The organism is Martelella sp. FOR1707 (assembly GCF_053484265.1).
Genome location: NZ_JBAKFP010000002.1, coordinates 734622 through 848781 on the forward strand (window position 1 = coordinate 734622; position 114160 = coordinate 848781).

104 protein-coding genes, 3 tRNA genes and 1 riboswitch (2 of these 108 only partly in view) are annotated in these 114160 nt (G+C 62.2%); of the genes, 52 read left to right on the top strand and 55 right to left on the bottom strand.

What is annotated here, in order from left to right:
* A protein-coding gene (locus tag V6765_RS07445) for a YciE/YciF ferroxidase family protein (protein ID WP_018065509.1) crosses the window boundary here: on the top strand, positions 1 to 96 show its 3' end. 402 nt of this gene lie to the left of the window's left edge; the window shows 96 of its 498 coding nt (coding positions 403-498); its start codon lies off the left edge, out of view; it ends in the stop codon at positions 94 to 96.
* Between the two features lie 66 nt (positions 97 to 162).
* Here V6765_RS07445 and V6765_RS07450 read toward each other — a convergent pair whose 3' ends face one another.
* Complete coding sequence (locus V6765_RS07450) at positions 163 to 852, bottom strand: outer membrane protein (protein WP_448427479.1); 690 nt, start codon at positions 850 to 852, stop codon at positions 163 to 165.
* Positions 853 to 883: 31 nt separating this feature from the next.
* On the opposite strand from V6765_RS07450, the gene V6765_RS07455 reads away from it, so the two are divergent.
* A complete protein-coding gene (locus tag V6765_RS07455; protein WP_448427480.1) occupies positions 884 to 1105 on the top strand; it encodes a hypothetical protein in 222 nt (73 codons plus the stop codon).
* A gap of 36 nt (positions 1106 to 1141) precedes the next feature.
* Here V6765_RS07455 and groL read toward each other — a convergent pair whose 3' ends face one another.
* Together groL and groES are read right to left on the bottom strand one after the other, a co-directional pair.
* A complete protein-coding gene (groL, locus tag V6765_RS07460) occupies positions 1142 to 2794 on the bottom strand; it encodes a chaperonin GroEL (protein WP_448427481.1) in 1653 nt (550 codons plus the stop codon).
* 79 nt (positions 2795 to 2873) lie between these two features.
* The gene (gene groES, locus V6765_RS07465; RefSeq protein WP_018065505.1) at positions 2874 to 3170 is read right to left on the bottom strand and encodes a co-chaperone GroES; all 297 of its coding nucleotides are present in this window, start codon (positions 3168 to 3170) and stop codon (positions 2874 to 2876) included.
* Positions 3171 to 3436: 266 nt separating this feature from the next.
* Here groES and chrA point away from each other — a divergent pair, with 266 nt between their 5' ends.
* The 6 genes from chrA to V6765_RS07495 all read left to right on the top strand — a co-directional run bounded on the left by chrA (position 3437) and on the right by V6765_RS07495 (position 11291).
* A complete protein-coding gene (gene chrA / locus V6765_RS07470; protein WP_448427482.1) occupies positions 3437 to 4765 on the top strand; it encodes a chromate efflux transporter in 1329 nt (442 codons plus the stop codon).
* A gap of 37 nt (positions 4766 to 4802) precedes the next feature.
* Positions 4803 to 5651 (top strand): TIGR01459 family HAD-type hydrolase, encoded by an 849-nt coding sequence (locus V6765_RS07475; RefSeq protein WP_448427483.1) that lies wholly within the window; start codon positions 4803 to 4805, stop codon positions 5649 to 5651.
* A 20-nt stretch (positions 5652 to 5671) separates the two neighbouring features.
* Complete coding sequence (locus V6765_RS07480) at positions 5672 to 6652, top strand: bifunctional riboflavin kinase/FAD synthetase (protein ID WP_448427484.1); 981 nt, start codon at positions 5672 to 5674, stop codon at positions 6650 to 6652.
* 306 nt (positions 6653 to 6958) lie between these two features.
* Positions 6959 to 9949: an isoleucine--tRNA ligase gene (gene ileS, locus V6765_RS07485; protein ID WP_448427592.1), complete on the top strand. Its 2991-nt coding sequence runs from the start codon at positions 6959 to 6961 to the stop codon at positions 9947 to 9949.
* Between the two features lie 168 nt (positions 9950 to 10117).
* Positions 10118 to 10786: a hypothetical protein gene (locus V6765_RS07490; protein WP_448427485.1), complete on the top strand. Its 669-nt coding sequence runs from the start codon at positions 10118 to 10120 to the stop codon at positions 10784 to 10786.
* Positions 10787 to 10805: 19 nt separating this feature from the next.
* Positions 10806 to 11291: an N-acetyltransferase family protein gene (locus V6765_RS07495; RefSeq protein WP_448427486.1), complete on the top strand. Its 486-nt coding sequence runs from the start codon at positions 10806 to 10808 to the stop codon at positions 11289 to 11291.
* Here V6765_RS07495 and V6765_RS07500 read toward each other — a convergent pair.
* The gene (locus tag V6765_RS07500) at positions 11283 to 11738 is read right to left on the bottom strand and encodes a nucleoside deaminase (protein WP_448427487.1); all 456 of its coding nucleotides are present in this window, start codon (positions 11736 to 11738) and stop codon (positions 11283 to 11285) included. The two genes, V6765_RS07495 and V6765_RS07500, sit on opposite strands and share 9 nt — an antisense overlap.
* A 69-nt stretch (positions 11739 to 11807) precedes the next feature.
* On the opposite strand from V6765_RS07500, the gene V6765_RS07505 reads away from it, so the two are divergent.
* On the top strand, positions 11808 to 13376 hold the full coding sequence (locus tag V6765_RS07505; protein WP_448427488.1) for a pseudouridine synthase: 1569 nt from the start codon (positions 11808 to 11810) through the stop codon (positions 13374 to 13376).
* Positions 13357 to 13914, top strand: coding sequence for a 16S rRNA (guanine(966)-N(2))-methyltransferase RsmD (gene rsmD, locus V6765_RS07510; RefSeq protein ID WP_448427489.1), 558 nt, complete (start codon positions 13357 to 13359; stop codon positions 13912 to 13914). Before V6765_RS07505 ends, rsmD begins: the two co-directional genes overlap by 20 nt.
* 9 nt (positions 13915 to 13923) lie before the next feature.
* On the opposite strand, the gene V6765_RS07515 is transcribed toward rsmD, so the two are convergent.
* Genes V6765_RS07515 through hemP form a run of 5 tightly spaced genes read right to left on the bottom strand, consistent with a single transcriptional unit; the run spans position 13924 to position 17928 of the window.
* Positions 13924 to 14706, bottom strand: coding sequence for a heme ABC transporter ATP-binding protein (locus V6765_RS07515; RefSeq protein WP_448427490.1), 783 nt, complete (start codon positions 14704 to 14706; stop codon positions 13924 to 13926).
* Positions 14707 to 14708: 2 nt separating this feature from the next.
* Positions 14709 to 15794, bottom strand: coding sequence for a FecCD family ABC transporter permease (locus V6765_RS07520; RefSeq protein ID WP_448427491.1), 1086 nt, complete (start codon positions 15792 to 15794; stop codon positions 14709 to 14711).
* Between the two features lie 6 nt (positions 15795 to 15800).
* A complete protein-coding gene (locus V6765_RS07525) occupies positions 15801 to 16673 on the bottom strand; it encodes a heme/hemin ABC transporter substrate-binding protein (protein WP_448427492.1) in 873 nt (290 codons plus the stop codon).
* A gap of 8 nt (positions 16674 to 16681) precedes the next feature.
* A complete protein-coding gene (locus V6765_RS07530; RefSeq protein ID WP_448427493.1) occupies positions 16682 to 17752 on the bottom strand; it encodes a hemin-degrading factor in 1071 nt (356 codons plus the stop codon).
* A 2-nt stretch (positions 17753 to 17754) separates the two neighbouring features.
* Positions 17755 to 17928: a hemin uptake protein HemP gene (gene hemP / locus V6765_RS07535; protein WP_448427494.1), complete on the bottom strand. Its 174-nt coding sequence runs from the start codon at positions 17926 to 17928 to the stop codon at positions 17755 to 17757.
* Positions 17929 to 18103: 175 nt separating this feature from the next.
* On the opposite strand from hemP, the gene V6765_RS07540 reads away from it, so the two are divergent.
* Complete coding sequence (locus tag V6765_RS07540; RefSeq protein WP_448427495.1) at positions 18104 to 18538, top strand: hypothetical protein; 435 nt, start codon at positions 18104 to 18106, stop codon at positions 18536 to 18538.
* Positions 18539 to 18576: 38 nt separating this feature from the next.
* The gene (locus tag V6765_RS07545; protein ID WP_448427496.1) at positions 18577 to 20106 is read left to right on the top strand and encodes a TonB family protein; all 1530 of its coding nucleotides are present in this window, start codon (positions 18577 to 18579) and stop codon (positions 20104 to 20106) included.
* Positions 20107 to 20121: 15 nt separating this feature from the next.
* On the opposite strand, the gene V6765_RS07550 is transcribed toward V6765_RS07545, so the two are convergent.
* Both V6765_RS07550 and rpsU read right to left on the bottom strand, forming a co-directional pair.
* Positions 20122 to 20997, bottom strand: coding sequence for a tetratricopeptide repeat protein (locus V6765_RS07550; protein WP_448427497.1), 876 nt, complete (start codon positions 20995 to 20997; stop codon positions 20122 to 20124).
* Between the two features lie 177 nt (positions 20998 to 21174).
* Entirely contained in the window at positions 21175 to 21387 is a 213-nt protein-coding gene (gene rpsU, locus V6765_RS07555; RefSeq protein WP_026173590.1) for a 30S ribosomal protein S21, read from the bottom strand.
* A 348-nt stretch (positions 21388 to 21735) separates the two neighbouring features.
* Here rpsU and V6765_RS07560 point away from each other — a divergent pair, with 348 nt between their 5' ends.
* The 5 genes from V6765_RS07560 to V6765_RS07580 are packed head-to-tail and all read left to right on the top strand — an operon-like array spanning position 21736 to position 27635.
* Positions 21736 to 22989 carry a sarcosine oxidase subunit beta family protein gene (locus tag V6765_RS07560; protein ID WP_448427498.1) on the top strand — a complete coding sequence of 418 codons (1254 nt, stop codon included), beginning with the start codon at positions 21736 to 21738 and terminating at the stop codon, positions 22987 to 22989.
* An 8-nt stretch (positions 22990 to 22997) separates the two neighbouring features.
* Entirely contained in the window at positions 22998 to 23834 is an 837-nt protein-coding gene (locus V6765_RS07565) for an alpha/beta fold hydrolase (protein ID WP_448427499.1), read from the top strand.
* Positions 23835 to 24140 carry a sarcosine oxidase subunit delta gene (locus V6765_RS07570; protein ID WP_448427500.1) on the top strand — a complete coding sequence of 102 codons (306 nt, stop codon included), beginning with the start codon at positions 23835 to 23837 and terminating at the stop codon, positions 24138 to 24140. It abuts the gene before it with no gap.
* A complete protein-coding gene (locus tag V6765_RS07575) occupies positions 24137 to 27088 on the top strand; it encodes a sarcosine oxidase subunit alpha (RefSeq protein ID WP_448427501.1) in 2952 nt (983 codons plus the stop codon). Before V6765_RS07570 ends, V6765_RS07575 begins: the two co-directional genes overlap by 4 nt.
* On the top strand, positions 27081 to 27635 hold the full coding sequence (locus tag V6765_RS07580; RefSeq protein WP_448427502.1) for a sarcosine oxidase subunit gamma: 555 nt from the start codon (positions 27081 to 27083) through the stop codon (positions 27633 to 27635). The genes V6765_RS07575 and V6765_RS07580 overlap by 8 nt, the downstream gene beginning before the upstream one ends.
* 38 nt (positions 27636 to 27673) lie before the next feature.
* Here the strand turns inward: V6765_RS07580 and V6765_RS07585 are convergent, their stop codons facing one another.
* The 15 genes from V6765_RS07585 to V6765_RS07655 all read right to left on the bottom strand — a co-directional run bounded on the left by V6765_RS07585 (position 27674) and on the right by V6765_RS07655 (position 50897).
* Positions 27674 to 28162, bottom strand: a complete 489-nt coding sequence (locus V6765_RS07585) for a MaoC family dehydratase (RefSeq protein ID WP_448427503.1) — start codon at positions 28160 to 28162, stop codon at positions 27674 to 27676.
* Positions 28163 to 28191: 29 nt separating this feature from the next.
* Positions 28192 to 30174 carry a glycogen debranching protein GlgX gene (gene glgX, locus V6765_RS07590; RefSeq protein WP_448427504.1) on the bottom strand — a complete coding sequence of 661 codons (1983 nt, stop codon included), beginning with the start codon at positions 30172 to 30174 and terminating at the stop codon, positions 28192 to 28194.
* 5 nt (positions 30175 to 30179) lie between these two features.
* Positions 30180 to 31808: an alpha-D-glucose phosphate-specific phosphoglucomutase gene (locus V6765_RS07595; RefSeq protein WP_448427505.1), complete on the bottom strand. Its 1629-nt coding sequence runs from the start codon at positions 31806 to 31808 to the stop codon at positions 30180 to 30182.
* Positions 31805 to 33256, bottom strand: coding sequence for a glycogen synthase GlgA (gene glgA / locus V6765_RS07600; RefSeq protein ID WP_448427506.1), 1452 nt, complete (start codon positions 33254 to 33256; stop codon positions 31805 to 31807). Before glgA ends, V6765_RS07595 begins: the two co-directional genes overlap by 4 nt.
* A 3-nt stretch (positions 33257 to 33259) precedes the next feature.
* Positions 33260 to 34522 carry a glucose-1-phosphate adenylyltransferase gene (glgC, locus tag V6765_RS07605; RefSeq protein ID WP_448427507.1) on the bottom strand — a complete coding sequence of 421 codons (1263 nt, stop codon included), beginning with the start codon at positions 34520 to 34522 and terminating at the stop codon, positions 33260 to 33262.
* 19 nt (positions 34523 to 34541) lie between these two features.
* The gene (gene glgB / locus V6765_RS07610; RefSeq protein WP_448427508.1) at positions 34542 to 36755 is read right to left on the bottom strand and encodes a 1,4-alpha-glucan branching protein GlgB; all 2214 of its coding nucleotides are present in this window, start codon (positions 36753 to 36755) and stop codon (positions 34542 to 34544) included.
* The gene (locus tag V6765_RS07615; protein WP_448427509.1) at positions 36752 to 39214 is read right to left on the bottom strand and encodes a glycogen/starch/alpha-glucan phosphorylase; all 2463 of its coding nucleotides are present in this window, start codon (positions 39212 to 39214) and stop codon (positions 36752 to 36754) included. Before V6765_RS07615 ends, glgB begins: the two co-directional genes overlap by 4 nt.
* 283 nt (positions 39215 to 39497) lie before the next feature.
* Positions 39498 to 40388, bottom strand: coding sequence for a transglutaminase family protein (locus V6765_RS07620; RefSeq protein ID WP_448427510.1), 891 nt, complete (start codon positions 40386 to 40388; stop codon positions 39498 to 39500).
* A 6-nt stretch (positions 40389 to 40394) separates the two neighbouring features.
* Entirely contained in the window at positions 40395 to 42830 is a 2436-nt protein-coding gene (locus V6765_RS07625) for a circularly permuted type 2 ATP-grasp protein (protein WP_448427511.1), read from the bottom strand.
* Positions 42831 to 42990: 160 nt separating this feature from the next.
* A complete protein-coding gene (locus V6765_RS07630) occupies positions 42991 to 46320 on the bottom strand; it encodes a transglutaminase family protein (RefSeq protein WP_448427512.1) in 3330 nt (1109 codons plus the stop codon).
* A gap of 143 nt (positions 46321 to 46463) precedes the next feature.
* Positions 46464 to 47609 (bottom strand): ABC transporter permease, encoded by a 1146-nt coding sequence (locus V6765_RS07635; RefSeq protein WP_448427513.1) that lies wholly within the window; start codon positions 47607 to 47609, stop codon positions 46464 to 46466.
* The gene (locus V6765_RS07640) at positions 47599 to 48534 is read right to left on the bottom strand and encodes an ABC transporter ATP-binding protein (RefSeq protein ID WP_448427514.1); all 936 of its coding nucleotides are present in this window, start codon (positions 48532 to 48534) and stop codon (positions 47599 to 47601) included. The genes V6765_RS07635 and V6765_RS07640 overlap by 11 nt, the downstream gene beginning before the upstream one ends.
* A complete protein-coding gene (locus tag V6765_RS07645) occupies positions 48531 to 49496 on the bottom strand; it encodes an HlyD family secretion protein (protein WP_448427515.1) in 966 nt (321 codons plus the stop codon). Before V6765_RS07645 ends, V6765_RS07640 begins: the two co-directional genes overlap by 4 nt.
* Positions 49493 to 50122: a TetR/AcrR family transcriptional regulator gene (locus V6765_RS07650; protein WP_448427516.1), complete on the bottom strand. Its 630-nt coding sequence runs from the start codon at positions 50120 to 50122 to the stop codon at positions 49493 to 49495. Before V6765_RS07650 ends, V6765_RS07645 begins: the two co-directional genes overlap by 4 nt.
* 160 nt (positions 50123 to 50282) lie before the next feature.
* On the bottom strand, positions 50283 to 50897 hold the full coding sequence (locus tag V6765_RS07655) for an adenine deaminase C-terminal domain-containing protein (protein ID WP_448427517.1): 615 nt from the start codon (positions 50895 to 50897) through the stop codon (positions 50283 to 50285).
* A 264-nt stretch (positions 50898 to 51161) separates the two neighbouring features.
* Here V6765_RS07655 and V6765_RS07660 point away from each other — a divergent pair, with 264 nt between their 5' ends.
* The 3 genes from V6765_RS07660 (at position 51162) to V6765_RS07670 (ending at position 54798) form a co-directional block, all read left to right on the top strand.
* Positions 51162 to 52268, top strand: a complete 1107-nt coding sequence (locus V6765_RS07660; protein WP_448427518.1) for a TRAP transporter substrate-binding protein — start codon at positions 51162 to 51164, stop codon at positions 52266 to 52268.
* A 133-nt stretch (positions 52269 to 52401) separates the two neighbouring features.
* On the top strand, positions 52402 to 53622 hold the full coding sequence (locus V6765_RS07665) for an NAD(P)/FAD-dependent oxidoreductase (protein ID WP_448427593.1): 1221 nt from the start codon (positions 52402 to 52404) through the stop codon (positions 53620 to 53622).
* Positions 53623 to 53811: 189 nt separating this feature from the next.
* Positions 53812 to 54798: a LacI family DNA-binding transcriptional regulator gene (locus tag V6765_RS07670; RefSeq protein WP_448427519.1), complete on the top strand. Its 987-nt coding sequence runs from the start codon at positions 53812 to 53814 to the stop codon at positions 54796 to 54798.
* 21 nt (positions 54799 to 54819) lie between these two features.
* Here the strand turns inward: V6765_RS07670 and V6765_RS07675 are convergent, their stop codons facing one another.
* On the bottom strand, positions 54820 to 55581 hold the full coding sequence (locus V6765_RS07675; protein ID WP_448427520.1) for a phosphoadenylyl-sulfate reductase: 762 nt from the start codon (positions 55579 to 55581) through the stop codon (positions 54820 to 54822).
* Between the two features lie 99 nt (positions 55582 to 55680).
* On the bottom strand, positions 55681 to 57093 hold the full coding sequence (locus V6765_RS07680; RefSeq protein WP_448427521.1) for a chloride channel protein: 1413 nt from the start codon (positions 57091 to 57093) through the stop codon (positions 55681 to 55683).
* A 355-nt stretch (positions 57094 to 57448) separates the two neighbouring features.
* On the opposite strand from V6765_RS07680, the gene V6765_RS07685 reads away from it, so the two are divergent.
* From V6765_RS07685 to V6765_RS07695, 3 genes are read left to right on the top strand one after another with little or no spacing between them, the layout of a single operon-like run.
* A complete protein-coding gene (locus V6765_RS07685; RefSeq protein ID WP_448427522.1) occupies positions 57449 to 58012 on the top strand; it encodes an HdeD family acid-resistance protein in 564 nt (187 codons plus the stop codon).
* Entirely contained in the window at positions 58012 to 59010 is a 999-nt protein-coding gene (locus tag V6765_RS07690; RefSeq protein WP_448427523.1) for an NAD(P)H-quinone oxidoreductase, read from the top strand. Before V6765_RS07685 ends, V6765_RS07690 begins: the two co-directional genes overlap by 1 nt.
* Positions 59011 to 59022: 12 nt before the next feature.
* Positions 59023 to 60021 (top strand): asparaginase, encoded by a 999-nt coding sequence (locus V6765_RS07695; protein ID WP_448427524.1) that lies wholly within the window; start codon positions 59023 to 59025, stop codon positions 60019 to 60021.
* 2 nt (positions 60022 to 60023) lie between these two features.
* Here V6765_RS07695 and V6765_RS07700 read toward each other — a convergent pair whose 3' ends face one another.
* Positions 60024 to 60485 (bottom strand): MarR family winged helix-turn-helix transcriptional regulator, encoded by a 462-nt coding sequence (locus V6765_RS07700; protein ID WP_448427525.1) that lies wholly within the window; start codon positions 60483 to 60485, stop codon positions 60024 to 60026.
* A gap of 169 nt (positions 60486 to 60654) precedes the next feature.
* Here V6765_RS07700 and V6765_RS07705 point away from each other — a divergent pair, with 169 nt between their 5' ends.
* From V6765_RS07705 to V6765_RS07715, 3 genes are all read left to right on the top strand, one after another.
* Positions 60655 to 61080, top strand: a complete 426-nt coding sequence (locus V6765_RS07705) for an organic hydroperoxide resistance protein (RefSeq protein WP_448427594.1) — start codon at positions 60655 to 60657, stop codon at positions 61078 to 61080.
* A 176-nt stretch (positions 61081 to 61256) separates the two neighbouring features.
* Positions 61257 to 62135, top strand: a complete 879-nt coding sequence (locus V6765_RS07710; protein WP_448427526.1) for a branched-chain amino acid aminotransferase — start codon at positions 61257 to 61259, stop codon at positions 62133 to 62135.
* Between the two features lie 213 nt (positions 62136 to 62348).
* Entirely contained in the window at positions 62349 to 62843 is a 495-nt protein-coding gene (locus V6765_RS07715) for an N-acetyltransferase family protein (protein WP_448427527.1), read from the top strand.
* Between the two features lies 1 nt (position 62844).
* Here the strand turns inward: V6765_RS07715 and V6765_RS07720 are convergent, their stop codons facing one another.
* The 6 genes from V6765_RS07720 to V6765_RS07745 form a co-directional block, all read right to left on the bottom strand.
* Positions 62845 to 63705: a c-type cytochrome gene (locus tag V6765_RS07720; protein WP_448427595.1), complete on the bottom strand. Its 861-nt coding sequence runs from the start codon at positions 63703 to 63705 to the stop codon at positions 62845 to 62847.
* Between the two features lie 146 nt (positions 63706 to 63851).
* On the bottom strand, positions 63852 to 64295 hold the full coding sequence (locus V6765_RS07725) for a c-type cytochrome (protein ID WP_448427528.1): 444 nt from the start codon (positions 64293 to 64295) through the stop codon (positions 63852 to 63854).
* Between the two features lie 111 nt (positions 64296 to 64406).
* Positions 64407 to 65222 (bottom strand): bifunctional hydroxymethylpyrimidine kinase/phosphomethylpyrimidine kinase, encoded by an 816-nt coding sequence (thiD, locus tag V6765_RS07730; protein WP_448427529.1) that lies wholly within the window; start codon positions 65220 to 65222, stop codon positions 64407 to 64409.
* Complete coding sequence (gene thiE, locus V6765_RS07735) at positions 65219 to 65857, bottom strand: thiamine phosphate synthase (protein WP_448427530.1); 639 nt, start codon at positions 65855 to 65857, stop codon at positions 65219 to 65221. Before thiE ends, thiD begins: the two co-directional genes overlap by 4 nt.
* Positions 65848 to 66642: a hydroxyethylthiazole kinase gene (gene thiM, locus V6765_RS07740; RefSeq protein WP_448427531.1), complete on the bottom strand. Its 795-nt coding sequence runs from the start codon at positions 66640 to 66642 to the stop codon at positions 65848 to 65850. Before thiM ends, thiE begins: the two co-directional genes overlap by 10 nt.
* Positions 66643 to 66684: 42 nt before the next feature.
* A riboswitch (TPP riboswitch) is annotated at positions 66685 to 66779 on the bottom strand.
* 54 nt (positions 66780 to 66833) lie between these two features.
* On the bottom strand, positions 66834 to 68330 hold the full coding sequence (locus V6765_RS07745; RefSeq protein WP_448427532.1) for a CoA-acylating methylmalonate-semialdehyde dehydrogenase: 1497 nt from the start codon (positions 68328 to 68330) through the stop codon (positions 66834 to 66836).
* Positions 68331 to 68726: 396 nt separating this feature from the next.
* Here V6765_RS07745 and V6765_RS07750 point away from each other — a divergent pair, with 396 nt between their 5' ends.
* Positions 68727 to 69611, top strand: coding sequence for a LysR family transcriptional regulator (locus V6765_RS07750; RefSeq protein WP_448427533.1), 885 nt, complete (start codon positions 68727 to 68729; stop codon positions 69609 to 69611).
* A 9-nt stretch (positions 69612 to 69620) separates the two neighbouring features.
* Here V6765_RS07750 and V6765_RS07755 read toward each other — a convergent pair whose 3' ends face one another.
* Entirely contained in the window at positions 69621 to 70187 is a 567-nt protein-coding gene (locus tag V6765_RS07755; RefSeq protein WP_448427534.1) for a dual specificity protein phosphatase family protein, read from the bottom strand.
* Between the two features lie 247 nt (positions 70188 to 70434).
* Here V6765_RS07755 and V6765_RS07760 point away from each other — a divergent pair, with 247 nt between their 5' ends.
* Positions 70435 to 72642, top strand: coding sequence for a TonB-dependent hemoglobin/transferrin/lactoferrin family receptor (locus V6765_RS07760; RefSeq protein ID WP_448427535.1), 2208 nt, complete (start codon positions 70435 to 70437; stop codon positions 72640 to 72642).
* 96 nt (positions 72643 to 72738) lie between these two features.
* Here the strand turns inward: V6765_RS07760 and V6765_RS07765 are convergent, their stop codons facing one another.
* A complete protein-coding gene (locus V6765_RS07765; protein WP_448427536.1) occupies positions 72739 to 73935 on the bottom strand; it encodes a phosphoglycerate kinase in 1197 nt (398 codons plus the stop codon).
* A gap of 151 nt (positions 73936 to 74086) precedes the next feature.
* Positions 74087 to 75877, bottom strand: a complete 1791-nt coding sequence (locus tag V6765_RS07770) for a potassium/proton antiporter (protein ID WP_448427537.1) — start codon at positions 75875 to 75877, stop codon at positions 74087 to 74089.
* A 343-nt stretch (positions 75878 to 76220) separates the two neighbouring features.
* Between V6765_RS07770 and V6765_RS07775 the strand changes: the two genes are divergently transcribed.
* Entirely contained in the window at positions 76221 to 77699 is a 1479-nt protein-coding gene (locus tag V6765_RS07775) for an MFS transporter (RefSeq protein ID WP_448427538.1), read from the top strand.
* An 82-nt stretch (positions 77700 to 77781) separates the two neighbouring features.
* Here the strand turns inward: V6765_RS07775 and V6765_RS07780 are convergent, their stop codons facing one another.
* A complete protein-coding gene (locus V6765_RS07780) occupies positions 77782 to 78669 on the bottom strand; it encodes a LysR substrate-binding domain-containing protein (protein ID WP_448427539.1) in 888 nt (295 codons plus the stop codon).
* 73 nt (positions 78670 to 78742) lie between these two features.
* On the opposite strand from V6765_RS07780, the gene V6765_RS07785 reads away from it, so the two are divergent.
* A complete protein-coding gene (locus V6765_RS07785; protein WP_448427540.1) occupies positions 78743 to 79927 on the top strand; it encodes an MFS transporter in 1185 nt (394 codons plus the stop codon).
* A 169-nt stretch (positions 79928 to 80096) separates the two neighbouring features.
* On the opposite strand, the gene argB is transcribed toward V6765_RS07785, so the two are convergent.
* Positions 80097 to 80984, bottom strand: coding sequence for an acetylglutamate kinase (gene argB / locus V6765_RS07790; RefSeq protein ID WP_448427541.1), 888 nt, complete (start codon positions 80982 to 80984; stop codon positions 80097 to 80099).
* 169 nt (positions 80985 to 81153) lie between these two features.
* Between argB and V6765_RS07795 the strand changes: the two genes are divergently transcribed.
* From V6765_RS07795 to V6765_RS07805, 3 genes are all read left to right on the top strand, one after another.
* Complete coding sequence (locus V6765_RS07795) at positions 81154 to 81693, top strand: sigma-70 family RNA polymerase sigma factor (protein WP_448427542.1); 540 nt, start codon at positions 81154 to 81156, stop codon at positions 81691 to 81693.
* The gene (locus V6765_RS07800; RefSeq protein WP_448427543.1) at positions 81690 to 82400 is read left to right on the top strand and encodes an anti-sigma factor; all 711 of its coding nucleotides are present in this window, start codon (positions 81690 to 81692) and stop codon (positions 82398 to 82400) included. Before V6765_RS07795 ends, V6765_RS07800 begins: the two co-directional genes overlap by 4 nt.
* A gap of 139 nt (positions 82401 to 82539) precedes the next feature.
* Positions 82540 to 83097, top strand: a complete 558-nt coding sequence (locus V6765_RS07805; protein ID WP_448427544.1) for a fasciclin domain-containing protein — start codon at positions 82540 to 82542, stop codon at positions 83095 to 83097.
* A gap of 374 nt (positions 83098 to 83471) precedes the next feature.
* Here the strand turns inward: V6765_RS07805 and yihA are convergent, their stop codons facing one another.
* From yihA to rpmH, 4 genes are all read right to left on the bottom strand, one after another.
* A complete protein-coding gene (yihA, locus tag V6765_RS07810) occupies positions 83472 to 84122 on the bottom strand; it encodes a ribosome biogenesis GTP-binding protein YihA/YsxC (protein ID WP_448427545.1) in 651 nt (216 codons plus the stop codon).
* 109 nt (positions 84123 to 84231) lie between these two features.
* Entirely contained in the window at positions 84232 to 86031 is a 1800-nt protein-coding gene (yidC, locus tag V6765_RS07815; protein ID WP_448427546.1) for a membrane protein insertase YidC, read from the bottom strand.
* A complete protein-coding gene (gene rnpA, locus V6765_RS07820; protein WP_448427547.1) occupies positions 86021 to 86422 on the bottom strand; it encodes a ribonuclease P protein component in 402 nt (133 codons plus the stop codon). The genes yidC and rnpA overlap by 11 nt, the downstream gene beginning before the upstream one ends.
* A gap of 15 nt (positions 86423 to 86437) precedes the next feature.
* The gene (gene rpmH, locus V6765_RS07825) at positions 86438 to 86578 is read right to left on the bottom strand and encodes a 50S ribosomal protein L34 (protein WP_079920770.1); all 141 of its coding nucleotides are present in this window, start codon (positions 86576 to 86578) and stop codon (positions 86438 to 86440) included.
* A 239-nt stretch (positions 86579 to 86817) separates the two neighbouring features.
* Here rpmH and V6765_RS07830 point away from each other — a divergent pair, with 239 nt between their 5' ends.
* The 7 genes from V6765_RS07830 (at position 86818) to V6765_RS07860 (ending at position 90574) form a co-directional block, all read left to right on the top strand.
* A complete protein-coding gene (locus tag V6765_RS07830; RefSeq protein ID WP_448427548.1) occupies positions 86818 to 88323 on the top strand; it encodes an ATP-binding protein in 1506 nt (501 codons plus the stop codon).
* A gap of 135 nt (positions 88324 to 88458) precedes the next feature.
* Positions 88459 to 88535, top strand: a tRNA-Arg gene (locus tag V6765_RS07835).
* Between the two features lie 268 nt (positions 88536 to 88803).
* Positions 88804 to 89025 (top strand): helix-turn-helix transcriptional regulator, encoded by a 222-nt coding sequence (locus tag V6765_RS07840; protein WP_448427549.1) that lies wholly within the window; start codon positions 88804 to 88806, stop codon positions 89023 to 89025.
* A complete protein-coding gene (locus tag V6765_RS07845; protein ID WP_448427550.1) occupies positions 89022 to 89282 on the top strand; it encodes a hypothetical protein in 261 nt (86 codons plus the stop codon). Before V6765_RS07840 ends, V6765_RS07845 begins: the two co-directional genes overlap by 4 nt.
* The gene (locus tag V6765_RS07850) at positions 89279 to 90010 is read left to right on the top strand and encodes a hypothetical protein (RefSeq protein WP_448427551.1); all 732 of its coding nucleotides are present in this window, start codon (positions 89279 to 89281) and stop codon (positions 90008 to 90010) included. Before V6765_RS07845 ends, V6765_RS07850 begins: the two co-directional genes overlap by 4 nt.
* The gene (locus V6765_RS07855) at positions 90003 to 90290 is read left to right on the top strand and encodes a hypothetical protein (RefSeq protein ID WP_448427552.1); all 288 of its coding nucleotides are present in this window, start codon (positions 90003 to 90005) and stop codon (positions 90288 to 90290) included. The genes V6765_RS07850 and V6765_RS07855 overlap by 8 nt, the downstream gene beginning before the upstream one ends.
* A complete protein-coding gene (locus tag V6765_RS07860) occupies positions 90287 to 90574 on the top strand; it encodes a hypothetical protein (RefSeq protein ID WP_448427553.1) in 288 nt (95 codons plus the stop codon). Before V6765_RS07855 ends, V6765_RS07860 begins: the two co-directional genes overlap by 4 nt.
* 518 nt (positions 90575 to 91092) lie before the next feature.
* Here the strand turns inward: V6765_RS07860 and V6765_RS07865 are convergent.
* Positions 91093 to 95073, bottom strand: coding sequence for an NACHT domain-containing protein (locus tag V6765_RS07865; protein ID WP_448427554.1), 3981 nt, complete (start codon positions 95071 to 95073; stop codon positions 91093 to 91095).
* A 162-nt stretch (positions 95074 to 95235) separates the two neighbouring features.
* Here V6765_RS07865 and V6765_RS07870 point away from each other — a divergent pair, with 162 nt between their 5' ends.
* From V6765_RS07870 to V6765_RS07880, 3 genes are all read left to right on the top strand, one after another.
* Positions 95236 to 95676 (top strand): hypothetical protein, encoded by a 441-nt coding sequence (locus V6765_RS07870; RefSeq protein WP_448427555.1) that lies wholly within the window; start codon positions 95236 to 95238, stop codon positions 95674 to 95676.
* Positions 95669 to 97474, top strand: coding sequence for a prohead protease/major capsid protein fusion protein (locus tag V6765_RS07875; protein ID WP_448427556.1), 1806 nt, complete (start codon positions 95669 to 95671; stop codon positions 97472 to 97474). The genes V6765_RS07870 and V6765_RS07875 overlap by 8 nt, the downstream gene beginning before the upstream one ends.
* A gap of 229 nt (positions 97475 to 97703) precedes the next feature.
* Positions 97704 to 98096, top strand: coding sequence for a hypothetical protein (locus tag V6765_RS07880; protein ID WP_448427557.1), 393 nt, complete (start codon positions 97704 to 97706; stop codon positions 98094 to 98096).
* On the opposite strand, the gene V6765_RS07885 is transcribed toward V6765_RS07880, so the two are convergent.
* From V6765_RS07885 to V6765_RS07910, 6 genes are all read right to left on the bottom strand, one after another.
* A complete protein-coding gene (locus V6765_RS07885) occupies positions 98093 to 99394 on the bottom strand; it encodes a tyrosine-type recombinase/integrase (RefSeq protein WP_448427558.1) in 1302 nt (433 codons plus the stop codon). The genes V6765_RS07880 and V6765_RS07885 overlap by 4 nt on opposite strands.
* A 350-nt stretch (positions 99395 to 99744) precedes the next feature.
* Entirely contained in the window at positions 99745 to 100170 is a 426-nt protein-coding gene (locus V6765_RS07890; RefSeq protein ID WP_448427559.1) for a PACE efflux transporter, read from the bottom strand.
* A 174-nt stretch (positions 100171 to 100344) separates the two neighbouring features.
* Positions 100345 to 101505, bottom strand: coding sequence for a GGDEF domain-containing protein (locus V6765_RS07895; RefSeq protein WP_448427560.1), 1161 nt, complete (start codon positions 101503 to 101505; stop codon positions 100345 to 100347).
* A gap of 436 nt (positions 101506 to 101941) precedes the next feature.
* Positions 101942 to 103162, bottom strand: coding sequence for a glycosyl transferase (locus V6765_RS07900; protein WP_448427561.1), 1221 nt, complete (start codon positions 103160 to 103162; stop codon positions 101942 to 101944).
* Between the two features lie 182 nt (positions 103163 to 103344).
* Positions 103345 to 104112, bottom strand: coding sequence for an HAD-IIB family hydrolase (locus V6765_RS07905; protein WP_448427562.1), 768 nt, complete (start codon positions 104110 to 104112; stop codon positions 103345 to 103347).
* A 10-nt stretch (positions 104113 to 104122) separates the two neighbouring features.
* Positions 104123 to 105004, bottom strand: a complete 882-nt coding sequence (locus tag V6765_RS07910; RefSeq protein ID WP_448427563.1) for a TrmH family RNA methyltransferase — start codon at positions 105002 to 105004, stop codon at positions 104123 to 104125.
* A 223-nt stretch (positions 105005 to 105227) separates the two neighbouring features.
* Here V6765_RS07910 and V6765_RS07915 point away from each other — a divergent pair.
* From V6765_RS07915 to tuf, 4 genes are all read left to right on the top strand, one after another.
* A tRNA-Tyr gene (locus tag V6765_RS07915) sits at positions 105228 to 105312 on the top strand.
* A 112-nt stretch (positions 105313 to 105424) separates the two neighbouring features.
* Positions 105425 to 105498 (top strand) — tRNA-Gly (locus tag V6765_RS07920).
* 372 nt (positions 105499 to 105870) lie between these two features.
* Entirely contained in the window at positions 105871 to 107061 is a 1191-nt protein-coding gene (locus V6765_RS07925; RefSeq protein WP_448427564.1) for a GGDEF domain-containing protein, read from the top strand.
* A 116-nt stretch (positions 107062 to 107177) separates the two neighbouring features.
* On the top strand, positions 107178 to 108353 hold the full coding sequence (tuf, locus tag V6765_RS07930) for an elongation factor Tu (RefSeq protein WP_448427565.1): 1176 nt from the start codon (positions 107178 to 107180) through the stop codon (positions 108351 to 108353).
* A gap of 103 nt (positions 108354 to 108456) precedes the next feature.
* Here the strand turns inward: tuf and V6765_RS07935 are convergent, their stop codons facing one another.
* The 3 genes from V6765_RS07935 to V6765_RS07945 are packed head-to-tail and all read right to left on the bottom strand — an operon-like array spanning position 108457 to position 110342.
* Entirely contained in the window at positions 108457 to 108996 is a 540-nt protein-coding gene (locus tag V6765_RS07935) for a chloramphenicol phosphotransferase CPT family protein (protein WP_448427566.1), read from the bottom strand.
* A 13-nt stretch (positions 108997 to 109009) separates the two neighbouring features.
* Complete coding sequence (locus tag V6765_RS07940; RefSeq protein ID WP_448427567.1) at positions 109010 to 109414, bottom strand: VOC family protein; 405 nt, start codon at positions 109412 to 109414, stop codon at positions 109010 to 109012.
* Between the two features lie 4 nt (positions 109415 to 109418).
* The gene (locus V6765_RS07945) at positions 109419 to 110342 is read right to left on the bottom strand and encodes an AEC family transporter (RefSeq protein ID WP_448427568.1); all 924 of its coding nucleotides are present in this window, start codon (positions 110340 to 110342) and stop codon (positions 109419 to 109421) included.
* Between the two features lie 105 nt (positions 110343 to 110447).
* On the opposite strand from V6765_RS07945, the gene V6765_RS07950 reads away from it, so the two are divergent.
* Complete coding sequence (locus tag V6765_RS07950; protein WP_448427569.1) at positions 110448 to 110621, top strand: hypothetical protein; 174 nt, start codon at positions 110448 to 110450, stop codon at positions 110619 to 110621.
* A 4-nt stretch (positions 110622 to 110625) separates the two neighbouring features.
* Here the strand turns inward: V6765_RS07950 and ruvX are convergent, their stop codons facing one another.
* Positions 110626 to 111102 (bottom strand): Holliday junction resolvase RuvX, encoded by a 477-nt coding sequence (ruvX, locus tag V6765_RS07955; RefSeq protein WP_448427570.1) that lies wholly within the window; start codon positions 111100 to 111102, stop codon positions 110626 to 110628.
* Positions 111103 to 111214: 112 nt separating this feature from the next.
* Between ruvX and V6765_RS07960 the strand changes: the two genes are divergently transcribed.
* The 4 genes from V6765_RS07960 to V6765_RS07975 form a co-directional block, all read left to right on the top strand.
* Positions 111215 to 111919 (top strand): metal-dependent hydrolase, encoded by a 705-nt coding sequence (locus V6765_RS07960; RefSeq protein ID WP_448427571.1) that lies wholly within the window; start codon positions 111215 to 111217, stop codon positions 111917 to 111919.
* Positions 111920 to 111991: 72 nt separating this feature from the next.
* The gene (gene gatC / locus V6765_RS07965; protein WP_448427572.1) at positions 111992 to 112279 is read left to right on the top strand and encodes an Asp-tRNA(Asn)/Glu-tRNA(Gln) amidotransferase subunit GatC; all 288 of its coding nucleotides are present in this window, start codon (positions 111992 to 111994) and stop codon (positions 112277 to 112279) included.
* Positions 112280 to 112321: 42 nt separating this feature from the next.
* Entirely contained in the window at positions 112322 to 113803 is a 1482-nt protein-coding gene (gene gatA / locus V6765_RS07970; protein WP_448427573.1) for an Asp-tRNA(Asn)/Glu-tRNA(Gln) amidotransferase subunit GatA, read from the top strand.
* 192 nt (positions 113804 to 113995) lie between these two features.
* A protein-coding gene (locus tag V6765_RS07975) for a M23 family metallopeptidase (RefSeq protein WP_448427574.1) crosses the window boundary here: on the top strand, positions 113996 to 114160 show its 5' end (the start). The gene runs 630 nt beyond the window's last position; the window shows 165 of its 795 coding nt (coding positions 1-165); the start codon lies at positions 113996 to 113998; its stop codon lies beyond the right edge, outside the window.

A 114160-nucleotide genomic window follows, 5' to 3' on the forward strand; every position in this document is an offset into this window, starting at 1 on the left:
CTTCTCGAGGAGACTTTCGAGCAGGAATCCAAGGCCGACCTCGAACTCTCGAAGCTGGCCGAAAAATCCGTCAACGCCAGCGCCGAGGCCGCTTGAGGCGGCTCAGGACACTGAGACCTGGGAAAAAGGGCGGATCACCGCCCTTTTTTGCGTTTTACGCAATCAGAACTTGAAGCCGATGCCGGCGGTGATGCTGGCCTGAGACAGTTTCGTATCACCAAGACCCGGCAGGCCGGTTGCTTTGGTCACGAGATCGGTGTTGCCGTAATCGCTGTAGCGCACCTTCAGGCGGCCGAAGAGATTATCGGTGAAGGCGTAATCCATGCCGAGGCCGGCGGTCCAGCCGTTCAACACATCATCGTAGTCCTGACCGGTGAGCGAAAAGCTGCCTTCGAGCCGGGTCGCGGCGTAGCCGCCTGTGGCATAGACGAGCGCCTTGCCCCAGGCATAGCCGAGCCGGCCTTCGACGCTTGCGCGCCACTCGGTGCCGAAGGTCACGCTCTGGCCGTTCAGGATCGGGAGCGGGGAGGAGACGACATAGTCGTTGTCGTTCCAGTTATAGGCGTATGCGCCTTCGATGCCGATCACCATCCGATTGTCGAACTGGTGGTCGTAACCGACGAAAACGCCCGCCGTGCCGCCGGAGGCCGCCTCGGTCTTGCCGGCGGTAAAGACGGTTTCCGGTATTTCCCCGGCCAGCCAGCCATATCCGCCTTCCGCACCGAAATAGAAGCCCGTCCAGTCAACAACGGCCGGCGAAGGCGGTGCGGCGGCGGGCATGGAGATATCCGCGGCACCGGCAGCGGAAGCGGAAAGGAGGGCGGTAAGGGCTGTGCAGGGGAGGAGCTTCATCGGGGTCTTTTCATCTGTGCGAGCGGAGTTGATGAAAAGCAAATACCATCCTCCTCGCGCAGAAGAAGCCTTCGACCCGAAGGGAATCGAGAACCGACCGGGCCTGTTGCAGATAGAACACAAAAAGGCGACGCCGAAGCGCCGCCTTTCTGATTCCGGATGGGACCGGACGTCATTCCGTAATCAGGCTTATCGCCTTATTACATCATGCCGCCAGTTTGGCGCGCTTGCCGCGCCAAACCACTTTAGGTGATGGGCGTGCTATTCTGTAATCAGGCTTATCGCCTGATTACATCATGCCGCCCATGCCACCCATTCCGCCCATGCCGCCCATGTCGGGCATGCCGCCGCCGGCGCCTTCCTTCTTCGGAAGGTCGGCAACCATGGCTTCCGTGGTGATCAGAAGCGAGGCAACCGAAGCAGCGTTCTGCAGAGCGGTGCGGACGACCTTGACCGGGTCGACGATACCCATGGCGATCATGTCGCCATATTCGCCGGTCTGGGCGTTGTAGCCGAAGTTGTCGTCGTTCTTGTCGAGGATCTTGCCGACAACGATCGAGGCTTCGTCGCCTGCGTTGGTGGCGATCTGGCGAACCAGCGACTGGAGCGCACGGCGAACGATGTTGATGCCGGCTTCCTGGTCGTCGTTTTCACCCTTGGAGGCGATCTTGGTGGAGGAACGCAGCAGGGCTACGCCGCCACCGGGGACGATGCCTTCCTGAACAGCAGCGCGCGTCGCGTTCAGAGCGTCGTCGATGCGGTCCTTCTTTTCCTTCACTTCGACTTCCGTGGAGCCGCCAACGCGGATCACGGCAACGCCGCCAGCGAGCTTGGCAAGACGTTCCTGCAGCTTTTCGCGGTCGTAGTCGGAGGTGGTTTCCTCGATCTGGGCCTTGATCTGGGCAACGCGGGCTTCGATGTCGGCCTTCTGGCCGGCGCCGTCGACAACCGTGGTGTTTTCCTTGGTGATCGAGACCTTCTTGGCAGTGCCGAGCATGTCGAGGGTAACATTTTCGAGCTTGATGCCGAGATCTTCGGAGATGACCGTGCCGCCCGTCAGGATGGCGAGGTCTTCGAGCATTGCCTTGCGGCGATCGCCGAAGCCAGGCGCCTTGACGGCAGCAATCTTCAGGCCGCCGCGCAGCTTGTTGACGACGAGGGTCGCAAGCGCTTCGCCTTCAACGTCTTCAGCAATGATCAGGAGCGGCTTGTTGGACTGAACGACGGCTTCCAGAACCGGCAGGAGAGCCTGAAGGTTGGAGAGCTTCTTTTCGTGCAGCAGGATGTAGGCGTCTTCCAGTTCGGCGACCATCTTCTCGGAGTTGGTCACGAAGTAGGGCGACAGGTAGCCGCGGTCGAACTGCATGCCTTCAACGACTTCGAGTTCGGTTTCGGCGGTCTTGGCTTCTTCAACCGTGATCACGCCTTCATTGCCGACCTTCTGCATGGCGGCGGCAATGTCTTCGCCGATCTGCTTTTCGCCATTGGCGGAAATGGTGCCGACCTGGGCAACTTCTTCCGAGGTGTTGATCTTCTTGGCCTTGGCCTGGAGATCCTTCACGACTTCGTTGACGGCGAGGTCAATACCGCGCTTCAGGTCCATCGGGTTCATGCCGGCGGCAACGGCCTTGTTGCCTTCGCGGATGATCGAGGAAGCGAGAACGGTTGCCGTCGTGGTGCCGTCACCGGCGATGTCGTTGGTCTTCGAAGCGACTTCGCGGACCATCTGGGCGCCCATGTTCTCGAACTTGTCGTCCAGTTCGATTTCCTTGGCGACCGAAACGCCGTCCTTTGTGATGCGCGGCGCGCCGAAGGACTTTTCGATAACAACGTTGCGGCCCTTGGGGCCAAGCGTGACCTTCACGGCGTCAGCGAGCACGTCAACGCCGTGCATCATCTTTTCGCGCGCAGAGCGGCCGAATTTGATTTCTTTAGCAGCCATTTGAAAACTCCTGGTTTATCAAAACCTTATGGGCGTATGCCCGGCTGGTTGGAAAGGTGGATCGTGGGAAGGCGCTTGATTAAGCGACGATGCCCATGATGTCGGCTTCCTTCATGATCAGAAGGTCTTCGCCGTCGAGCTTGACTTCGGTGCCCGACCACTTGCCGAACAGAACGCGGTCGCCGACCTTGACGTCGAGCGCGACAACATTGCCGCTGTCGTCACGGGCGCCGTTGCCGACAGCGACGATTTCGCCTTCCTGCGGCTTTTCCTTGGCGGTATCGGGGATGATGATGCCACCCTTGGTCTTTTCTTCAGACTCCACGCGGCGTACAACGACGCGGTCGTGCAGGGGGCGGAAAGAAATGCTTGCCATTGTCTATACCCTCGATCGAATGACATTCGCGACCGTTTTCGCGGTCGCATGGATCAGTGTTAGCACTCTCATCTGGAGAGTGCTAATGGCGGTGATTTAAGGAGGGGGTGAAGCGGTGTCAAGAAACGGCTTCAAGTTTTTTTGAGCGCCGCCGGAACTTTTTTATGCCTCGTATTGCCGGGCTTCATACAGGTTTTATGCCGTGATCGTAACCCCGGCCCTTGATATCGACGCGGATTCATTTCTACCCGGATTGCGAGGACATTGTGACGGTTGCTGCGAGAGAGGATAAAAAGCTGGACTTCGGCGAGCTTGTCAGCGTGTTCGCCCGCATCGGCCTTCTGTCCTTCGGCGGGCCGGCCGGTCAGATCGCGCTGATGCACCGGATCATCGTCGACGAAAAGCGCTGGCTTCCGCCCGAGCGCTATCTTCACGCCCTCAATTACTGCATGCTCCTGCCCGGTCCCGAGGCCCAGCAACTGGCGACCTATGTCGGCTGGATGCTCCATGGGGTGCGCGGCGGCATTGCCGCCGGCCTGTTGTTCGTGCTGCCGGGCTTCCTCCTGATTGTCGCGCTCGCGGCGCTCTATGCGACGCTCGGCGACGCCGGATGGCTGGAAGCGATCTTCATGGGGCTGAAGGCGGCAGTGCTCGCCATCGTCGTGCAGGCGCTGTGGCGCATGGCGGGGCGTTCGCTGAAGGGGCCGGTCTCGGTGGGGCTCGCGATCGCGGCCTTCCTGGCGCTGTTTGTCTTCGGCGTGGCCTTCCCTGTCGTGGTGCTGGTCGCCGGGCTCGTCGGCTATGTGTTCATGCGGCGGCCGGTGGCGGCCGAGCCTGATATCCCGGTGAAGCGGGATTGGCGCCGGCGCGGCGTCTCCACCGTCGTGACGCTGCTCATCTGGACGGTCATCTGGCTGCTGCCGCTTTTCGTGCTGGCGCCGTTCGGCGGGTTTCAGACGCTGACCGACATTTTCGGCTTCTTCGTCAAGATCGCGCTGTTTTCCTTCGGCGGGGCCTATGCGGTGCTGACCTATGTGGCGCAGGAAGCGGTCGCCACCTACCACTGGCTGACGCCGGCGGAGATGATGGACGGGCTGGCGCTTGCCGAGACGACGCCGGGGCCGCTGGTGCTGGTGCTCTGCTTCGTCGGCTTTCTCGCCGCGCACGGCGCACCGACCTTTGCCGGGCCGCTCGTCTCCGGCATTCTTGGCGCGGCGCTGACCGCCTGGGCGATCTTCGTGCCGAGCTTCCTGTTCATCTTCGCCGGTGCGCCCTATGTCGAGGACCTGCGCCGCAACGCCGCGCTTTCCGGGGCGCTCGCCGGCATCGGCGCGGCGATCGTCGGGGTGATCGCCAATCTCTCGCTCTGGTTCGCGCTGAATGTCCTGTTCAGTTCGGTCGACCGGATCGCGCTGTTTTCGCTGCCGCCGTTCATGCGCGCGAGCCTGATATGGCCGGACGGGACAAGCCTCGATCCGGCCTCGCTCGCCATCGCCGTTACGGGGATTGTCGCGCTGCTCAAATTCAGGGTCGGCATTCTGCCGCTTCTTGCCGGCGCGGCGCTTGCGGGGCTTGCCATCGGCACGCTGTTGTGACCATTTGTCCGCGCCTCCCACGTAACAAGGAAAATCCATGCCGAAACCGATCGACGCTCTCCGTCAGCTTCATGCCGATTACGATGTCATGCTCTGCGATGTCTGGGGCGTTCTCCACAATGGCGTGGCCTCCTTCGATACGCCAAAGGCGGCGCTGGCCGAGGCGCGGCGTGCCGGCAAGACGGTGATCCTGCTGACCAATTCGCCCCGGCTTGGACCGTCGGTCAAGGATCAGCTTGCAGCGCTCGGCGTGACGGATGAAAGCTTCGACGCCATCGTGACCTCTGGCGACGTCACCCGGACGCTGGTCGCCGAAGGCCCGCGCAAGCTCTATTATCTGGGGCCGGAGCGCGACGCCGACCTTTACGGCGATACCGGGGTCGAGAACGTCAACGAGGCCGACGCCGAGGGCATTCTGTGCAGCGGCTTCAAGGACGACGAAACCGAAACGCCGGAAGACTATCGCGACCTGCTGACGCGTTTTGCGGCGCGCGACCTGCCGCTGATCTGCGCCAATCCCGATCTCGTGGTCTCGCGCGGCAACCGGCTCGTGCCCTGCGCCGGCGCGCTTGCCGCGCTTTACAGCGAACTCGGCGGCAAGACCCGCATCGCCGGCAAGCCGCACAAGCCGATCTATGACGCGGCGCTGGCCAAGGCCGCGGAACTGCGCGGTGATGTCGATCCCGCCCGCGTTCTCGCCATCGGCGACGGCATGCCGACGGATGTGCGCGGCGCGATCGATTACGGTCTCGACCTCTTGTTCGTCGCCGAGGGCATTCACGAGGCCGACTATGCCGAAAACGGGATCGTTGACGAAGCGTCGCTCGATCGGTTCTTGACGCAACACGGCGCGCATCCGAAATACTGGATGACGAAACTCGCCTGAGAAAGCGCCGGACGCACAGCATGACCGTATTCCATCGCAATGAATTTCGTGAGCCGCTGCCTGACGGGCTGAAGGGCGGGGTGGTCGCGATCGGCAATTTCGACGGCGTCCATCGCGGCCATCAAAGCGTGCTCAACCGCGCGCTCGCCATTGCCGAGGAGCGCGGCGTCCCGGCGCTGGTGCTGACCTTCGAGCCGCATCCGCGCTCGGTATTCAATCCGCAAAACCCGGTGTTCCGGCTGACGCCGGCGCCGATGAAGGCGCGGCTGCTGGAGGCGATGGGCTATCACGCCGTCATCGAATACCCCTTCGATCGCACCTTTTCCCAGCGCTCGCCGGAGGAATTCGTCACCACGGTGTTGATCGACTGGCTTGCGGCAAGCGAGGTGGTGACCGGCTTCGATTTCCATTTCGGCCGCAACCGCGAGGGCGGGCCTGCCTATCTGATGGCCGCCGGCAAGCGCCACGGCTTCGGCGTCACGCTGATGGATGCGTTTCGCGACGAGGGCGCCGATGTCGTCTCGTCAAGCCGAATCCGCGATCTCCTGACGCGCGGCGAGGTGGTTCAGGCGTCCGGTCTGCTCGGCTATCGCTATACGGTAACGGGCGAGGTGATCCACGGCGAGAAGCTCGGCCGCACGCTGGGCTTCCCGACCGCCAACATGGCGTTCGATCCAGACGCCAAGCTGCGCCCCGGCATCTATGCCGTGCGCTACCGCCGCCCCTGCGGCACGCTGCATGACGGCGTCGCAAGCTTCGGCCGCCGCCCGACCGTGGTGGAGGACGGCCGCCCTCTGCTGGAAACCTATATCTTCGACTTCAAGGGCGATCTCTATGGCGAGGAGGGCGCGGTCTCGCTGTTCGGCCGGTTGCGCGACGAACTGAAATTCGACGGCCTCGAAGCCCTCGTCGCCCAGATGCATCGCGATGCCGATCAGGCGCGGGCGCTGCTTTCCGGCGTGAAGCCGTTTTCGGAGCTCGACGCGAAGATCGCATTCTGATGATTGCGCCTCTGGCAGTTTCTCGCGCATGGCTCTTTTCATCCCCGCGAAAAATCAGTAAAGACGGCGCATGATGACTGGGTACCGGTTTCGCACCATACGAATTATTGGCCCGGCTTTCCGCGCGGCTTGAGATTTGAGCGCCGGAAGGTCCGGGATTTCGGCGCTTGACGCGCCCCGACCGTCTCAATTTTCTCCGATACATGCGCGCGATACGCGCCGCCAGAAGGCCGCGAACCCATGAGCGATACAAAAGACACCATCGATTATTCCAAGACCCTTTATCTGCCGCAGACCGATTTTCCGATGCGCGCGGGCCTGCCCGAGAAGGAGCCGGAAACGGTTGCCCGCTGGCAGGAGATCGGCCTCTACAAGAAGCTGCGCGAGGATGCCAAGGGCCGCGAGAAATTCGTGCTGCACGACGGCCCGCCCTATGCCAACGGCAACATCCATATCGGTCACGCGCTGAACAAGATCCTGAAGGACGTCATCACCCGCTCGTTCCAGATGCGCGGCTATGACAGCAACTATGTTCCGGGCTGGGACTGCCACGGCCTGCCGATCGAATGGAAGATCGAGGAAGCCTATCGCGCAAAGGGCCAGAACAAGGACGAGGTCGAGATCAACGAATTCCGCCGCCAGTGCCGCGAATTCGCGCAGCACTGGATCGATGTCCAGACCAAGGAGTTCCAGCGCCTCGGCATCGAGGGCGATTTCGAAAACCCCTACACCACGATGGCCTTCCACGCGGAGGCCCGGATCGCCGGCGAACTGCTGAAGATCGCCAAGACCGGCCAGCTTTACCGTGGCTCCAAGCCGGTGATGTGGTCGGTGGTCGAACGGACGGCGCTGGCCGAGGCGGAAGTGGAGTATCACGAGGTTCAGTCGGATACGGTTTGGGTGAAGTTTCCGGTGGTTGAAGGGCCCGCAGACCTTGGCGACGCCTTCATTGTTATCTGGACCACCACGCCGTGGACCATCCCCGGCAACCGTGGCATCTCGTTCTCGTCGCGTCTCGAATATGGTCTCTACGAAGTCACCGAGGCGTCCAACGATTTTGGGCCGCAGCCGGGCGAAAAGCTTCTGTTTGCGAAGAACCTCGCCGAGGAATGCGCTTCCAAGGCCAAGGTGACGCTGAAGCTGGTCCGCGATGTCGATGGCGACGAGCTTGCCGCCATCACCTGCGCCCACCCGCTCTTGGGTCTCGGCTACGACTTCAAGGTCCCGCTGCTCGATGGCGATCACGTCACCGATGATGCCGGTACCGGTTTCGTCCACACCGCGCCCGGCCACGGCCGCGAGGACTTCGACGCTTGGATGGAAAAGGCCCGCGAGCTTGAGGCGCGCGGAATCTCGGCGAAGATCCCGTTCACGGTCGGCGATGACGGCTATTACACCGATGAGGCCTATGGCTTCGGCCCATCCGCCGAAGGCGGTGCTGCCCGCGTCATGGATGACAACGGCAAGAAGGGTGATGCAAACGACCGCGTCATCAAGGCGCTGATCGATGCCGACATGCTGTTTGCCCGCGGCCGGATCAAGCACGACTATCCGCATTCCTGGCGCTCCAAGAAGCCGGTGATCTTCCGCAACACGCCGCAGTGGTTCGTCTATATGGACAAGGAGCTCGGCAACCCCTCATCCGGCCCTTCGGGCCACCTTCTCCCCTCAGGGGAGAAGGGCGAGGCTGCGGCAAGCGGAGACGCTTCGGCCCTCAGCGGCGACAAGGCGGCAAGCGGCGGCCTCTCAGTCCGCTCTCCCCAGGGGGGAGAGGGCCAGGGTGAGGGGGGCGACACGCTGCGCACCCGCGCTCTCAAGGCCATCGACAATACCCGCTTCGTACCCGCCGGCGGCAAGAACCGGCTGCGGGGCATGATCGAGAACCGTCCGGACTGGGTGCTTTCCCGTCAGCGCGCCTGGGGCGTGCCGATCTGCGTGTTCGCCGACAAGGCCGGCAATGTGCTGGTGGATGATGCCGTCAACGCCCGCATCCTCGAAGCCTTCGAGGCCGAAGGGGCGGATGCCTGGTTTGCCGAAGGCGCGCGCGAGCGCTTCCTTGGCGACAAGGCGAATGAAGAGTGGGACATGGTCACCGACATTCTCGATGTCTGGTTTGACAGTGGCTCGACCCACACCTTCACGCTGGAGGACCGCCCGGACCTGAAATGGCCGGCCGATGTCTATCTCGAAGGCTCCGACCAGCATCGCGGCTGGTTTCACTCCTCGCTGCTGGAAGGCTGCGCCACGCGCGGTCGCGCGCCATACAACACCGTCGTCACCCACGGGTTCACGATGGACGAGCAGGGACGCAAGCAGTCGAAGTCGCTCGGCAATCAGGTGTTCCCGCAGGATGTCATGAAGAAATCCGGCGCCGATATCCTGCGCCTTTGGGTGATGACCACGGACTACTGGGAAGACCAGCGGCTTGGCGCCAACGTTATCAAGACCAATATCGACAGCTACCGCAAGCTGCGCAACACGCTGCGCTGGATGCTCGGCACGCTCGCCCATGATGAGGGCGAGGAAATCGCGCTTGCCGACATGCCGGAACTGGAGCGGCTGATGCTGCACCGGCTGGCCGAGCTCGATGCGCTGGTGCGCAAGGGCTATGACGATTTCGACTTCAAGCGCATCGCCCGCGCGCTGAACGATTTCGCCAATATCGAGCTGTCGGCGTTCTATTTCGATGTCCGCAAGGATGCGCTTTACTGCGACGCGCCGTCGAGTCTGCGCCGCCGCGCGGCCCTGCATGTGATCCGCAAGCTGTTCGACTGCCTCGTCACCTGGCTTGCGCCGATGCTGCCTTTCACGATGGACGAGGCCTGGCTGTCGCGCAATCCGAACGCGGTTTCGGTGCATCTGGAGCAGTTCCCCGATGTGCCGGCGGCGTGGAAGGACGATGCGCTTGCGGCCAAGTGGGAGAAGATCCGCGCGGTGCGCACCGTGGTGACCGGCGCGCTGGAAATCGAGCGCCGTGAGAAGCGCATCGGCTCATCGCTCGAGGCAGCGCCCATCGTCTATGTCGATGACGAGACGCTGCGTGCAGCCCTTGATGGCCGTGATTTCGAGGAAATCTGCATCACCTCGGCGATCACCATCGAGGCTGGCAAGGGCCCCGAGGATGCCTTCCGCCTGCGCGAGGTGGCCGATGTGGCGGTGGTGCCCGCGCTTGCTACAGGCACCAAATGCGCGCGCTCCTGGCGGGTGACCGAGGATGTCGGCTCCGATCCGGACTATCCGGATGTTTCGGCGCGCGACGCGGCGGCGCTCAGGGAGCTCGCGGCACTGGCGGGCTGAGGCGAGAGCCGGGACTTTCCCGGCTTTTTCCCCCGGTTTAGAAGCCGAATTGCGAAAACGGCGGTTCTGCGTTAGGAATGTCGCGGTTTCGCCGGATTCATCGCCACAGTGTGGCTGATGACCTGAATAACAAGAAGCGCCCCGGCGCGGAGGTTTGGTAGACAGCGCATGACATTCGTTATCCGTTCGATGAAGATCGCAATTGCCCTTGCGGGCGTGGCATCGCTTTCCGCCTGCCTTGGCGCGCCGACCTATGGCACCGGCAAGACCGCGACGACCCAGCTTGTGGAAGACCTCGGCGAGGCCGTGCTGGTGATCAATCCGGATCAGCCCGACATCGACTACCAGCCGCGTCCCGATCTCGTGAAGCCGACCAAGGGCACGAACATGGCCGCGCTTGCGCCGCCGCAGAAGTCGCTGGCCTCTGCGGAGAACCCCAACTGGGTCGAATCTCCGGAAGAGCAGCGCGACCGCCTCTATGAGGAAGCGGAAGAAAACAAGGACAACCCGTTCTATCGCTCGCCGCTTCTGGCCTCGGACAATCCGAGCCAGATGAGCGAGAAGGAACAGCTCGAGGCGTTCCGGAAGGCGAAGAAGGAAGCGACTACGATCGACATCACCCAGCGTCGCTATCTCATCGATCCGCCGCAGGAATACCGCATGCCGAGCGATCCGGCAGCGATGAACGATCTTGGCGAATCGGAGCGCACCAAGGAGCGCCGCCGCAAGAAGCTTGCCGAAGGCAAGGACCCGGACAAGTGCTTCCTGTTCTTCAACTGCAATAGCGGCGCGACCGACGACTTCCTGGAATCGTCGAAGAACGCCGGTCAGCAATAGTCTATAATTCGAGGATAATATGGGCTACGCCATTCGGCCGGCGACGCGAATCGACGCCGGCGCCATCTACCGTTTTGTGTGCGAACTCGCCGAATTCGAGAAGGCGCTCGATCAGGTCGAGACCAGCGCGGATGGGCTTGCCGAGGCGATCTTCGGTCAAGGCTCGGTCACCGGCGCGCTGATTGCCGAGGCCGATGGCGAACCGGTGGGTTTCGCGGTCTATTATTTCAGCTTCTCCACCTGGCAGGGCCGCAACGGCATCTACCTGGAAGACCTCTATGTGACGCCCGAGCATCGCGGCGCGGGCCTCGGCCGGGCGCTGATGAAGACGGTCGCGGAAATCGGCGTTGCCAAGAACTGCGGCCGCATGGAATGGAGCGTGCTCGACTGGAACGAGGGCGCGATCCGCGTTTATGACGGCATTGGCGGCAAGCCGCAGGACGAATGGATTCGCTACCGGCTGGAAGGCGAGACCCTGCGCAAGGTTGCGGACGGTTCAGTCTGAGCGCTTTTCGCTGAAGAACGAGCGCAACAGTTCCGCCGAACGGCTCTCGGAGAAACCGGAATAGACATCCGGCCGGTGGTGGCAGGTCGGCTGGTCGTAGAACCGGCCGCCATGATCCACACCGCCGCCCTTGGGGTCGGCCGCGCCATAGTAAAGCCGCTCGATCCGGGCAAAGGAGATCGCCGCCGCGCACATGGCACAGGGTTCCAGCGTGACGTAGAGATGCGCGCCGGGCAGGCGTTCCGAGTCGCGCTTGCGGCAGGCTTCGCGCAGGGCAAGGATCTCGGCATGTGCGGTGGGGTCGGCCATCTCGCGGGTGCGGTTGCCGGCGCTGGCGACGACCTGGCCATCGATCACGACGACCGCGCCGATCGGCACCTCGCCGCGCGCCGCCGCCGCTTCGGCCTCGGCGAGCGCCAATGCCATGAAATCACTGCCGACAGGCATTATCGTAACTTTCCTCTTAACGGCCTTGACCCGACCTGATAGAGGATCGGGACAAACAGGCAAAGCACAATGACCGAAAAAGACAAGTTTCCCAAACGCGGCACCAAACCTGCCGGCGGCAAATCGCCGCGCAAGGCTGATGCGCCCGCCGCTACCGGCGAGGAAAAGCAGGGCGAGCGCATCTCGAAAACCCTCGCCCGCGCCGGCGTCGCCTCCAGGCGCGATGCCGAGCGGATGATCCTCGAGGGCCGGGTGAAGGTCAACGGCAAGCTGCTGGAAACGCCCGCGCATAACGTCACCCTTGATGACAAGATCGAGGTCGATGGCGAAGAAATCCGGGGCATCGAGCGCACAAGGCTGTGGATCTACCACAAGCCCTCCGGCCTGGTGACCACCAATTCCGATCCCGAGGGCCGCCCGACCGTATTCGACAACCTGCCGGCCGAACTGCCACGGGTGATCTCGATCGGCCGTCTGGACATCAATACCGAGGGCCTGCTGCTGCTGACCAATGACGGCGGGTTGGCGCGGGTGCTGGAGCTGCCGGCCACCGGCTGGCTGCGTCGCTACCGCGTGCGCGCACACGGCAAGATCGAACAGGCCGATCTCGACAAGTTGAAGGACGGCATCGCCGTCGACGGCGTGCTCTACGGCGCGATCGATGCCACGCTCGATCGGGTCCAGGGCTCTAACGTCTGGATCACCATGGGCCTTCGCGAGGGCAAGAACCGCGAGATCAAGAACGTGCTCGGCGCGCTCGGCCTCGAGGTCGGCCGTCTGATCCGCATTTCCTACGGCCCCTTCCAGCTCGGCGAGATCGCCGAGGGCAATGTGATGGAAGTGCGCGGTCGCACGCTGCGCGACCAGCTCGGCCCCCGGCTGATCGAGGAGGCCGGCGCCAATTTCGACGCGCCGATCTATCATGACAAGCAGGGTGAGGACGAAGCGCCGAAATCCCGCGACAACTGGAAGCCCGACGCCGGCAAGCGCGAAGGCCAGGGCAAGCGTCGCGGCGACAAGCTGGATCGCGGCGAGCGCGCCGAGCGTGGCCGCGACCGTCTCGACACCAAGCGCAAGGGTGATGGCGAGAAGGTCTACAAGGATATCGAAACCCGCAGCCGCGCCACCAATGTGTGGATGGCGCCCGGCGCCCGTCCGCTCGGCCCCAAGGCCAAGAAGAAGGCCGAGGACAGGGCCAGGGAAGACGCCCGTCGCGATGCGAAGCGGGATGCGCGCCGCTCTGGTTCCGCCGAGGGTGATGCGCCGCGTGCGCGGGGACCGGCCGGCGGCAGGGGCAAGCCCGCTGCAAAGCCTGCCTCCAAGGGACCGCGCAAACCGCGTGAGGCCAGTGCTGAGGGTGCCGGCGAAGCCCGCCGTTTCGAAGGCCCCAAGCGGCCGCGCGGCGAAGGTCGTCCCGCCGGTGGCGACCGTCCTGCTGGCGGCAAGCGCTTCGACGGTCCGAAGCGGGATGCCTCGGCGCCACGCGCTGATCGTCCGACTGGCGAGAAGCGCGGCGGCCGCCCTGAAGGCGGCAAGCGTCCGGGCGGCGACAGGCCGCGTTCCGGCGGTTCACGGGATGGCGGGCCGCGCGGCGGTCCGGGCAAGGGGCCAAGAGGCAATGCGGATCGTCGGCGGTGAGTTTCGCGGGCGCGCACTCGCCACGCCGAAGTCCTCCGACATCAGGCCGACGACCGACCGCACCCGCGAGAGCCTTTTCAACATTTTAAGCCATGCTTATGCGGAAGCGCTTGACGGCGCGCGGATGATCGATCTGTTCGCGGGCACCGGCGCGATGGGGCTTGAGGCGCTGTCGCGCGGGGTCAAGGCGGTTCTGTTCGTTGAAAACAGCGTCGAGGGCAGGGGGTTGCTATGGTCCAATATCGAGGCGCTCGGCCTCGCCGGCCGCACCCGGATCATGCGCCGCGACGCCACGCGGCTCGGTCCCGCCAACCGCATCGAGCCCTATGATTTCCTGTTCGCCGACCCGCCCTATGGCAAGGGGCTTGGCGAAAAGGCGATGGCCGCGGCCCATGACGGCGGCTGGCTGAAGCCCGGCGCGCTGGCGATCCTGGAGGAACGCGCGGATGTATCGCCAATGGTTTCGGAGGTTTACCAGCCGCTGGAGACGCGCGAATTTGGTGACACGCGCATGCATTTCTACCGGTATCGCGCCTGATCGGCGGCTTCAGACCGCGCTGTGCGGCAGCACAAACGGCGTATCGTCCTTTGGCTTCTGGCTGACGGAAAGCCTTGTCGCGAACACGGCGTGGAGGTTGTCGTCGGTGATGGTATCCTTCGGGCTGCCCGCCGCGATCACCTGTCCCTCGCGCATCAGCACCACATGATCGGCAAACAGCGCCGTCAGGTTGAGGTCGTGCATGATCGCGATCACGCCGCCGCCGGCGCGGCAGAAATCGCGCGCAAGCCGCATGATCGCGAGCTGGTGCAGGATGTCGAGGCTTGCCACCGGTTCGTCCAGAAGCAGCCAGCGCGGCTTGCCGTGGGCGACCGGGGCTTCGATCTGGCACAGTACACGGGCAAGCTGGACGCGCTGTTGCTCGCCGCCGGAGAGTTCCTGATAGAAGCGGCCCTCGAAGCCGTGAAGGTCGACGGCGCCGAGCGCCTTTGCCATGGTCGCGCGATCGTCGGCGTGGTGGGCGCGGCCCGAAAGCCCCATGCGCAGCACCTCGGCGACGGTGAAGGGAAAGGCGAGGGTGGAGGATTGCGGCAATACGCCGCGCATCTGCGCCAGCCGCCAGGGGGCAAGGTTTGCCACCGCCTCGCCATTGATTTCGACGACGCCCTCATCGGGCGCAAGGTCGCCGGCGATTGCCTTCAGCGTTGTCGTCTTGCCGCAGCCGTTCGGGCCGCAGATCGCGGTAAGCGCGCCGGGAACGGCCCGAAGCGTGATGTCTTTCAGAACATGCCGTCCTGAAAGCGTGACATCCATATTGCGAATTTCGATCATCGTTACAGATTGAGCCGCGAGCGGTTTTTGAGGAGGATCCACAGGAAGAACGGCCCGCCGGCGATCGCCGTAATGATGCCGATTGGCAGTTCCGCGGGTGCTACGACCGTGCGGGCGAAGAGATCGGCGAGCACCAGCAGCGCGCCGCCGAGCAGTGCGGAGGCCGGCAGCAGATAGCGGTGGTCGGGGCCGATGACGAGCCTGAGCAGATGCGGCACGACGATGCCGACGAAACCGATGCCGCCCGAGACGGCGACGCCTGCGCCAGTGGCGGCAGCAACGGCGATGATGGTGGTGTTCTTCAGCCGCTGCACAGGGATGCCGATGTGGTAGGCGGTCGCCTCGCCAAGCGTGATGGCGTTCAGCCCCTTGGCCATGAAGGGCAGCACGGCAAAGGCCGCCAGCATGATCGGGCTGATCGCCGCGAGCTTGGTCCATGTCGCGCCGGCGAGCGAACCCATCGACCAGAAGGTGAGGTCGCGCAATTGCTGGTCGTTTGCGAGATAGACGAGAAATCCGGTGGCAGCGCCCGCCAGCGCCGACAGCGCGATGCCGGCAAGCAGCATGGTCGCGACCGATGTCTGGCCGTGGCTGGTAGAAATCCGGTAGAGCAGAAGCGTGGTGACCAGCCCGCCGAGAAAGGCGGCGGCGGGCAGGGCGTAGAAGCCGAGCAGGCCGTAGACCGGAGCGGCGATGGTGCCTCCGAGCACGATCATGATCACCGCGCCAAGTCCCGCGCCCGCCGAAACCCCGACAAGGCCGGGGTCCGCCAGCGGATTGCGGAACAGACCCTGCATCGCCGCGCCGCAGACGGCAAGCGAGGCGCCCACCAGAAAGCCCATGATCGCACGCGGCAGCCGGATGTCGAAGATGATGATCCGGTCGCGCGCAGCAAGCGCCGCGCTGTCGCCTGTGACGATGGCGCTCGCGACGTCAAAGAGCGAGGCGTCCGATGCGCCGTTGGCGACCGAGATGAGGATGGCAAGGCCTGAGACAACCACGAGCGCCGCGATCATCACGACCGCCAGGTCCGAGCGGTCTCCGCTATCGCGCCAGCGCGCGCCCGACAAGGCTTCGATCACTGTCATCGCCGCCTAGTCTCCGTAGATTTCCGCAGTCAGCGCGGCGAGATTTTCGGCAAAGCGCGGGCCGAAATTCAGCATGCCGACCGGATCGATCCGGTAGATCGTCATGGCCTCGCCGGCCGGCGTCAGCGACAGCGCCGGGTTGGCGGCAATATCGTCATTGGTCGGCGCGCGGTTGCCGGCGCTCTCGTCCATCAGGATGATGACGTCCGGCGCGGCCTTGATGATCGCCTCGTCCGACAACGCCTTGTAGCCCGGAAAATCGCCGACGGCATTGTCCAGGCCGGCGGCCTCGATCATGCCGTTGGCGGCCGTGCCGGTGCCCGAAGCCATCACCTTGCCGCCATTAAGGCTAAGGATGAACAGCGCGCTCTTGCGCTCATCCGCCGGCCTGTTTTCGTTTGCGGCAAGAATCGGATCGAGCTTGGCTGCGATGTCGGTGGCCAGCGTCTCCGCCTCGGCTTCTTTTCCGATCAGCGCCCCTACCATCTCGACCTTTTCAAGGATGCCGTCGCGGCTGTAATCCTCCGGGACGACCGCCATTTCGACCTCGGCCTGTTTCAGCACATCCATCGTTTCCGGCGGACCGGCGCCCTCGATCGTGATGATGGCGCTCGGGTCGATCGACAACACGCCCTCGGGTGAAAGCTGGCGCATGTAGCCGATATCGGGCTTGGCTGCTGCTTCGGGCGGATAGGCGCTGGTGGTGTCGCGACCGACGATGTTGTCGCCGGCGCCCAGCGCATAGATGATCTCCGTCACCGAACCGCCGATGGTGACGAGACGCGAGGTATCGGCAAGCGGCTCGGTCGCGCCGACGGATGTTGCGCCGACGAGAACCAGGAGGGCGGCGAGGGGGCGGGTCAGAAAATGTCCTGTCATCGGTATCCTCACGCTGCTGCCGTTTGCGCGTGGCGCGGCAGGCCCTCGGCAAGCGCGCGCCAGGCCGGGCGTTCGGCATAGCCTTCCAGCCGCTTGCCGAAGAACTGGATGATCAGCTCGCCATCCGCATTGAAGGCTTCGACCGAGGTCACATGGCCATCACTGGTGGGCTTGCGCACCAGCCAGGTCTCGGCGATCTGGTCGCGGCGCAGATGCAGGTGGAAGGTCGGGTCCATCACGTTGATCCAGGGGCCCATCTCGACGATGTTGGAGACCGGGCCGGAATGGATCTGCACGATGCCGTTGTTTGCGACGAACACCATCAGCGGCAGGTCCGGCGTCTCGGCGGCTGCGTGGAACATGGTGGCGACGGCGTCATCGGCAAGGCGATAGGCATAGTCGTCGCCAACGGTCGCGATTGCCGTCTGGCGGTGGACCTTCAGATCGTTCAGCATGCCGAAGAACTGGTGGGTATCGGTCAGCGCGGTCCAGCGGTCGCGCAGAAGTTCGACATCGACGGCATTCGCATCGCGGGCGTGGTCGGCGTCATGGGGCGCGAAGGCCTCGGTCAGGACGGTCTGGCTCTGGTCTTCCAGCCGGTATTTCTCGACGAAATCGCGATAGGCCTCGACATTGGACGCGGGGCGCAGGTGCAGCTTGAACACCGCAGTACCGGTCATGTCGAAATATTGCAGGCTCAGCTTTTCCGCGCCGTTGTCATCCGTCTTGGTCACGGCGAAGGCGTGGACCCAGCGGCTGGGGAAAATCCTGAGGTCGATGTTTTCGCCAAGAACGATCGCGGCCTTCTTGCCGTTCTTGATATTCTCGAAGACGCCGATCTTCTCGTGGACGGCGCTTTCATTGCGCGACAGCGCCATGATTTCCCCAAAGCTTTCCGCATGGTCGAGCAGGTGCGACGGCTCCGGCGCGATCCGGGTCGCGGTCAGGCCGACTTCGGCCGCCACAAGCGCCGCTTCGCTGATACCAAGTCGGGTCGCGATATCGCGCTCGCGCATTTTCGGGTTCTGGCTGCGGAATTCACGAATCTGTTCTGGTGTCGTCTCAGTCATGTCTCTCATGCCTACTTGTTCAGAATGAGTTTGCCTTGGCGGGTGATCTTCATGCGGTACTCGGCGCCCTGATGGCGGATGACGATTTCGTTCCGCCCCTGAAAGAGCGACTCGCTTTCCAGAACCGGCAAGCCGCGCGTTCCGGCTTTCGTGCCGGTCTTTGCTGGTTCCTTGTCGTGATTCATTGGTAAGCTGCCTGCATCCGTCTATACTTGATTCTGAAAATCATGTTTTATAAGTTGACTCTATTAATCACCTTTGTCTATCCACGCAATAGACGTTTTGCCTGTTGAGGGATAGGATTGTGGCCGATCGCGATATGCCCCTGAGGGCCTTTTCAAATTCCGGAGATTCCTGACGATGAGATTATCGATTTGCGCAACCGCCCTCGTTTTCGCCCTGTCGCAGCCGGTTCTGGCGCAGGAAGCGGCCGGTGAAGCGCCGGCGGCCGATGCGAGCGGACTTTCGATTTCGCTGAACACGCTCGAGACCACCGACAATGGCTGCAAGCTGACATTCCTGGTGGAAAACGATCTGCCCGAGACGATCGAAAGCCTTCAGGCCGAAGTCGCGCTGTTCGACAGCGAAGGCGTCGTCGACCGGCTGACCATGCTCGATTTCCTGACCCTTCCGGCCGGAAAGAAGCGCGTGCGCCAGTTCGAACTGCCCGGCGAAAGCTGTGACGCGCTCGGCGGGCTGCTGTTGAACGACATCAAGGTCTGCGATGCCGAGGGCGTGGATTGCGTGAGCGCGCTCGAAACCGGTTCGAAGGCGGGTATTCCCTTCGACGGCTGAGGCCGGCCAGCGCATAATTGAGTGGACACTAGCTCCCGATGATGAATGACCAGGCCATGTTTGCGATGGGCTTGCCGGGCGGCACGCGCGAGCGTCTTGACGATGACGCGCTCGATGATGCTGTCGTGCGGGAGGACAGCCCGTTTGGCGCGGCGGCACCCGAGATCGCCCCCGAAATCGGCATTGCGCCTGCGTCGGACGTCGACCTTGATAAGGTGGTGTTCGAACTGAAGGCGGCGGCAAGCGCGGCCAGCTCCGCCCGGAAAGTGGAGTCCGCCGAAAGGGACGAAGAGGCCGCTGCCGAAGAACTGCCACTGGAGAATGCCGAGCTCGGCTTTGTTCCTCAGGCAGGGTTTCTCGACAGGGGCAGCGTGCGGGCGGGCAAACGCCTTTCCGCGGCGACGCTGGTGTCGCTGTTGATCCATTCCGCCGCTTTTGCCTTCGCGCTCCATGTTGCCCGCGTCCTGCCGGAAGCGCCCATGGAAGAAGGCAACACCGTCGTCAGCGTGATCATGGTCGGGAACGGCGATGTGGATGCCGCCGCAAGCGGCGCGGAGCCGACCATGGTTACGGCCGAGCCGGTACCGGTGGAAACCGCGACCGCTGTCGAGGCCGAGCCGCTGGAGGCCACCGCGGCCGAGCCGCTTCCGCCTCAGCCACCCGCCCCCGTTGAACAGGCCGCGCCGACGCCCGTCGAGACGCTTGCCGCACCGGAGGCCGAGACCGCAGCGCCGGTCACTGCCGAACCGGTTGTCGCCCCACCGAGTGTCCCGGCGGTTCTCGCCGCAGCGCCAACCACGGCGCTTGCGCCCTCGATGGTTCAGCCCGCGCCGCCGATTGTCGAACAGGCCCTCTCACCCGCAGAAACGCCCGCGGCCGCGCCCGTTGTCGCCGAAGCCCTGCCGCCGCAGGAGACGCCGGTCAATGCGCCGGCTGAAGCGGCTGAGCCGCTGGCGGCGCAGACCGCGCCGGCCGAAACCATCAAGGCGCAGGAGGATGATCCGGAGCTGGCCTATGACATCGATGCGCCCGTGCCCGCGCCATCGCCGTGGAAGACGGAGCCGTTGCCCGCAGATCAGGTGGCCACCCGCAAGGCTGCGGAGCGCGCCAAACCGAAACCGGTTGAACAGCGGCAGGTCGTCAAGCGGTCTTCGGCCGGTTCCTCCGGTCAATCGAATCGGGATGCGCGCAAGGGCGTCGCTTCGGGCACGGCCAACACCGGCGCGAGCCAGGCGGCCGAGGCGCGGGCCGGCAACAGCGGAAACGGCGAGGCGGAGATGGCCAATTATGCCGGCAGGCTCAGGGCCAAGCTGCGCCGCTCCGTGGCCTCGGAACGCTATTACCGCGGCGTGGGAAGGCTGCAGTCGACCGTTGTCGTCAATGTGAGGCTGAACCGCTCCGGCGCCATTGCCGGACTGTCGCTGGCAAGATCATCGGGCAACGGCCAGGTCGATGCGATCGTGTTGCAGCGCGCCCGCGCCGCCGGACCCTTCGGCGCGTTCCCGGCGAGCTATCGCGGCGCAAGCCACAATTTTTCCCTGCCGATCCAGCTTAACCTTGGCCGCTGAGGCAAGGATACCGTCTTACGAACCGATGGTGCGCTGAAGGCCCTGGATGGCCGGCAGATAATTGGGGTCGAGCTGCTTGGCCTTCTGATAATAGGAGGCCGCCTTGGTGAAATCGCCCTGGCGCTCAAGCACGAGTCCGATATTGGCCCAGCTTTCGGCGACCGATTGATCGAGCGCCAGCGCCTTGTCGAAATCGGCGCGGGCGTTCTGGTCGTCGTTCAGAGCGAGATAGGAAACGCCTCGGCCGTTATAGGGCTGCGGTGATTTCGGCGACAGCGAGATCGCCTTGGAAAAATCGGCGATCGCCAGTTCCTGCTGGCCGCGCTTCTGGTAGATCAGACCGCGACTATGATAGGCGCGCGGATCGGTCGTGTTGAGCTGGATGGCGCGGGTGTAGTCGTTGAACGCGTCGTCGAGCTGGCCCGATTCGCGGTAGAGATTGCCGCGGCCGATATAGGCGACATCGTAATTGCTGTTGATCTGTAGCGCGCGGTTATAGTCGTTGAGCGCGTCCATCTGCCGGCCGAGGCTGCGTTCGATCAGCGCGCGGTTGGCATAGGCCTGATAGTAATTCGGATTGAGCGCGATCGCCTGGTTGAAATCCTCGATCGCCTTGCGGTCTTCGCCGGCGCGGCCATAGGCGGCGCCGCGCACATTGTAGGCGCCGGGATCGTTGGGGTTGGATGCGATCACGTTCGAAAGGGAGGCGATGTTCTGCTCGGATCCCTGGGCGGCATCGATGGCGAGCACGTTCTGGTTCATGACCTGGCCGGTCTGGCAACCGGCTAGCAGGCCCACCGTGCCTGCCAACACGATATACCGGGCAAATCGCAGCTTGCCTGCCGTGAACGAGCCGCCCGAGAGCGCGCTGGTGATCTTCGTCATATCCATCCCCAATAATTGCATGCCTTTTGCGACAACAGCCGGCGGGAAGTTTTTGTTCCCCTTCCGGTTTTGAAAAGGGCGTCCCCACAATCTACATGATCGAGGTTAAAATTCTGCCAAATAAAAAGGCGGGAACATGTGCTCCCGCCCTAAGAACGCATCAATGTGCTGAAAAAGCGACAATCAGCGAGAAACCAGACCTTCGCGAACGGCGCGCTTGCGAGCCAGCTTGCGAACGCGGCGGATGGCTTCCGCCTTTTCGCGCGCACGCTTCTGCGAGGGCTTTTCGTAATGGTCGCGCATCTTCATTTCGCGGAAGATGCCTTCGCGCTGCATTTTCTTCTTCAGAGCGCGGAGGGCCTGGTCAACATTGTTGTCGCGGACAAGTACTTGCACGTGTATCCCGTTCCTTGGTCGTTGGTGTCTGAGCCTGGCAAATACTTGCACGTTCAGGCATTGATTGGTCTTAAGGCGGCACAATCCGCCCATATCTGGCGTCGCGATTAACAGATCGCGGCCGATAAGTCCAGCCCTTACGGTAAGACAAGGGCTGGCAGAGCGAAAAATCCGGGCTTCGATTGACAGGATTCGCCGCCAAAGGCAATCCTTTTCGCAAGATCACGCCACCGAAATTACAATGTCGAAGGCGGGTCGCAAAAGCGTCGCAAAAAGGACGTTGCCTCGTATTTCGATTTGCGATTGGTATAGTCGCAACGACGCCGCCGAACCCCGATGGAGCCAACAATGCGCAAATATTCCGTTTTCGCTCTCGCGCGCGAGGCCATGCGCCATCACAAGGGCTGGGAAAAGCACTGGACCTCGCCGGAGCCGAAAAGCGAGTATGACGTCATCATCATCGGCGGCGGCGGTCATGGCATGGGCGCGGCCTATTACCTCGCCAAGGAACACGGCATCACCAATATCGCGGTGATCGAAAAGGGCTGGGTCGGCGGCGGCAATACCGGCCGCAACACCACGATCGTGCGCTCCAACTATCTCTATGATGAGAGCATGGATATCTACGAGCATTCGCTCAAGATGTGGGAAGGCCTGTCGCTCGACCTGAACTACAACGTCATGTTCTCGCCGCGCGGCGTGATGATGCTGTCGCATAATGAACATGACCGCCAGTCGTTCAAGCGCCATGTCCACGCCAACCGGCTCTACGGCATCGACAATGAATGGCTGACGCCGGTGCAAGCAAAGGACTACTGCCCGCCGCTCGATATCTCGGCTTCCGCGCGCTACCCGGTCAATGGCGCGGCCTTGCAGCGCCGCGCCGGCACGGCCCGTCATGATGCCGTCGTATGGGGCTATGGCCGCGCGGCGTCGGATCGCGGCGTCCACATCATCCAGAACTGCGAGGTCAAGGCGATCCGCCGGGGCGCGGACGGCGCGGTGACGGGGGTCGAGACCAATCGCGGCTTCATCGGCGCGAAGAAGATCGGCGTCTCCGCCTCGGGCCACAATTCGGTGGTGATGGCGATGGCCGATGTCCGCCTGCCGCTCGAAAGCCAGCCGCTGCAGGCGCTGGTGTCGGAACCGCTGAAGCCGATCTTCCCCTGCGTGGTGATGTCGAATTCGGTCCACGCCTATATCTCCCAGTCCGACAAGGGCGAACTTGTGATTGGCGCCGGCACGGACCAGTATAATTCCTATTCCCAGACTGGCGGGCTGCAGATCATCACCCATACGCTGGACGCCATCTGCGAACTGTTTCCGATCTTCCGCCGGGTCAAGATGATGCGCCAGTGGGGCGGCATCACCGACAACACGCCGGACCGTTCGCCGATCCAGAGCGTCACACCGGTGCCGAACCTGTTCGTCAATTGCGGCTGGGGCACGGGCGGCTTCAAGGCGACGCCGGGTTCGGCGCATCTCTTCGCCCATCTCATCGCCAAGGGCGAGCCGCATAAGCTCGCCGCTGGCCTCACGCTCGAGCGCTACAATACCGGCCGGCTGATCGACGAAGCGGCCGCTGCCGCCGTCGCGCACTAGGAAAAGCCATGCTCTGGAACGTCAACAGGAAATGCGAGACCAGCGCCGGCATTGTGGCCTGGGGCAGCGCTGGCAAGGGGCCGCCGCTGGTGCTTGCCCATGGCTGGCCGTGGTCGTCGTTTTCCTGGCACCGCATCTTGCTGACGCTGTCGCATGCCTATACCGTCTACTGGTACGACATGCCGGGCTTCGGCCGCTCCGCCAAGGATGCCGGACAGGCTACCGGGCTTGATGTTCAGGGCCGGGTGTTCAAGGAGATGGTCGACTATTGGATGCTCGACGCGCCGCATGTGCTGGCCCATGATTTCGGCGGCGCGGTGACGCTGCGCGCCCATCTGCTTCATGATGTCGCCTATTCGAGCCTGACGCTGATGAATGTCGTCGCGCTGAGCCCATGGGGCTCCGAATTCTTCGACCATGTCGGCCGTCACGTCGATGCCTTCCAGCCGCTGCCGCCGCATATTCATGCGGCGATCGTGGAAGCCTATATCAAGGGTGCGCTGGTCAACGAGATCGATGCCACCGATCTGCGCGAACTGGTCAGCCCCTGGCTCACGCCGGAGGGTCACCAGAGCTTCTACCGCCAGTTCGCCCAAGCCGACGACGCCTTCACCGATGAATTCGCCGAGAAGCTGAAGGAGATCACCTGCCCGGTCACCATCCTCTGGGGCGAGCGCGATCCCTGGATCCCGATCGAGCGCGGCCATCTTCTGGCGGGCCGGATTGGCGTCCCGCTTCATCCGCTTGCGGGCGCGGGTCACTTGCCGCAGCTGGAAGCGCCGCGCGATCTCATCGACCTGATTATCTCTATTCCCGACGCCTTGCCCGAACTGGAGGGAAACTGAATGTTGCTGATTTACTGTCCCTATTGCGAGGAAGCGCGCAGCGAGCTGGAGTTTTCCGGCGCGGGCGAGGCGCATATCGCGCGGCCTGACAATATGGCCGACCTCTCCGATGCGGATTTCGCCAACTATTTCTTCATGCGCACCAATCCCAAGGGGCTGCATTTCGAGCGCTGGCGCCATTCCCATGGCTGCGGCCGGTTCTTCAACGCCGCCCGCGACACCGTTTCCGACCGGTTCCTGAAAACCTACAAGACCGGCGAGCCGAAGCCCGATCCGGCCGAACTCGGCATGGGAGAAGGCAAATGAGCGGCGCATTCCGGATTGCCGATAAGGGCCGGCTGACGCCCGCGAAAACCGTGCGCTTCACTTTCGACGGCAAGACCTACACGGCGCTGGAGGGCGATACGCTGGCCTCGGCGCTGCTGGCCCACGGCGTGCATCTCGTCGGCCGGTCGTACAAATATCACCGTCCGCGCGGCTTCCTGACGGCGGGTTCCGAGGAGCCGAACGCGCTGTTCGATATCGCCCGTGACAGCGCCCGCCGCCAGCCCAATGTGCGTGGGCCAGTGCAGGAAGTCTTCGACGGCATGAAAGCGGGCTCGCAGAACCGCTGGCCGTCGCTTTCCTTCGATGTCGGCGCGATCAACGATATCGTCTCGCCGATGCTGATCGCAGGTTTCTACTACAAGACCTTCATGTGGCCGTTCAGCGCCTGGCACAAGCTCTATGAGCCCGCGATCCGCAAGGCCGCCGGTCTCGGCGTCGCGCCGACGGAAGAGGACCCGGACAGCTATGCCAGCCGCTATGTCCATTGCGACATGCTGGTGGTCGGCGCGGGGCTTGCGGGTCTGACGGCGGCGCTTTCGGCCGCGCGGGCCGGCAAAGACGTCATCATCTGCGACGAGAAGCCGGAGCCGGGCGGCGCGCTGCAATATGAGAGCGGCACCACTGTCGACGGCAAGCCCGGCTATGACTGGGCGGTCGAGACGGCAGCCGAACTTTCGGCCATGGACAATGTCCGCTACCTGCCGCGCACCACGGCCTTCGGCTACTACAACCACAATTTCCTCGGCCTGTGCGAGCGGCTGACCGACCATCTGCCAAATGCGAAGGCGGATGGTCCGCGCGAGCGGCTGTGGCAGGTCAGGGCCGAACAGGTGGTGCTGGCCACCGGCGCGATTGAGCGCCCGATGGTGTTTCCCGACAATGACCGTCCGGGCATCATGCTGGCCTCGGCCGCGCGCAGCTATCTCAATCATTACGGCGTCACGGTCGGCTCCAAGGTCGGCGTCTATTGCGCCCATGATTCAGCCTATGAGGCGGCCTTTGATCTCGCCCGCGCGGGCGTAAAGGTGGTTGCCATCATCGATAGCCGGCCCGAGCCCGGACCGGGCCTCGCCGAAGAGGCGAAGGCGCTTGGGATCACGCTCCATACCGGCCACGGGGTCATCGGCACCAAGGGCAGGCTCCGGGTCAAGTCCATGCGGGTCAAGGGCGGCGGCAAGCCGCGCGATTACGATATCGACGCGCTGATCACCTCGGCCGGCTGGACTCCCTCGGTGCATCTGTTCTCCCAATCGCGCGGCAAGCTCGCCTTCGATGCGGAAAACGAACGCTTCCTGCCGAGCGTCTATGCCCAGAACGCGGTCTCGGTCGGCACCTGTAACGGAACCGATGCCGTGAACGATCTCGTTGCCGAGGCCGCAGCGGCGGGCGGCGGTTTCGCCGAGATCGCGGCCGCGACCGAACATGTCTGGACCGGCGGCATGCTGGGCGAAAGCGATGATGCCGAGCCCTACGCCAAGGCGTTCATCGATTATCAGCACGATGTCTGCGCCAAGGATATCCGTCAGGCCGTGCATGAGGGCATGGCCTCGATCGAGCATATCAAGCGCTTCACCACCAACGGCATGGCGTCGGACCAGGGCAAGCTTTCCAACATGCACGGTCTGGCGATCGCGGCTGAAATGCTGGACCGGCCGATCCCGCAGGTCGGCCTCACCACCTTCCGCCAGCCGTTCACGCCGGTCACCTTCGGCACGCTGATCAACCATTCGCGCAACGAGCTGTTCGATCCGGCGCGCAAGACACCGATCAATGCCTGGGCGGAAGCGCAGGGCGCTCCGTTCGAGGATGTCGGCAACTGGAAGCGCGCCTGGTATTTCCCACGCGCCGGCGAGACCAAGCATGACGCGGTCAACCGCGAATGCCGCACCGTGCGCGAATCCGCCGGCGTTTTCGACGCCTCCACGCTCGGCAAGATCGAGGTCGTGGGTCCGGATGCCGAGGCCTTCATGAACCTCATGTATTCCAACGCCTGGTCGACGCTGAAGCCCGGCAAATGCCGCTACGGGCTGATGCTGCGCGAGGACGGTTATATCTACGATGACGGCGTGGTCGGCAGGCTGGCGCAGGACCGCTTCCATGTGACCACCACGACCGGCGGCGCGCCGCGGGTGCTGAACCTGATGGAGGATTATCTCCAGACCGAGTTTCCGCATCTGAAGGTCTGGCTGACATCGACCACAGAACAATGGGCGGTGATCGCGGTGCAGGGGCCGAAGGCGCGCGAGATCATCGCGCCCTTTGTCGAGGGCGTGGATATTTCCAACGAAGCCTTTCCGCATATGAGCCTTGCCGAATGCACGGTCTGCGGGGTTCCATCGCGGCTGTTCCGGGTGTCGTTCACCGGCGAGCTCGGCTACGAGATCAACGTGCCCGCCGATTACGGGCTTGCGGTCTGGGAAGCGGTGTTTGAACGTGCTGAAACCTTCGGGGCCTGCGCTTATGGCACCGAGACCATGCATGTGCTGCGCGCCGAAAAGGGCTATATCGTCGTCGGTCAGGACACCGACGGCACGGTGACGCCCTATGATGTCGGCATGGGCTGGGCAGTCTCGAAGAAGAAGCCGGACTTCGTCGGCATGCGCGGCCTCAAACGGCCGGATCTCGTTGCCGAAGGACGCAAGCAGCTCGTCGGCCTGATGGTCAAGAACAATCCCCGGCTGGTGCTGGAGGAGGGTGCGCATGTGGTCGCCGATCCGAATGCGCCCAAGCCGGTGCCGATGCTCGGCCATGTCACCTCGGCCTACTGGTCGGAGGCGCTGCAGAATGGCATCGCCATGGCCTTGGTCAAAAACGGCCACGCGCTGAAGGGCCAGACGCTCTACGTGCCGATGCCGGAGCGCACCATCGCCGTCGAGGTGGTCGACACCGTTTTCTATGATCCTGAAGGAGCGCGCATCAATGGCTGAGCAATTCACAGCGGAACGCGACCTGCCGCTTGCCGGCGCCTATGGCGGCTCGGGCCTTGCCCGGCTGGTGGTGGCGCGCCCTGCCACCCGGCTTTCGCTCAGGGCCGGCGAGGACGCGATCCCCGGTCTCAACGGCATGCTGGAACTCGACCTGCCGGTGAAGCCGCTGACTTCGTCGGGCGGGGAGGGGCGCTACGCCTTCTGGCTCGGGCCCGACGAGTGGCTGGTGATCGACGAATACGAGGACGACCTCGCCGGCCGGCTCGGCCCGGCAGCGGGACCCTATTCGGCGGTCGATGTCTCCCACCGCAATATCGCGATCATGGTCGACGGGCCGGGCGCTGCCGCAACGCTGAACGCGGCCTGCCCGCTTGATCTGAGGCTCGAAAGCTTCCCGGTCGGAAAGGTCGCGCGCACGGTGCTCGGCAAGGCGGAGATCATCCTCTACCGCAAGGAAGAACAGACCTTCCGCGTCGAATGCTGGCGCTCGTTCGCGCCTTACGTCTTCGGTCTGCTCGATCAGGGGGCGAAGGACGCGGCCTATTGAGATCGCTTTTCAGCGATTAAAAGGCGCGCCGACATCGCTCACACAGTTTCCGGCCGATCTTCCGCGGCGAACTGGACCAGCGTGATCCATTCGGCCGACAGCGCCGGCTTGCGTTCGCCCTCGATCTCGACGGTGACGGCGTAGTTGATTGCGAGCAGTTCCGCGCCCCGGAAACGGGCATCCTTCAGCACGAAGCGGCCGCGAACCTTGGCGCCGCTTTTCACAGGCGCCATGAAGCGCACCTTGTCGAAGCCGAAATTGATGCCCATGGTCTGCTCGCGGATACGCGGCGCGCAATCGTAGTTCATCGCCGAAAGCAGGGAGAGCGTAAGAAACCCGTGCGCGATCGTACCGCCGAAAGGGGTTTCGTTGCGGGCTCGCTCCGGATCGGTGTGGATGAACTGGTGATCGAGCGTGGCATCGGCGAAGGTGTCGATCATCGATTGATCGACCGTGAACCAGCGCGACAGGCCGACTTCCTGTCCGATCAGTCCCTTGACGTCACCCAGAGAAATTTCGAGAACCATCGGGCCTTCTTTCGTCGCCTGAGGAGCGGTCAATGCGTCTCTCCTTCGTTAAGTCTCTCGGCATAGAGCGATACCGAGCGGGGTGCAAGCGCGATCTCGACGGCGCCTTCGCTTTGGCCGGCAAGGCTGTGCCAGCCGTCTTCGTGGGTCTCGGGCAGCAGGAACACGGCTTCCTCATGGCCACGATTGATGAGCACGGCAAGGCGCGTGGGGTGGCCGGTCGTGGTCTCTGTGGTCGAAAGCACCATGCTGAGGCACTGGCATTCCGGGCACTCCCAGTCGGCGACGTCCATGACCTTGCCATCGGGCCTGAGCCACAAAACGTCGTCGTCTGTGAAGAAATCCGTTTGCGAGAACACCGCGAAGCGCTTGCGCAGCGCTGAGAGCTCGGCGGTGTGGGCCACCAGTTTCTCGTCCATATGCGCCCAGTCCAGCCAGGTGATCTCGTTGTCCTGGCAATAGGCGTTGTTGTTGCCCTTCTGGCTGCAACCGCCCTCGTCGCCGGCCTTCAGCATGATCGCGCCTCGGCTGACGAACAGCGTGGCGAGAAGGGCGCGCAGATCCTGCCGGCGCCGGTTGTTGACCAGTTCGTTGTCGGTCTCGCCCTCGACGCCGTTGTTCCAGGAATAGTTCTCGTCGTGACCATCGCGGTTGTGCTCGCCGTTATCGGCATTGTGCTTGTGCACATAGGCCGTCAGGTCATAAAGCGAGAAGCCGTCATGGGCGGCGATGAAATTCACCGAGCGCGTGCTGTTCTGGCCGTTTGTCGAAAATATGTGCGAGGAGCCGGACAGCGCGTCGGCAAGCAGGCCGGTCATGGACGGATCGCCGCGCCAGAATTTGCGGATGTCGTCGCGGGTGTTGTCGTTCCATTCCAGAAAGGGCGGCGGGAAATTGCCGAGCTGGTAGCCGCCGGGGCCGATATCCCAAGGCTCCGCGATCATCGTCCGGTCTTTCAGAACGGGATCGTTGAGGATGGCGTGAAGCGTCTCGGAATCGGTAACGAAGCCCTCATACCGGCGGCCCAGCACCGGTGCCAGATCGAAGCGGAAGCCGTCGATCCCGGCCTGGGTCACGAAATGGCGCAGACTGTCGACGATATACTGGCGCACCATCGGATGGTCGCAGGCAATGGTATTGCCACAGCCGGTGTCGTTGATCAGCACGGAAGGGTCGTCATGGGCGAGCCGGTAATAGGTAGCGTTGTCGAGCCCGCGAAAGCTCACAATCCCGCCGAACGGGTCGCTCTCTCCGCTGTGGTTGAATACCAGATCGAGAATGACGCCGATGCCGGCCTGATGGAGGGCCTTCACCGCTTCCCGAAGCTCAACAATACCGCCCGGGCAGATGCGCGGCTCCAGCGCCATGAAGGTGACGGGATTGTAGCCCCAGGCATTGGTGAGGCCGAGCGGCTGCAGGTGGCGCTCGTCCATCCAGGCTGTCACCGGCAGAAGCTCGATGGCGTCGACGCCGAGTTTCTTCAGGTGATCGAGCACCGCCGGGTGGCCAAGGGCGGCCACCGTGCCCCGTATCGGCTTCGGCACGTCGGGATGGAGCATGGTGAGCGCGCGCACACCCGCCTCGTAGATCAGTCCGCCATCGGGAAAATCGACATGACCGATGTCCTCCGCGCTGTCGGCGACGACGATGCTCTTCGGCACCATGTCGGCGGTGTCGACGCCGAATTCGCTGAGATCGGGATCGAACCGGTAGGACCGGTCGATCTCGCGGGCATAGGGGTCGGTGAGCAATTTCGACGGGTCGGACCATAGCCCGTTCATCGGATCCCATTCGCCGAAAGCGCGGTAGCCGTAGCGCTGTCCGGGCTTGATCCCGTCCACCATCAGGCGGAACAGATTGCCGCCCGCATGCGCCATCGGCAGCTTCGCGGTCTGAGCGCCGGCCTTGTCGAACAGGCATAATTCCATGCCGGTGGCGGCTTCCGAGTAGACGGAAAATTCCACGCCCCGGTCCAGAATGCGGACGCCGGGCTTTTTCGAAGGCTCGGACATCGCGCTCAGGTAATCACGGTCGGGGCGGTGCGGCCCGTGCGCTTGGCGATCTCGGCGACATGCTCGGCATAGGCGATCAGATCGGCAAGCGTTTCCTGGGTGTCCTGTTCATGCCGGGCCGGGTCGGGCTCGTAATGTTCCAGATAGACCCTGAGCGTGGCGCCGGAAGTGCCGGTGCCGGAGAGGCGGAAGACCACGCGCGAGCCGTTTTCGAACAGGATGCGGACGCCCTGGTGCCGGCTGACGGAGCCATCAACCGGGTCGTGATAGGCAAAGTCGTCGGCCTCGGCCACGGTGAGGTCGCGGAATGTGGTGCCGGCAAGCGTATCGAGCCGGGCGCGAAGCGTATCCATCAGCCCGTTTGCGGCCTCGGTTTCGATGCCCTCGTAGTCGTGGCGGGAATAATAGTTGCGGCCATATTCGGCCCAGTGCTTCTTGACCACATCGAGCGCGGATTTGCCGCGCACGGCCAGAATGTTGAGCCAGAGCAGCACCGCCCAGAGCCCGTCCTTCTCGCGCACATGATTGGAGCCGGTGCCGAAGCTCTCCTCGCCGCACAGTGTCGCCTTGCCGGCGTCGAGCAGATTGCCGAAGAATTTCCAGCCGGTCGGCGTCTCGTAGCAGCCGATGCCGAGTTTCTCCGCCACGCGGTCGGCGGCCTGGCTGGTCGGCATCGAGCGGGCGATGCCGGCAAGGCCACCCTTGTAGGCAGGGGCCAGATGCGCGTTGGCAGCGAGAATGGCGAGACTGTCTGAGGGGGTGATGAACACGCCGTGGCCGACCACCATGTTGCGGTCGCCATCGCCATCCGATGCCGCGCCGAAATCCGGGCCGCCATCGCCCATCACGGCGTCGTAAAGCGCCTTGGCGTGGACGAGGTTGGGATCGGGATGGTGGCCGCCGAAATCTTCCTTCGGCTCGAAATTCATCACCGAGCCTTCCGGCGCGCCGAGGCGGTTTTCGAGGATTTCCTTGGCATAGGGGCCGGTCACGGCGCTCATTGCATCAAACGAAATCCGGAAGCCCGCGGCGATGTGGGAGCGGATCGCGTCGAAATCGAAGAGCTGCTCCATCAGTTCGGCATAGTCGGCGACGGGATCGAAAACCTCGACCTCCATGTCATCGACCTTGGAGGTGCCGATCGCGTCGAGCGAAACGTCGGGGGCCTCGGAAATCCGGTAGCGGTCGATCAGCTTGGTGCGTTCATAGATCGCATCGGTGATCTTTTCAGGCGCGGGGCCGCCATTGGCGGTGTTGTACTTGATGCCGAAATCCTCGTTCGGCCCGCCGGGATTATGGCTCGCCGAAAGAATGATACCGCCGAAGGCTTGGTATTTGCGGATCATGTTGGAAGCCGCCGGCGTCGACAGGATGCCGCCCTGGCCGACCATCACCTTGCCGAAGCCGTTGGCGGCGGCCATCTTGATCGCGGTCTGGATCACTTCGCGGTTGAGGTAGCGTCCGTCGCCGCCGATCACCAGGGTCTTGCCCTTGAAGTCGCCGATGGAATCGAAGATCGCCTGAATGAAGTTCTCGGCGTAATGCGGCTGGGCAAAGACCGGCACCTTTTTCCGAAGGCCGGATGTGCCCGGCTTCTGGTCGGTGAAGGGTGTAGTCGGAATTGTCACGCTCATGGTTTCGACACCATCAAATCGAGTTGCTTGTAAAGTTCGGCGTAGAGACCGGCGCTGGCCTTCCACGACACGTCGCTCTTCATGCCCTGCTTTTGCATGGTGAGCCAGGTTTTCTTGTCGTTATAGAGGCCGATCGTGCGGCGGATGGCATGCGACAGCGACCATGGCTCGACCGGCGAGAACTGGACGCCGGTGGCGGCGTTGACCGCAAGGGCAGCCGGATTTGCGTCGATCACGGTATCGGCAAGGCCACCGGTGCGCGCAACAACGGGAATGCAGCCATAGCGCAGCGCATAGAGCTGGGTCAGGCCGCAGGGCTCGAACCGCGAAGGAACCAGAATGGCGTCGGCGCCGGCCTGCACCATATGCGACAGCTTCTCGTCATAGCCGATAATGGTGCCGACCCGGCCGGGGTAATAACGCGCGGCATTGCGGAAGGCTTCCTCAAGCCCCGGTTCGCCGGAGCCGAGCACGACGATCTTGCCGCCCATGGCGACAAGATCGCCGACGACGGCGGCGAGGATATCCATGCCCTTTTGCCATGTCAGGCGCGATACGACGGAGAAGATCGGGGAATCGTCGTTGTCGAGGCCGAAGGTCTCGCTCACGGCCTGCCTGTTGGCAAGCCGACCCTTGGGCTTGTGCGCGGAATAGCGGCTGACGATGGTGTCGTCGGTTGCCGGATCCCAGACGTCTGTGTCGATGCCATTGACGATGCCGTGGACCGTGTGGGCGCGGGCCGAGATCAGGCCTTCCAGTCCCATGCCATATTGCGGGGTCTGAATTTCGCGGGCATAGGTCGGGCTGACCGTGGTGACCGCCCAGGCGGTCTGCAGACCGCCCTTCAGGAAACTCACCTTGCCGTAATATTCAATGCCGTCGACGGCCAACGCGTGGTCGGGAAGGCCGAGCCAGGGGAAGATGCCCGTATCGAAATTGCCCTGGAAGGCGATGTTGTGAATGGTGAGGATCGAGGGTTTTTCCGGCGTCGGCGCGAACCGCATGTAAACCGGCGTCATGGCCGCCTGCCAGTCATGGGCATGCACCAGATCGGGCTCCCAGCCGGGAATGGCGCCGGCGGCAATGTCGGCCGCGGCCTTGGAAAGCGCGCCGAAGCGCCGCCAGTTGTCGGAATAGCCCTCGCCATGGGGCGCGTTGTAGGGATTGCCGAAACGGCTGAACAGGGCAGGGGCATCGAGGATGAGAAGGTCCAGGCCGTCATGGCGGGCTTCAAGCACGTTCGCCTGCTCGCCGAAGAGATCATAAAGCGTGATCACCTTTTCGGCCTTGTCGCCGACCGCCTTCATCACCGCCGGATAGCCCGGGATCAGTGTGCGGGTATGGATCCCATAGGAGGCCAGCGCAAGCGGCAGGGCGCCCGCAACATCGGCAAGCCCTCCCGTCTTGATCAGCGGGTAGATTTCCGAGGCGACGGAAAGAACCTTCATGTTTTATGTGTCCAGTTTATCAATCATTGACTGCGTGATGAGGCAGATGCCGCTTTCGGTGCGGCGGAAACGGCGGGCGTCGAGCTCGGAATCCTCGCCGACAACCAGCCCTTCCGGAATATGGACGCCATGGTCGATGATCACATTCTTCAGCTGGGCATAGCGGCCGACATGAACCCGAGGCAGAACGACCGCGCCTTCGAGGCGGGAATAGGAATTGGCGCGCACGCCGGTGAAAAGCAGGCTCTTGTAGAGCTGCGAACCGGAAATGATGCAGTCGCCGGACACCACGGAGGAGATTGCCGACCCGCGCCGGTTCTCGTCGTCATGCACGAATTTCGCCGGCGGCGTGACTTCGGAATAGGACCAGATCGGCCAGGACTTGTCGTAGATATCGAGTTCGGGCACCACGCCGGTCAGGTCGATATTGGCCTGCCAGTAGGCGTCGAGCGTTCCGACATCGCGCCAATAGGCCTGCTCCTCGTAGCTGGAGCGGATGCAGCTCTTGGAGAAGCGGTGCGCCAGCGCCTTGCCGTTCTTGACGATGTAGGGGACGATATCCTTGCCGAAATCGCGGCTGGAGGTCGGGTCGGCGGCATCGCGGTAGAGGCAATCGAACAGGAACTTGGTCTTGAAGACGTAGATGCCCATCGAGGCCAGCGCCATCTTCTCGTTGCCGGGAATGCCGGGCGGGTTGGCGGGCTTTTCGACGAAATCGACGATCCTGTCGTTCTCGTCGACATGCATCACGCCGAAGCCCTTGGCCTCCTCCACCGGCACTTCCAGGCAGCCAATCGTGATGTCGGCGCCCTCGTTGACGTGCTGGCGCAGCATCATCTCGTAGTCCATTTTGTAAATATGGTCGCCGGCCAGAATGATCATGTATTCCGGACCGTAGGAGTCGATGATGTCGATGTTCTGGTAGACCGCGTCGGCGGTGCCCTCATACCACTGCGTCTCGGAAACGCGCTGGGAGGCGGGGAGCACGTCGAAACTTTCGTTTCGCTCCGGGCGGAAGAAGTTCCAGCCCTGATGCAGGTGGCGGATCAGCGAGTGCGCCTTGTACTGGGTCGCGACCCCGATGCGGCGGATGCCGGAATTCAGCGCATTTGACAGCGCGAAATCGATGATCCGGGTCTTGCCGCCGAAATAGACGGCGGGCTTGGCGCGGGTATCCGTCAGCTCTTTCAGCCGGCTCCCTCGACCGCCGGCCAGAACATAGGCCATGGCGTCACGCGCCAGCGGCTGTCCCATGCGATTGTTCATCCTTCCCTCCCCAATCCAATCATTCTTCCGGTTCGAGCATAATGGTCGCAAGCGGCGGCAGCATCAGGCCGGCGGAAATGCCGCCATTGGCGTGGCTTTCGGCGCGCACGCGCCCGCCATTGCCCAGCCCGCTGCCGCCGTAGATTTCGGCGTCTGTATTCAAAATTTCCCGCCAGATGCCGGCCTTGGGCAACGGCACGTGATAGCCGTCGCGCGGCACGGGCGTCAGGTTGCTGACGACCACGATCGGCTTTTCGCCCGGCGCTTTGCGCTGCCAGGCGAAGACGGAGTTGTCGTGATCGTCGACGATCGTCCACTCGAACCCTTCGGGCTCGCAGTCGCGCGCGTGAAGCGCCGGTTTGGCGCGGTAGGTGAAGTTCAGATCGCGCACCAGCCGGCGCACGCCCTCATGGGTGTTGTAGTCGAGCAGGTTCCAGTCAAGCGCGCGCGCCTCGCTCCACTCGCTCCACTGCGCGAATTCCTGGCCCATGAACAGCAGTTTCTTGCCGGGATAGGCCCACATGAAGGCGTAATAGGCGCGGAGATTGGCAAATTTCTGCCAGTCGTCGCCGGACATTTTGGCGATCAGCGATCCCTTGCCGTGCACCACCTCGTCATGGGAGAGCGGCAGCACGAAGTTTTCGGTAAACGCGTAGGTCAGGCCGAAGGTGATTTCCTGGTGGTGGTGCTTGCGGTGCACGGGCTCGCGGCCGAAATAGGTCAGCGTGTCGTGCATGAAGCCCATATTCCACTTGAAGCCGAAGCCAAGGCCGCCTTCATGCACTGGCTGCGATACTTTCGGCCAGGTGGTCGATTCCTCGGCGATCGTCATCATCTCGGGATGCTGGCCGTAGACCGCCTTGTTGGTCTCCTGGATGAACCGCACCGCGCCGAGATTGGCGTTCCCGCCATATTCGTTGGGGATCCATTCGCCGTAATTGCGGGAGTAGTCGAGATAGAGCATCGAGGCCACCGCATCGACGCGCAGACCGTCGACGTGGAATTTCTCGCCCCAGTAAAGCGCGTTGTTGAGCAGATAGGAAGCGACCTCGGTGCGATCGAAATTGTAGATCGCTGTGTTCCAGTCCGGATGAAATCCCTTGCGCGGGTCGGCATGTTCGTAAAGCGCGGTGCCGTCAAAATTGCGCAGACCGTGCTCATCGGTCGGAAAATGCGCCGGCACCCAGTCGAGCAGCACGCCGATGCCGACCTTGTGGCAGCCATTGACGAAGCGTGCGAAGCCCTCCGGTTCGCCGAAGCGGGCGGTCGGCGCGTAGAGACCTGTGGTTTGATAACCCCAGGAGGGATCAAAAGGATATTCGGAAACCGGCAGGAATTCGATATGGGTGAAGCCCATGTCGGCGCAATAGGGGATCAGCCGGTCGGCGAGTTCGTCCCACGACAGAAACGACCCGTCGTCGCGCCGCTGCCATGAACCCGGATGCACCTCGTAGATCGAGATCGGCTCGCGGCGCTTGTCGCTTGAGGTCCAGTGTTCGCGATGCTCCTCGTCGTCCCATTCCTGGTCGAGTTCGGCCGCTGTCAGCGATGCCGTCTGCGGGCGCAATTCGCTGCGGCGGGCAAACGGGTCGGCCTTCAGCGGCAGGAGAGTGCCGTTGGAGCCGATGATTTCGTATTTATACGGCGTTCCGGGTTCGACTTCGGGCGCGAAGATTTCCCACACGCCGGAATCGGAACGGAACCGCATCATATGCCGCCGGCCGTCCCAGTTGTTGAAGCTGCCGACCACGGAGACGCGGCGCGCATTCGGCGCCCACACGGCGAAATGAAAGCCCTTCACCCCCTGATGGGTCATGGGATGGGCGCCGAGCTTGTCGAACAGGCGGAGATGGGAGCCTTCGCGGACGAAATAATCATCCATCGGCCCCAGAACCGGCCAGAAACTGTAGGGATCGGTCACCGTCCACGTCACGTCGCCGCGCCTTGCGCGATAACGGATCGGGACGAAGCTTGTGAGCGCCAGTTTTCCCGAGAAGAAGCCGGACGGGTCGACCTGCGTCAACACACCGAGAGGCTCGCCCTCAAGGTCGAAGGCCTCGACGCTCTCCGCCCCCGGCAGGAAACACCGGGCGACGAGATGACCGTTGATTTTCTGAATGCCAAGCACGGAAAACGCGTTCCCATGCGTGGCGTTCAAAATGGCTTCGATATCTCCTCTTGGCGGGGCGAAATCCCCGCCTTTATCCGGATCGACTGACTCCGGTTGTCTCATAAGGCACCCCAAATGTCGCGAGCATACTCCCTGATGGTTCTGTCGGAGGAGAACCACCCCATTCGCGCAGTATTCCTTATTGCTTTAACGTTCCATGACGTCCGATCGTTCCATATCGCGTCGACTTCGCGCTGGGCGGCGGCGTAGGCGTCGAAATCGGCGGCGACCATGAACCAGTCATGATCGTAGATGCCGCCGATGAGTTCGGCATAGCGGCCGGGATCGTCGTGAGAGAACACGCCGGACGAGATCGCCGAGAGCGCCTGCGACAGCTCCTTGGAGCCTTCGATCAGCTCGCGCGGATTATAGCCGTCGGCGCGGGTCGCCTCGACCTCCTCGGCGGTCATGCCGAAGATCACCATGTTCTCCGCGCCGATCCAGTCGCGCATTTCGACGTTTGCGCCGTCCAGCGTCCCGATCGTCAGCGCGCCGTTGATCGCGAACTTCATGTTGCCGGTGCCCGACGCTTCCATGCCGGCCGTGGAGATCTGCTCGGAAAGGTCGGCGGCCGGGATCATCACCTCGGCGGTGGAGACGTTGTAGTTCGGGATGAACACGATCTTCAGCAGTCCGCGCACCGCTGGATCATTGTTGATCACGCGGGCGACGTCATTGGCGAGCTTGATGATCAGCTTGGCGTTGTGATAGCTCGGCGCCGCCTTGCCGGCGAACAACTTCACGCGCGGCACCCAGTCCATTTCCGGATGCGAGCGGATCTGGTCATAGAGCGCCACCGCCTCGATGATGTTGAGAAGCTGGCGCTTGTATTCATGGATGCGCTTGATCTGGATATCGAACATCGCCGACGGGTCTATGCGGGTGCCGAGCCGTTCGCCGATCAGGTTCGAAAGCCGAACCTTGTTCTCGCGCTTCACCGCGTCGAATTTCTCCTGAAAGGCGGCATCCTCGGCGAAGGCGTCGAGCGCCTTCAGCTTTTCGGCATCGTCGAGGAACTCGTCGCCGATGGAATCGCGGATCAGGCGGGTGAGCTTCGGGTTGCATTCCTTGAGCCAGCGCCGGGGCGTAATCCCGTTGGTCTTGTTGTTGATGCGGTCGGGATGGAGACGGTGCAAGTTGTAGAACACCGTCTCCTTCATCAGTTCGGTATGCAGCGCTGAAACGCCGTTGATCGAATGCGAGCCGAGAAAGGCTATGTTGCCCATGCGCACGCGGCGCTCGCCGCCTTCGTCGATCAGCGAAATCTGGCGGATCGCATCGTCGCTGGCGCCCTTCTGCTTGCGGGCGTCGATCAGAACCTTGGCATTGATCTGGTAGATCAGCTGCATATGGCGCGGGAACAGCCGCTCGAACAGCGGCACCGGCCAGCTTTCCAGCGCTTCGGGCAACAGCGTGTGGTTGGTGTAGGCAAAGGTCTTGACGGTGATGTCCCAGGCATCGTCGAACGCCATGCCGTGAATGTCGATCAGAAGCCGCATCATCTCGATCACGGCAATTGCTGGATGCGTGTCGTTGAGATGGATCGCGACCTTGTCGGGAAGGTTGGTGAACGCGCCGAACTGCTGCTTGTGTCGGCGCAGAATGTCCTGCAGCGATGCGGAGGAGAAGAAATACTCCTGCCGCAGCCTGAGCTCCTGTCCCGCCGGGTTGGCGTCGGCGGGGTAGAGAACGCGGGTGAGCGTCTCCGCCTTGGTGCTTTCCTGCAGCGCGCCGATATGGTCGCCGGCATTGAACTTGTCGAGCAGGATCGGGTCGATCGCATCCGCCGACCAGAGCCGGAGCGTGTTGACGCGCTTGGCGCGCCAGCCCACGACCGGTGTGTCGTAGGCCTCGGCCATCATCCGTTCGGCCGGCTTCCAGACATAGCGCGGCTCCTTGCCGCCTTCCTCGATGATATCGACCTTGCCGCCGAAATTGATCTCGTAGGTGCTTTCGCGGCGGTGGAATTCCCAGGGGTTGCCGTGGGCGAGCCAGGTTTCCGGCAGTTCCACCTGCCAGCCATCGGCGATTTCCTGGCGGAACAGGCCGTTGACGTAGCGGATGCCGTAGCCATAGGCCGGCACGTCGACGGTCGCCATGGATTCCATGAAACAGGCCGCAAGCCGCCCGAGGCCGCCATTGCCGAGTGCTGCGTCCGGCTCAAGCCCGGCGATCTCCACCAGATCGACGTCGAGCTTGGCAAGCGCCTGGTTGACAGCGTCGATCATCTCCAGATTGGATATTGCATCGCGCAAAAGCCGGCCGATCAGGAATTCCAGCGACAGGTAATAGACCCGCTTGGAGCCGGCGGCATAGGTCTGCCTTGTGGATTCCATCCATTCGTCGGTGATCCGGTCGCGGATCGCGAGGATGACGGCGCGCAGCCAGTCATGCGGCTTGGCGACGATCGTGTCCTTGCCGACCTGATAGATCAGCTTTTCCAGGATGCTGGCGGCCAGTTCGTCAGCATCGTGAGAGCGGGGCGTGGGCAGCGGGAGATCGGGGTTGGTCACTTTGTTCATCTTTTTTTCCGTCAATAAAAAGCTGGAAAATTGGGAGCTTCGACCGTTTTAAATTTGTTCCCGCCAGCTCGAAGGGAGCGGTTGGGTGTATTCTTTCGTGCAATTTATGCACTGATATGACGCACTTGCAACAAAGCGATAGCAGCGGACGGGTTTTTCTTTTCAGACCTGAAAGACGCCGCCCTTCAGCTTGTCCCGCAAAGCGGCAGGAAAATGGCTGGGGCGCATTTCGCCCTCAGGCGGATTGGCTCGATCTGCGTGTTCCGGGTGCGGCCTCAGCGGTTCAGCGCACCGTCTCGGGCACCGGCACGACGTCGACGGCCTGGGTGGCCTTGTGCTCGCCATAGGTCTTCATGACGCCGAGAACCGGCACGACGTCGGCATAATCGCGGCCATAGGCGACCACGATATGATCCGATCCCGCCTCGATATTGTTGGTCGGATCGAGCTCGATCCAGCCGAGCGCGCCGCCGCACCAGACCCGGACCCATGCATGCATCGCGTCCGCGCCTTCGAGCCGCGGCTTGCCGGGCGGGGGAATGGTGCGGAGATAGCCGCTGACATAGCCTGCGGGAATGCCGATCGCTCTCAGCGCCGAAATCATCACATGCGAGAAATCCTGGCAGACGCCGCGTCTGAGGCGGAAGGCTTCGGCCGGCGTGCTGTCGACGGTCGTCGCTTCGCCGTCATAGACAAAATCGTCATGTATGCGCGCGCAGATCGCCTTGGCGATCTGGTGAACGCTCATGCCCGCCGCAGCGCTCTCCCGGCCGTATGCGCCGATCGCGCGGTCGTGGGGAATGCGCGGGCTGGCGCTCAGGAAATGATGCGGCGAATCCCGGCCGAGATCGAGAATGCGGGCATATTCTTCCCGCAGACGCGGCAGTTCGGGCGAAAAGGCCAGCGTGGTGCGCGGCGCGTCGACATTGACGCGCGCCTTCATCGTCACCTCGAAGCTCTGATGCGGCGGGTCGATCAGCGTGGCAATCGCCGGATGGCCGAAGAAATCGGTGAAGCCGCGCTGTTCGCTCGGATGCGGATCGAACTTCACGTGACCGGCGATCAGGCGCTGGCGCTGGGTTGCCGCCAGCGGCAGCACGCGGGTGATATGGCGCGCCAGCGAGGCGGGCGTATCGTAGTGATATTCCATCTTCAGCGAGAGATCGTAGAGCATCATCCCTCACAGATAGCTTTGCGCGAGACAGTCGGACAACGCCTCGAAATCGCGCTCCAGCGTTGCGTAATAGTCGACAGAGATCGAGTTGGCGGTCATCACGGCGAGGCCGGACTGGACGCGCATGGTCTCGCGGTGGAGCGGAGACATCTGGGTCATGTGGTCCTGGCTCGGCAGCTTCTCCACTTCGGCCAGCATCTGGTTGAGCTGGAACAGCACGGAGCGCGGGTTCTGCGGGTCGAGCGCCAGGAGATCGGTGATCGTCAGTCGGTCGGTGTTGACGTTGTAGTGACGCCGGTGGGTCATGACGTTGTCGCCGATCTCCAGCAGGATATCGAAGGCGCCGTCGGGCGCGTCCTCGCCGGAAAGCTCGCCGAGCAGGCGCGTCATGTGCAGGCCGCGTTCGAGATAGCGGCCGATCGACAGGAACCGCCAGCCGGTGGAGCGGTACATGTTTTCGTGAACGAGACCGGCAAAGCCCGCAAGCTTGCGGAGCAGTATCGTGATCGCGTGGGCTGCGTCGTCGCCCGGCCCGACCCGGTCGACGAAGCGGCCGGCGGTCTTGGAAAGGTCGTTCAGCGCCAGCCAGCCATCCGGCGAAAACCGGTCGCGGATATTGCCGGCGGAATAGACCGCGCTGTCGATATCGCGCATCAGGCTCTTGGGGAGCGCGGCTTCTGTCAGATCGATGCCCGCATGGTCGAGATAGGCTTCCACACGCGTCAGCAGCGCCTGACCGCGGTCGTCGACCTCGGCGAACCGGCCATGCCAGGCCCTGAGAATGCGCAGATTGCCTTCGGCGCGCTCGATGTAGCGACCGAGCCAGAACAGATTGTCGGCGGCGCGGCTCGGCAGGTTCGCGGGATGGTTGCGCGGCACCCGGCTTTCGCGGGTCAGAAGCGTCGGGGTCGCGACCGGCGTCTTGCTCACCACCCACACGTCTGCGGCTCGCCCGCCGGCCTGCATGGCGATCGCGGCGACATCGTCGGAGGAGCCGATGCGGGCAAAGCCGCCCGGCATCAGCTTCCAGCCATCATTGGTGCGGGCGGCGAAGACGCGCAGCGAGAACGGGTGCGGTTCCAGCTTGCCGTTGATGAAGGCGGGCGCTGTCGAAAGCTTCACCGCTTCCTGGCCGACAAGCCATGGCCCGCGCTTTTCCAGCCAGCGCGGCACTGCGCCGGGCCGGCGCTCGCCTAGCCGCCTGCCGGAAAACGACAGGCCGGAATCGTCAAAGAAAGGCTGGCGGGAATAGGCGGGGCCGATCAGCATCTGGTCAAGATTGGCGGCGACATGGGCGCGCTCGTTTTCCTGACCGCACCACCATGTCGCGATTGACGGGATCTTCAGATCCTCGTTCAGAAGCCGCCGCGACAGGGCCGGCAGGAAGGCGAGTAGGGCGCGGGTTTCGACGATGCCAGAGCCCAGCGCATTGACCATTGTAAGGTTGCCGGCGCGGATAGCGCTGACCATGCCGGGTGTGCCGATGCGCGACTGCTGGTTCAGCTCCAGCGGATCGGTGAAATCGGCATCGAGACGCCGCCAGAGCACGCTGACGGGCATCGGCCCGGCGACGGTGCGCACCATCAGCCGGTCGTTGACGACGATCAGGTCCTCGCCCTCCAGCAGCGAGATGCCGAGATAGCGGGCGATATAGGCGTGTTCGTAATAGGTCTCGTTGGCGGGGCCGGGGGTGAGCACGCCGAAACGGCCTTCGCCGCCATAGCTTCCCGACTGCAGCGCATCGCGAAACGCGCCGAAGAACGAGGCGACGCGGCGCACATGCATGTCGCCGTAAATGCCGGAAAAGGCGCGCGATGCCGCGACCCGGTTTTCGAGCGCAAAGCCCGCGCCGGAGGGGGCTTGAGCCCGGTCGGACAGCACCCACCATTTGCCTTCGGGGCCGCGGCCGACCTCGAAGGAAATGAAATGCAGGAAGTGGCCGCCGGCGGGCGTGACGCCGACGAGCGGGCGTAGAAACTCGCTGTTGGAGGCAACGAGCGCCGGCGGGATGAAGCCTTCCGCCACCAGCCGATTGTCGCCGTAAAAATCGGCCATCATCGCTTCGAGAAGGTCGGCGCGCTGCTTCAGCCCCTCTGCGAGCTCCTGCCATTCATCGTCGTCGATGATGACCGGGATGTGGGAAAACGGCCATGCGCGGGCGTCATCCTGGCCGTCATAGGCGCGGTAGAACACGCCGGCATCGCGCAGATAGCGGTCGGCGCGCGAGAACCGCTCGGCAAGCTCGTCCGTGGTCATGCCGGACAGCGCGTTGACGAAGGGCTGCCAGACCGGGCGCACCTTTCCCTCGGCGTCGACCATCTCGTCGGGGATGCCGGGGAGGGGGGCATAATTGCCGGCGTTCCAGGCGATCGCGGGCTCCGCCTCGCTATCCTGTTCGACCCTGTGCCGTTCAGCGGAATTCTCCGCTTTCGCCTCTGCCATCTGGCGCGTCCCTGCCGCCCGCGATTAAAAAAGCCGCTTCCCGCTACCGGGAATATTCAGCCGCGTTGATACTATCGAAGCGGCGGGAGTGCTCAGACTTCCGCCGTTTTGCCGGACCGCCGCCCGGTCCAGTGGCGCATCGCAGGCGAGGCGCGGTCCGTCACAATCCGGCCGGCCGTCTGAGATCGAGCGTCAGCGGAAATTCCGGCGACGGCGCCTCGTTGAAAACGGCGTAGCCGCCAGCCGTGTGGCCCGAGGGTTCGAACCGGGCCAGACGCCGCGCTTCCGCCTCGTTTCCGTTGACCGGGAACGTCTCATAATTCCGCCCGCCGGGATGCGCAACATGATATATGCACCCGCCTACAGATCTTGCGGACCATGTGTCGTAAATGTCAAATGTCAGAGGCGTGTTGACCGGCAGTACTGGGTGCAGGCCGGAGGCCGGCTGCCACGCCTTGAACCGTACGCCGGCCACCGAAACGCCTGACTTTTCCGTGGGTTTCAGCGGCACCTTGCGACCGTTGCAGGTGACGATATAGCGCTCCGGCGCGTTGCTTTCGAGCAGAACCTGAAGCCGCTCGACCGATGAGTCGACATAGCGGACCGTGCCGCCGGCGGCACCCTGTTCGCCCATCACGTTCCACTGTTCCAGCGCCTGTCTCAGTTCCAGCCGGTTGCCCTCATATTCGACCTCGCCGAAGAAGGGGAAGCGGAACTGAAGCTGCGCCTCGAACCATTCCGGGCGCAGTTCCAGGCCGTTTTCCTTCAGGTCCTGCAGCACGTCCATGAAATCCTGCCAGATGTAATGCGGCAGCATGAAGCGGTCGGAAAGGGCGGTGCCCCAGCGGACGAACTTGCCCTCGACCGGGTTCTTCCAGAACCGCGCGAGCAAAGCGCGCACGAGCAATTGTTGCGCAAGGTTCATGCGCGCATTTGGCGGCATTTCGAAGCCGCGGAATTCGACAAGGCCAAGCCGCCCTGTCGGGCCGTCCGGCGAAAACAGCTTGTCGATGCATATCTCGGCGCGATGGGTATTGCCGGTAACGTCGATCAGCAGGTTGCGGAACAACCGGTCCACCAGCCATGGCAGGGGCGGCATGACGCCGGCCTGCGGATGGGGGATTTGCGCCAACGCGATTTCGAGTTCGTAGAGCGAGTCATGGCGGGCCTCGTCGATGCGCGGGGCCTGCGAGGTCGGGCCGATGAACAGGCTCGAGAACATGTACGAGAGCGAGGGATGTCGCTGCCACTGCAGCACCACGCTCTTCAGAAGGTCCGGGCGGCGCAGGAACGGGCTGTCGCCGGGATTGGCGCCGCCGACCACAACATGGTTGCCGCCGCCGGTGCCGGTGTGGCGACCATCGATCATGAACTTGTCGGCGCCAAGCCGCGTCATCCGCGCTTCCTCGTAGATCGCGGTCGTGGTCTCGACGCATTCCTTCCAGTTCGCGGCCGGATGGATGTTGACCTCGATGACGCCCGGATCGGGCGCGACGCGGATGACGTTGATGCGCTCGTCATGCGGTGGCGGATAGCCCTCGATATGGATCGGCAGGCCAAGCTTCTCTGCGGCGCGCTCGGCGGAGGCGATGAGATCGAGATATTCTTCGAGCGATGTGGTCGGCGGCATGAACACGCACAGCCGGCCATCGCGCGGCTCGACGGACAGCGCGGTGCGCACATAGCCGCCGATCGATGGGCCGGCTCCGGTGCGCGCCGGCTGCGGATTGTCCTCGAACGGCGTGAAGCTCGCCTGCGGCAGCGGCCGGCCCTCGTCGAGGCGGTAATCGGGCAGCGGCTCGCGCCGGACGGAGGGATCGAGCGGGTTGGTGAAGGGATATTGCGACTGCGGTATCCAGGCCAGCGCATCGAGCGGCAGCCGGAAGCCGACAGGGCTGTCGCCGGGGATCAGGAAGATGCGGCCGCGACGCGTGGTCCATTTTTCTGAAACCCAGCGCAACCCCGAAGCGCGGCCCTGCCAGGCCTGCACCGGCAGCACATAGCCGGTCGGGCGCGTCAGGCCGCGCTCGAACACCTTGGTGATGCGGGCGCGGTCTTCCGGGTTCTTGAGTTTGGAATTGGACGGATCGACATTTTCCGGCAGGTTGCCTTCCCGGATCAGCCATTCCGCCGGGTCCTCGAAGGCCGGTTCAACCGTCTCCGGATTAATGTCGAGTTCGCCGGCAATCGCCTGCAGCAGGCGTCCGGCGTCGTTCTCATCGACCTCGGTGTCGCGTTTTTCATCGGCGATAAGGCTCTGGTTGTTCCAGATCGGGATACCGTCCTTGCGCCAGTAGAGCGAGAAGGTCCAGCGCGGCAGGCTTTCGCCGGGATACCATTTGCCCTGGCCGTAATGCAGGAAACCGCCGGGGGCGAAGCGCTCGCGCAGGCGGCGGATCAGTTCGTCGGCGAGCCCGCGCTTGGTGGGGCCGACGGCGCCGGTGTTCCACTCGTCGGATTCGAAATCGTCGATCGACACGAAGGTCGGCTCGCCGCCCATGGTCAGCCGCATATCGGTCTCTTCGAGAAGCCTGTCGACCTTTTCGCCGAGCGCGTTCAGCGCCTCCCAGCTTTCATCCGAGAATGGCTTGGTGATGCGCGGATGCTCGGCTACCCGCGAGATCGTCATGTCAAAGTCGAACGAGGTTTCGGCCTCGCCGTAATAGCCGCCGGTGATCGGCGCGGCATTGCGGAAATGCGGCGTGGCGGCGAGCGGAATATGGCTTTCGCCGGTCAGAAGCCCCGAGGTCGCGTCAAGGCCGATCCAGCCGGCGCCCGGCAGGAATACCTCCGCCCAGGCATGGAGATCAGTGAAATCGTGATCCGTGCCCGACGGGCCGTCGATTGCCTTCAGGTCGGGCTCGAGCTGGATCAGGTAGCCGGAGACGAAACGGGCGGCGAGGCCCATATTGCGCAGGATCTGCACCAGCAGCCAGGCCGAGTCGCGGCACGAGCCGGATTTGCGCTCCAGCGTTTCCTCGGTCGTCTGCACGCCGGGCTCCATGCGGATGATGTAGTCGACATCGTGCTGGAGGTTGGCGTTGATGCCGACGATCATGTCGACCGTGCCCTGGCCGGGCGTCAGGTCGAGCTTTTCCATGTAAGCCTTCAGTCGCGGCCCCATCGGTTCCGGGGTGCGGTAGATCGACAGGTCCTCGCGGATCGCCTCGTCATAGGCGAACGGGTATTTGGTCGCCTGTTCCTCGACGAAGAAATCGAACGGATTGTAGACCGACATGTCGGCAACGAGATCGACCTCGATCTTGAATTCGGTCACCGGCTCCGGGAACACGAAACGCGCCTGATAATTGCCGTAGGGGTCCTGCTGCAGATTGACGAAGTGATTGTCCGGCGTGACCTTCAGCGAATGGCTGATCACCTTGGTCTTGGAATGCGAGGCAGGCTTCAGCCGGATGATCTGCGGGCCGAGATTGACCGGCTTGTCATATTTGTAATGGGTGAGATGGTAGATCGCTGCTTTGATTGACATCTGCGTCCTTGCCTGCCTCAGGGCGCGCGACTGCGTCCGCCCCTCAGTATTCCCCTGTTCTTGTCAGTGAGTGTGGGCAAAGCACAGCGATAAAGCAAGGCAGTTTACCAGGCGCGCCCGAAAATCGCGGCCGGCCGCCCGCCTCAGTCCAGCGTGGTGTTGAAGCGGGTGACCGCCACGGTGATGGCGACAAGGGCGATGGCGGCGAGCATGGCGCTGTCGAAGCCGAGTATGGTGATATCGGCGCCCTTCAGCATGATCGCGCGCACGATCCGCAGATAATGCGTCAAAGGCAGGCATTCGCCAAGATACTGCGCCCATTTCGGCATGCCGTCGAAGGGGAACATGAAGCCCGACAGAAGAATGCTCGGCAGGAAGAACATCATCGACATCTGCACCGCCTGCAACTGGTTCTTCGCGATCGTCGAGAAGGTGTAGCCGATCGAAAGGTTGGTGACGACGAAGAGCAGGGTCAAGAGCGCCAGCGACCACGGATCGCCGAGGATCGGCACGTCGAAGATGAACAGACCCGAGATGATGATCAGCGCCGCCTGGAACGCGCCAACCACGACATAGGGCATGATTTTGCCCATCATGATCTCGATCGGTCGGATCGGCATGGCGAGCAGGTTCTCCATCGTGCCGCGCTCGATCTCGCGGGTGACGGCGAGCGCGGTGAAGATCAGCAGCGTCATCGTCAGGATGGTGCCGAGCAGGCCGGGCACGATGTTGAGCGTCGATTTGCCGGCGGGATTGTAGCGGCGGTGCTGGACGATGGTGTAGGGCGGGTCCTGCGGCGCGTCGATGCGGATATGCCTGAGGCCCGCAAGCGAAGTGTTGATGACGCCCGAGAGCGCGCCGAGCGCGGATGACGCGGCGACCGGGTCGGTGGCATCGGCTGCGACCAGCAGCGATGGCGACAGGCCGCGGCGCAGATCGCGCTCGAAATTCGGCGGGATTTCCACCACGAACAGCACCTCGCCGGATTCCAGCATCCGGTCCATCGCATCGGGCGTTGTCGCCACGCCGGTAATGTCGAAGAAGTCGGTGTTCTGAAGCGAGGCCAGGATGGCGCGCGAGGCGTCGGTGCTCTCGCCCATCATCACCGCGGTCGGCAGATGGTGCGGCGTCGTGTTGATGGCGAAGCCGAACAGCAGAAGCTGCATGATCGGCAGCGTGACCATCATGCCCATGGTCAGCCGATCACGGGCCATCTGGATGAATTCCTTGATCGTCATCGCCCAGAAACGCCTGAGCGGCGCGAAGCCTTGTCTGCGCTCAGCCGTCATCGAAATTGTCCTTCGATGAACCCATGAGATAGATGAAGGCATCCTCCAGCGTCGTCTCGCCCGGCTTGCAATGCGTATCCGGCCGGTCGCGATAGGGCTGCAAGGCCCGCTCCAGCGCATCGCGGTCGCGGCCGCAGACGTGGAGGGAGGCGCCGAAGGGGGCGACGAGATCGACGCCGTCGGCCTTTTCCAGCTCCGCCTGCAGTTCATGCACGTCGGCGCCGGTGATCAGATAACTCTTGAGGTTCGCCGAGGCGACCACCTCGTCCACCGTGCCCGTCACCATCAGCTTGCCATAGGCCATATAGGCGATCTCGTGGCAGCGCTCGGCCTCGTCCATGTAGTGGGTGGAGACCAGCACCGACAGGCCATCGGCGGCCAGCGCGTGGATTTCGGTCCAGAATTCGCGCCGCGCTTTGGGGTCGACGCCGGCGGTCGGCTCGTCGAGGAGCAGCAGGTCCGGATCGGGCAGGGTGCATGCGCCGAGCGCAAGACGCTGCTTCCAGCCGCCGGAAAGATTGCCGGCAAGCTGCTTCTCGCGCCCGCCGAGCCCTAGCCGCTCTATCGCCTCGGAAACCCGCTTCCTCGGTTTGTCGAGCCCGTGGATGCGGGCGACGAAATCGAGGTTCTCGCGGATGGTGAGGTCCTGGTAGAGCGAAAACCGCTGGGTCATGTAGCCGACGCGGCGGCGCAGCTTCTCGCCGTCGCGGGTGATGTCGAAGCCAAGGCAGGTGCCGGAGCCGCTATCGGGCGTCAGCAGCCCGCAGAGCATGCGGATGGTCGTGGTCTTGCCGGAGCCGTTCGGGCCGAGGAAGCCGTGGATCGCGCCCTTCTTCACGCTCATGGTCAGGTGGTCGACCACCGTGCGGCCGCTGAAGCTCTTCGTCAGTCCCTCGACCGAGATGACGTTTTCGGCGGCATTCATGGCCGGCTCCCGAGCGTGACTTCCACGGGCAGGCCGACGGGAAGGGTCGCGGGGTCGGAAGGGCGCGCCCTGACCCGGTAGACCATCTTCGCGCGCTCCTCCCGTGAGAAGATTTCCGGCGGCGTGTATTCGGCGTCCTCGGCGATGAAGCTGACGGTCGCTTCCCCGGTCTTGCAGCCGTCGCAGGTGAAGCTGATCCGGTCGCCGGTCGCGATCGCCGCGCGGCTCTGCTCCGGCACGAAGAATTCGATGTTGACGTTTTCCGGCGGCAGCAGCGAGATCACCGGCCGTCCGGCGGGCGCCACCTCGCCGACGCGGTAATAGACCTGCTGAACCTTGCCGCTGGCCGGCGCGGCCACGGTCTTCAGCGCAAGCGTGGCCCTGGCATTGGCGAGATCGCCTTCAGCCGCCGCGACCTGTTGCTCGGCCTGCGCGATCTGCTGGTCGCGTTGCGGCAATTTGCCGAGCGCGATCTGGGCGTTGATCTTGTCGAGCGCCGCCTTGGCCTTTGCGTAATTGCTGACCGCGTCATCAAGATTGGCTTCGGTGCCGCTTTGCTGCTTGACGAGGGCCCGGGCGCGGGTGAGGGCCTTCTGGGCGTAGTCGAAGGTAGCTTCCGCTTCGGCGCGCGAGGCTTCGAGCGCTTCAAGCTCCTGCTCTCGGTCCATCGGCGCCCTTGCCAGAGACAGCGCCGCCCTGGCCTTTTCCAGATTGGCGCTTGCGGTTTCCACGGCGGCCCTCTCGCTGTCGGCCTGCAGCGTGAACAGGGTCTGGCCCGCCTCCGCCTGATCGCCTTCGGAGACGGTGAGTTCGGTCAGGCGCGCGGTGGATGTCGCGCCGACATAGACCATGTCCGCCTCCACCCAGCCGAGCCAGCCCTGATGGGCGTCCGGGCGGAAAAACACAAAGCCGGCGGTTGTCGCAAGCGCGAGAGCGGCAAGAATGATGACGATTTTTTTCATGACGTTGCCCCTTCCGGTGACGTGAACAGGCTGTCGAGGCTCAGTTCGAAGGCGGCGCGCCGGTCGAATGCGCCGAAGGGGGAAAACAGCATCCCCCAGATCGCCGATATCAGGATGGGCGCGACCACCATCTGCGGAACCTGAAGCACTTTGGCGGAGCGCAACTCACCGCGATCATGCGCGATTGTCAGCAGTTTTTGAACCAGTTGCATGCCGGGGCGGATCAGGTTGGCGTGGTAATAGGCTGCGACGTCGGGGAAGTTCGGCATTTCGGTGATCATCAGCCGCAGGAGGGCGGCGCGGTTCGTTTCCAGCACCTCGGTTTCGATGAGCGCATAGAAGGTTGATAGGGCCTTGCGCGGCGACTGCGGCGAAGCTTCCAGGATTCCGGCGCCGTGCGCGATCAGCGGCTCGAGATTGTCGCCGATCAGCGATTTGAACAGGCTCTCCTTGTCGGGAAAGTAGAGATAGACCGTGCCCTTGCCGACGCCCGCGGCCTTGGCGATGTCTTCGATCCGGGCGCTGGCGAAACCCTTCGCGGCGAAGGTCGCAAGCGCGGCGTCGAGAATAATCCGCCGCCGTTCCTCCTGGCTTGTGCGCCGCGCAGCGCCCTGATGATCGACCATTTTTTGCCCTCTAAATGTGACTGACCAGTCAGTCATAACAACGATACGATGATTTTGCAATCAGGGAAATTGTGCCGGGGAGGGGCCTTGAGGCGATCCCGGAATTGCGCATCTTTGCCGGTGCGCGTTCCACTTTTCGTCGGATGAGGCGGCCGGAAGACTATTCCGCGGCCGCCAGCGGATCTTCACCGTCGGCGTCGAAACCGGCGGCAGGACCGCCTTTGACTGGCGGCGCGAGGGTGCAGTCCAGCAGTTTCTTCAATAGAAAGGGCGGTTTTCGGTCGACGAGCACAGCGAGCGCATTGCCGACGCTTGCGATCTCACGTTCGGTTTCGACGGGATCGGCTTTCTGGTTGCGGGCGGGCAGGCGGATCAGGGCATTGATCCAGTCTCCTTCCGCGACCGCAAGGCCGCCGCCGGCCTTGATGACGGCATTGGCGGCCACCGCCATATCCTGCCCGCTTCTGCCGAACACCGTCATTCCGCCGTTTTCGTGGGCAATGGCGAGCGCGCCGCGCCAGCGACCGAGGCCGGAAGCGCCGCAAAGTTCAACAAGCGTGCGGTCATCAGCGATCCTTGCCATCAGCGTCAGGCCCTCCGGCAGCGCTGCCGGCGCGCCGGAAAGGGCAAGGGCATCGCGGCGTATGGCGCGCGGACCGCTGAAATCGATCACAGAGAGCAGCCGGCCGGACGGAAGCGCAAACAGGCTCTCATCGATGAAACGCAGGGCCGCCGGCGTTTTGATGCTCTGGCTTCGAAAGCGATAGACGTGCATTGGGATCTGTCCCGGTGAGATCGAAGGTCCGCACAGAACTTTTCGAAGGCCGAAAGGTTCCGCGACTCATCTTCTGTTTCGTCAGCGCTATAGCGCGGCCCAATGTCAAACGCACGACGGGAAACCGCGAAGCCCGCTGCCGGCCTCTCCAGGCTTGCAAGCCGGTGCAAAAGGGTCTAGGCCCCATCCGTATTGATCGAGGCCCTGCGGGTGCGCTTTGCAGGAGCGTCGACAAGCAAGAAAATTCTAGCAGGAAATACCCCCATGGATCGCCGTACATTCTTCAAGAAGGCGGGTGTCGCTTCGGCCGGCGCCCTTGCCCCGGCAGCGCTCGCCGCTCCCGCAATCGCCCAGGAAAACCCGAAGCTGAGCTGGCGCCTGTCGTCGGCCTTCCCGAAGTCGCTCGACATTCTCTATTCCGGCGCGACCGGCATTGCCGAGCGCGTCAGCGCGGCGACCGACGGCAATTTCGAGATCCAGGTCTATGCCGGCGGCGAGATCGTTCCCCCGCTGCAGGTGCTGGACGCCGTGCGCGACGGCACCATCGAAATGTGCCACACGCCGTCCTATTACTATATCGGCCAGGACATGACCTATGGTCTCGGCACGGCCGTGCCCTTCGGCATGAACGCGCGCCTGAAGAATGCCTGGCTCTATCAGGGCGGCGGCAACGAACTGTTCAACGACTTCTTCGCCGAAAAGGGCGTCTGGGGCCATCCTGCCGGCAATACCGGCGCGCAGATGGGCGGCTGGTTCTCCAAGGAGATCAACTCGGTCGAGGACCTCAAGGGCCTCAAGATGCGCATTGCCGGCCTCGCGGGCCAGGTCATGGCCAAGCTCGGCGTGACCCCGCAGCAGATCGCCGCCGGCGATGTCTATTCGGCGCTGGAGCGCGGCACCATCGATGCCAGCGAATTCGTCGGCCCCTATGACGATCTGGCGCTCGGCCTCGTCAAGGTCGCGAAATACTACTACTACCCCGCATGGTGGGAAGGCGGCCCGGTCATCCACGCCTTCTCCAATCTCGACAAGTTCAACGAACTGCCTGCAAACTATCAGCAGATCCTGACGGATGCGTGCGACGCGGTGAACCTCGATATGCTCGCCCGCTATGACGCCGGCAACCCGAAGGCGCTGCGCCAGCTCGTCGCCGATGGCGCCGTGCTGAAGCCGTTCAGCGAAGAGATTCTCGACGCCTGCTACACGGCCTCGCAGGAAACCTTCGCGGAGATTTCCGCCGAGAATGAATGGTTCAAGACCATTTACGACAGCCAGCAGGAGTTCAAGAAGGACGCCTATCTCTGGATGCAGCTCGCCGAATTCTCGTTCGACAAGTACATGATGGTCCAGCAGCGCAAGGGCAATCTCTGAAGATTGCCGGATCTGGAGACTCGATTCCGAATGGCCCGGGAGCAATCCCGGGCCTTTTTGCATGCGATTGACGATGCATGGCTGAGGTCGTAAGTCCTTTGTCGCAGTGCGAAAAGGAAAGGTCTTGGGAACAGTGACGGATCGGATTGTAATTGTCGGCGGCGGCCAGGGCGGGTTCGCGGTGGCCGCCAGATTGCGGGCGCTGAAGGATGAACGGGACATCACGATCATCGGCGCGGAGCAGGTTCCGCCCTATCAGCGGCCGCCGCTGTCCAAGAAATACCTTCTCGGCGAGATGGCCTTCGACCGTCTGCTGTTTCGTCCCGAAAGCTGGTACGGCGAAAATACGATCGAGCTGCGGCTCGCAAGCTTCGTGGAGCGTATCGACCGCGACGCCAGGCAGGTGGTGCTGCAGGATGGCTCGACCATCGAATACGGCACGCTGGTGCTCGCAACCGGAGCGACGCCGCGCACGCTGCCGAAGGCGATCGGCGGCGATCTCGACGGCGTCTATGTGATGCGCGACAAGCGCGATGCCGACCGGCTTGCCGAGGCGATGCGGCCGGGGGCGAGGCTTCTGGTGGTCGGCGGCGGCTATGTCGGGCTCGAGGCCGCAGCCGTCGCCCGCAAGTTCGATGTCGATGTCACCGTGATCGAGATGGCGGACCGGATATTGAAGCGGGTGGCAGCGCCCGAAACCGCCGATATCATGCGCGCCGTCCATCAGGCGCACGGCGTTCATATCCGTGAAAACTGCGGCCTTACCCGCCTCGAGGGCGAAAGCGGCCGCGTAGTCCGCGCGGCGCTTGGGGACGGTACCACGCTGGATGTCGATATGGTCGTCGTCGGCATCGGCGTTACGCCGAACGATCAACTGGCCAAGGATGCCGGGCTTGCGGTTGGAAACGGGATTACGGTGGACGAATTCGGACGGACCTCGGATCCGTCGATCTTCGCCGTCGGCGACTGCACCGAACTGCCGTTCGACGGCGAGCGCATCCGGCTCGAATCCGTTCCCAACGCCGTCGATCAGGGCGAGGCGGTGGCCGCCGTGATCGCGGGCTCGGACCAGCCCTACACGCCGGAACCCTGGTTCTGGTCCGATCAATATGATGTCAAGCTGCAGATTGCAGGCTATAATGGCGGCTATGACCATATTGTGGTGCGCACGGGCGCGCGGGAGGGCGCGGCGTCGGTCTGGTATTTTCGGGGGGACACGCTTCTGGCGGTGGATGCCATCAATGATGCACGGGCGTATGTCTGCGCCAAGAAGCTTCTGGCGGCCGGCAGCAACCCGTCGCCAGACGTTATTGCCGATGCCGCAACCGATCTGAAGGCGCTTGCCGCGCAGTGACGGTTTCAGGACGAACGGCGAAACCTCGTCATATTACGTATTTGTATTTGCTGAAATCATGTGCAAAGTAAAATTAGTGGTTCGTGAAATGCAACCTGACAACAATAACAATGGGATGCGTTCGCGATAGAGCAGGGGAACGGGGAATTGTCTTTACGGGTAAGAGGCGGACCGAGAGCGCGCACCACCTTGAGTGACGTAGCGCGGATAGCTGGCGTAAGTCCGATCACGGTGTCGCGTGCGCTGAGAGAGCCGCACAAGGTCAGCGACAAGCTGCGCGAGCAGATTCTCGAAGTCATTGAGGATATCGGCTATGTGCCTAATTTTGCGGCGCGCGCGCTGGCGAGCCGCCACAGCGGAACTGTCGCCGTTCTGGCGCCGATCCTGGAAATGAGCGGATTTTTCCATGCCGCCCACGGGATCGAGGACAGGTTCCATTCAAGCGACGTCACCACGCAGTTTGCCAATATCGGCCTTGATGCCGCCGAGGAAGCGAAGCTGATCAACCTCTTCGTCGCGCAGAATCCGGCGGGCATTATCCTCGAAAGCGTTGCCGAATTTCCGGTCAACAAGCCGCTGATTACCGAGCTCGGCTGCCCGGTCGTGCAGATGATGGATACCAGCATCACGCCGCTGGACATGGGTGTGGGGATTCGCAATCGCGCGGCCGCGAAGGCGGCGGTCGAGCATCTTCTTTCCAAGGGCTATCGCCGGATCGCCCTTCTGGGCGGCGGCAAGGATATCCGCTCGCGCCGGCGGTTCGAGGGCTATCAGGATGCGCTGGCCGAGGCCGGGCTCTACGATCCGGACTATGTTTTCGAGGCGAGCGGCAGCAGCCCGCTGGAGCAGGGCATGAAGCTCGTTTTCGATCTCGGCAAGCGCCTGCCGCAGATCGACGCGGTGTTCTGCCACAATGACCGGCTGGCGCTCGGGGTCTATTTCGGCGCGCAGCAGGTCGGTCTCAAGGTGCCGGAGGATCTCGGCATTTGCGGCTATAACGGCGTCGACTTCGCCGATGTGGAGGAATCCCCGCTGACCTCGGTCTACGTGCCCCTCTACGACATGGGCTACAAGGCCGCCGAGATGATCATGCGCTACCTGAGCGAGGGCGAGCGTCCCAAGAAGGCAGTGGAACTGCCGTTCGAGATCATCGAGGGCGCTTCGACGCGGCGTTAGAGCGCCAGCATTTCTCGGGAGCTAGCTCGCCGCCTTGGCGACATGCAGGCCGCATTCGCGCTTGGCGTCGTTTTCCCACCACCACCGTCCGGCGCGCTCCGGTTCGCCCGGCTTGATCGCGCGGGTGCAGGGTTCGCACCCGATCGAAGGATAGCCGCGGGCGTGAAGCGGATTGATCGGGATGGCGTGCCGCTCGACATGGGCGCGGATATCGGCAAGGCTCCAGTCGGCGAGCGGATTGATCTTGATGAGGCCGCGGGCGGCATCCGCCTCGGCATAGGGCGTGGTCGCGCGGTTGCCGGACTGGCCGCGCCGCAGGCCGGTGATCCAGTAGGCCGCGCCATCCAGCGCCCGGGCCAGCGGCTCGAGCTTTCGCACCTGACAGCAGGCGTGGCGGGCCTCGACGCTTTCGTAAAACCCGTTGCGGCCATAATTCTTGACATAGTCATCGACCGCGGCGGTCTCGGGCCGGAAACGCTCGATGCGAATGTTATAGCGCGTTTCCGTCTCGGTGATCAGCGCCTCGGTTTCGGGAAAAAGCCGGCCGGTATCAAGCGTGACGATCCGGATATCGAGGTCGCCGGCGGCAATCGCAGCGGTGATCACCTGGTCCTCAATGCCGAGGCTGGTGGTGAACACCGCCGGTCTGCCGCTATCGGCGATCAGCCGTAACCGCCCGGTCAGGTCGACCGTCCCGAGTGTCTTGTCCAATTCCGCGACTGTTTCGCTGTTCGTCATAACGCTCGCCTCTTCGTATTTCCGGCGTAGTGTGACGGTTATCATTGCGTGGGACGAGGAACCCGGTTTCCGAAAAACGGGCAGCGCAGGCAAAAGCTTCGCGTCTCGGCCCCGCTTGGTAGAACGCCGACGCTTTCGCCCTAGTCAGACGCCGCCTTTTTCGTCGTAGCGGCGGGTTTCCTCTCGCATTTCGCCGATCGAGGCGCGGTCATACTCGTCAACCTCGCGGTTGCGGGCGCGCTGGAACTTGATGGCGTCGGCGAGATAGGCGCGTGACAGTCCGTGATACAGCGGCTCGCGCGAGATCAGCCGCGAGGCGATATAGCCCAGCATCGAGGTCGCCATCAACGTGATGATGCCGTCGTGATTGTCGGTCATTTCCAGAATGATGACGAAGGCCGTCATCGGCGACTGCACCACGCCCGCGAAATAGCCCGCCATGCCGAGGATCGCGCCAAGCCCGATGCTGACGCCGAGCACATCGGCAATGGTGGAGCCGAATGCCGCGCCCACCGACAGCGACGGCGCAAACAGGCCGCCCGGAATGCCGGAGGCCATCGAAAGGAAGGTGGCGGCCAGCTTGCCGATAAAGAAGACAGGGCTGATCGAGCCGCCCTCGATCACGGTCCGCGCCTGTTCGTAGCCCGTGCCGAAGGTCGCGCCGCCAAAGACGATGCCGATGAGGGCCACGGCGAGGCCGCAGGCGCCGGCGAACAGCGCCATGCGCTTGATTGGCGCCGCCTGTGCCCAGCGCTTGATCCGCCGTGCCGCCTTCAGCGAGTAAAGCGAGAACAGCGCGCCCAGAAGGCCGCCGCCAATGCCGCAGACGAACACGGCCACCCATTCCTCCGGCTTGACGGCGATGGCGGAGGCGTGGCCGAAATACGTATAGTTGCCGGCAAGCCCGATCGCGGCGAGGCCGGACAGGATGATGGCGGAGACCACCAGCCCGTTGGCGCGCGATTCATAGGCGCGGCTCATCTCCTCGATGGCGAAGACGATGCCGGCGAGCGGCGTGTTGAACGCCGCCGAAATGCCGGCCGCCGAGCCCGCGACAATCAGGCCCCGGGTCTGGATCATCTTTCCCCAGCGCGCCGTCTGGATCATGATCGAGGCGCCGACCTGCGCGGTCGGTCCCTCGCGTCCGATCGAGGCGCCGCAGAACAGGCCGATGATCGTGATCAGCACCTTGCCGGTGGCGACCCTGAGATTGAGCAGCCTGTGCTGGCTTTCGACGTCATGCAGATGGCGCGCGGCGATCGCCTGCGGAATGCCGGAGCCCTGCGTGTTCGGGAACCAGCGCGTTGAAAGATAGGAGCACAGCATGAAGCCGAGCGGGGTTAGCACCAGCGGCAGAAACGGCGACCATGCACTCGACTGCCGCATCGTCTCGAACAAGTGATAGGCATGGTCGGAAGCGCGCGCGAACCCGACGCTCACCACCCCGATCATCACCGCGCCGATCCAGAACACCAGCCGCGGCTGCCAGATCCGCCATGATCCCCACATTACCCGTGTGCGGCGGACCATTTTGACGTTCTTGTAATAGGGGCGCATGGCTCGGCTTTCGCGGCAATGTCAGTGTTTCGGCAGTCCGCGGCCCGGCGGCATAAGGCATCTGGGTACGGGGTGAAGTTGCCCCGTTATCCTCTTGAGCTTGAAGGATTTCAAGGCTCTTTCCGGCAAAAAGAATTGATCATTCGCACTTTATGTTACGGCGCGTCCGAAGCGTGATCGGGCTTCGCCCGGCCCGGCGGATTGCGGGCAAACATAGCGCGTCGCCGCGCCGCCTTGATTGCGCGACCGGCAGGGGTCCGGCGTGCGGCGCTCTGCTGAGCGAAGAACAGTTGCTTATCATATCCTTCCTCACTATCGTCTCGACAATATTTGTAATTTTGGAAGGGGATGTCCAATGACGATTCTTGAGCAGCAGGAGCAGAACGCCGACAAGGTGCGGGGACGCTGGGGATGGGTGCTGGCCTTCGGCGTGCTGCTGATCGTGCTGAGCCTCATCCTGCTTGGCAATCTGGTGGTCGCCACCGTGGCGTCGGTGGTGTTTTTTGGCGCGATGCTGATCGTTGCCGGCGTTATCCACCTGTCGCAGCTTTTCTACAATCGGCGGACAGGGCATGTTGCCTTCTGGCTGATCTCCGGCCTGCTTTACGTGCTGGCCGGCATCTTCGTGATGCGTAACCCGATGCTGGCCTCCGGCGTATTCACCATCATGGTCGGCATCTCGCTGGCGATCGCCGGCGGCTTCCGCATCTATCTCGGCATGACGATGCGCCCGGTCAAAGGCTGGGGCTGGATGATTTTCTCGGGTCTGGTGCTGATTCTCGCTGCGGTGCTGATCGCCTCCAACTTCCCCCAGAACAGCCTGTGGCTGCTCGGCCTGTTCGTGGCCGCCGACTTCCTGGTCTACGGCTTTTCCCTGGTGGTGTTCGCGCTGGCGCTGAAGCCGCGCAAGGAAGCGTGATGGCTTCTGACGGCAGCATGCGCCACGTCGCGCTCGGCGGTTTCGGCGCGCCCGATGTGATGTCGATCGCATCCGGTCCGCGCCCGACGCCCGGTCCCGGCGAGGTGCTGGTCAAGGTCGCGGCTGCGGGCGTCAACCGCCCGGATGTGGCCCAGCGGCAGGGCAATTATCCCCCGCCGCCGGGCGCAAGCCCCATTCTGGGCCTTGAGGTCGCGGGAACGGTGGCGGCGCTTGGCGAAGGGGTGGCAGGCTTTGTACTAGGTGACCGGGTCTGCGGACTTGCCAATGGCGGCGGTTACGCCGAATTCTGCATTCTGCCGGAAGGCCAGGTTCTACCCGTGCCTGACGGCATGGACGATGTCAGCGCCGCCGCGCTTCCCGAGACCTTCTTCACCGTCTGGGCGAACCTGTTCATGATGGCAGGGCTCGAGAAGGGCAAGAGCGTTCTGATCCATGGCGGCACAAGCGGGATCGGCACGACGGCGATTCAGCTTGCGAAGGCCTTCGGGGCGTCGACGATCTTCACCACCGCCGGCTCTGCCGAAAAATGCGCCGCGGCGGAGCGGCTGGGCGCCGATGTCGCGATCAACTACCGCGAACAGGACTTCGCCGAGGTGATCAAGGAGAAGGCCGGCGGTGTCGATATCATCCTCGACATGATCGGCGGCGGCTATTTCCAGCGTAATCTTTCGGCGCTCGCCAAGGACGGCTGCCTTTCGATCATCGCCTTTCTCGGCGGCCCCAAGGTGGAAAACGCCAACCTCATGCCGATCATGCTCAAGCGCCTCAGGGTGACGGGGTCGACCATGCGGCCGCGCACGGATGCAGAGAAGCGGGAGATCCGCGATGAATTGCAGGAAAAGGTCTGGCCGCTGATTGCCGCGGGCAAGATCGCGCCGGTCATCGATCGGGTGTTTGCCTTCGAGGATGTGGTGGAAGCCCATCGCCGTATGGAGGGTGGCGATCACATCGGCAAGATCATTCTTACCTTCGATTGAGGGGATACAGGCATGACCAACCCGGTTCTGGTGGAAGTGACCCGCGGCGATGTCGTTGAAAGCCGCCATCGCGGCATGATTGCCGTGGTCGAGGGCGCGGGCGCGGTTGCCTATGCGGCGGGCGATATCGAGGCGGCGGTGTTTCCACGCTCGGCCTGCAAGGCGATCCAGGCGCTGCCTTTCATTGAAAGCGGGGCGGCGGATGCCTTTGGCTTCGGCGATCGGGAAATCGCGTTTTCTGCCTCGTCGCACTCGGGCGAGGATGGCCATGTCAAGCTCGCCGGGCAGATGCTCGCAAGGGCGGGGCGCGGCGTTGACGATCTCGAATGCGGGGCGCACTGGTCGTCCCAGCAAAAGGTGCTGATCCATCAGGCCCGCACTCGGGAAAAGCCGGACGCGCTCTGCAACAATTGCTCGGGCAAGCATTCCGGCTTCATCTGCGCCTGCGTGCATCAGGGCATCGACCCCAGGGGCTATTCCGGTTACGATCATCCGCTGCAGGCCGAAATCCGCGCGGCGATGGAAGATGTCACCGGCGCGCCGGTGGGCCGCGATCTCTGCGGCATCGACGGCTGCAATATCCCGACCTATGCAGTTCCGCTGAAGGCGCTGGCGCAAGGCTTTGCGAAGCTTGCGACCGGGGAGGGGCTATCGCCCGCGCGCGCCAGGGCGGGAAACCGCATTCTGTCCGCCTGCATGGCCGAACCCTGGTATGTGGCCGGCACCAAACGCGCCTGTACCGAACTGATGTCGCTCGCGCCCGGGAAAATCTTCGCCAAGACCGGCGCGGAGGGCGTGTTCTGCGCGGCGCTGCCGGAGAAGGGCCTCGGCATCGCGCTCAAATGCGAGGACGGAACGACGCGCGCGGCCGAAGCGATGGTGGCCGCCGTGCTAGCGCGTTTCATCGATGACGCGGCGATTGCGGCGAAGCTGTCGGACATGGCCACGACGACGCTGAGGAACTGGAACGGAGCCGAAGTCGGCGCGGTTCGCGCGGTTCTACCGGCTTAGCCTCAGTCTGCTGGCGCAAGCAGCCGCTTGCGCAAAGCGTTCAACTCGGAAAGCAGCGACTGCGCCTGATCGAGGCTGCATCCGGTCTTCAGCGCGATCGCCGCGGCGACGTTGCGGGCCTTTCCACGCGCGGTGCGACCTTTCTCCGTCAGCGCCACCTCGACGCGCCGTTCATCCTCGCGTCCGCGTTTGCGCATGATGTAGCCGGCGGCCTCGAGCCTTTTCAGGAGCGGCGACAATGTCCCGGAATCGAGCCCCAGCCGTTTTCCCAGCTCGTTGACGGTGACCGGCCTGCCCTCCCACAGCACCATCATCGCCAGATATTGCGGATAGGTCAGGCCGAGCTCGGCAAGCAGCGGCTTATAGGCGCGCTGGAAGGCGTGCTCGGTCGCATAGACGGCAAAACACAGCTGGTTGTCGAGATTGAGCAGCGGCTCGCGGGCGTCGTTTTCAAGGTGTTCCATGTTGGGAATATAGCGGGTAAGCACCGCCTTTGTAAATATATATTGCGCACAATAGAATTGTGCACTATGTATATATTCATGCGATGAATGCGGAACAGAAACCCGCGCTCGCGCGTCGTTTCGACAGGTTCCACTGAATGCGCCATCGGCGCGAAGGAGAACGAAGATGATCAAGACACTCTACACCACGAAGGCCACCTCCACCGGCGGCCGCGAAGGCACCGCCCGCACCGATGATGGCTCGTTCGAGGTCAAGCTCACGCCGCCGAAGGAAATGGGCGGCCCGGGCGGCGAGGGGACCAATCCCGAGCAGCTTTTCGCCGCCGGCTATTCGGCCTGCTTCACCTCCGCGCTGTTCAACGTTGCCGGCAAGAAAAAGGTGAAGCTCCCATCCGAAACGCGGGTGACGGCAACCGTCGGCGTTGGCCCGCGCGATGATGGCGAAGGCTTCGGCATCGAGGTTTCGCTTTCGGTCGCAATCCCCGGCATGGATCGCGCCGAGGCCGAAGAGCTGGTTCACGCCGCCCACATCGTCTGCCCCTACAGCCATGCGCTGCGGGTGAATTACGAGGTGCCGGTTTCGGTTACGGAATAAGGCGGCTAGACGGCAAACAGGGGCGGTGGGCGACAGCACGTCCGCCGCCTTTTTGTTTGTTTGTACAACGGGCCCGCGGGGAAATTCCGCTTGACCTTGACCTTCCGTCCGTCTTGATTGTCGCCACATGATCCGCCGCCCGAAAGGCGTGATGCGGATGGCCGAAGGAGAATGACATGGCAGCCGTCGACACCACCCCCGCTTTTGAAACCTGGACCTATGTCGATGGTGAATGGCTTCCCGGTAATCCGCCGCTGATCGGGCCGACCTCGCATGCGATGTGGCTCGGCTCCACCGTCTTCGACGGCGCGCGATATTTCGAGGGCATGGCCCCGGACCTGGACGAACACTGCAAGCGCATAAACCGCTCCGCCCGCGCGCTCGGCCTGCAGCCGACCAAGACGTCGGAGGAGATCGAGGCGCTGGTCTGGGAAGGGCTGAAGAACTTCAAGGGCGCGGAAGCTGTCTATATCAAGCCGATGTACTGGGCCGAGCACGGTCTCGACGGCCTCGTGCCTGCCGACCCGGCCTCCACCCGTTTCGCGCTCTGCCTGTTCGAAACGCCGATGCGCTCCACCGTGCCGGTACGGCTGACCGTTTCGCCCTACCGCCGCCCGTCGCCGGAGGTAGCGATGACCCATGCCAAGACCGGCAGCCTTTACCCCAATTCCGGCCGGATGATGCTGGAGGCGCGCGCCCGCGGTTTCGACAATGCGCTGGCGCTCGACATGCTCGGGAATGTCGCCGAAACGGCGTCCGCCAATATCTTCCTTGTTAAGGACGGCATTCCGATGACGCCGGCGGAGAATGGCTGCTTCCTCGCAGGCATCACCCGAAAGCGCATCCTAAAGCTTTTCCGCGACAACGGCATTGCCGCGAAGGAGAAGACGCTGACGGTGAAGAATTTCCTTGAGGCCGACGAGTTGTTCCTTACCGGCAACTACAACAAGGTCGTGCCGGTGATCAAACTTGATGACCGCGAGTTCGAACCCGGCCCGATGGCGAAGCAGGCAATGTCGCTCTACATGGACTGGGCGCGGTCGACGTGCAAATAGCCGCGCGGCAGCGTTTTTGAATTGACAAGACCCGCGTTTGAGCGCATTGGATTTTCCATGATCAAGACCGTGACCCACAATCATATGTATTTTTGGCTGTTCCAATAGGAGCGGCCGATTGATCATGTTCATCACCGGCCGCCTGGGGGCGGCAAGGTGTTGATGCAAAACGTCCCCCACGGCGGCAGAATTCGAAGGCCAAGGGACGATAAAATGACTGACGATCAAGACAAAATCGCACTGGAACGACCAGCCCTGATGACCATCAGGAAGGCGGTCGAGCCCGATATTCCGCAACTGCTCGAGATGATCGGGCTGCTTGCCGCCTTTCACGACGATCCTTCGGAAATGACGGCGGAGAGCCTCAAGCGCGACCTGTTCGGCGCGACGCCGTGGGTGACCGCGCTGGTCGCCGATGCCGGCGCGCAGCTTCTCGGCTACGCGCTGCTGACGCCGCTCTACCGCGCCCAGCAGGGCCGGCGCGGCATGGATCTGCATCATCTCTTCGTGCGCGACGGCCACCGCAACCACGGCGTCGGCCAGCATCTGATCGCCCGCGCGCGCGATTTCGCCAGGGCCGCCGGCTGCTCCTACATGTCGGTCAGCGCCGCCACCGGCAATTTCGGCGCCCACCGGTTCTACCAGCAGATGGATTTCGTCGCGCGCCCGGTGACCGGCATGCGCTATATGCAGACGCTCGCCGATTGAGCTACTGCGCGGGCACGGCCTTCAGATAGGCGGCGATGGCTTCGAGGTCGGAGCGCGGCAGATGCGAGAGGTTCTGCTGCACATCGACCATCGAACCGCCGACCGTGTCGAAATCCGGCGTAAAGCCGGTTTCGAGATAGTCCGCGATTTCCGCCGCCGTCCAGTTGCCGATGCTTTTTGAGCCCGGGGTGATGTCCGGGATCGTCCCTTCGCCGTCGGGGTTCGGCCCGCCGGCGAGCCATTTGTCATATTCGAGCCCGCCCAACGCGTTGCGCGGCGTGTGGCATTCGCCGCAATGGCCCGGCCCCTCAACAAGATACTGCCCGCGCATGATCTCGGGCGAGGCGTTGGCGAGCTGCACCCGCGCTTCGTTCCTGAAGAACAGTTGCTTCCAGAATGAAAGCCCCAGCCGGACATTGAACGGGAAATCAACATCATGCGGCTTGCTGGGCGTGTCGCTCGGCGGCAGCGTCATGATGTAGCCGTGAAGGTCCTTCACGTCCTGATCCTTCATCCGCACATAGGAGGTGTAGGGCAGGGAGGGGTAGAGGTTGCCCCCATGCGGGCCGACGCCTTTCTTCACCGCGTTGGCGAAGTCCATGAGCGACCAGTCGCCGATGCCCTCTTGCTTGTCGGGCGAGATGTTGGGGGCATAGAAGGTTCCGAAATCGCTTTCGATCGGGTGTCCGCCGGAAAGGACCAGCTTCTCATCGCCGGTCGCGCCCGGGGCGGCGTGGCAGCCGGCGCACTGGCCGGCCCAGAACATTTTCGCGCCATTATGGGGATCTGCGGCCTGTAGATCCTGATATTCCGCCGGATCGAGTTTCGGCGGGGTGAAGGCAACCACAAAAGCCGCCCCCATGAACAGAGCGGCGATAGCCAGTACGATGATCGTCAGCTTTTTCACGCCGGGTCTCCCTGTTCCCGAATTTCAAAGGAAAACAGCAGTTCCGGGCGGGCGGAGAACCGCTCAATCGCCCGGAACCGCGCCAAGACAATGAGAAGGCCTTACTTGTCGACCCGATAGAGCTTGTGGCAGGCCGCGCAGCTGGCGCCCAGCGTCTTCATGGCAGCTCCCACGGCGGCCTGATCGGCCGGCAGGTCGGCTAGCAAAGCGTCGGCGTCATCGGCGAGTTTTTGCGCATGGGCCTCGAAGTCGTCCATGTTTTCCCAGATCGCCGGGCTCGCCTCGGTGCCGTTTCCGGTTTTCGAATCAGGCGGGAAATGGGTCGTGAAATCGGTGATGTTGGTGGAAATATCGGAGAGCGCGCCCTCGACCACGACCGGGTCATAGGCGTTCTGGCCCTTGGCGATCGCGCCGAGCTGGCCCATGGCCTTGCCTATCGCCTTCATGTCGTCCTGGCGCAGCATTTGCGGTCCATCCTCTGCAACCGCAAAACCTGCGCTGAGACAGAGCGCGACAGCGCCGGCGATCATAAATCCGTTTTTCATCCAAAGCCTCCTTCGTTGCTCAGGCAGCAGTATACGCAGCCTCTGTTTGGAAGCTAGGGGCAGGATTAGCGTAGAAAAGATGAACGGCGGCTGACTGCGGGGTGGACGGCATCACGTTTTGGTGACTTCGCCCCAAAGCGCATGGAAATGATGGGTCGGCCCGTGGCCGGAGCCGACATGCAGGCTGTCGGCCGCCGCAATCGCGCCGGAGACATAACGCTTGGCGTTTGCGACCGCCTCCGAAAGAGGCGCGCCCTTGCCGATCTCGGCCGCGATCGCGCTTGAAAGCGTGCAGCCCGTGCCGTGGGTGCTCGCGGTATCGATGCGCGCGCCCTCCAGCCATTCATGGCCATTGGCGGTGACCAGCAGATCCGGGCTTTCCGCGCCCTCCAGATGGCCGCCCTTCAGAAGCACTGCCTGCGCGCCGAGACCTCTCAGCGCGGTTGCCTGCTCGATCATCTGATCGCGGGTGGTGGCCGTATCGGCGTCGAGCAGGGCGGCGGCCTCGGGCAGGTTTGGCGTCAGCACGGCGGCAAGCGGTATAAGGTGCTCCTTCAGCGCCTCGATTGCATCTTCCGGCAGCAACCGGTGGCCGCCCTTGGCGACCATGACGGGATCGAGCACGACCGGCACCTCCACATGGTGGCGCAGGCTGTCAGCGATGGTGACGGCGATATTGGCATTGACCACCATGCCGATCTTGATCGCGTCGACCTTCACGTCATCGAAGATCGCGGCGATCTGCTCGGCGACGAAGGCCGAGGGAACCTCGTGCACGCCGGTGACGCCGCGCGTGTTCTGCGCCGTCAGGCCCGTCATCGCCGCCATGCCATAGGTGCCAAGCGCGGAAAAGGTCTTGAGGTCGGCCTGAATGCCGGCGCCGCCCGAGGGGTCGGACCCGGCGATCGAGAGGATGTTTGCGATCATTGCTTCGCCTTCCGGATGGCTTCGGCAAGATCCGCCGTCGCCTGATATGGGTCGGGCTGGCCGCAAATGGCCGAAACGACGGCGATCCCGTCGGCCCCGCTTTTGAATGTGGCCGCCACATGCTCCCCTTTCAACCCGCCGATGGCAACTGCGGGCAATCCGCAAAGGTCGATCATCGCGGAAAGGCCGGCAAAGCCTACGGGCAGCGCGTGGTCTGACTTGGTGCTGGTGGCAAACACCGGCCCGGCGCCGATATAGTCTATGCCGGCGGGATCAAAGGCGCGCGCCACGTCGAGGCCATTGACGGAAACGCCGAGAATCTTGTCGTCGCCGATCATTTCCCGCACCTCACGCGGATGCGCATCCTCCTGGCCGACATGAACGCCATCGGCATCGATCGCGATGGCGGCCTCGACGTCGTCATTGACGATCAGGCGGAACGGCGTTCCGGCCGTGACCTGTTTCAGCGCGAGGCCCATATCGATGCGTTCGCGGGTCGAGGCGTGCTTCATGCGGAGCTGAACCATGGTCGCGCCGCCGGCAATGGCATCCCTGGTGGTGGCGACCATGCCATAGTCGCCGCAAAGGTCCGGGTCGAGAACGAGATAGAGGGAAAGGTCGAATTTCATGGCCATTCAATCTCCGCTTCAAGGTCAAGCGCTTCGGGTGTCACGGCGGCAAGCGCATCGAGGAAATGGACCTGGAACGAGCCGGGGCCTTCCGCCTTTCGATGCGCGCGGCTGCCGGCCACCGCGTAATGGGCAAGCGCCGCGACCGTCGCCTCGAAGGCGTCGTCACGCCGTGCTCCGGCATAGCCGCCGACAAGCGCCGTCAGCGCGCAGCCGAGCGCCGTCACCCGCGGCATCAGCGCCGAGCCGCCGCCGATACGGGCGACGCGGCTTCCATCGGTCACGAAATCGCGTTCGCCGGTGACCGCCACCACCATGTTGCGCTCTCGGGCAAGCGCCTTCGCTGTCTCTTCAGCGGCGGCAACGCTGTCGCCGGCATCGACGCCCTTGCCGGCGCTGGTGGCGCCGGAGAAGGCGAGGATTTCGGAGGCATTGCCGCGCAGGATGGTGGGGCCGAGGTCGAGGATTTCGCGCGCGGCCCTGGCGCGGAAGCCGGTGGCGAAATGGGCGACGGGATCAAATACCCACGGCGTTTGCTTGCCGTTGGCCGTCTCGATCGCGGCCTTCATGCCAGCAAGCCAGTCGGGGGATAGCGTGCCGATATTGATGGTGACGGCGGAGGCGATGCCGGCGAATTCACCGGCCTCTTCCTTGGCGTGGACCATTGCCGGGGAAGCGCCGGCGGCGAGCAGCACATTGGCCGCGATATTCATCGCCACGTAATTGGTGATGCATTGGGTAAGCGGCGCGTCCGCGCGCATTTTCTCAAGTATGGGGGCGATATCGGCCATCGGCGTCCTCCTTGTTTGTCGCGGAGGAACTCGGGCGCCGAAGCGAAAACCCGAGTGACTCCCTCCGCCGGCATGATCCGGATCAGGTTCCAAGGGTTCATCTCAGCCCGCTCTCACGGGCGCCCCTGTCGCTCTTAGTGGCCGCTATATAGCAGAAAAACGCCGCCCGGTAAGGGGCGGCGCTACGGTATTTACTTCATCGTCGGCATCGAGAATTCGGCGCCGGCGCGGATGCCCTTGGGCCAGCGCTGGGTGATGGTCTTGAGGCGCGTGTAGAAGCGCACACCTTCCGGGCCATGCATGTGGTGGTCGCCGAAGAGCGAGGCCTTCCAGCCGCCGAAGGAGTGGAACGCCATCGGAACCGGGATCGGCACGTTGACGCCGACCATGCCGACCTTGATCTTGTGGGCGAATTCGCGGGCGGCATCGCCATCGCGGGTGAAGATCGCCGTGCCGTTGCCGAATTCATGGTCGTTGATCCACTCTGCGGCCTCATCATAGCTCTTGGCGCGGGCGACGGAGAGAACCGGGCCGAAAATCTCTTCCTTGTAGATCTTCATGTCGGTGGTAACCTTGTCGAACAGGGTCGCGCCGACGAAATAGCCGTTCTCATAGCCCTGCAGCTTGAGATCGCGACCGTCGACCACCAGTTCGGCGCCTTCTTCCACGCCCGAGTTGATGTAGCCGGTCACGCGCTCGAGTGCGGCCGCCGTCACCAGCGGGCCCATATCGGCTTCCGGATCTGTGCCGGGGCCGACCTTCAGCGCGGCGATGCGGGGCTTCAGCTTGTCGATAAGCTTGTCCGCCGTCTCGTCGCCGACGGGAACGGCGACCGAAATCGCCATGCAGCGCTCGCCGGCGGAGCCGAAGGCGGCGCCCATCAGGGCGTCGGCGGCCTGGTCCATGTCGGCATCGGGCATCACGATCATGTGGTTCTTGGCGCCGCCCAGCGCCTGGCAGCGTTTGCCGTTGGCTGTCGCGGTGGTGTAGATGTAGCGCGCGATCGGGGTCGAGCCGACGAAGGAGACGGCCTCGATATCCGGGTCGTTCAACAGCGCGTCCACGGCTTCCTTGTCGCCCTGGACGACGTTGAAGACGCCATCGGGCAGGCCCGCTTCCTTCAGCCATGCGGCAATCAGCAGCGAGGCGGACGGGTCGCGCTCGGACGGCTTCAGCACGAAGCAGTTGCCGGCGGCCAGCGCGATCGGGAACATCCACATCGGCACCATGGCCGGGAAGTTGAACGGCGTGATGCCGGCGACGACGCCGAGCGGCTGGCGGATCGCATAGCTGTCGACGCCGGTGCCGACATTTTCGGTGTATTCGCTCTTGAGAAGCTGCGGGGCGCCGGTCGCGAACTCGACCACTTCCATGCCGCGCTGGATTTCGCCGAGCGCATCGGAATGGACCTTGCCGTGCTCGGCGGTGATGACTTTCGCCATCTCGTCGATCCGGTCTTCCAGGATCGACAGGAACTTGTTCAGGATGCGGGCGCGGCGCAGCGGCGTGGTCGCCGCCCAGTCCGGAAAAGCTGCCTTGGCGGCCTCGACGGCGGCGCGCACATCGGCGTTGCTGGCCAGCGAAAGCTCGCCGCTTTGCTCGCCGGTGGCGGGGTTATAGGTCGGCACGGTACGGGTGCTGGTTCCCGCAAACGGCTTGCCGCCGACAAAATGCTGAATGGATTTCATGGGTTATTCCTCCGGTGTTGCTGCCAATGAGGCTTTTTGAATTTTGGAGCCATCGATCCCCCGCTTGAGGGCAGGGCTGTTGTCCATGGCCTTTCCGCATGGCCCCCCAATCTTCTCACCCCGGAGGGGAGAGATGTCGCGAAAGGGGCAGTGAGGGGGGAGGTTTTCACCGCGAACGCCTCACAATTGGATACGCTGCGCCACCCTCACTGCCCCTTTCGGGGCATCTCTCCCGCCAGCGGGAGAGAGTATTGGGAGCAAGCCGCAAGGCCATATTCAATTCCCTTGCCTTCCAGGGAAAGATCGATGCTGTATGCCGGCACTATCGCCTATTCATTTCTGCAAAGAAACAGGATAAATCTAAAATCCATTGTGCAAAAATTGTAGGGCAGGCGAATGGATTGGGATCATCTGCGGGTCTTTCTGGCGGTGGCGCGGCGCGGGCAGATACTGGCGGCGGCGCAGGCGCTCGGGCTCAATCACGCCACCGTCGCCCGACGGCTGAATGCGCTGGAAGAGTCCCTTGGCGAACCGCTGTTCGAACGCCGCCCCTCCGGCTCGACGCTGACGGAGGCCGGCGAGCGGCTTCTGGCGGTGGCCGAGCGGGTGGAAACCGAAATTCTGGGCATTGCGGAGGATACCAGGGCGCGCGGCGCCAGCCTTTCCGGCACGGTGCGGGTCGGCGCGCCGGACGGGCTCGGCACCTATTTTCTGGCCGCCGAACTCGGACGCCTGCAGGAGGAGCATCCGGGCCTGATCGTGGAGCTTGTGCCGCTGCCGCGCACATTCTCGCTGTCGAAGCGCGAGGCGGATCTGGCAATCACGCTCGATCCGCCGGCGGAAGGCCGGCTTGTGGTGTCCAGGCTCACCGACTACACGCTCGGCGTCTATGCCGCTTCGTCCTATCTGCGCCGGCACGGCACGCCCGAAAGCGAGGAGGCGCTTGCCGACCATGTGGTCGTCACAGGCGTGGAAGACTATGCCTATGCCTCGTCGCTGAATTATGCGGGGCATCTTGCGCGCTTTGCCGGCCGTCAATTCCGCTGCGCTGGCGTTGCCGGGCAAATGGAGGCGGTGAGGGCGGGAATTGGCATCGGCATCCTGCATGATTTCGTGGCCCGCGACTGCGAGGGTCTGGAGCGCATCCTGCCGTCCGTCGGCTTTCGCAGGGCCTATCATCTTCTCTCGCACCCCGATACAGGCAGCCTTGCGAGAATCGCGCTCATCCGCGCGTTTCTGGCGCGTCGGTTCAAAGAGGAGCGGTCGCGTTTCGCGCCGTAGGGAACGCCCTCAGCTATCGAGGCCGAGAACTTTCTCGAAGTCCTCCCAACTCGTGTCCATGGCGTAAGGGCCGATGCCGGGCAGGGCGACGTGGCCGTAAAGCGGGGAAAGCTGCCACTCGGCGGTTTCCTCGTCGATGCCGCCCAATTGCTGGAGATACATCACGGAGGCAAGCCCGGTGCGGTCTGCGCCGGCCTTGCAGTGGATCAGGATCGGTTTGGGCGCATCGCGCATCAGCGCCAGCAATTCCATGCTGCGCTCCGGCGACAATATGGTGCGATCGGACATCGGAAAGTCGATATGTTCGACGCCCTTCTCAGCGCTCACCCTGATCTCGTCGTCATACCACGCCCGGCCGGGGCTCGCGCCGCGCAGGTTGATAACGGTCCTGATGCCGTGCCGGTCGATATAACGCGAAAGCGCGTCCGCGCTGGGCTGCCCCGAGCGATAGAACTCGCCCGCCTTGACCTCGTGAAAATTGCCGCTCAACTGAAGGCCGCCAAGATAGACGCCGCTGGTCAGGACCAGCATGCCGACAGCGGCCGCAACCCGGCGCGCGAGACGCTTCTTGTTCATCCGGTAGTCCTCTTTACCCGTGGCTCATTATAGCCGGGTTTTCGCCCGCGCGACAGCTGTGATGACGCATATCCGGCACAGGCGGTGCAAATGTGTCAAAACCCGGGCAATTTATCTTGACACTTATACTCATGTTTTATAGCGGATAGTCCAACACCGGCTGACCGCCGGAAAATGCCCAGCCAGCCAGTACGCCATGCCGTTCGCAAGCCAGCCAGGTTCTTCAGTGAAAAAGAAGGATTCGGTGATGCGTATTTCGCGGATTTTGGCATCGTGCACGGCTCTGGCCACCCTTATCAGCGCCACGGCCTCTTTGGCTCAGGACAGCACCCAGACGACCGTGCTTTCCCCCGTCAGCGTGACGACAACGGGCGGCAAGGAGGGGATCGCCGACACCCCGCTTGCCACAGAGACAACGCGCGAGGATCTCGACCAGAACATCGTCACCGATTTTGACGATTACACCCGCATTCTGGAACCGGGCGTGACCTTCGTGGGCGATGATGCCGGCTCGGTCAACATTCGCGGCATGCAGGGCCCGCGCGTTTCCACGGTCATCGACGGCATCCAGATTCCCTATCTCGATGACACTGCGCGTTCGGACGCCAGCGGCGGCGGGGATGCCTTCTCGTTCGATTCGATCGCGACGATCGACATCGTGCGCGGCGCCGACAGCTCGCGCTCTGGCAGCGGCTCGCTCGGCGGCACGGTGGTGCTCAGAACGCTTGAGCCCGAAGACCTGATCGATCCCGACAAGGGTTATGGCGGCCGCATCGGCTTTACCTATGACAGCGCCGATAACAGCATGGACGGCGAGGGCGCGTTCGCGATCCAGTCGGGCGGTACCGCGCTTCTGTTCCAGGGCGATATCGCCACGGGTGATGAAATGAAGAACCAGGGCGATGTCGGCGGCTATGGCGCGACCCGCAGCGAGCCGAACCCGGCGACCTTCGACGAGAACAACCTGCTGTTCAAGATCCGCCAGAACATCATGGAAGCGCACACCATCGGCCTGACTGTGGAACGGTATGACCGCAACAAGGATATCGAGCTGCTGACCGATCAGGGGGCGACCTATGCGCTGGACAACTGGAACGGCACCGAAGACAAGCATCGCGACCGCGTCTCGATCGACTACAATTACAACGCCATCGCCGATGACGGCCTGATCGACCAGGCCTTCAGCACGTTCTACTGGCTGAAGAGCGAGCGCGAAAGCGGCACCTCCGGCATCCGCCTGCCCTCGCGCGGCGCACCGCCCTTTGGCGAATATTCGCGCACATCCAAGACCGACGAGGAACGCTACGGCTGGTCGGGCTGGGCCGAGAAGAGCGTGGAGACCGGCTCGCTGTTTCATACCTTCACGCTCGGCGGCGATTTCTACTATTCGCAGACCAGCCAGTATTCGAGCGGCGTCGACAATTGCGGTCCCGGGCCGTTCCGCCCGTTCAGCACCTGCAGCTTCCTGCATACCAACCAAGCCGACACGCCCGATGTGAACGGCTATGTTCTCGGCCTATACGCCCATGACGAGATCGTCTTCGGCGACAGCGGCTTCGCGCTGACACCCGGCGTGCGTTTCGACTGGTATCAGTACGACCCGCAGGAAACCGCCGCCTACCGCAACAACCCGAACTATAACGGCCTGCCGGAAGGCCAGAGCGACTGGCACATTTCGCCGAAGCTGCTCGCCACCTACGAGCTCAACGACTTCACCCAGCTCTACGGCCAGATCTCGACTGCCTTCCGCGCGCCGACGCCTGGCGAGCTTTACGTCGACTACGGCGCGCCGGGCAGCTATCTCAGAATCGGCAATCCCGATCTCGAGCCGGAAACAAGCTGGGGCGTCGAGCTCGGCGCGAACTTCGGCGATGATGACGATGGCGGCCGGGTCTCGGCCTTCTACAGCCGCTACAAGGACTTCATCGACACGCAGTCCGTCGAACCGGCCGATCTCGGCTTTGCCGCCGGCCTCTACCCGCTCGGCATCACCCAGACCGTCAATATCGACAATGTCGAGATTGCCGGTATCGAGGCGAGCTACCAGAAGACCTTCCTCAATGACTGGGACATGCACGCCTCGCTCGCCTTTGCGCGCGGCTGGAACATGGATACCAATGAGATTCTCGGTTCGGTCGCGCCGCTGAAGGCGGTGATCGGCGGCGGCTACAATGTCGAGACCTGGGGCGCGAACGCCAACTGGATCCTTTCGGCCAAGGTGCCGGATGGTTCCACCGCCGAGTTCAAGGCGCCGGGCTACGGCATCGTCGACGTCACCGCCTGGTGGTCGCCGGAGCAGTTCGAGGGCCTGCTGGTCCAGGCCGGGGTCTACAACCTGTTCGACCAGACCTACTACAACGCGCTGGACCTGCAGGACACCGACATGACCCAGCCGGAGCGCTTCTATTCCGAGCCCGGCCGGACATTCAAGGTATCGGTGACGCAGACGTTCTAACGGACGTCAGACGCGTATGAAGAAGCCGGCCTCCGAGGGGGCCGGCTTCCTGCTTTCTGGAATTCTTCCCGCCTCGAAAAGACGAGGCGGCAGAGACTACTTCTTCAATATCTCAACGCCCGGCAGAACCTTGCCTTCCATCCATTCCAGGAATGCGCCGCCGGCGGTGGAGACATAGCTGAAATCATCCTTCACGCCGGCGTGGTTGAGAGCGGAGACGGTGTCGCCGCCACCGGCGACCGAGGTCAGCTTGCCCGCCTTCGTGCGTTCCGCAGCGAACTTAGCAGCCGAGACGGTGGCCGCGTCGAAGGGCTCGATCTCGAAAGCGCCGAGCGGTCCGTTCCAGACCAGCGTTTCGGCCTTCTCGATCCACTCGTTGATCGCCTTGACGGATTGCGGGCCGACATCGAGCATCATCTTGTCGGCCGGGATCGCGTCGATCGCGACGGTCTCGTTTTCCGCATTGGCCTTGAACTCGCCGGCGACAACGCCATCGACGGGCAGCACAATCGCGCAGCCTGTCTTCTCCGCTTTCGCCATGATGGTGCGGGCGGTGTCGGCCAGGTCGTGCTCGCATAGCGACTTGCCGACATCGATGCCCTTGGCGGCAATGAAGGTATTGGCCATGCCGCCGCCGATCACCAAAGCGTCGACCTTGTCGATAAGGTTTTCCAGAAGATCGATCTTGGTGGACACCTTGGCGCCGCCGACGATCGCCACGACCGGGCGCTTCGGATTGCCGAGGCCGCTTTCCAGCGCTTCGAGCTCGGCCTGCATGGTGCGGCCGGCATAGGCCGGCATGTGGTGGCCGAGGCCTTCGGTCGAGGCATGGGCGCGGTGGGCGGCGGAAAAGGCGTCGTTGATATAGACATCGCCGTTCGCGGCAAGGGCCGCGACGAAATCGGGATCGTTCTTTTCCTCGCCCTTGTGGAAGCGGGTGTTTTCCAGAAGCAGGATATCGCCGGCGCGCATCGCCGCGATCGCCTTGTCGGCGGGCTCGCCGACGCAGTCATCGGCGAAGGCAACGGCGTGATCGAGCACTTCCTCGACGGCGTGGACGATCGGCTTCAGCGACATGTCGGGCACGACCACACCCTTGGGGCGGCCGAAATGGGCCATCAGGATAACCTTGGCGCCCTTGCCGGAAAGCTCGGTGATCGTCGGCGCGACGCGCTCGATCCGGGTCGTGTCGGTCACCCGGCCGTCGCTGAAGGGCACGTTCAGATCGACGCGCACAAGAACGCGCTTGCCGTTGATGTCGGGCAGATCGTCGAGGGTCTTGAAGGCGGGCATGGGTCGTCCTCTTGCGTGTTGCGGCACCCCGGGGAAGGGCGCGGGTTTGGCTGTGGCGCGTCTCGATATCTGCTGAAGGCGGCCACTGAAATCAACGAATGGAGTCCTATTCAAAAACCGCCCGCTCGGCAATGTCGCGACGATGAAAAGCCTAGCGCCGCACCCTTCGGCGCAGACGGGCGAAGAAGCGGCTCAGGGAGCGGAGAGGGCTTGTAGGGCGTTCGATTGCGCCATCGCGCCAGACCCCGACCGACGTAATATTGTGGTCTTCATCGGCATCGCGCACGATCAGCGCCAGCGGACCGAGATGCAGGCGGTCGGCGATGATCGGCTTGCCGCCGAGTTCCTGTTTCATGTAGTCGGCAAGCCGCATATCCTCGATCCCCGGCGGTATCGTGACCGTCGGGTCGATCGCGCGCAGCTCCTTTACGGGGCGGTCGGGCAACAGGACCTGTGTGCCCAGCAGCGGTTCCTCTCCGGCCTTCGCCGCAAGTTTCGGATCGGCGAAAAGCTGGTCCAGCAGGTAGGACATGCCGGGGATCACGAACAGATACAGATAATCGCCGGCCTTGAGGTTGCCGGCGTAGAAATAGCGCATGGAAAGCCCGTCGCGCACCACCAGCGATGGGATCGCCCAGCGCGGTATCGACGCGCCGTCGAGCACCGGCGCGCCTTCGGCAAGGCGATAGACCAGCAATTCGTGATTGGCCTTTTCGTGAAGGTCGATGTCGACGATCTCCAGCGCCCCGGTTGCCCTCGGCTGAACCAGCTTCAGGAACCGTGCAAGCGGCGCCAGCGTCCAGCCCTGCAGGATCAGCGAAACCAGCACCATGACGAAGACAATGTTGAAGATGCGCCCGGCATTCTCCAGCCCGTAAAGGCTCGGCAGGATCGCAAGCAGAATGGAGGCCGCGCCGCGCAGGCCGATCCAGGCGATGAAATTGGTCTCGCGCGGGCGGTAATCGAACTTCCACAGGCAGAGCCAGACGGCGGCGGGGCGGGCGACGAAAACCAGAAACAGCGCCAGCGCAAAGGCCGGGAGGAAAATCTCGGGAAAGTTCCGCGGCGTTGCCAGCAGGCCGAGGAGCAGAAACATGATGATCTGCGCGAGCCAGGTCATGCCCTCCTGAAACCGCCTGATCGAGCCGACATAGCGCACATGGCGGTTACCCGCGATCAGGCCCGCGACATAGACCGCCATGAAGCCGCTGCCGCCGGCCGCACCGGTGGCCGAGAAGATCAGCAGCGCCGCCGTCAGCACCAGGATCGGCGCCAGACCGCGATTGAGGCTGAACCTGTTGGCGATCAGCACCGTCAGACCGCCGCCGATCACCCCGAACAACAGGCCGAAGCCGATCTCCTGCACGAAATGAAGTAGCATCGGCAGGACTTCCTGAACGCCGGTTTCCTGCATGGAGAGAATGGAAACCAGCGTCATGGTCAGGAAGATCGCCATCGGGTCATTGATGCCGGATTCGACTTCCAGCGTGGCGCTCACCCGGTCCATCACCCTGATGCCGCCGATGCGCATCAGGAAGAACACGGCGGCCGCATCCGTCGAGGCGACGATCGCGCCCAGCAGAAAGCCCTCGAGCAGGGAGAAACCGAGGATCACGGCGGCCGCCAGCGCCACCAGTCCGGCCGTCGTCACCACGCCCGCCGTTGCAAGCAATAGCGCGGGCGCTGCGCTCGTCTTGAAGGTCTTGAACGATGTGCCGAAGCCGGAATCGAACAGGATCACGGCGAGCGCCAGCGAGCCGACATAGAAGGTCAGCGCGTCATTGTCGAACTCGATCCCGAAGCCGTCGGTCCCCGCCAGCAGTCCCACGCCCAGGAACAAGAGCAGCAGGGGCGCGCCGAAACGGAAGGCGAGCGCGCTGGAAAGCGCGGCAAGAAGAACGAGGCCGGAAAACACCAGCACCGCTAGATAAAACGTCGTCAAATTGTGTCCTTCCGGCAGAGCGGCGCGAGGGCGTGGAAACGAGGTTTGGCAAAACCTGCTTTTTTCAACAAAATAGGCTATTTGCGGCATTTTTTAAAGCGTTGCGGCTATTGTCGTCGTTTGATGCCCGCGCGCGGCGGAAACAACCATCCGCAGCTTGTCGGGGCAAGCGGAGGGCGCTTCTTTCAGGCGGAACGGGCTGAGACTCTGAAACTTTTGCCGGCATCATTATTGCCACGCCCGGTGCGTGTGGTAACCAAGAGGCCAAGATGATATCCGGCGCAATGGCGGCTTCCTCAAACCCGTCCAATCCGTGCTCGCTTCGCCCTGAAGGAGGATTTTCGTGAATTCCAGTCTGACTGAAGCCCAGGCCGAGCCGCATCCGGGCCGGTGGGTGGCGCTGGCCGTGCTGCTTTGCGCCGTGTTCATGAACATGCTCGACGTCACGATCGTCAATGTCGCGCTGCCCTCGATCCAGAAGGGGCTCAAGGCCTCCAATTCCGACATCGAATGGGTGGTCGCGGGTTATGTGCTTGTGTTCGCGCTTGCGCTGCTGCCGTTCGGCAGGCTTGGCGATATCGTCGGCAAGAAGCGGATGTTCATGATCGGCGTTCTCAGCTTCACCGTCGGTTCGGCGCTTTGCGGGTTGTCGCACGAAATCGGCATGCTGGTTGCGGCGCGTCTGTTCCAGGGCTTTTCGGCCGCGATGATGACGCCGCAGGTGCTGGCGCTGGCGCAGGTGATGTTTCCGCCCCACGAACGCGCGCGCGCCTTTTCCTTTTTCGGCATGATGGCGGGAATCGCGACCGTCAGCGGCCCGATCATCGGCGGTCTGCTGATCGATCACGACCTGTTCGGCCTCGGCTGGCGCGCAATTTTCCTGATCAACCTGCCGATCGGCGTGTTCGCCGTTCTGGCTGGATGGAAGCTCGTCCCCCATACGGAGAGCCATCCCGGCGGGCGCAACGACTATGCGGGCATCGCGCTGATTGCGGCGGCGATGTTCATGCTGATCTTTCCTCTGGTCGAGGGCCGCAATTTCGGCTGGCCGATCTGGTGTTACGCGATGATGGCGTCCGCCGTTCCGGTTCTGGCGGCGTTCGTGTTCTGGGAGCGTCGTCAAAACCGCCGCAACCGGCCGCAGCTTCTGGCCTTCGCGCTGATCGCGAACCGCAATTTCATGGTCGGCAGCGTGATGGCGCTGGTGTTCTTCTCCACCATGCCGGGCTTCTTCCTCTGCCTTGCGATTTTCCTGCAGGTCGGGTTCGAGTTCGACCCGCTGAAATCGGGGCTCACCACAGTGCCGTTCTCGGTCGGCGTCTTCCTGGCATCCGTTGCCAATGGCCGCTTTGGCAGCGTGGCGCTGAAATTCAGGATGATCTGCGGGCTGGCGCTGCTGTTCGTCGGCATTTTCTGGCTGCGCTCCTATGTGCTGACCATCACCGATACGATTTCGCACTGGGACGTGCTCGGTCCGTTGCTGACGGCGGGGCTGGGGCTCGGTATGTCGATCGCCTCAATCTTCCAGCTCGTGCTGGCTGGCGTGCCGGCGCGCGAGGCAGGGTCGGCCTCCGGCGCGCTGCAGGCCGTTCAGCAGCTCGGCGGCGCGTTCGGCATCGCGATCATCAGCGGGATTTTCTTTTCCAGACTGGCGAGCCTGCTTCCGGCCGGCGGCGACCAGCACCCGGCCTATGTTCAGGCCTTCGCCGGTGCGGTGGTCTTCAATCTGGTTGCCTATGTGATTGTGGCGGTGCTTGCGACGATGCTGCCGGCCCACAAGAGCGCAAGCGGGCCCGGCAAGGCCGAGCCGCATATCGCCTGATGTCGCTATGGCAAAGGGCGAAGCCGACCGGTTCGTCCGGTTAGATGTATTGATGGTTCAGAATTTCCGCTTTAAGCGGAATTTATGCGACGCCAGCCTCGCACATGATCCATCGGCGGAACGCTGCGATCTTCGGCACAGTCATTCTGTCCGGCTGCACAAGTATAAAGTACCCGACCGGGGTCTCAACGGGCGCGTCGATCGCTAGAATGACGCTACCGGCGTCCAGAGCGCGGGCCGCGTAAATATCGCGCACGATGGCGAGGCCCTGGCCGGCAATGGCGCCTTGGATCAGCAATGCGTCATCGGCGTAACTCGGCCCTTTTGTCGCGTTCCGGGCAGGATTGACGCCATGCGATTCGAGCCATGTCGGCCAGTCGGCCCGGTCGCGGTCCTGTAGAAGTGGATAGCGCAGACAATCGGCTGGATTTCTCAAGGGACCGTCGATTAGAAGCGACGGGCTTGCGACCGCCAAAAGCCGCGGCTTGAAGAGCAAAGTGGTGTCGAGGCCGGGGTAGTCGCCGGAGCCGTGCCGGATCGCCACATCCACCATGCCGCCTGTCATGTTCGCGAGTTGCACCGACGTTTCAATATGAATCTCGATCTCGGGATGCTGTGCAACGAAGCGACCGAGGCGCGGCGTCAGCCAGCACGCGGCAAAGGAAGGCGTCGTGCTGACGACCAGCGAACGCGGTCCCGGTCGGCGATCCTCGAACAATTGCACGGCAGCGTCGATCTGCTCGAAGCTCGGCGCGACCTTGCCAAACAGGCGCAGACCGTGCGCCGAAAGCTTCACCTCTCGGTTTCCGCGCTCAAGGAGCAGGATGCCGAATCGCGCTTCCAGTGCCTTGACCTGCTGGCTGACGGCTCCCGGCGTCACGTTCAGTTCCTGCGCGGCGCGTTTGATGCTGCCCTGCCGGCCAACTTCAACGAAGGTACGCAGCGCGCCGAAGGAAACGGGTGATGTCATAGCTTTCAGTTTAGCTGAACTTAATCATTCGGCAACAGATATGATTTGTATCCGCGGGATCGGACTGTATCTCATGCACCGTATGAGAACAGACCGCACCCGATCCGACCACCTGTCACCCGCGCTCGTCCGCCTTCTCGCGATTGGCGCTGGCGCGGCCGTCGCCAGCAGCTATTACAATCAGGCCTTCCTCGGCCACCTGACGGCGGAATTCGGGTTGGCGGCCGGTGTCGCCGCCATCGTGCCGGTACTGACGCAGGCCGGCAATGCCCTCGGCGTACTGTTCCTGGCCCCACTTGGCGACCGGTTGGAACGCAAGTCCCTCATCCTCGTGACCATTAGCGCTCTGGTGGCGGCTTTGATCGGCGCGGCCGTTTCGCCCGGCTTCCTATGGCTGGCGGTCGCCGGCCTCGCGGTTGGCCTGTTCGCCACGGTGGCGCAACAGATCGTTCCACTCGCGGTGCATCTGGCAGCACCTGCCGAGCGTGGTCGCGTTCTCGGCAAGGTGACAGGCGGCATTCTCATCGGCATTTTGCTTGCCCGCACCGTCAGCGGCACGATCTCGGACCTCTGGGGCTGGCCTTTCGTGTTCTGGTGCGCTGCCGTCATGATGACCGTGATCGGCGCAGCGCTGGCGCTCTGGCTACCCCGCGTGCCGCCTACAACTGATCTGAGCTATCCGCGCCTGCTTCGCTCCTTGTGGACACTGGTGCGGACGCATGGCGTTCTCCGGCGGGCGGTTATGGTGCAGTTCCTGATTTTCGCCGCCTTCATCGGCTTCTGGTCGAATCTCGCCTTGCTGCTAGCTGAACCGCCCTTTGAACTCGGTGGTACGGCTGTTGGACTTATGGCGCTTGTCGGGATGGCGGGCGCGCTCGCCGCGCCAGTCGCCGGCGGTTTTGCCGACAGGCGCGGCCCCGCCGTCGTCGTGTCGATTGGCGCGGCCTTCGTGGTGCTCGCCTTCGTGATCTTTGGCCTTTGGCAAGGTTCACTTATCGGTCTGATCCTCGGCATTCTAGCGATGGACCTAGCGGTGCAGTCCTCACAGGTCGCCAATCAGGCGCGTGTCTATGCGCTCGATCCGACCGCCCGCAGCCGGCTCAACACCGTGTTTATGGCGACCATGCTCGCCGGGGGTGCGGTTGGTGCCGGCATCGGTGGCGCTGCCTATGCCGCCTGTGGCTGGACCGGCACGTGCGCTTTCGGCGCGAGTTCGGCCGCGTTGGCGCTGCTCTTGTCGCGGAAATCCCAAGAGTAGCGACTACGACGGCCGCGCAGATGCCGGATACGTTTTCGTTAGAAACTGAAACGCTTGTCTTATGATTTCCGTGCTTCTTCGTGAGATAAAGAAGCGCCGGAAAGGATGGCCATCCTTTCCGGCGATGAGGATTAGTCGGTAAAGGCAGACTTATGGGGCGAGCTCTAGCTCAGGGCACGATCAGCGTGCCCGCGCCGCCCTTGGTAAGAATTTCGAGCAGGACCGAGTGCTTGACCTTGCCGTTGAGGATGACGACGCCCTCGACGCCGGCCTCGATCGCCTCGATACAGGTCTCGACCTTGGGGATCATGCCGCCCGAAACCGTGCCGTCGAGGATCAGGTTGCGGGCCTCGGCAACCGAGAGCTCCTTGATCAGCTCGCCATTTTTGTCGAGCACACCTGGGACGTCTGTGAGGAACAGCAGGCGCGTGGCGCGCAGCGCGCCGGCAATCGCGCCGGCGAAGGTATCCGCATTGATATTGTAGGTCTCGCCGGCGCGGCCCGGGGCCACCGGCGCGATCACCGGGATCATTTCGGATTTCGCCAGCAGATCGAGCAGGGTGGTATCCACGGTCACGACCTCGCCGACAAAGCCGAGATCGAGCACGCGTTCGATGTTGGAGTCGGGATCGACCACGGTCTTCTTGGCCTTTTCGGCAAACACCATGTTGCCGTCCTTGCCGCAGAGCCCGATCGCCCATTCGCCGGTCTGGTTGATCAGCGCGACGATCTCCTTGTTGATCGAGCCCGCAAGCACCATCTCGACGATTTCGACGGTGGCCTGATCGGTGACCCGCAGCCCGCCTTCGAACTTCGATTCAATTCCCATGCGCTTCAGCATGCTGCCGATCTGCGGTCCGCCGCCGTGAACAACGATCGGGTTCACGCCCGACTGTTTCAGCAGCGCGATATCGCTGGCAAAGGCCTGGCCAAGCTCGCTGTCGCCCATGGCGTGACCGCCATATTTCACGACGATCGTCTTGTTCTCGTATTTCTGCATATAGGGCAGGGCCTGGACCAGGAGCCGCGCCTGCTGTTCGCTTTCCGACAGTGACATGAAGTTTCCCGCTGCAATTTGCTCAGCGGCCTTTTAGCGCAAACTCGCGGTCTGGGAAACTCCTGTCCGGCGTTAACCGAAAGATGAGCTTGCGCCGGCAAACTTGATGTTTATCATCTGGGAGCGCGCATGAGGGAGGAATGGAACGCAATGGTAGGGCAGGGCTTTCATGGCGGGTGAAGACCTCGGCGTTCTGATCTCCCGGATTTCGATGCGCGATCGAAGCGCGTTCGAACTGCTTTATGAGCAGGCGAGCCCGAAACTTTTTGCGATCTGTCTTCGTATACTGGGCGAACGCGGCGAGGCGGAGGACGCCTTGCAGGATATCTTCGTGCGGATATGGCAGCGCGCCGGCACGTTCTCGACCGATGGACGCTCGCCGATGGGGTGGCTTGCCACCATCGCCCGAAACCACGCAATCGACCGGCTCCGGCAGAAAAAGCCCGCGACGCGCGATATCGATGATGTCTACGATCTCGCCGATGGCGCCAGAACGCCGGAAGAAGACGCCCACCTGAAAAGCGAGGGTCGTAGAATTGACCACTGCATGCAGCGTCTTGAGCCCGATTGGGCCTCGGCCGTGAAGGATGCCTATGTGCAGGGGCTGAGCTACAATGAACTGGCGGAGCAGTACAAGGTTCCGCTCAACACCATGCGAACCCGGCTGCGCCGCAGCCTGATCAAACTGAAAGAGTGCCTGGAAGCATGACGACGCCGGAAGACACATCAGGCGACAAGCCCTACGACAGCGTCGTTGCCGGCGAATATGTGCTGGGCACCCTGTCGCGGGACGCGCGGCAGACGGCCGAGGCGCGCATGCGTTCCGATCCGGCCTTCGCCGCGTTGGTGCATGCCTGGCAGTCAAGGCTCGAGCCGCTCGACGAGGAATATGGCGAGGTGGCCCCGCCGGCCTATATGCGCGGCGCCATCGAAACCCGGCTGTTCGGCACGGGCAAGGAGAAGCAGGGCTTTATCGGCCGGGCCTGGGATTCGGTCGCGCTGTGGCGCGGCGTCGCGGCGGTCGCGATCATCTTCGCCGTCGCCTTTCTTGCAAGCGAGCGCTTCCTGTCCGAGGCCCAGCCGACCCTGCTGGCCGAACTCAGCGGGCCGGACAATGCCGTCAATCTCGTGGCGCGCTACAATGCGCGCAACGGCATCGTGACGTTCACGCCGGTTGCCGCCGGCGCGGCGGATGAACGTTCGCTGGAGCTCTGGCTGATCGCGGGCGACGACGCGCCGCTGTCGCTCGGCGTATTGCCGCAGACCGGCGAGGGCGAAATCGCGGTGCCGCGCACTGTCGCCGGCCGCATCGATGCCGGCGCTTCCTTCGCGGTCACGATCGAGCCGTTCGGCGGCTCGCCCTCGGGTGCGCCGACCGGGCCGGTGATTGCCGCCGGGGAGCTGAGATCGCTCTGAGTTTCAAGAAAATATCTTTGTAAAACAGGTACCTAAAAGAAAATCGAAGAAATCTGAAACTTCTCTGTCCAGGCTTTCGTCCTTTGTTTCATAGCCAGCCATGAGGACTGGCGGAACACGAAAGTTTGAGGAGAAATTCATGTTTGCACTTCTGAAGAAAACCGCCGTCGCCGCCGCGCTTGTTTCGGGCACCGCGATTGCGGCCTTCGCCGCCAATCCGATGGTCGGCGGCGCCGAGATGTATCCGGACAAGAATATCGTCGAAAACGCCATGAATTCCGCCGACCACACCACGCTGGTCGCCGCCGTGAAGGCCGCCGGTCTTGTCGAAACGCTTCAGGGCGATGGACCCTTCACCGTCTTCGCGCCGACCAATGAAGCCTTCGCCGCGCTGCCGGACGGCACGGTCGACACGCTTCTGATGCCGGAAAACAAGGACGCGCTGGCCAAGATTCTGACCTGCCACGTCGTCGCCGCGGATGCGATGTCGTCCGCGATCGAGAAGATGATCGCCGATGATGGCGGCGAGCATGACGTGCCGACCGTGGGCGGTTGCGTGCTGAAGGCGAAGGAAATGAACGGCACCATCACGCTGACCGATGAAAACGGCGGCGTGGCCGAGGTGACGATCGCCGATGTCGAGCAGTCGAATGGCGTCATCCATGTCATCGACAAGGTTCTGCTGCCGGCCAGCTGAGGCTTCGCGGCCGGAAGCCAGCTCCAGCTTCCGGCCGGTCAACGAACCTCAATGATTGGCTGAACAGGGGCGGCAGCCCCCGGGGAGGGATGGCTCGCGCTGTCCCTCTTCCTCCCCCGGGCGGTTTCATCATCCTGGTCTCGGGCGATGCAGTTTCCTTCGGAATACCTGTTTTTCGCCGCGAATACGACACGCAAAAGGGGAATAGTCCGACGAGGCAACTCAGAGATGAGAAGGTTCGAGCTGACAGCGTCAGGAGCGGGCTTCGCTCTGAACTGCTCGATACCGACCGGATACATGATGAGAAGACCCGGCGGGAAACACCCACCCCGGTGTAATCTTGGCCGCCCTTCGGGGCGGCCTTTTTCGCGCAATCACATATTGATCGTGTCGATGATCGCCTGACGCAGATCATCGAGACCGTCATGTTTTTCCGACGAGGTGGCGAGAATCGCGGGGAAGGCGGCCGGACGCTTGCGGATTTTTTCCGCGGTGGCGGCCAGGAGTTTGGCCACCGCCGGCGGCTTGATCTTGTCGCTCTTGGTTAGCACGATCTGATAGGAGACGGCGGCCTTGTCGAGCAGGTCGAGCACGTCCTCGTCATTCTTCTTGATGCCGTGGCGGGCATCGATCAGCACATAGACGCGCTTCAGCGTGGCGCGGCCGCGCAGATAATCGAACACCAGCTTGGTCCACTGCTCCACTTGCGCCTTTGGCGCCTGGGCATAGCCGTAGCCGGGCATATCCACCAGCGCCATCGGCGGCAGGTCCTCGCCCTCGCCGGAATAGCCGTCGGGAACGAAATAGTTGAGTTCCTGGGTGCGGCCCGGCGTGTTGGAAGTGCGCGCCAGCCCCTTCTGGGTGAGCAGTGCATTGATCAGCGAGGACTTGCCGACATTGGACCGGCCCGCAAACGCCACTTCGGCCGGACCTTCCGGCGGCAGGAACTTCATCGACGGCACGCCGCGGATGAAAATCCACGGGCGGGCGAAAAGCGCTGCATCCTGGGCGATCTGCTGGGTCATATCCCGATCCTTACCATGAAGAAAACGCCCGGCAAGGGTGCCGGGCGTGTTTTCCTTGAGGCGTTTGCCGCCATTTAAGTCCTCTCCGGGAGGGGCGAGCTCGCCAGATCTATTCCGAAGCCGGCTTCTTCTTGCGGAACATGCCCTTCAGATTGTCGAACAGCTCGATCTTGACGCCGTGGCGCTTCATGATGATCGACTGCTGCAGGATCGAGAGCGTGTTGTTCCAGGCATAGTAGATCACCAGACCGGCCGGGAATTTCGCCAGCATGAAGGTGAACACGACCGGCATCCAGTTGAAGATCATCGCCTGGGTCTTGTCGGGCGGCGTCGGGTTCATGCGCATCTGCATCCACATGGTGATGCCCATGATGATCGGCCATGCGCCAATCATCAGAACGGCGGGGACCGCGAAGGGCAGGAGGCCGAACAGGTTGAAGATGCTGGTCGGATCAGGCGCGGAAAGGTCCTGAATCCAGCCGAAGAACGGCGCGTGACGCATTTCGATGGTGACGTAGAGCACCTTGTAGAGCGCGAAGAAGATCGGGATCTGGATCAGCATCGGCCAGCAGCCGGCGACCGGATTGATCTTCTCCTTCTTGTAGAGCTCCATCATCGCCTTCTGCAGGCCCATGCGGTCGTCGCCGTACTGCTCCTTCAGCTCGGTCATCTTCGGCTGCACGCGCTTCATGTTGGCCATGGAGGCGTACTGCTTGGAGGCGAGCGGGAAGAAGATCAGCTTGATGATGACGGTCGTGATCAGGATCGCGACGCCGAAATTGCCGACCTGATGATAGATGAAGTCCATCAGCTGGAACAGCGGCTTGGTGATGAACCACAGCCAGCCCCAGTCGATCATGCGGTCGAAGAGGCGGATGTTGAACCGGTCTTCATAGGCCGTCAGCGTGTTGGTTTCCTTGGCGCCGGCAAACACCATGGTTTTCAGGTCGGCCGACTGGCCGGGCGCAATCGTCAGCGCGGCGTTGTCGGAATAATCCGCCTGATAGCGCGCGCGGCCATCGGTGAAATGCGAGAAGCGCGCGTCGTAATTGACGTTGGCCTGCGGAATGACGGCGGTGCCCCAGTATTTGTCGGTCACGCCGAACCAGCCGCCGGTCGCGCCGTCGAAGCTCTGGTTTTCCTTGTCGACCGATTTGTAGGTTTCCAACGTCACGCCGGCATCATCGCCGAACACGCCGAGGAAGCCTTCGTGCAGAACCCATGCGGACGGCTCGTCCGGCAGGCTGAAGCGGGTGATGCGGCCATAGGGCGTCACCGAGGCCTGCTTTTCGGAATTGTTGGTGACCTTGTCGTCGACGGTGATCATGTATTTGTCGTCGATCGAGAAGGTCCGGGTGAACTTGATGCCGGCATCATTGGTGTAGGAAATCACCACCGGGGTCGACGGCGTCAGTTCGGTGCCCTTTTCGAGCGTCCAGACCGTCTGCGGGCCCGGAACCGTGCCGGAATTGTCGCCCTGCACGAAGCCGAGTTCGGCGAAATAGCCGTTCTGGGTGTCGGCCGGCGAGAACAGCGTCACGATCGGGCTCGTGGGGTCAACCGTGACGTGGTAATCCTTGAGCTTGATATCGTCGATCCTGGCGCCGGCCAGATTGATCGAGCCCTCGAGCGAAGGCGTTTCGATCTTGACGCGCGGCGCGGTGGCCTGCTGCGCGCCGGACTGGGAAAATACCGCATCGCCGTTTGCCCCGGCCTGGCCGGAGACGGCGGGCGTCGTGGTCGCGCCGTCCGGCGAGACGGTCTGTTCCTGCGTCTGCTGCTGCAGGGCGGCCTGTTCCTGGGCCTGACGCTGCGCCTCCATGCGCGGACCCATGAAAAAGAACTGCCAGGCGAGGACGATCAGGACCGTCAGGCCGATCGCGATCATAGAATTGCGGTTATTTTCCATCTTTAGTTCCTGGTGCGGAAGCCTTTCGGCTCCGTCGGATTTGAGGCGGGTTCGAGATCCGCGATTCCAGCGTATCGACAAGCCGCGCAAATGGCGCATCAAGCACCTCGCTGCGGCCCACGATGACATAATCGCAACCGGGCTGCATTGCAAACGCTGCCTTGAGGCGAACCGCCTCTTTCAGGCGGCGGCGAATGCGGTTGCGCGCGACGGCATTGCCCTGCCGTTTTGTAACAGTAAAACCGACGCGAGGCCCCGTTTGGGGTTCGCGTCGGTCGAGAACTTCAAGTAGAAAAAGGGGCCCCTTGCGCCGCTCGCCCTTTTGTACGGCGACAAACTGTGGACGGGTCTTCAGCCGTCCGACTTCGGCCTTTTTATCGGGCCCGGACATAAGGGCGAAACGCCCTTACGCCGAAAGACGCTTGCGACCGCGGGCGCGGCGTGCATTGAGGACCTTGCGGCCACCCTTTGTTGCCATGCGCGAGCGGAAGCCGTGGCGGCGCTTGCGAACGAGTTTGGAAGGCTGATAGGTACGCTTGGTAGACATTTGTTTTAATACCGCGGTGTGCGGCCCTTCTTGAAAACCGGCCGAAACCGGTTAAGCGTGTGGTTGATGTTCGTTCGCTCCGCAAAAAATCCGGGTGCAGAGCCGAAACTGCGCGGCTTATAAGGGAAAGCGCCGCGAATTGTCAATCGCGCGGCTGAGAAGTCGCAGCTAGCGCGGCCCGGTTTTGCATTTGCGGCGTTCGGGCATAGTATGGCTCCAGGTTGAATCGGAGAAAGCGGATGCGGTCTGAAAACCGCCCTCGGGGCACGGAAAGTGCATCTCCACGCGTCAGCGCCGACGGCGTCGCGATGCCGCGTTTTCTCTCCGGCCTCTCCGGGCGCATCCTGCTGCTGACGGTCGCCATCATCATGTTTGCCGAGATCGTGTTCTTCGTGCCGGCGGTCGCCACCATGCGCCTGCGCTGGCTTGACGACCGGCTGAACACCGCCGCCGCCGCGGTCACCGTCATCGACGGGCTGCAGCCGCTGTCGCTGCCGCGCGCGCTTCAGGACGAGACGCTGATGGCGACGGGCACCAAGGCGATCGTGCTGAGGAAGGACGGCATGTCGCAACTGCTGGCGGTGACCGACATGCCGCCCGAAATCAGCCGCAGCTACGATCTGACCGATGTCGGCCCGGTGGAGGCGGTGGTCGATGCCTTTGACGAGCTTCTGTTCGGCGGTGACCGGGCGATCCGCATCCTTGGCAATATCGGCGACAGCGACGCGATCATCGAACTGGTGATCTCCGACGATGAATTGCGCCATGCGCTGCTGATCTATGCGCGCAATATCTTCGCGCTCAGCATTCTGCTGTCCTCCGTCACCGCGATGCTGATCTTCTTCCGGCTGAATTCGATGCTGGTGCGCCCGCTCAGGCGCCAGATCGCCAATATGCAGGCGTTTTCCGAACATCCCGAACTGCCGGAGAGCGTATTCCGCCCGAGCGCGGAACCCGATGAGCTTGGCATTGCCGGCCGTCATCTGGCCACCATGCAGAGCGAATTGCAGAAGACCCTGCGCCAGCAGAAGCGGCTTGCCGAACTCGGTCTGGCCGTGTCGAAGATCAACCACGACATGCGCAATATCCTGTCCGCCGCGCAACTGATGTCGGACCGCATTGCTGGGATCGATGATCCGGTCGTCAAACGGGTCGCGCCGAAACTCTTGCGCGCGATCGACCGGGCCGCCCTCTATTCGCGATCGGTGCTGAGCTATGGCCAGGTCTCCGAGGCCGAGCCGAACCGCCGGATGATAGATGTGCATTCGCTGGTCAACGACGTCCACGACTATCTCGAACTCTCAGCCGATCCGTCGATCGAATGGATCAACCGGGTGCCGGAAGGGCTGAAGATCGACGCCGACCCTGAGCAGCTGTTCCGGGTTATCTTCAATCTCTGCCGAAACAGCGTCGAGGCGCTCGGTCAGCAGGCCAAGGCCGAATCGGTCAACTGTCTGACGGTCTCCGCCCAGCGCCACGGCAGCGTGGTGTCGCTGACGATCGACGATACCGGGCCCGGCATGCCGCAGAAGGCGCGCGAGAACCTGTTCGCCGCTTTCCGCGGCTCCGCCCGCAGCGGCGGCACGGGGCTTGGGCTCGCCATCGCCCGCGAGCTGGTGCTCGCCCATGGCGGCACGATCGGGCTTGTGGAAAAGGCAGGCCAGGGCACGCTGTTCCGCATCGAAATTCCCGATCGCCCGGTGATGCTGGAAAGCTGGCGCGAGGAGAGCGAAGCCGGCAGCTAAGGGCTTCGCGCCGCCGCCTGTTTTGATGTTTCAGGAAAATGACAACAATTTTCGGAAATCCGCTTGCATTCCAAATCGCAAGGTTCTAGAAGCCGTTTCGCACGCCGCAGACAGAAGCGGCGACCGCAAAGGCAAGCGCTCGTAGCTCAGCTGGATAGAGCACCAGACTACGAATCTGGGGGTCGGGAGTTCGAATCTTCCCGAGCGCGCCATTTTCCCTAACAAAATCAACCTCTTGTTTGCTTCAATTGAGAGCATTCGCGATTTCGTTTCTCTCGGGGGCACGCTGGGGGCACGTTTCGGAACCGACAATAGTGTCGGTCTGCGACGATGGCTCTTGCGTGCTAAAATACCAACCCCCATCTTGTGCTCAGCGGTGCATGCAGATGCATCCCGCCACCCCGCGAATATGCGACCAGTTTGAGACCCTAATCGACAGCCCCACCCGTTGGCCAAGGCTGTGAACGAAAATGTGTGTCTATGAAGTCGAACGAAACTGGAACGAAAAACAGGCTCATCAAAATTAGTGAGGTCGTCGACCGCGTCGGATTGAGCAGACGGTCGGTCTACAATCAAATCGCGCGCGGCGAGTTTCCGCGACCGGTTCGGCTGGGAGCCCAGTCGGTAGCCTGGCCGGAGGCTGAGATCGACGCTTGGGTTGGTGCTCGGATCGCCGCTCGAGATGCGGAGGCCCGCCCATGACCAAGCGCGCACCCCATTGGTCTCGCGGATGGTTCCGCTACGCACCGAAAAACCGCCGCCGCGAAATTGCCTTCGATCGCCGTGTTCGCCGGAAGGCCGCTCGCCTCGGGCTGCACATCGAAAAATCGAGAACAGTCGGCGGCTGGACGATCTGCGATGGAATCTCTGGCCTCATCCTGGAGGGGCCAGGCCTTTTTGACTGGCAGCTTGAGGATGAACTGAACGCTCGTCTTGCCGCTCGGGAGGCTGTCCGATGAAGGCCGCGCTTCGACAACACATCGCTGCGCTTCCCGCAGACGAACGTGAACGCGTCGCGCTGAGCCGCTTCTGCGAGGCCGACCGCCTCGCCGAGCAGCTCGGCGTCGACCGAGACGACGTTGCGGCGGCCTGCCGCGAGCTTGACCGCACAGCGGCGGTAAGCGGGCAGGAAACGTTGCGGCGATGGCACGAATCCATCCTCCTCCACACTGGCCTTTCTGCGACAGAAAAGGTAGCGGCCCTCCGCGTCTGGACCTTCGTGAACTCCAGTCACTTGTACGCCTGGCCCTCGCAAGGCCGTATCGCTCGCGAGCTGGGCTATTCGCGCGGCCCCAACCTGGGCAAAGCGCTGAGACGATCGTTCGAGATCGGAGCCTTTACGCCGGTTCGAATCAAAGACCTCCCTTTGAATGTCAGAAGGCTTGCTGTGAGCGAAAGTCGCCGGTCGCTCAGAGGCCTCGCCTATCGGTTGAATCCGGTCGATCGCTGGTCGGTTGAGGCGGAGGCTTTCGAGTTGTTGCGCGAAGGCAACATGTTCCATGGTGGAACCTTTAAAGGTTCCATGGCGCACCACCTTAACTACGAAGGTAACTACCAACCGGCTGCGCCGGATTCTTTTATAGACGAGCTTTCCACAACCGCTGACGTTTCCCGTGTTGAGACTCATCACATATCGGATGAACTCGGCGGTGGTTGTGTTACTCAGAGGGAGGCTTCTCATGGTTGATGTTGTTCCGTTCGTTCAATCCGATATGGACCTTGTTCGTCGCGAAGCTGCTCGCATCCGAAAAATGCGGCGGCGGCTGACGCGAGAGCGCGCCCTCATCGCGTTCGATCAGAATGTCGTTCGCGGTGGCATGCTGGCGGGCATGCGTCGCGGCGCGGCGATCACCAGAGCTGATGCCCTGGGGGACGCTCTGCGCGCTCGTCTCGCTGAGCTTGATGAACTGGCGAAAGAACGAGCCCCCTCCGCGACAATTCATCACCTCGAAAGGCTCACCGCATGACCAACACGATCAACTCAATACCGGTCCAAACTGGACCGCTATCGATCACTGTTCGCCCGGCCCTGGTGGGCTACGAGGCGGCCATGGTCGAAGGAGTCGGCATGTTCGCAATCGAGCTTGACCGGCCGCGTCGTCGGTTCGCCCTGCTCATCCTGGAAGAGGGCAAGGGGCCGCAGATCGCCGCGCTTTATGACGACGAACACATGGCCGATGAGGCGGCACAGGAACTCCGCCTTGCGCTGCCGCAGGCAGTGCGCGTGGCGCGGGAAGGCGGGCTCCAATGATCGGCTCCTTCCTGAAAGGCTCGGAGTGTTGGTCAAATCCGTCGGCCATCTGCAAAATAAACCCGTCGGCATCCGCAGAACTGGCCGAGCGTTTTGAAAGTGGACCCGATTATGGCAAATTCTGATGCACGTCGACACAGGCCTCTGGATGACTTTTGCCAGCTCGTTTTGTGGCGAGCTGCTCACCAAACAATCACGATGCATCGCGAGAATGGCGGCAGATCTCTTCAGACGGCAGAGCGTGTCACTGACCGGCCATACGTCCTATCGCTAAACGGAGGCAGACTCGACGGACAATTCGTCGGTCGTTGCGCGACCTATAAAGAGGGGCTCGCCGATGGCCGTCTTCTTGCTGCTGCGCTCCACATTGAGCTTGTCGATGAGGCGGGGCGGTGAGGGCCGAGCAGCCCCCCGGTCTCTAGGTTCTTCCGGAAAAATAGCAGACCGCGGGCGAGCGGCAGCGCATTATTCGAGCGTTTTTTGGAAAAGGAAAAGTGCAGTTCCGATTCCTCTTTCAGCTAACTGGGTTTCGCCACGTCGAGAACAATGATCGTAAACTTGTTTTTCAAAGCACTGGGTAAATCCTCGATGAGCATAGCCTCGAGTTCCTCAGCAGTTTCGGGCGGTGGAGCGCCATCGTCTCTGGTGGGAAGGCTTCTGTCCTTGCCAAACCAGAAAACTAGATAGACCCCATATCCCGAAGCATTTTCGTCGGACGCATATCCCGAAAGCTGATCGACGGGGGCGGTCCATAGCTCCTTGTTGTAGTGACGCTTAGCCTCAACAGGAAGGTTTTTGCCGGCGCCATTTAGCAAGAGAATGTCTGCTCGGGTGTTCTCTCCGCGACGAGCCTCAGGGAAACTGCCGACAATCCCATATCGTTCAAATCTTGGTCTTAGAAGCTCAAGCAATCGATCCCTGTCTTCGTTCTCGACTTGAGGATCCGTGGCGTGCCCATGCTGATCTGTGTTCCAAAAGCGTTTCCAAGGGGTCTCGCTAGCAGTCCTAAGCGTGCTTTTGTATCGCTGGAGTTCTTCGACAACGATTGCTACGAGATCAGACGAATTCGCTGGCGCACCGCCTTCAAGAGCTTTCCGCAGTTGATCTAGCGACGGAGGACAAAACTGTTCATCGCGAAGCTTGCGAGCATGCTCTGCAGCGGCGTGATTGATCTCAGCCCGCCAACTTGGGTCGACAGACGGTGCAAGCTCCTTCAACTGAGCACCTACTGACGGCGAAGAGGACGCCGCAAGGCGATGTATTGCCCCCCTCACAGCAGCGCTTGGTGTGTCGAGCCACTTCCAGTTATCATCATAGGCGAAAACTTGGCCAAGCCGCTCAATTCTAAGGAGGTCTAGTAAATCTGGTTCAGGGCACAGTGACTCGAATGTATCCGCAAGCCCTTCGTCGGCAGCGAGAAGAGCATTGAATTGTTCATCCGGCGATAGCTCATCTGAGAACTTTGACGCCAAAAGAGCCAATCCGACAAAGTTCCAAATGTTTTGCTGCTCTTCGCCAAACTCGCTCTGACAGTCGCCAAACCGTTGAACTATGTCGATAAGATCTTCTAACTTCATTGCATGTCCGGCAGCGTTCAGCGCTTGCTTTAGCGCTCTGACCGGTAGATTTAGTTTCGCTTTGAACAATCGCTTTATGCAAAGAGAAATAAATCCTGTTTTGTCGCTATCTTGAAGCAAATAAATGCAATCCAGATCATCAGCACCCGCATTTATCCCTGCGATCCAGTAGTCAACCACTGCTTGTGATCCACCATTCGGCTCAGAAGCAAGCTGACCAACCGACCAGTCTACGATCGATGGCCTTCCACTAGTGGCAAAATATGAGTGCTTAAGCCCGATTATCGCAGTTGTGTTGCTACACCCAGAAAGCTCGGACACTCGACCGGTTGAGAGCGCATAATGTAAACCCGCAGCTACTACAGTCTCCTGCCGAAATGACTTTCGGTTGGCCTTCGCTATCGCAAGTTTATCGATGCCAAGCTTTATGTCTCCGTGAGTTACGAACTGAACGAGGCCTTCCACTATGGCGTGAGCAATTTTTTCATCGGAGTACTTTGTGATTGTCTCTAGTGGTGTGGTTTGTGATTCGACAAACGATTCTTCGTAACACAGAGAGCCCCAATGAAGCACTCCAAATTGCTTGGGATCAGCTGTAGCGATAGCGTCAATGTGCGGCACTAAATCTGCTACAAATGCGGTTCGCGATTTTTCCAATTCAACTGCGCGAGCGGCATTCTCTTTGGCTTCTCTCTTCTTCCATTTGGCACTCGAATCTGACAGTAGCGACTCTATGAATTTCTTATTACTGCCTTCGCGTCTGAGCAGAGAAACAATGGAATCGCGCATTTCTAACCAGTCGTCCTGGCCCTTCGCTGCATAAGCGGCCACCCTGAATAAGCGCCTGCGTCTCAGTCCCCTTCGCATTTTTTCTGCGGATTCTATGAGCGCGCTGGAAATTAACTGAGTTGGTTGTCTTCCTGTGATGGTGATATAGTTCGAACTTACAAACCACTCTTTTTCGTCAGCGGGGGCACTGTCGTTGAGCGTCAGAAAGAGTTCCACCTCACGGTGAGCTAGATCGCGATCAATCCATCGTTGAATAGCGGTGATGACTTCGCCATCAAGCACATCCCACGAGTTCGCCCTTAGGTTCTCGAGCCAAGAATACCATCGTACTGCATTGATATCTGGATTGGCATTTAGCGCTGCAATAAACAGCTGGTCGAGTAGTGACTGAACCTGCGAGGTGTGCCGCCGCCGCGTGCTATTCATCCCGACTCGACCGTCCAGAAGTGCCATCTGCGGCGAGCGCTTCAAAGCAATAGTCAGGCGAGTCAGCCCGTTGGTCTCTGCCGCACGACTTTGACTTCGCGGACCGCTATGAAGTCGATCAAAATCCGACAGCAGAAGCTGAAGCTCTTTGGAAGAAATTTCTTCCGGCGGGATGTCGGCCATAATGTCGGCACGGACTATAGCCTGATTAAGGGTCATCTCCCTTGAAGCGAGATCGTTGAGCAATTCTCTGCTCGCCATTTGCGGGTCGGATGACTTGCTCGTGAAGACCTCAGCGGCTCGTTTCCTCATCCATACTGGACGAGTTTCATCGAGAACAATTTCACGAAGCTTAGGCTGTATTCTGACAACTGGCCCGCCATCCGCCAGCGCTCTCAACACAGAATACTGCAGTTGGCTTTTCACCGGTGAATCAAGGATATCAGCGAAGTCGGCGGCGAGATCATCTCCTGCGAGACTGCCAAACACCGTAGAATCATCCTGAGACGCCAAAAAGTAAGGGTCGTCGTTGTCGAGATTGAGCAGAATATCCCGGCGATTCTCTGTATCAAAGACAGAAGCATCGCCGTACGCCAAAACCGTCGCTGCATCGCTCCGGATAAGTCGGTTAGCTCCGAACGCGTCCCCCGATTTCTGCAGGTGAGCTGCGAACCATGCGTATAGCCCCCGGAGCTCACTAGGCGCCTTTTGATCATTCGAAGTGATCAGCGCGATAGCGCGACCGAGTGGAAAAGCCGGCGTGCGATTGTTGCCGATTACCTTGGCTGACAGGAAGCGTGCGGCCAGAAATTCGGCAACGGCTTTATGCATAGGCTGGAACACGCTCCTTTCGCCTCGGAAAAGCGCGGTGTCTAGCGCGGCAGAAACCGTTGTGCGATCTAGTGCCAAGTCATTTGTGCCCAAAAGGCCAGCTTGCGTTGGCATCGAATTTGAATGCCAAAAGGCCTTGGCTCCAGTCGCTAAAAGATAAAAGCACATTGTTGAGCTGGCATCGCGCATTTCCTGAACGCCAGGTATGTCGTCATCTTTTGCTCGGTCCGAATCGTGCTCATAAGTGAGTTGGGTTGTCGCCTTTTCGAAAAGTTCAAATCGCGTAGTAGGCCAGTCTTCTGCCTTAGTTACGACCGAGTGAAGCAACCGAAGGCTGAGCGGATTTCGTAAAAAAGCATCTGCACCGCGCGTGTAGGCCTGGTCCAGGAATTGGCTTGGCTGACTTTGCCCGAACGATTTCAAAAGCGTTATCGCCTCGTCGTCACTCAACGGGAGAAGGTGAGCCTCGACGATGGATTGGTTATTGGCAGCATGGCGCATCGCCATGACGTCAGAGTTTTCCCGCCAGTCTTCGGAGCGACAGGTAAGACGCCAACGGGTAATATTTCTTTTTGAGATTTCAGCAGAAAGTTTCAGAATTTTGTCTTTTCCACTGCCGTCAGATCGGTACTCGTCAAGAGCATCAAGGTAAAACGTGCTGTGACCCTGCTTTGCCAAACCATTCAGCAACTCTCGGCAAGTGACAACCGAGCCGCCTTCCGAAGTAGCTTCGAACTTTAAAGCTGAAGATTTGCCTGCACCCGGTTCTCCGAGCAGGACGAGATAGGGTTGATCGCGGAACTCGCTCAAATGTCGGATTACTTTATCTTCTCCGACTTTAACCTCAACGAGCCTGTCTAGGTGGGCGAGTTCCATCGAATCTCCGTTCGCCAATTTAAGCTAATCACTTGTTAATGGAACATCGGTTCGACGATGCTGAGCTGTCAACACTAAGCATTGCTATCCGTTTTATTCATGATATTATTTGATTGAATACTATTTATGTATCATTTTTTGTTATGATATATGAGGCGGAAGTTGCAGCGAACAGATGAATTAAGCTTGCGGCAATCACAAATCGCTCGAGAGCTGAAGGTTGTGCCGATGGAGGTGATGCGCATCGCCACGGCGGTGGGTATCAGGAGAGGTCGTCCGCTCAGTTTGAGCGATGGTGCCAGCATAATTGTGGCCAGACACCTCAAAGAAATGGGGTTCACTTTTTCTGTTGCAACGAATCTCGTCGCCGAAGCACGGGATATTGTCAGATTTCTTTGCGCCGATCAAAAACGGAAAGGGTGGATCATCCTTGTCGACTGCGGAGGGTGCGCATTCCGCTTGCACGCCATTTCTGATCGGCACCTGGTGGCAATACTCGAGCGGTTTCCAGCAGCTCCTATCATCCCTTTACATGCAATGGTTCAAGGCGCTCTGGAGCGTCTGAACACGCCGAAAGCGCAGAGGAACCGGTCCCATGCCTGAACTTCTCACTCGCGCCACCGGACGGCTCTCAAGCTTCGACCCCGAAACCCGCACGATCGACGCAGTCCTTGCCACGGAGACGCCTGTGCGCCGCCGGTCCTTCGAGGACGGCCTTTTTGATGAGATACTCGTGTGTGCACCGGCAGCGCTGGACACCGCCCGCATGGACTCGATGGCGCTCCTCGATAGCCACGACAGTTGGTCGATCGATTCCCGCCTCGGAACCGTGGTGCCTGGTTCGCTTCGGTTCGAAGGCCGGCAGGCCATCGTCACAATCATGTTCAGCCGCAACGAACGGGCCGACGCTCTGATGCGTGACCTTGAGGACGGGCATAGGCTCTCGGTATCCGTCGGCTACCGCATTCTGGATGTCGAGAAGACAGAGGCGCCGAGCGGCGGTGTTGCGACCGTGCGCGCCACGAAGTGGCAGCCGATGGAGCTTTCCGTCGTCGCAGTACCAGCCGACCCCAATGCACAAACCCGCCAATTCCCCAGAGAGGAAAACCCCATGACCGAAACGCAGACCATCACCCGTGCTGAAAAGAAGCGCATCGCCGAAATCCACGCCGTTGCTCGTATGGCCAAGATCGATGTTGCGGACGACCTCGTCACCCGCGCGATCGAGGAAGATACGTCCGTCGATGGCTTCCGCGACGTCGTCATTGAACACCTCATGGCGCGCGAAAACGAGACTCCGACGAACGGACTCGTCATCCCGCGCACTACCGGACACACGAACCTCGAAAGCCAGGTTGCCGCCCGCACCGATTCTCTCGTCGCCCGAATGACCGGCAGAGCGCCAGAGGGCGAGGGCCGCGCTTTCATGGGCGCCACCCTCATGGACCACGCTCGCGGCCTCCTGGAGGCCCGCGGCGTCAATACGAGCATGATGTCGAGGGAAGAGATCCTCGGCTATCGTGGCATGCACACTGCATCCGATTTTCCGCTTCTCCTGCAGGCGGCCGGCGAGCGTGTTCTCATGAGCGCGTATCAACTGGCAGAGTCGCCGCTGAAGTCGGCTCTTGCTCGCCGTGGCACCGCGACCGACTTCCGCCCGAAAACCAAACTGAAGGTCTCTGACGCCGGACTGCTGGAAAAGGTATCCGAAAGCGGAGAAATCCGGGCAACCACCCGCGCCGAAAGTGCCGAGTCCTACGCGGTGGAGTCCTTCGGCCGGATCTTTGCTCTCAGCTTCAAAGCCATCGTCAACGACGACCTTGGCGCGTTTGGCGACTGGAGTACTCAGGCGGGCCGAATGGCGGCTCAGACCGAGGCCAAGCTCCTGTTCGAGCTTCTGGTCGGCGATGCTGGCAATGGCCCTGTGATGGGCGAGGACAACAAGACCCTGTTCCATGCCGGCCATGAAAACCTTCTGACCGGCGCTGCGCTGGATGTCGCTGGTCTTTCGGTCGCACGCAAGAGCTTCCGCGGCCTGAAGGCGCCCGGAGGCGAGAAGATCAGCGTCGCCCCGAAATTCCTCCTCGTCGGGTCCGAGCTGGAGACCGATGCCGAGAAGGTCTTAGCCGTGCTGGCAGCCAATACCGTCAGCGAGCAGAATCCGTTCGCCGGCAAGCTTGAACTGGTCGTGGAGCCGCGCATCGAAGACAAGTCCTGGTACCTGTTTGCCGACCCCGCCGCCCAGCCCGTCTTCGAATGGAGCTACCTCAGCGGCTACGAAGGCCCCCAGATCGACAGCCGCGATGGCTTCGAGCGTCTCGGCACCGAATTCCGTGCCGTCCTGCATTTCGGCGCTGGCGCGATCGACTGGCGCGGCGCTGTCCGCAATCCGGGCCTGTGAGCCCAACCCAACGTGGAGCGCCTTGTGGTGCTTCGCGCTTGAGGTGGGCGGGTAACCGCCTTCCTCCGTCGCGCCGGTGATCGTGACGGTTCAAAACAATCACCCGGAAGCCAGCCGACTCACCTCGGTCGAGGTAAGTGATAACGACACATCCGCCGAAAGGCACGCTCCCCTGGACCCCGCAGCCCCTATGCGGGAGGGCGGGGAGCATCCACGAAAGGGGAAGCGCATGTCCATATTCGACCGTCTCGACCGCGTTGCAAGCCGCACCGTTGACCGCACCTTCGCGGTGGGCGCTACGGTTGATCCTATGACCCACCCACCCAATGGACGCCCCATGAGTGATTCTCAGCGAGAAGAGATCCTGCTCAAGGGGGTGTTCTCGGAAGCATCTGAATATGCGCAGATCGAAGAGGGCGCGCGCGATCGCAATGGCAACGACTTCCGCACGCTCGTGCATGGCCAGCGTTTCGAGTTCTCGGTCGACGTGGTTCGATATCCCGCCGCGAAGGATATCCGCCAAGGGGACCGGCTGACGCTGGACGATGCGAGACGGTTCGAAATCAGCACCGTCGAGCCGGATGGCATGAGTCGGGTCGTTTTGAAGCTGGTCCGTGCTTAGCCTGTTCTGCTCATTTTTGTGACATTATCGGGGCGCTGCTTCCCCGTAACAATCTCCTCCAGCAACGCCCCCCATGCATCGAGCGCATGCCGCTTTTGTGGCAGATAGTCGTTGCGGTCGTAGTGGATACCAGTGACCGCCGCGGCTCCACCCGTATCGCTGCTGTGAGCGAGCACCATCGACACTACAAAACGCGCTACGCCAATCCTCTCGCTGGTCATCATTGTGGCCCCTGTTCGTCTCAGGTCATGCGGTGTAGCTGGCTCCATCTCAAGAGCCGTGACAATTCGCTTCATGGCTTTGCTCAACAGGTGGGAGTCCACAGGCGCCGGCTTTTCAGATCGCGACGATTCAAACACATACTCCACCCCGCCAATTTCGTGCCTTGCAGCCGCCAGCACTTGCATTGCCATATCGTTGAGCGGAACCGCATGAGCGCGCTTGCCTTTCATCCGACCAGCCGGAATAGACCATACCCGGCTTTCCAAATCGAACTCGCTCCACCGTGCACCCATAACCTCGCCACGGCGCTGCAGCGTGGCAGCGGCAAACCTCAGAGCAATTCCCATGTGCCTCGGCAGCGTCAGCTTGTCGAAGCTCTCCGGCGACACACAAGCCTTCCAGAACAGTTTCAGTTCGTCGTCTGTCATCACCCGTTCGCGAGGGACGGAGGAGGGGGCAGAGATCCCCATGGCAGGGTTTGAATCGATCATGCCCATGCTCACGGCAAAGCTCAGCAACTGCCTGATCACGTTCCGAACGTGCCGGCCATTCGAATTGGAGAGTTTTGTCTGTTTCGAAACAAAGTCACGGATTTCAACACGGGTCAATTTGCTGACCGGTATTTTGCCGAAGGTGGGTTCAACCAGCTTTGTGAAAATGCGCTGTTCCTCGCGGATTGTGCTTGCCCGCTTTGGCTTCGACTTGGAGCCGCCCCTGTGCGTCCCCTCTGTTGCCGCTTCAAAATAGGCCTCAGCGAGGCCCGAGATCGTGTTTAGTCTCTGGCGCCGCTGTTCGGCCCTATTGGCTTGCTCCAGCGCAACGAGGTCCGCTCCAGACGATATCGCACCCTTGGCTCTGCGCGCTTCCTCGCGAGCTCTGGCGAGGCCTATGGCTGGATATTTGCCGAGACTTTTCCGGCGCTGCTCTCCTGCCTGGTTTCGATATCGCACCGACCAACTCTTAACGCCGGTCTCCGTGATGCGAAGAATGAGGCCGGGTTCAATGTCATCTCTGATTTCGGTTCGCTTGCCTGCCTCGGCAACGGCGTTTCTCACGAGGTTGTCAGTGAGCTTCATAGGCGATTTCCTTCCGTCGCGGCCCCCCAATCGGTTACAATTGCCAGAGTCTGGGAACCGCTCTGGGGGCACACCGGGGGCACAAAATAGCTGCGTCTCTCTGCATCATCTTGCACGAGCCTGCATCGCCGGTAAAGCTATATCACCTGAAAACAATGGCTTTATTCATTTTCTGGCATTTCTGTGCACTGCTATGCACAGCTCCCATATCAGACTACGAATCTGGGGGTCGGGAGTTCGAATCTTCCCGAGCGCGCCATTTCCTCATCAAGACAAATTTGGAATGTCCTCTCGCCTCACGAGGCAAGCCGACGTATGGTTGCTCTCCGTACGCTCTGGCGCGTTTGCCGCTATTCCTCCGCCCATTCCGGCAGCGGAAACACCATGTCATAGGCCCAGTTGAAGACGAGCGCATAGACCATGTAGAACAGCGCGAAGGATATATCCATCACCAGCGCCTGCCACAGCGATATGCCGAGATACCAGGCGATGAACGGCATCAGTACGATCAGCAGGCCGGTTTCGAACAGGACCGCATGGACCACGCGCGACGGAAATGCCTTCTCCGTGGTGGCGAACAGGCGCTGCATGATGTGGTCGAAGATATAGTTGTAGACCATGTTCCAGAGAGCGGCGAGCGTGGCGCTTACGACGCCCACCACGCCGATGTCGTGCATGGACATGCCGAAGACGAAGGCGCCGAGCGGAACGACCAGAAGCAGGCCGATAACCTCGAAACTGAGCGCATGGCGAAGGCGATCGAGAGGGGAGCGCATGGGCAACCTCAAATGAGATGCCGGGTCGTCCCGGCAGTTGTCCAATTCGGGGAGGTCGTCCTCACAGCGACGGAGGTAGCGTCCGCCATGCCCCGTTTCAAGGGCCGGCATAGTGAAGTGCGAAAAAGATTGCTTCGTGCATTCTGAAAGAACGAGACCCGCAGGACGCGCCGGTCACGGCAGCGCGTTATCCTGGTTCACGACACGATTGCGGCCGCCCCGCTTGGCGACATAAAGACGGGTGTCGGCGTTCTTGAACAGGGCGTTCCAGCTTTCGGATGGTTCGCGGGTCGCGACGCCGAAGCTCGCGGTGACGCCAGTTGCACCATCCGGCAGGCCGTAGTGATGCGCTTCCACGGCGGCCCGCAGGCGTTCGGCGAACTGCAGCGCCGCCTCGCTGTCGGTACCCGGCATCAGGATCGCGAATTCCTCGCCGCCCAGCCGCCCGATGATGTCGTGCTTGCGGGCATTCTGGCGCAGGACCGCGCCCACTTCCCTCAGGACCACATCGCCCTGATCGTGACCGTAAATATCGTTTATGCTCTTGAAGTGATCGATGTCGCAGAGAACGAGGGACACCGGATTGTCGATAACCGGCAATTCCAGCTCGATCCGGTCTCCGAAACCGCGCCTGTTCAACACCCCGGTCAGGGCGTCATAGTCACGCTCGCGCCGCAAATCGTGCAGCACATCGGAAAAGGCCGCAAACAGCAGCGTGAGCGCCAGTGCCGCGGCGAGGAGACCGACGGAGAAGAGCATGGCCTGCCAGAATACGGAGTTTGCAAAGGCGGCCGCACCGGGTGCGATCCAGCTGCCTGTGGTCAGCAGGGTTCTTGGAAAGAAGTGAAGGGCGAAGAGCAAAAGGACCCAGAAGAGAACGCGATCGACGGGGCGCGGCGCCGGACGCTTCGCAAGGGGGACCGTTGCCGACAGCATGATCAGGCCATAGCCGAAATGCTGGACGTAAATGCGGGCGGTCAGATTCCGGTCGATATAGAAGAAATACCAGAGCAGCGCCATGATGACCGCGAATACGGCCAGGCAAAGCCACCAGTTGAATGGCTTTCCGGCGCGCAGGAGTATGCCCTGCACGGTTAGCAAGACGGCAAGCGTGTAGAGTGCGCCGGAAACAAGGGCGTTCGCTCCAACGCCGGGAGGCCAGCCGAGAATTTGCGAGAGCGAGCCCAGCGTGAACAATAGGCACGACAGCGCTAGCACAGGCAAATAACGCAGCCGCCTTTCGATCAGCCAGAACACCGCAAAGGCGAGGCTGAATGTCAGAACGATGCCCGGACCCGTCAGGGAAAGGATTGTTCGCGCTACCACAGTATTCATTGGGGCTCGGGTTTTTGAAGTAAACAGCGAAAGGAAATCAAAATCGGAGAGGGCTGGGTCCTCTCCGGATTGTCGTCGGATACTCGTATAGATTGTTTTCGGCTTAAAAGTAAGCTTCCGGTTCTATCATATTTCGATGACGACGCTTTTGTGGTGCGGGCGGAAAGAAATTTTGAGGTCAATTAGATCAGTTCTGCTTGAAAGGAAAGCAATTATGTTTGTCTGGACTCACCGTTACATGCGCGCCTGATCCGGAATCCAGAGTCATTTGTTGTTTGGAAAAAGTGCCAATGCCTACAGCGGTTTACGCTACCGGTCTCGGGCTGTTGTGGAGGGAGAAAGTGCCGTTTTCAGGCCATGGTTCCCTCAACCAAACGACCCGCTGCGGATGGCCGCGACGGGTCGTTTTGCGAGAAATCGATTTTTTGCAGAGGGGTCAGCCGTATTCCGCCATATCGGCCGCGACCGCTGCCTGCATCTCGTCCAGCACGTCGGGGAGCGCGCTCAGGACCCGGTTCCAGCGCGGCATCAGCGGCGTTGCGTCCGGGGTTTCAAGGAAGGCGTTGCCGGCTTCCGTCAGGTTGGTCGCGAACAGTTCGACAGCCTGTTCTTCCTTGTGCCGGTCGGTGGAAAGCCCGTTCATGCGGGCGTCGTTGTGATAGGTTTCCACCAGATCGAGCGCGGTGCGGAAATAGGCGGCCTTCACTGTTCTCAGCGTCTCCTGCGAGAAGGTGACGCCGTCTGTCGCAAGCTTCCGGAACACGGTCTTGCAGATGTCGGTGGACATGCGCGACAGGCCCTGCCGGGCATCCTCCTGGGAGAGCGGCTGGTGCTTGTGATCGTAGGCGTCGGAGATATCCACCTGGCAGATGGCGTTGTTGGAGTAGTTGCGCCAGAGTTCCGACAAAACGCCGATCTCGAGGCCCCAGTCCCACGGAATGCGGATATCGGGCAGAATATGCGTGCGCATCGCGAATTCGCCGGCGAGCGGATAGCGGAACCCCTTCAGGTAGTCGAGATAGGGCTGGTGGCCAATGGTCTTTTCCAGCGCCAGCAGAAGCGGCGTCACCAGAAGCCGGGTCACGCGGCCGTTCAGCGAGCCGTCGGCGATGCGCGGATAGTAGCCCTTGGCGAACACATAAGGAAAGGCCGGGTTGGTGACCGGGTAGACCAGCCGGGCCAGCATCTCGCGCGAATAGGTCACGATGTCGCAATCATGCAGCGCCACCACGGAGGAGTTGCGCGCGCCAAGAACATAGCCGATGCAGTACCAGACATTGCGGCCCTTGCCGGGCTCCTCCGGCGCCAGCGACGCTTGGCCGAGCCGGTTGTGAACGGCCTGCATGCGCGGCCCGTCATTCCACAGTACGGCGTGCTGCTGGGGCAGGCGGCTGAAATATTTCAGCGCGTAGCGATATTGTTCCTCATCGGCGCGGTCGAGGCCGATGACGATGTTGGAGATGTAAGGCACCTCGGTGAGGTGCTTGACGATGTTGTCGAGCGCCTCGGCCTCCAGTTCGGAAAACAGCGAGGGCAGGATCAGCGTGATCGGGCGGGTCGCCGAAAAACTCGACAGCTCGCGTTCCACGCGATGGAGCGAGCGTTCGCGCAGATTGTGAAGCGTCGCGACGACGCCGTTTTGATGAAAGTCAGCCATGGCGACGCTCCTGATTTTTGTGCTTGCGGCAGCGCCGGAAAATGGCTGCCGAGTGGAATATGTATCAGAGCGGGCGGCTTTCAACGCTGCGAGGCCGCTCGATCGTCATTGTTAAGCGGCAGCTCCACGAAGGACGTGTGGTGCCGTCCGGGCGCGAACCGCTCATCTATTTACCAACTATATTATGCCAATAATTGCAATATCATGTCATTCCAGCCGTAAGGGCCCGGACGCTCGGACCGGGTGATGAAACCCGCGCGCTCGCGATCCGAAACCGGCATTTCGGCATGGGCGGGATTGGCGATGATGAAGCCCCGGTCGGCGGCCTCCAGCATGGCCGCATCATTGGGCGCATCGCCTAGCGCCACGGTGGAGATCGGCTCATCCGAGGTTTCCGTATAGTGGCGGGCAATCTTCGCCATCGCCTCGGCTTTCGAGGTCTTCGGCATCAGCGTGAAGAACCGGCCGCCCTGGACCGCCTGAAATCCATGCGCGTCAAGGATTGCCGAAAAGGCGGCGCGCTCGTCCTCGCTGCCGGACCACGGGCCCGGTTCGGAAAAGCGACGCTTTCGGGCAAGGCGGGCGTTCTCCAGCGTCATGCCGGTCTTTTCGGCGACCTCGGCATCGCTCCAGTCGCCGAACCCTTGATAGTGGCGCCGCAAATCGGGGTCCATGGAGGATAGCACCGCACGCAGCCTGTCATAGACGCCGTCGTCGTCGGCCGCGCCGCCGGGCCAGTTGACGATGCCCGCTCCGTTTTCCACGATCATCGGGTGGTCGATGCCGATCGCGGCGGCGATCGGCCGCATCTCGGCCTCGGTCTTGGAGCTTGCGAGAATGAGCGGGATGCCGCGCGCCTTCAAAAGCTCCAGCGCCGGGCGGGCCGGCTCGAACGAATAGGTCTCGTGGTCAAGCAGCGTGCCGTCGAGATCAGTGAAGACGATGTGCATCCTATGCCCCTTACGCGTTGCCGCTCCTGGCAAGAAACTGCCGCGCCGCGTAAAGCGAAATCGCCGAGGCATTGGAAACATTGAGCGATTTGATCTCGCCGGGCATGTCGAGCCGGGCGAGTGTGGTCACGGTCTCGCGGGTCTTCTGGCGCAGGCCCTTGCCTTCCGCGCCGAGCACCAGCGCGATCTTGTCGCCGCGGAGGCTCTCCTCCAGCACGGCGGGCCCCTCCGAATCGAGACCGACGGTCGTGAAGCCCATGGCGCGGAGTTCATCCAGCGCCTTGGCGAGATTGGTGATCTGGATATAGGGAATATATTCCAGTGCCCCGGAGGCGGATTTGGCGAGCACGCCCGATTCGGCCGGGCTGTGGCGCATGGTGGTGATCACCGCGCCGGCGGCAAAGGCGACGGCGGAACGCAGGATCGCACCGACATTATGCGGGTCCGTCACCTGATCGAGCACCAGGAGCAGCGGGCTGTCCTGAAGCGCATCAAGCTTGCGCACAGGAAGCGTGCGCGCCTTCAGCATCACGCCCTGATGGATCGCGTCCTCGCCGAGAATGTCGTCGATCTCCTTCGGGCGCACGATCTCCACCGGAAGGTCTGCCGGCAGCTCCAGCCCGTCGGTCAGGCGGGCAAGCGCGTTCTGGGTGATCTTGAGCGCGATCAGCGTGCGCTCCGGGTTTTCGATTGCCGCGCGCACGGTATGCAGCCCATAAAGCAGCACCTCGTCGTCGGCCACCGGCAGCGGGCCGGCCGGTCCGCGCTTGCCCTGTCGGGTCGGGGCAGGGGGCAGGTCACCGCGCGCGCGCTTGTTGTCGCGGTGGGCGCGTCGGAGCTTGGCGTAGTGGCTGTCTTTGGCGGAGCCGTCGCGGTCGTGTTTCTTGTTCATGGTTTTTTTATAGAGCGGCGGGCCGCTTCCGGCTAGACGGTTGGTGCCGGTTTTGCACTGCGGCGCGCCCCCATCGCGGGCCAGATGATTTTTCGGCGGATTTTCTGAAGCGCCGTGTTGACAGAGCGTCATCAGCCGGTCATATACGCGGCGCAGATCGAAGCGGGCCGGCGATGCCGGCGCGGTAGCGATCGGCGGCATGGCCGCCATCCAGGCTGGTACTGGAGGAGTGCGTGAGTGGTTAAAACGGACGGACTGTAAATCCGTTGACTTAGTCTACGTTGGTTCGAATCCAACCTCCTCCACCACCGGACCTGGGACCTGATCCGAGCGGAGCGAGAACCGGCGGATCATGCAGGCAAGTTGCAGGTTGGAACGCCGATCCGAGTGTATCGAACCGAAACGCTCTTCTTAAGTTCCGCGGGTATAGCTCAATGGTAGAGCAGCAGCCTTCCAAGCTGAATACGCGGGTTCGATTCCCGCTACCCGCTCCAATCCATCTCTCTTTCGCAGCGCAAGCATTGTTTCATCGCCCTGACGGCGGCGGCGATTAAGTTGCGCCATGCCATTGCACTCCTCAATGAAATCACGTAAAGGTTGTATTTCGTTGTGATGTGTTTTTACGAGGTTGCAGGATGGGGGCATGAACCGGGCAGGCGTGGAGCGAAAGCGCCTGCGGGGATTGACTTGAACCACCGTTTCTTTTGAATAGACCGGAGTTCAACCTGTTCCAGGTTTATGCCGACCGATTGGAGTGGACCGACTGCGCCGTCGCCGCTCCTGCAGTCCCTGACGCATAAAGGTTTCGGTCGTCGCGGTTGCAGCAGCGTGATGAATTTGATGGGGTTCTCCGGCCGGTGGATATCATGCAGTCATTGATCGTGACGGGTGGGCTGGCGATCCTGGCAGCCAGTTTCGTCCTGGCCTGGTTTACCGGCGGCAGGCCGCGTTATCTGATGCTGTTCGCGCTGGCGCTGTTGCTGGTCGACGTCGCCTTCATAGGCATGTTTCTCCGTCCTTTGCTGCCGGACGATATTGCTCTGCCCTTCAGCAACATGGCTTTCATCGCCACGCAGATCATTTTCGGGGAATCCCTGCTGCAGCGGCGGGGCAAGTCGTTCGGGCGGACGTTTATAATCGGCATGTTCGTTCTGCTCAGCGCAGTCTATGTCACGCTCTATTTCACATCGACGCTGGAGATCCGCACTGCCGGCATCAATATCGGCCTGATCGTTGTCTTCGCCGTCACGCTCAAGCATATCTGGATTCGTCGCGACGACACCATTCACGACAAGCTGATCTTCTGGACCTTCATCACCCTTGGCCTGATGCACACCATCCGCACGGCCGGCGTGTTCTTCAATCAGGACATCGCCAATCCGCAGTCGGTCTTCTGGGGCTTCCTGCAGCTTTATATCCTGCTTCTGGCGATGATCCTGACGCTTGAGATACTGGCCTCCCATTTTGTGGAACGACTTGAGACGGCGAACACGCTGCGGGATCGCGATCACCTCACCGGTGTGCTCAACCGGGCCGGTTTCGAGCGCGCGGTAGGCGCCATCTATGCCGGGCGAACGCGGGTGATGGTGAGCCTTGTGTTGATCGACATCGACGAGTTCAAGGCGATCAATGACGCGCTCGGCCATCCGGTGGGCGATGCGGTGCTCCGGCGCGTCGGCGCGGTGCTGATCGATCAGTCGCGCGCCGGCGACATTGTCGGGCGCATTGGCGGCGACGAATTCGCGATCCTTGCCGTTGATCTCGGGGCGGAAGGGGCGGGGGCGCTCGGCGAGCGCATTCGCCGGCGGCTCGACGAAGATGCCGCTTCCGGTCAGGGCCGGCAGCTTGCCGCCCGCTGCAGCGTGGGCGCAGCGACCATCAACATCGAACGCGGCTACGAAACCCTCTATGAAGCCGCCGATGCGGCGCTTTACGAGGCCAAAAGGCTGGGCCGCAACCGCGTTGTGAACGGTTCGCCCGACATGGGCCGGGAGGCAGAGCAGGGCGTCGGACGCGTGGTGCCGTTCGTATCCGAGCGGCGGCGCACGGACATCTGACGCGCTTTCGGGCGCTTGCCAGATTTTGTCTTGCTTATTGCTTCCGAAAGCCTTAAACGGCGGCACTAAACCGGTTCGCCGGGGCATCCGTGTTACCAGTTACAGGAAGCATTCACATGGCAAAAGCAAAGTTTGAGCGGAGCAAGCCGCACGTAAACATCGGCACGATCGGCCACGTTGACCATGGCAAGACGTCGCTGACGGCAGCGATCACGAAGTATTTCGGCGATTTTCGCGCGTATGACCAGATCGACGCTGCTCCGGAAGAAAAGGCCCGCGGCATCACCATCTCGACGGCGCACGTCGAGTATGAAACCGACAAGCGTCACTACGCCCACGTCGACTGCCCCGGCCACGCCGACTATGTGAAGAACATGATCACCGGTGCCGCCCAGATGGACGGCGCGATCCTGGTCGTGTCCGCTGCCGACGGCCCGATGCCGCAGACCCGCGAGCACATCTTGCTTGCCCGTCAGGTTGGCGTTCCGGCGATCGTCGTGTTCCTCAACAAGGTTGACCAGGTCGATGACGAAGAGCTTCTCGAGCTCGTCGAAATGGAAGTCCGCGAACTGCTCGACTCTTACGAGTTCCCCGGCGACGAAATCCCGATCATCAAGGGTTCGGCCCTGGCTGCTCTCGAAGATTCGGACAAGAAGATCGGCGAAGACGCCGTTCGCGAACTGATGGCTGCCGTTGACGACTACATCCCGACGCCCGAGCGTCCGGTGGACCAGCCCTTCCTGATGCCGATCGAAGACGTGTTCTCGATCTCCGGCCGCGGCACGGTCGTGACCGGTCGCGTCGAGCGCGGCATCATCAAGGTTGGCGAGGAAGTCGAGATCGTCGGCATCAAGGACACGCAGAAGACCACGGTTACCGGCGTTGAAATGTTCCGCAAGCTGCTCGACCAGGGCCAGGCCGGCGACAACATCGGCGCGCTTATCCGCGGCGTTCAGCGCGATCAGGTCGAACGCGGCCAGATCCTGTGCAAGCCCGGTTCGGTTACCCCGCACACCGTGTTCAAGGCAGAAGCCTACATCCTGACGAAGGACGAAGGCGGCCGTCATACGCCGTTCTTCACCAACTACCGTCCGCAGTTCTACTTCCGCACCACGGACGTGACCGGTGTTGTCACGCTGCCGGAAGGCACGGAAATGGTTATGCCGGGCGACAACGTCACGGTTGACGTCGAGCTGATCGTTCCGATCGCGATGGAAGAAAAGCTGCGCTTCGCCATCCGCGAAGGCGGCCGCACCGTCGGCGCCGGCATCGTCGCCTCGATCATCAAGTAAGACTTGATCGAACGAAATTTGAAAGCCCCGCCAGAGCGATCCGGCGGGGCTTTTTTATTGGCGCTTTCGTTCGAATGCGCCCTCGGCAATCGACCATTTCTCGTCAGGTCGGCCGTGAGAAATCCGAGACACGGCGGCCCGATCGCCATTCGTTCAGGACAGTTTCGGTATTATATTCAATTCCGTCCTCCGACTGGATTTCCAGATCGTAATTTTTGCCGGCGTGGATTGTTTCGTAATCCTGCTTGGCGCTGCCGATTGCCCTGTCACCGCGGGCTCTTTCACGCTCGATAAGGACAGGCAGCGGACAGTGGATGGCGACAAAATAGACATCGAAGGGGGCGAGTTGGCGCTGCAGTGTCTCGTGCCATCCGTCTGTATCGAGAATGTGCTCTACAATTAGATTGTTGCCGGCGTGTGCGTAGGCGGCCAGTGAGGCATGGAAACCGGCGAAAAACGATGACCGGCTTTCGCGCCAATCAAAATCGCCGTTCTTGAACCGCTCCGTCGGCAGCACGCCTGAATCGCGCAGGTGATCGATCGAGATATGCCAGAATGGCTTTTCGATTTTTGCCTGTATGTGGCGGGCGAGCGTGGATTTTCCGCTGCTCGATGCTCCGTGCAGAAAAATGATCTGGCTCATATTTTAGTCGCCTTCATGAAGACCCGAGTTCGCCATACCGGTTATCACATCGGCTCCCCGATCTCGACAATGTGCCCGTCCGGATCATGGCACGAAACACCTTCTGCCCCCAGGCCTGGGCTTCGATCGGGTGGATCACGGTCTTCTGCGGCATGCTCGCAAACATCGTCTCCAGTTCGTCGGTCTCGAAATAGAGGACGAGATTGCCGCGGCCGTAGCGGCTTCGATCGGCGGCAGGCGCGCCGAACATGGTCGCCTCCAGCGCCGGGCCGGTATGGAGCGCTAGTCCGTTTTCGAGCTGGATGAAATCGCCGTGATCCTGCGCGATCGTCTGGCCGAGCAGATCGCAATAGAAGGCGAGCGACCGTTTCATGTCGGAAACGAAGACGAGCGTATTGATGAAGACCGGCCTTGCCATGGTCTCAGCCGCCTACGAGCAGCAGGGCAATTGGCAGCGTGATGATCGATACCACCGTTTGGACGGTCACGACCGCGGAATAGAGCCGGGCGTCGCCGCCGAGCTGGCGGGCGAGCACATAGCCGTTCATGGCGGTGGGAACGCTGGCGCCGAGCACCATAACGGTGAGCGTCATGCCGGTGATGCCGAAGGCGGTGGCAAGGGCGTAGGTGACCAGCGGAAACAGGATCAGCTTCAGTGCCACCGGCAGCATAACCATCGGCTTTGGCCTCAGCGCGTCGGCAATCACCAGTCCCGCGCCGACCAGAAGCAGGCCCATGCCGAGCGCCGCGCGGGCAAGCAGATCGAGGGCGGCATAGAGCGGGTCGTAGATCGGTATGCCCAGAACGTTGATGATGATCGAGACGAGTGCTGCGATAATCATCGGATTGGTGACGACATTGCGCACCATCACCCTAATGTCGGTCTTTTCCTCCGAAAATGAGACCAGCACGAGAACATTGATGATGTTGAGCGGCACGATCGTCGCCGTCATCATCAGCGAGATCACCGCCATGCCCTCAAGGCCGGCAAATTTGTCGGCGATCGCGAGCGCCACGAACGCGTTCCAGCGGGTTGTCGTCTGAAACACGGAGGTGAAGGCCGGCCGGCTGAGGCCGGTGCGCTTCAGGATGGGCCAGAGCGCGATTGAAAGCGCGGTTATCGCAGCGACGGCCAGGAGCGCAACCCAGCCGATGCTGCCGGCGTCGAGCGAGGAAAAATCCGCGCGTGCCAGCGTGGTGACGAGCAATGCCGGAAACAGCACATAGTAGCCGAGCTGATTGAGGCCGGACCAGAACGCCTCGCTGAACAGCGGAACGCGCTTCAACACCGCACCGAAGGCGATGACGAGGAAGATCGGCAGGACGCTTTCGAAGATGAGGAGCATGCGGTTTTCCGGCTGTGAGTTGTGCTGCGGTTAACTTTGGCGAGGATCATTGCTTGCCAGATGGCTGCGGTTTCTGCCAGAGATAAGACGCAAAGGATAAAACAAATGCAGGAAGTCCGCTTGCGGCGTTATCAGGTGGCGATACTGGGCGTGTGTCTCGCATGCCTGCCGGTGGAACTCGCCGTCAGCGGCGCGATCCTGCTCGCGATCGCTTTCGTGGATTACATGTTCGATCCCCACCGCATGATGCGCGGCGATCTGGAGCCGATGCAGGAATAGCCCGTCATTGCTGCCGGGCGATGGCCGCCATGCGGTCGAGCGCGCCTTGCAGGATAAACGAGGCGGCCGCCGAATCGATCCGCTCGGCGCGTTTCTGGCGCGAGACATCCATTTCCAGCAGCGCGCGCTCCGCCGCCACCGTCGACAGCCTTTCGTCCCAGAAACAGAACGGCAGGTCGGTCTTCTGCTCCATGCTGCGCACGAAGGCCCGGGTGGCCTGCACGCGCGGCCCGGCGCTGCCGTCCATGTTCATCGGCAGGCCGATTATGAAACCGGCGACCCGTTCCTTTTCGGCAAAGGCGAGCAGGGTCTCTGCATCACGGGTGAACTTGGTCCGTTTCAGCACCGGGCGCGGCGTGGCGAACCGCCGTGACAAGTCGGAAACGGCAAGGCCGATCGTCTTGGTGCCGAGATCGAGCCCGGCAATGGCTTTGGAAGGGCCAAGCGCCGCAGCCAGCTCTTCAATGGTGAGGACTGTCATCTGTTTTCTTGGGTTTTTCTTCGCGCCTTTTGCCACGCTTTGATGGAAAATGACGCGCTATCGCATTAGGTGTTGGGAAGAACACTTAACGCCAGCAAGGAGGAAAAGCAAAATGAAGCTGACCTGGCTCGGGCATTCCGCGTTTCGTCTGGAAACCGCGAAGGCAACCATTCTCATCGACCCGTTCCTGAGCGGCAATCCGTCGTTCGAGGGCCTTGATCGCGATGCTGCGGTCAAGGGCGTCACCCATATCCTGCTGACCCACGGGCACGGCGACCACCTTGGCGATACCGTTCCGATCGCCAAGGAAACCGGCGCCACCGTGCTTGCCAATGCCGACCTTGCCGCCTGGCTTGGCACGAAGGGCCTTACCAGGCTGGAAGCCGGCAATACCGGCGGCACTGTCGATTTCGGAAGCTTCACCGTCACTTTCACCAACGCGTTGCATTCCTCCGCCTTCCTCACCGAAGACGGCGTTTCCCATGCGCTCGGCAATCCGAACGGGCTGATGCTGCATATCGATGACGAGCCGACGATCTACCACATGGGCGATACCGATATCTTCGCCGACATGGCGCTGATCAACGAGTTGCACGCCCCGCAGGTGGGGCTGGTGCCGGTCGGCGATCGCTTCACCATGGGCGGCGCGGTGGCGGCGCTTGCCTGCCAGCGCTATTTCAACTTCGAGACGGTGCTGCCGATCCATTACGGCACGTTCCCGATCATCGACCAGACGCCGGAGTCCTTCGTCACCGGCATGGCCTCGGGGCCGACGGAAGTGCTGACGCCGAAACCGGGCGAAACGGTCGAACTCTGATCAATTGCCCCGTTGCGAAGGGCGGTCACGCCCTTTATAGCGTCAGGGACAGATTAGAACCGGAGAGCTTTCATGTCCGTAGACACCGCGACCGTAAAACGTGTTGCCAAGCTGGCCCGCATCGCCGTCGATGATGAGGCGGCCGAGCGCATGACCGGCGAGCTGAACGCGATCCTCGGTTTCGTCGAACAGCTTGGCGAGGTCAATGTCGATGGCGTCGAGCCGATGACCTCGGTGATGCCGATGGCGATGAAGAAGCGCGAGGACGCCGTCACCGATGGCGACAAGGCCGACGATATCGTCGCCAACGCGCCCGAGACCGAGCGCAATTTCTTCCTGGTGCCCAAGGTCGTCGAATAGACGCCCGAAGCCTCTCCCAGCGACCGCAACAAAGTGACGCACATGACCGAACTGACCAGCCTGACCATTGCCGAGGCCCGCGACAAGCTCAAGGGCAAGGAAATCACCGCGACCGAGCTCACCGCCTCCTATCTGAAGGCGATCGACGAGCACAATGCCGCGTTCAACGCCTACGTCGCGGTCACCCATGAACAGGCGACGGCGATGGCCAAGGCCTCCGACCTGAAGCTCTCGCAGGGCACGGCCGGCGCGCTGGAAGGCATTCCGCTCGGCGTCAAGGATCTGTTCGGCACCCGCGATGTACATACCCAGGCGGCATCCCACATTCTCGACGGGTTCAAGCCGAAATATGAATCGACGGTGACCCAGAACCTCTGGGATGACGGCGCGGTGATGCTCGGCAAGCTCAACATGGATGAGTTCGCCATGGGCTCCTCCAACGAGACCTCCTATTACGGGCCGGTGATCAATCCGTGGAAGGCCAAGGGCTCGAACATGGATCTGGTGCCGGGCGGCTCGTCCGGCGGTTCGGCGGCGGCTGTGGCTGCGCATCTTTGCGCCGGCGCGACGGCAACCGATACCGGCGGCTCGATCCGCCAGCCGGCGGCGTTCACCGGCACGGTCGGCATCAAGCCCACCTATGGCCGCTGCTCGCGCTGGGGCGTGGTGGCGTTCGCCTCCTCGCTCGATCAGGCGGGTCCGATCGCGCGCGATGTGCGCGATGCGGCGATCCTGCTGAAATCCATGGCGAGCGTCGATGCCAAGGACACGACCTCGGTCGACCTGCCCGTGCCGGATTACGAGGCCGCCATCGGCCAGTCGGTCAAAGGCATGAAGATCGGCATTCCGCGGGAATACCGCGTTGACGGCATGCCGGAGGAAATCGAGAAGCTCTGGCAGCAGGGCATCGCCATCCTCAAGGATGCAGGCGCCGAGATCGTCGATATCTCGCTGCCGCACACCAAATACGCGCTGCCGGCTTATTACATCGTCGCGCCCGCCGAAGCCTCTTCCAATCTTGCCCGCTATGACGGCGTCCGCTACGGCTTGCGCGTGGACGGCAAGGACATTGCCGACATGTATGAGAAGACCCGCGCCGAAGGCTTCGGCAAGGAGGTGCAGCGCCGCATCATGATCGGCACCTATGTGCTGTCCGCCGGCTATTACGACGCCTATTACCTGAAGGCGCAGAAGGTGCGCACGCTTATCAAGCGCGACTTCGAAAACGTGTTCGCCGAAGGCGTCGACACCATCCTGACGCCGGCAACGCCATCGGCCGCCTTCGGCATCGCCGATCAGGATATGGCGAACGATCCGGTCAAGATGTATCTCAACGACATCTTCACGGTGACGGTCAACATGGCCGGCCTTCCCGGCATCTCCGTGCCTGCCGGCCTCAATCCCAAGGGCCTCCCCCTCGGCCTCCAGCTCATCGGCAAGCCGTTCGAGGAAGAGACGCTCTTCCGCACGGCGGCCGTGATGGAGCAGGCAGCGGGCAAGTTCACGCCGGAGAAGTGGTGGTAATCCGCTTGTGATTTCTGAGCCCGGCGGCGCGGTCTGCCGGGTTTTCTTTGTCTTGCAGACGACCTTGCGCGTACCCTGAATCTGGGTCATTTTGCGGCATTCTCGGGACCTCTTTTTCCCGCCATGTCCGCGTGACAATTCCGCCATCTTCAAAGGGCTCTTGCCGGCCAAAACTGATTTGGAAGGCAAAGTTTGAAAACGTTTCCCCTGGTGATGCTGGCGGCCGTTGTGGCGCTGTCGGCCTGTACGCCTGCGCTCTCGCCGCAGAACGAGACCGCGGCGATCGATCATTTCGTAAGTCCGCTGGAAGGCAAGTCGGAGGCCGACGGTGCTGCCGGTCCCGATGACCGACTGCGG

Coding starts and splice junctions, on each gene's coding strand:
- V6765_RS07630 (WP_448427512.1), bottom strand. CDS start 46,320: ATGTCAATCAAAGCAGCGATCTACCATCTCACCCATTACAAATATGAC.
- V6765_RS07760 (WP_448427535.1), top strand. CDS start 70,435: ATGCGTATTTCGCGGATTTTGGCATCGTGCACGGCTCTGGCCACCCTT.
- V6765_RS07725 (WP_448427528.1), bottom strand. CDS start 64,295: ATGAAAAACGGATTTATGATCGCCGGCGCTGTCGCGCTCTGTCTCAGC.
- V6765_RS07475 (WP_448427483.1), top strand. CDS start 4,803: ATGCCGAAACCGATCGACGCTCTCCGTCAGCTTCATGCCGATTACGAT.
- V6765_RS07785 (WP_448427540.1), top strand. CDS start 78,743: ATGCACCGTATGAGAACAGACCGCACCCGATCCGACCACCTGTCACCC.
- V6765_RS07800 (WP_448427543.1), top strand. CDS start 81,690: ATGACGACGCCGGAAGACACATCAGGCGACAAGCCCTACGACAGCGTC.
- thiM (WP_448427531.1), bottom strand. CDS start 66,642: ATGGCCGATATCGCCCCCATACTTGAGAAAATGCGCGCGGACGCGCCG.
- gatC (WP_448427572.1), top strand. CDS start 111,992: ATGTCCGTAGACACCGCGACCGTAAAACGTGTTGCCAAGCTGGCCCGC.
- V6765_RS07880 (WP_448427557.1), top strand. CDS start 97,704: ATGTCCATATTCGACCGTCTCGACCGCGTTGCAAGCCGCACCGTTGAC.
- V6765_RS07805 (WP_448427544.1), top strand. CDS start 82,540: ATGTTTGCACTTCTGAAGAAAACCGCCGTCGCCGCCGCGCTTGTTTCG.
- V6765_RS07845 (WP_448427550.1), top strand. CDS start 89,022: ATGACCAAGCGCGCACCCCATTGGTCTCGCGGATGGTTCCGCTACGCA.
- V6765_RS07710 (WP_448427526.1), top strand. CDS start 61,257: ATGGCAGCCGTCGACACCACCCCCGCTTTTGAAACCTGGACCTATGTC.
- V6765_RS07850 (WP_448427551.1), top strand. CDS start 89,279: ATGAAGGCCGCGCTTCGACAACACATCGCTGCGCTTCCCGCAGACGAA.
- V6765_RS07700 (WP_448427525.1), bottom strand. CDS start 60,485: ATGGAACACCTTGAAAACGACGCCCGCGAGCCGCTGCTCAATCTCGAC.
- V6765_RS07695 (WP_448427524.1), top strand. CDS start 59,023: ATGACCAACCCGGTTCTGGTGGAAGTGACCCGCGGCGATGTCGTTGAA.
- V6765_RS07690 (WP_448427523.1), top strand. CDS start 58,012: ATGGCTTCTGACGGCAGCATGCGCCACGTCGCGCTCGGCGGTTTCGGC.
- V6765_RS07480 (WP_448427484.1), top strand. CDS start 5,672: ATGACCGTATTCCATCGCAATGAATTTCGTGAGCCGCTGCCTGACGGG.
- V6765_RS07650 (WP_448427516.1), bottom strand. CDS start 50,122: ATGGTCGATCATCAGGGCGCTGCGCGGCGCACAAGCCAGGAGGAACGG.
- rpmH (WP_079920770.1), bottom strand. CDS start 86,578: ATGTCTACCAAGCGTACCTATCAGCCTTCCAAACTCGTTCGCAAGCGC.
- V6765_RS07840 (WP_448427549.1), top strand. CDS start 88,804: ATGAAGTCGAACGAAACTGGAACGAAAAACAGGCTCATCAAAATTAGT.
- V6765_RS07935 (WP_448427566.1), bottom strand. CDS start 108,996: ATGAGCCAGATCATTTTTCTGCACGGAGCATCGAGCAGCGGAAAATCC.
- V6765_RS07830 (WP_448427548.1), top strand. CDS start 86,818: ATGCGGTCTGAAAACCGCCCTCGGGGCACGGAAAGTGCATCTCCACGC.
- V6765_RS07545 (WP_448427496.1), top strand. CDS start 18,577: ATGATGAATGACCAGGCCATGTTTGCGATGGGCTTGCCGGGCGGCACG.
- V6765_RS07890 (WP_448427559.1), bottom strand. CDS start 100,170: ATGCGCTCCCCTCTCGATCGCCTTCGCCATGCGCTCAGTTTCGAGGTT.
- V6765_RS07565 (WP_448427499.1), top strand. CDS start 22,998: ATGCTCTGGAACGTCAACAGGAAATGCGAGACCAGCGCCGGCATTGTG.
- V6765_RS07520 (WP_448427491.1), bottom strand. CDS start 15,794: ATGACAGTGATCGAAGCCTTGTCGGGCGCGCGCTGGCGCGATAGCGGA.
- V6765_RS07860 (WP_448427553.1), top strand. CDS start 90,287: ATGACCAACACGATCAACTCAATACCGGTCCAAACTGGACCGCTATCG.
- V6765_RS07680 (WP_448427521.1), bottom strand. CDS start 57,093: ATGCGCCCCTATTACAAGAACGTCAAAATGGTCCGCCGCACACGGGTA.
- V6765_RS07780 (WP_448427539.1), bottom strand. CDS start 78,669: ATGACATCACCCGTTTCCTTCGGCGCGCTGCGTACCTTCGTTGAAGTT.
- V6765_RS07750 (WP_448427533.1), top strand. CDS start 68,727: ATGGATTGGGATCATCTGCGGGTCTTTCTGGCGGTGGCGCGGCGCGGG.
- V6765_RS07715 (WP_448427527.1), top strand. CDS start 62,349: ATGACTGACGATCAAGACAAAATCGCACTGGAACGACCAGCCCTGATG.
- glgB (WP_448427508.1), bottom strand. CDS start 36,755: ATGAGACAACCGGAGTCAGTCGATCCGGATAAAGGCGGGGATTTCGCC.
- V6765_RS07925 (WP_448427564.1), top strand. CDS start 105,871: ATGCAGTCATTGATCGTGACGGGTGGGCTGGCGATCCTGGCAGCCAGT.
- V6765_RS07635 (WP_448427513.1), bottom strand. CDS start 47,609: ATGACGGCTGAGCGCAGACAAGGCTTCGCGCCGCTCAGGCGTTTCTGG.
- V6765_RS07620 (WP_448427510.1), bottom strand. CDS start 40,388: ATGCTCTACGATCTCTCGCTGAAGATGGAATATCACTACGATACGCCC.
- V6765_RS07655 (WP_448427517.1), bottom strand. CDS start 50,897: ATGCACGTCTATCGCTTTCGAAGCCAGAGCATCAAAACGCCGGCGGCC.
- V6765_RS07455 (WP_448427480.1), top strand. CDS start 884: ATGAAAAGCAAATACCATCCTCCTCGCGCAGAAGAAGCCTTCGACCCG.
- V6765_RS07745 (WP_448427532.1), bottom strand. CDS start 68,330: ATGAAATCCATTCAGCATTTTGTCGGCGGCAAGCCGTTTGCGGGAACC.
- V6765_RS07645 (WP_448427515.1), bottom strand. CDS start 49,496: ATGAAAAAAATCGTCATCATTCTTGCCGCTCTCGCGCTTGCGACAACC.
- V6765_RS07505 (WP_448427488.1), top strand. CDS start 11,808: ATGACCGAAAAAGACAAGTTTCCCAAACGCGGCACCAAACCTGCCGGC.
- argB (WP_448427541.1), bottom strand. CDS start 80,984: ATGTCACTGTCGGAAAGCGAACAGCAGGCGCGGCTCCTGGTCCAGGCC.
- yihA (WP_448427545.1), bottom strand. CDS start 84,122: ATGACCCAGCAGATCGCCCAGGATGCAGCGCTTTTCGCCCGCCCGTGG.
- V6765_RS07585 (WP_448427503.1), bottom strand. CDS start 28,162: ATGGTTCTCGAAATTTCTCTGGGTGACGTCAAGGGACTGATCGGACAG.
- V6765_RS07640 (WP_448427514.1), bottom strand. CDS start 48,534: ATGAATGCCGCCGAAAACGTCATCTCGGTCGAGGGACTGACGAAGAGC.
- V6765_RS07525 (WP_448427492.1), bottom strand. CDS start 16,673: ATGACAGGACATTTTCTGACCCGCCCCCTCGCCGCCCTCCTGGTTCTC.
- V6765_RS07675 (WP_448427520.1), bottom strand. CDS start 55,581: ATGATAACCGTCACACTACGCCGGAAATACGAAGAGGCGAGCGTTATG.
- V6765_RS07895 (WP_448427560.1), bottom strand. CDS start 101,505: ATGAATACTGTGGTAGCGCGAACAATCCTTTCCCTGACGGGTCCGGGC.
- ileS (WP_448427592.1), top strand. CDS start 6,959: ATGCGCGCGGGCCTGCCCGAGAAGGAGCCGGAAACGGTTGCCCGCTGG.
- yidC (WP_448427546.1), bottom strand. CDS start 86,031: ATGGAAAATAACCGCAATTCTATGATCGCGATCGGCCTGACGGTCCTG.
- V6765_RS07875 (WP_448427556.1), top strand. CDS start 95,669: ATGCCTGAACTTCTCACTCGCGCCACCGGACGGCTCTCAAGCTTCGAC.
- V6765_RS07530 (WP_448427493.1), bottom strand. CDS start 17,752: ATGAGAGACATGACTGAGACGACACCAGAACAGATTCGTGAATTCCGC.
- V6765_RS07580 (WP_448427502.1), top strand. CDS start 27,081: ATGGCTGAGCAATTCACAGCGGAACGCGACCTGCCGCTTGCCGGCGCC.
- V6765_RS07490 (WP_448427485.1), top strand. CDS start 10,118: ATGACATTCGTTATCCGTTCGATGAAGATCGCAATTGCCCTTGCGGGC.
- V6765_RS07575 (WP_448427501.1), top strand. CDS start 24,137: ATGAGCGGCGCATTCCGGATTGCCGATAAGGGCCGGCTGACGCCCGCG.
- V6765_RS07755 (WP_448427534.1), bottom strand. CDS start 70,187: ATGAACAAGAAGCGTCTCGCGCGCCGGGTTGCGGCCGCTGTCGGCATG.
- V6765_RS07500 (WP_448427487.1), bottom strand. CDS start 11,738: ATGCCTGTCGGCAGTGATTTCATGGCATTGGCGCTCGCCGAGGCCGAA.
- V6765_RS07855 (WP_448427552.1), top strand. CDS start 90,003: ATGGTTGATGTTGTTCCGTTCGTTCAATCCGATATGGACCTTGTTCGT.
- V6765_RS07615 (WP_448427509.1), bottom strand. CDS start 39,214: ATGAACAAAGTGACCAACCCCGATCTCCCGCTGCCCACGCCCCGCTCT.
- V6765_RS07960 (WP_448427571.1), top strand. CDS start 111,215: ATGAAGCTGACCTGGCTCGGGCATTCCGCGTTTCGTCTGGAAACCGCG.
- thiE (WP_448427530.1), bottom strand. CDS start 65,857: ATGGCCATGAAATTCGACCTTTCCCTCTATCTCGTTCTCGACCCGGAC.
- V6765_RS07950 (WP_448427569.1), top strand. CDS start 110,448: ATGCAGGAAGTCCGCTTGCGGCGTTATCAGGTGGCGATACTGGGCGTG.
- groES (WP_018065505.1), bottom strand. CDS start 3,170: ATGGCAAGCATTTCTTTCCGCCCCCTGCACGACCGCGTCGTTGTACGC.
- groL (WP_448427481.1), bottom strand. CDS start 2,794: ATGGCTGCTAAAGAAATCAAATTCGGCCGCTCTGCGCGCGAAAAGATG.
- V6765_RS07910 (WP_448427563.1), bottom strand. CDS start 105,004: ATGAACAAGAAACACGACCGCGACGGCTCCGCCAAAGACAGCCACTAC.
- V6765_RS07865 (WP_448427554.1), bottom strand. CDS start 95,073: ATGGAACTCGCCCACCTAGACAGGCTCGTTGAGGTTAAAGTCGGAGAA.
- V6765_RS07570 (WP_448427500.1), top strand. CDS start 23,835: ATGTTGCTGATTTACTGTCCCTATTGCGAGGAAGCGCGCAGCGAGCTG.
- V6765_RS07495 (WP_448427486.1), top strand. CDS start 10,806: ATGGGCTACGCCATTCGGCCGGCGACGCGAATCGACGCCGGCGCCATC.
- glgA (WP_448427506.1), bottom strand. CDS start 33,256: ATGAAGGTTCTTTCCGTCGCCTCGGAAATCTACCCGCTGATCAAGACG.
- V6765_RS07550 (WP_448427497.1), bottom strand. CDS start 20,997: ATGGATATGACGAAGATCACCAGCGCGCTCTCGGGCGGCTCGTTCACG.
- V6765_RS07685 (WP_448427522.1), top strand. CDS start 57,449: ATGACGATTCTTGAGCAGCAGGAGCAGAACGCCGACAAGGTGCGGGGA.
- rnpA (WP_448427547.1), bottom strand. CDS start 86,422: ATGTCCGGGCCCGATAAAAAGGCCGAAGTCGGACGGCTGAAGACCCGT.
- V6765_RS07450 (WP_448427479.1), bottom strand. CDS start 852: ATGAAGCTCCTCCCCTGCACAGCCCTTACCGCCCTCCTTTCCGCTTCC.
- ruvX (WP_448427570.1), bottom strand. CDS start 111,102: ATGACAGTCCTCACCATTGAAGAGCTGGCTGCGGCGCTTGGCCCTTCC.
- hemP (WP_448427494.1), bottom strand. CDS start 17,928: ATGAATCACGACAAGGAACCAGCAAAGACCGGCACGAAAGCCGGAACG.
- tuf (WP_448427565.1), top strand. CDS start 107,178: ATGGCAAAAGCAAAGTTTGAGCGGAGCAAGCCGCACGTAAACATCGGC.
- V6765_RS07625 (WP_448427511.1), bottom strand. CDS start 42,830: ATGGCAGAGGCGAAAGCGGAGAATTCCGCTGAACGGCACAGGGTCGAA.
- V6765_RS07940 (WP_448427567.1), bottom strand. CDS start 109,414: ATGGCAAGGCCGGTCTTCATCAATACGCTCGTCTTCGTTTCCGACATG.
- V6765_RS07900 (WP_448427561.1), bottom strand. CDS start 103,162: ATGGCTGACTTTCATCAAAACGGCGTCGTCGCGACGCTTCACAATCTG.
- V6765_RS07720 (WP_448427595.1), bottom strand. CDS start 63,705: ATGGGGGCGGCTTTTGTGGTTGCCTTCACCCCGCCGAAACTCGATCCG.
- rsmD (WP_448427489.1), top strand. CDS start 13,357: ATGCGGATCGTCGGCGGTGAGTTTCGCGGGCGCGCACTCGCCACGCCG.
- V6765_RS07795 (WP_448427542.1), top strand. CDS start 81,154: ATGGCGGGTGAAGACCTCGGCGTTCTGATCTCCCGGATTTCGATGCGC.
- V6765_RS07595 (WP_448427505.1), bottom strand. CDS start 31,808: ATGAGCGTGACAATTCCGACTACACCCTTCACCGACCAGAAGCCGGGC.
- V6765_RS07945 (WP_448427568.1), bottom strand. CDS start 110,342: ATGCTCCTCATCTTCGAAAGCGTCCTGCCGATCTTCCTCGTCATCGCC.
- gatA (WP_448427573.1), top strand. CDS start 112,322: ATGACCGAACTGACCAGCCTGACCATTGCCGAGGCCCGCGACAAGCTC.
- V6765_RS07560 (WP_448427498.1), top strand. CDS start 21,736: ATGCGCAAATATTCCGTTTTCGCTCTCGCGCGCGAGGCCATGCGCCAT.
- V6765_RS07885 (WP_448427558.1), bottom strand. CDS start 99,394: ATGAAGCTCACTGACAACCTCGTGAGAAACGCCGTTGCCGAGGCAGGC.
- V6765_RS07515 (WP_448427490.1), bottom strand. CDS start 14,706: ATGATCGAAATTCGCAATATGGATGTCACGCTTTCAGGACGGCATGTT.
- V6765_RS07540 (WP_448427495.1), top strand. CDS start 18,104: ATGAGATTATCGATTTGCGCAACCGCCCTCGTTTTCGCCCTGTCGCAG.
- V6765_RS07660 (WP_448427518.1), top strand. CDS start 51,162: ATGGATCGCCGTACATTCTTCAAGAAGGCGGGTGTCGCTTCGGCCGGC.
- thiD (WP_448427529.1), bottom strand. CDS start 65,222: ATGATCGCAAACATCCTCTCGATCGCCGGGTCCGACCCCTCGGGCGGC.
- glgX (WP_448427504.1), bottom strand. CDS start 30,174: ATGTCCGAGCCTTCGAAAAAGCCCGGCGTCCGCATTCTGGACCGGGGC.
- V6765_RS07905 (WP_448427562.1), bottom strand. CDS start 104,112: ATGCACATCGTCTTCACTGATCTCGACGGCACGCTGCTTGACCACGAG.
- glgC (WP_448427507.1), bottom strand. CDS start 34,522: ATGAACAATCGCATGGGACAGCCGCTGGCGCGTGACGCCATGGCCTAT.
- V6765_RS07765 (WP_448427536.1), bottom strand. CDS start 73,935: ATGCCCGCCTTCAAGACCCTCGACGATCTGCCCGACATCAACGGCAAG.